General features: G+C 68.8%; 104 protein-coding genes, 4 tRNA genes and 3 pseudogenes (2 of these 111 only partly in view). 46 read left to right on the forward strand and 65 right to left on the reverse strand.

From position 1 onward, the window contains the following. Together ABZV93_RS23710 and ABZV93_RS23715 are read left to right on the forward strand one after the other, a co-directional pair. On the forward strand, window positions 1-581 hold the 3' portion of the coding sequence (locus ABZV93_RS23710) for a GNAT family N-acetyltransferase (RefSeq protein ID WP_354939750.1). Its footprint begins 19 nt before the window's first position; 581 of the gene's 600 nt are visible here — the last part of the coding sequence; its start codon lies off the left edge, out of view; the stop codon is at window positions 579-581. An 871-nt stretch (window positions 582-1,452) separates the two neighbouring features. Continuing rightward, window positions 1,453-1,845: a DUF2237 domain-containing protein gene (locus tag ABZV93_RS23715; RefSeq protein WP_354939751.1), complete on the forward strand. Its 393-nt coding sequence runs from the start codon at window positions 1,453-1,455 to the stop codon at window positions 1,843-1,845. Here ABZV93_RS23715 and ABZV93_RS23720 read toward each other — a convergent pair. From ABZV93_RS23720 to ABZV93_RS23760, 9 genes are all read right to left on the reverse strand, one after another. Then, on the reverse strand, window positions 1,838-2,425 hold the full coding sequence (locus ABZV93_RS23720) for a DUF402 domain-containing protein (protein WP_354939753.1): 588 nt from the start codon (window positions 2,423-2,425) through the stop codon (window positions 1,838-1,840). The genes ABZV93_RS23715 and ABZV93_RS23720 overlap by 8 nt on opposite strands. Further along, window positions 2,415-2,969 carry a TIGR03557 family F420-dependent LLM class oxidoreductase gene (locus ABZV93_RS23725; protein ID WP_354939755.1) on the reverse strand — a complete coding sequence of 185 codons (555 nt, stop codon included), beginning with the start codon at window positions 2,967-2,969 and terminating at the stop codon, window positions 2,415-2,417. Before ABZV93_RS23725 ends, ABZV93_RS23720 begins: the two co-directional genes overlap by 11 nt. A 96-nt stretch (window positions 2,970-3,065) precedes the next feature. Beyond that, window positions 3,066-3,611, reverse strand: a complete 546-nt coding sequence (locus ABZV93_RS23730) for a hemerythrin domain-containing protein (protein WP_354939757.1) — start codon at window positions 3,609-3,611, stop codon at window positions 3,066-3,068. Between the two features lie 267 nt (window positions 3,612-3,878). Continuing rightward, entirely contained in the window at window positions 3,879-4,214 is a 336-nt protein-coding gene (locus ABZV93_RS23735; protein ID WP_354939759.1) for a plasmid stabilization protein, read from the reverse strand. A gap of 123 nt (window positions 4,215-4,337) precedes the next feature. Then, entirely contained in the window at window positions 4,338-5,753 is a 1,416-nt protein-coding gene (locus ABZV93_RS23740; protein ID WP_354939761.1) for a hypothetical protein, read from the reverse strand. A gap of 106 nt (window positions 5,754-5,859) precedes the next feature. Beyond that, the gene (locus ABZV93_RS23745; protein WP_354939763.1) at window positions 5,860-8,001 is read right to left on the reverse strand and encodes an ABC transporter substrate-binding protein; all 2,142 of its coding nucleotides are present in this window, start codon (window positions 7,999-8,001) and stop codon (window positions 5,860-5,862) included. Between the two features lie 99 nt (window positions 8,002-8,100). Continuing rightward, on the reverse strand, window positions 8,101-10,326 hold the full coding sequence (locus ABZV93_RS23750) for a heparinase II/III family protein (RefSeq protein WP_354939765.1): 2,226 nt from the start codon (window positions 10,324-10,326) through the stop codon (window positions 8,101-8,103). Beyond that, complete coding sequence (locus ABZV93_RS23755; protein ID WP_354939767.1) at window positions 10,323-10,481, reverse strand: hypothetical protein; 159 nt, start codon at window positions 10,479-10,481, stop codon at window positions 10,323-10,325. Before ABZV93_RS23755 ends, ABZV93_RS23750 begins: the two co-directional genes overlap by 4 nt. Before the next feature lie 78 nt (window positions 10,482-10,559). Continuing rightward, window positions 10,560-10,691 carry a hypothetical protein gene (locus ABZV93_RS23760; protein ID WP_354939768.1) on the reverse strand — a complete coding sequence of 44 codons (132 nt, stop codon included), beginning with the start codon at window positions 10,689-10,691 and terminating at the stop codon, window positions 10,560-10,562. 74 nt (window positions 10,692-10,765) lie between these two features. On the opposite strand from ABZV93_RS23760, the gene ABZV93_RS23765 reads away from it, so the two are divergent. Beyond that, complete coding sequence (locus ABZV93_RS23765; protein WP_354939770.1) at window positions 10,766-11,386, forward strand: helix-turn-helix transcriptional regulator; 621 nt, start codon at window positions 10,766-10,768, stop codon at window positions 11,384-11,386. Here the strand turns inward: ABZV93_RS23765 and ABZV93_RS23770 are convergent. Then, window positions 11,371-12,012, reverse strand: a complete 642-nt coding sequence (locus ABZV93_RS23770; RefSeq protein WP_354939772.1) for a DUF1918 domain-containing protein — start codon at window positions 12,010-12,012, stop codon at window positions 11,371-11,373. The genes ABZV93_RS23765 and ABZV93_RS23770 overlap by 16 nt on opposite strands. Before the next feature lie 454 nt (window positions 12,013-12,466). On the opposite strand from ABZV93_RS23770, the gene ABZV93_RS23775 reads away from it, so the two are divergent. From ABZV93_RS23775 to ABZV93_RS23800, 6 genes are all read left to right on the forward strand, one after another. Further along, a complete protein-coding gene (locus ABZV93_RS23775; RefSeq protein ID WP_354939774.1) occupies window positions 12,467-13,288 on the forward strand; it encodes a trypsin-like peptidase domain-containing protein in 822 nt (273 codons plus the stop codon). Between the two features lie 91 nt (window positions 13,289-13,379). Continuing rightward, window positions 13,380-13,844, forward strand: a complete 465-nt coding sequence (locus ABZV93_RS23780; protein ID WP_354939776.1) for a nitroreductase/quinone reductase family protein — start codon at window positions 13,380-13,382, stop codon at window positions 13,842-13,844. Further along, window positions 13,837-14,568, forward strand: coding sequence for a class I SAM-dependent methyltransferase (locus tag ABZV93_RS23785; protein ID WP_354939778.1), 732 nt, complete (start codon window positions 13,837-13,839; stop codon window positions 14,566-14,568). Before ABZV93_RS23780 ends, ABZV93_RS23785 begins: the two co-directional genes overlap by 8 nt. Before the next feature lie 197 nt (window positions 14,569-14,765). Further along, entirely contained in the window at window positions 14,766-15,404 is a 639-nt protein-coding gene (locus ABZV93_RS23790) for an SRPBCC family protein (RefSeq protein ID WP_354939780.1), read from the forward strand. Continuing rightward, a complete protein-coding gene (locus ABZV93_RS23795) occupies window positions 15,404-16,381 on the forward strand; it encodes a phosphotransferase (RefSeq protein ID WP_354939782.1) in 978 nt (325 codons plus the stop codon). Before ABZV93_RS23790 ends, ABZV93_RS23795 begins: the two co-directional genes overlap by 1 nt. A 55-nt stretch (window positions 16,382-16,436) precedes the next feature. Continuing rightward, complete coding sequence (locus ABZV93_RS23800; RefSeq protein ID WP_354939784.1) at window positions 16,437-17,213, forward strand: methyltransferase domain-containing protein; 777 nt, start codon at window positions 16,437-16,439, stop codon at window positions 17,211-17,213. Window positions 17,214-17,216: 3 nt separating this feature from the next. Here the strand turns inward: ABZV93_RS23800 and ABZV93_RS23805 are convergent, their stop codons facing one another. Beyond that, the gene (locus tag ABZV93_RS23805) at window positions 17,217-17,789 is read right to left on the reverse strand and encodes a TetR family transcriptional regulator (protein WP_354939786.1); all 573 of its coding nucleotides are present in this window, start codon (window positions 17,787-17,789) and stop codon (window positions 17,217-17,219) included. Between the two features lie 115 nt (window positions 17,790-17,904). Here ABZV93_RS23805 and ABZV93_RS23810 point away from each other — a divergent pair, with 115 nt between their 5' ends. From ABZV93_RS23810 to ABZV93_RS23825, 4 genes are all read left to right on the forward strand, one after another. After that, window positions 17,905-19,110, forward strand: a complete 1,206-nt coding sequence (locus ABZV93_RS23810) for an FAD-dependent monooxygenase (RefSeq protein ID WP_354939788.1) — start codon at window positions 17,905-17,907, stop codon at window positions 19,108-19,110. A gap of 429 nt (window positions 19,111-19,539) precedes the next feature. Further along, on the forward strand, window positions 19,540-20,058 hold the full coding sequence (locus ABZV93_RS23815) for a hypothetical protein (RefSeq protein ID WP_354939790.1): 519 nt from the start codon (window positions 19,540-19,542) through the stop codon (window positions 20,056-20,058). 4 nt (window positions 20,059-20,062) lie between these two features. Next, window positions 20,063-20,464, forward strand: a complete 402-nt coding sequence (locus ABZV93_RS23820) for a DUF2089 domain-containing protein (protein WP_354939792.1) — start codon at window positions 20,063-20,065, stop codon at window positions 20,462-20,464. Window positions 20,465-20,619: 155 nt separating this feature from the next. Continuing rightward, on the forward strand, window positions 20,620-20,889 hold the full coding sequence (locus ABZV93_RS23825) for a helix-turn-helix domain-containing protein (RefSeq protein ID WP_354939794.1): 270 nt from the start codon (window positions 20,620-20,622) through the stop codon (window positions 20,887-20,889). Between the two features lie 6 nt (window positions 20,890-20,895). On the opposite strand, the gene ABZV93_RS23830 is transcribed toward ABZV93_RS23825, so the two are convergent. The 3 genes from ABZV93_RS23830 to pknB all read right to left on the reverse strand — a co-directional run bounded on the left by ABZV93_RS23830 (window position 20,896) and on the right by pknB (window position 26,348). Beyond that, window positions 20,896-21,300 carry a VOC family protein gene (locus ABZV93_RS23830; protein WP_354939795.1) on the reverse strand — a complete coding sequence of 135 codons (405 nt, stop codon included), beginning with the start codon at window positions 21,298-21,300 and terminating at the stop codon, window positions 20,896-20,898. A gap of 278 nt (window positions 21,301-21,578) precedes the next feature. Then, the gene (locus ABZV93_RS23835) at window positions 21,579-24,218 is read right to left on the reverse strand and encodes a polysaccharide lyase family 8 super-sandwich domain-containing protein (protein ID WP_354939796.1); all 2,640 of its coding nucleotides are present in this window, start codon (window positions 24,216-24,218) and stop codon (window positions 21,579-21,581) included. A 231-nt stretch (window positions 24,219-24,449) separates the two neighbouring features. Next, entirely contained in the window at window positions 24,450-26,348 is a 1,899-nt protein-coding gene (gene pknB / locus ABZV93_RS23840) for a Stk1 family PASTA domain-containing Ser/Thr kinase (protein ID WP_354939798.1), read from the reverse strand. 287 nt (window positions 26,349-26,635) lie between these two features. Here pknB and ABZV93_RS23845 point away from each other — a divergent pair, with 287 nt between their 5' ends. Both ABZV93_RS23845 and ABZV93_RS23850 read left to right on the forward strand, forming a co-directional pair. After that, the gene (locus ABZV93_RS23845) at window positions 26,636-27,007 is read left to right on the forward strand and encodes a DUF6458 family protein (RefSeq protein ID WP_354939800.1); all 372 of its coding nucleotides are present in this window, start codon (window positions 26,636-26,638) and stop codon (window positions 27,005-27,007) included. A gap of 121 nt (window positions 27,008-27,128) precedes the next feature. After that, window positions 27,129-28,298, forward strand: a complete 1,170-nt coding sequence (locus ABZV93_RS23850) for a lipase (RefSeq protein WP_354939802.1) — start codon at window positions 27,129-27,131, stop codon at window positions 28,296-28,298. 12 nt (window positions 28,299-28,310) lie between these two features. Here ABZV93_RS23850 and ABZV93_RS23855 read toward each other — a convergent pair whose 3' ends face one another. The 3 genes from ABZV93_RS23855 to ABZV93_RS23865 form a co-directional block, all read right to left on the reverse strand. Then, window positions 28,311-28,556, reverse strand: a complete 246-nt coding sequence (locus ABZV93_RS23855) for a glycoside hydrolase family 3 C-terminal domain-containing protein (RefSeq protein ID WP_354939804.1) — start codon at window positions 28,554-28,556, stop codon at window positions 28,311-28,313. After that, on the reverse strand, window positions 28,553-29,152 hold the full coding sequence (locus tag ABZV93_RS23860; protein ID WP_354939806.1) for a glycoside hydrolase family 3 N-terminal domain-containing protein: 600 nt from the start codon (window positions 29,150-29,152) through the stop codon (window positions 28,553-28,555). The genes ABZV93_RS23855 and ABZV93_RS23860 overlap by 4 nt, the downstream gene beginning before the upstream one ends. 176 nt (window positions 29,153-29,328) lie before the next feature. Further along, a complete protein-coding gene (locus tag ABZV93_RS23865; protein WP_354939808.1) occupies window positions 29,329-29,982 on the reverse strand; it encodes a methyltransferase domain-containing protein in 654 nt (217 codons plus the stop codon). Between the two features lie 235 nt (window positions 29,983-30,217). On the opposite strand from ABZV93_RS23865, the gene ABZV93_RS23870 reads away from it, so the two are divergent. Beyond that, window positions 30,218-31,441, forward strand: a complete 1,224-nt coding sequence (locus tag ABZV93_RS23870; protein WP_354939810.1) for a beta-ketoacyl-ACP synthase II — start codon at window positions 30,218-30,220, stop codon at window positions 31,439-31,441. 64 nt (window positions 31,442-31,505) lie between these two features. Here ABZV93_RS23870 and ABZV93_RS23875 read toward each other — a convergent pair whose 3' ends face one another. The 5 genes from ABZV93_RS23875 to ABZV93_RS23895 all read right to left on the reverse strand — a co-directional run bounded on the left by ABZV93_RS23875 (window position 31,506) and on the right by ABZV93_RS23895 (window position 34,602). After that, window positions 31,506-31,892, reverse strand: a complete 387-nt coding sequence (locus ABZV93_RS23875; protein ID WP_354939812.1) for a VOC family protein — start codon at window positions 31,890-31,892, stop codon at window positions 31,506-31,508. Between the two features lie 245 nt (window positions 31,893-32,137). Beyond that, entirely contained in the window at window positions 32,138-32,356 is a 219-nt protein-coding gene (locus ABZV93_RS23880) for a hypothetical protein (RefSeq protein ID WP_354939814.1), read from the reverse strand. A 348-nt stretch (window positions 32,357-32,704) separates the two neighbouring features. Further along, complete coding sequence (locus tag ABZV93_RS23885) at window positions 32,705-33,436, reverse strand: alpha/beta hydrolase family protein (protein ID WP_354939816.1); 732 nt, start codon at window positions 33,434-33,436, stop codon at window positions 32,705-32,707. Window positions 33,437-33,488: 52 nt separating this feature from the next. Then, complete coding sequence (locus ABZV93_RS23890) at window positions 33,489-33,881, reverse strand: VOC family protein (protein WP_354939818.1); 393 nt, start codon at window positions 33,879-33,881, stop codon at window positions 33,489-33,491. Between the two features lie 91 nt (window positions 33,882-33,972). After that, entirely contained in the window at window positions 33,973-34,602 is a 630-nt protein-coding gene (locus ABZV93_RS23895; protein ID WP_354939820.1) for a TetR family transcriptional regulator, read from the reverse strand. Window positions 34,603-34,663: 61 nt separating this feature from the next. Between ABZV93_RS23895 and ABZV93_RS23900 the strand changes: the two genes are divergently transcribed. From ABZV93_RS23900 to ABZV93_RS23925, 6 genes are all read left to right on the forward strand, one after another. Next, window positions 34,664-35,617 (forward strand): SDR family oxidoreductase, encoded by a 954-nt coding sequence (locus ABZV93_RS23900; RefSeq protein WP_354939822.1) that lies wholly within the window; start codon window positions 34,664-34,666, stop codon window positions 35,615-35,617. A gap of 55 nt (window positions 35,618-35,672) precedes the next feature. Continuing rightward, window positions 35,673-35,882, forward strand: coding sequence for a hypothetical protein (locus tag ABZV93_RS23905; protein WP_354939824.1), 210 nt, complete (start codon window positions 35,673-35,675; stop codon window positions 35,880-35,882). Window positions 35,883-36,109: 227 nt separating this feature from the next. Further along, a complete protein-coding gene (locus ABZV93_RS23910) occupies window positions 36,110-38,098 on the forward strand; it encodes a serine hydrolase (RefSeq protein ID WP_354939826.1) in 1,989 nt (662 codons plus the stop codon). Window positions 38,099-38,226: 128 nt separating this feature from the next. After that, a complete protein-coding gene (locus tag ABZV93_RS23915; RefSeq protein ID WP_354939828.1) occupies window positions 38,227-38,616 on the forward strand; it encodes a hypothetical protein in 390 nt (129 codons plus the stop codon). Window positions 38,617-38,715: 99 nt separating this feature from the next. After that, window positions 38,716-39,516 carry a sugar phosphate isomerase/epimerase gene (locus tag ABZV93_RS23920; protein ID WP_354939830.1) on the forward strand — a complete coding sequence of 267 codons (801 nt, stop codon included), beginning with the start codon at window positions 38,716-38,718 and terminating at the stop codon, window positions 39,514-39,516. A gap of 90 nt (window positions 39,517-39,606) precedes the next feature. After that, window positions 39,607-40,386 (forward strand): phytanoyl-CoA dioxygenase family protein, encoded by a 780-nt coding sequence (locus tag ABZV93_RS23925; RefSeq protein ID WP_354939832.1) that lies wholly within the window; start codon window positions 39,607-39,609, stop codon window positions 40,384-40,386. 32 nt (window positions 40,387-40,418) lie between these two features. Here the strand turns inward: ABZV93_RS23925 and ABZV93_RS23930 are convergent, their stop codons facing one another. Further along, window positions 40,419-42,116 (reverse strand): DUF222 domain-containing protein, encoded by a 1,698-nt coding sequence (locus tag ABZV93_RS23930; RefSeq protein ID WP_354939834.1) that lies wholly within the window; start codon window positions 42,114-42,116, stop codon window positions 40,419-40,421. Window positions 42,117-42,225: 109 nt separating this feature from the next. Between ABZV93_RS23930 and ABZV93_RS23935 the strand changes: the two are divergent. Together ABZV93_RS23935 and ABZV93_RS23940 are read left to right on the forward strand one after the other, a co-directional pair. Beyond that, window positions 42,226-42,465 (forward strand): annotated as a pseudogene (locus tag ABZV93_RS23935) (MerR family transcriptional regulator); the annotation flags it as partial. A 41-nt stretch (window positions 42,466-42,506) separates the two neighbouring features. Then, entirely contained in the window at window positions 42,507-42,659 is a 153-nt protein-coding gene (locus tag ABZV93_RS23940) for a hypothetical protein (RefSeq protein WP_354939836.1), read from the forward strand. 48 nt (window positions 42,660-42,707) lie between these two features. Here ABZV93_RS23940 and ABZV93_RS23945 read toward each other — a convergent pair whose 3' ends face one another. The 10 genes from ABZV93_RS23945 to ABZV93_RS23990 all read right to left on the reverse strand — a co-directional run bounded on the left by ABZV93_RS23945 (window position 42,708) and on the right by ABZV93_RS23990 (window position 57,984). Then, the gene (locus tag ABZV93_RS23945) at window positions 42,708-43,535 is read right to left on the reverse strand and encodes an ATP-binding cassette domain-containing protein (protein ID WP_354939838.1); all 828 of its coding nucleotides are present in this window, start codon (window positions 43,533-43,535) and stop codon (window positions 42,708-42,710) included. Beyond that, complete coding sequence (locus tag ABZV93_RS23950; protein WP_354939840.1) at window positions 43,535-46,600, reverse strand: hypothetical protein; 3,066 nt, start codon at window positions 46,598-46,600, stop codon at window positions 43,535-43,537. The genes ABZV93_RS23945 and ABZV93_RS23950 overlap by 1 nt, the downstream gene beginning before the upstream one ends. Beyond that, window positions 46,597-49,704, reverse strand: a complete 3,108-nt coding sequence (locus tag ABZV93_RS23955) for a hypothetical protein (RefSeq protein ID WP_354939841.1) — start codon at window positions 49,702-49,704, stop codon at window positions 46,597-46,599. The genes ABZV93_RS23950 and ABZV93_RS23955 overlap by 4 nt, the downstream gene beginning before the upstream one ends. 8 nt (window positions 49,705-49,712) lie before the next feature. Further along, complete coding sequence (locus tag ABZV93_RS23960; RefSeq protein WP_354939843.1) at window positions 49,713-50,417, reverse strand: ATP-binding cassette domain-containing protein; 705 nt, start codon at window positions 50,415-50,417, stop codon at window positions 49,713-49,715. 179 nt (window positions 50,418-50,596) lie between these two features. Then, on the reverse strand, window positions 50,597-52,630 hold the full coding sequence (locus ABZV93_RS23965; protein ID WP_354939845.1) for an ABC transporter substrate-binding protein: 2,034 nt from the start codon (window positions 52,628-52,630) through the stop codon (window positions 50,597-50,599). Between the two features lie 157 nt (window positions 52,631-52,787). After that, window positions 52,788-53,681 (reverse strand): carbohydrate ABC transporter permease, encoded by an 894-nt coding sequence (locus tag ABZV93_RS23970; RefSeq protein WP_354939847.1) that lies wholly within the window; start codon window positions 53,679-53,681, stop codon window positions 52,788-52,790. After that, the gene (locus ABZV93_RS23975) at window positions 53,678-54,667 is read right to left on the reverse strand and encodes a sugar ABC transporter permease (RefSeq protein ID WP_354939850.1); all 990 of its coding nucleotides are present in this window, start codon (window positions 54,665-54,667) and stop codon (window positions 53,678-53,680) included. The genes ABZV93_RS23970 and ABZV93_RS23975 overlap by 4 nt, the downstream gene beginning before the upstream one ends. Continuing rightward, entirely contained in the window at window positions 54,664-56,082 is a 1,419-nt protein-coding gene (gene ngcE, locus ABZV93_RS23980; protein ID WP_354939853.1) for an N-acetylglucosamine/diacetylchitobiose ABC transporter substrate-binding protein, read from the reverse strand. Before ngcE ends, ABZV93_RS23975 begins: the two co-directional genes overlap by 4 nt. Before the next feature lie 220 nt (window positions 56,083-56,302). Next, on the reverse strand, window positions 56,303-57,319 hold the full coding sequence (locus ABZV93_RS23985) for a phosphotransferase (protein ID WP_354939856.1): 1,017 nt from the start codon (window positions 57,317-57,319) through the stop codon (window positions 56,303-56,305). Further along, complete coding sequence (locus tag ABZV93_RS23990; protein WP_354939859.1) at window positions 57,316-57,984, reverse strand: hypothetical protein; 669 nt, start codon at window positions 57,982-57,984, stop codon at window positions 57,316-57,318. Before ABZV93_RS23990 ends, ABZV93_RS23985 begins: the two co-directional genes overlap by 4 nt. Before the next feature lie 197 nt (window positions 57,985-58,181). On the opposite strand from ABZV93_RS23990, the gene ABZV93_RS23995 reads away from it, so the two are divergent. Continuing rightward, entirely contained in the window at window positions 58,182-59,072 is an 891-nt protein-coding gene (locus tag ABZV93_RS23995; protein ID WP_354939862.1) for an LD-carboxypeptidase, read from the forward strand. After that, window positions 59,069-60,226, forward strand: a complete 1,158-nt coding sequence (locus ABZV93_RS24000; RefSeq protein WP_354939864.1) for a Gfo/Idh/MocA family oxidoreductase — start codon at window positions 59,069-59,071, stop codon at window positions 60,224-60,226. Before ABZV93_RS23995 ends, ABZV93_RS24000 begins: the two co-directional genes overlap by 4 nt. Window positions 60,227-60,375: 149 nt before the next feature. Here ABZV93_RS24000 and ABZV93_RS24005 read toward each other — a convergent pair whose 3' ends face one another. Further along, window positions 60,376-62,382: an ABC transporter substrate-binding protein gene (locus tag ABZV93_RS24005; RefSeq protein ID WP_354939867.1), complete on the reverse strand. Its 2,007-nt coding sequence runs from the start codon at window positions 62,380-62,382 to the stop codon at window positions 60,376-60,378. A gap of 64 nt (window positions 62,383-62,446) precedes the next feature. Then, on the reverse strand, window positions 62,447-63,478 hold the full coding sequence (locus ABZV93_RS24010; protein WP_354939870.1) for an enolase C-terminal domain-like protein: 1,032 nt from the start codon (window positions 63,476-63,478) through the stop codon (window positions 62,447-62,449). A 168-nt stretch (window positions 63,479-63,646) separates the two neighbouring features. Here ABZV93_RS24010 and ABZV93_RS24015 point away from each other — a divergent pair, with 168 nt between their 5' ends. Further along, window positions 63,647-64,315 carry a DUF1345 domain-containing protein gene (locus ABZV93_RS24015; protein WP_354939873.1) on the forward strand — a complete coding sequence of 223 codons (669 nt, stop codon included), beginning with the start codon at window positions 63,647-63,649 and terminating at the stop codon, window positions 64,313-64,315. Between the two features lie 39 nt (window positions 64,316-64,354). Here ABZV93_RS24015 and ABZV93_RS24020 read toward each other — a convergent pair whose 3' ends face one another. From ABZV93_RS24020 to ABZV93_RS24030, 3 genes are all read right to left on the reverse strand, one after another. Then, window positions 64,355-64,711 carry a YciI family protein gene (locus ABZV93_RS24020; RefSeq protein WP_354939876.1) on the reverse strand — a complete coding sequence of 119 codons (357 nt, stop codon included), beginning with the start codon at window positions 64,709-64,711 and terminating at the stop codon, window positions 64,355-64,357. Window positions 64,712-64,919: 208 nt separating this feature from the next. Then, window positions 64,920-65,330, reverse strand: a complete 411-nt coding sequence (locus ABZV93_RS24025; protein ID WP_354939879.1) for a hypothetical protein — start codon at window positions 65,328-65,330, stop codon at window positions 64,920-64,922. A 628-nt stretch (window positions 65,331-65,958) separates the two neighbouring features. After that, window positions 65,959-66,405, reverse strand: a complete 447-nt coding sequence (locus ABZV93_RS24030) for an Hsp20/alpha crystallin family protein (RefSeq protein ID WP_354939882.1) — start codon at window positions 66,403-66,405, stop codon at window positions 65,959-65,961. 79 nt (window positions 66,406-66,484) lie between these two features. Between ABZV93_RS24030 and ABZV93_RS24035 the strand changes: the two genes are divergently transcribed. Further along, the gene (locus ABZV93_RS24035; RefSeq protein WP_354939885.1) at window positions 66,485-67,228 is read left to right on the forward strand and encodes a hypothetical protein; all 744 of its coding nucleotides are present in this window, start codon (window positions 66,485-66,487) and stop codon (window positions 67,226-67,228) included. A 754-nt stretch (window positions 67,229-67,982) separates the two neighbouring features. Here ABZV93_RS24035 and ABZV93_RS24040 read toward each other — a convergent pair. Continuing rightward, entirely contained in the window at window positions 67,983-68,498 is a 516-nt protein-coding gene (locus tag ABZV93_RS24040; protein ID WP_354939888.1) for a DUF1360 domain-containing protein, read from the reverse strand. A 132-nt stretch (window positions 68,499-68,630) separates the two neighbouring features. Between ABZV93_RS24040 and ABZV93_RS24045 the strand changes: the two genes are divergently transcribed. Together ABZV93_RS24045 and ABZV93_RS24050 are read left to right on the forward strand one after the other, a co-directional pair. Further along, window positions 68,631-68,753 carry an ANTAR domain-containing protein gene (locus ABZV93_RS24045; RefSeq protein ID WP_354939891.1) on the forward strand — a complete coding sequence of 41 codons (123 nt, stop codon included), beginning with the start codon at window positions 68,631-68,633 and terminating at the stop codon, window positions 68,751-68,753. Between the two features lie 249 nt (window positions 68,754-69,002). Then, window positions 69,003-69,737, forward strand: coding sequence for an ANTAR domain-containing protein (locus ABZV93_RS24050; RefSeq protein WP_354939894.1), 735 nt, complete (start codon window positions 69,003-69,005; stop codon window positions 69,735-69,737). Window positions 69,738-69,777: 40 nt separating this feature from the next. Here the strand turns inward: ABZV93_RS24050 and ABZV93_RS24055 are convergent, their stop codons facing one another. The 3 genes from ABZV93_RS24055 to ABZV93_RS24065 all read right to left on the reverse strand — a co-directional run bounded on the left by ABZV93_RS24055 (window position 69,778) and on the right by ABZV93_RS24065 (window position 71,175). After that, a complete protein-coding gene (locus ABZV93_RS24055; protein WP_354939897.1) occupies window positions 69,778-70,068 on the reverse strand; it encodes a hypothetical protein in 291 nt (96 codons plus the stop codon). A 162-nt stretch (window positions 70,069-70,230) separates the two neighbouring features. Next, window positions 70,231-70,491, reverse strand: a complete 261-nt coding sequence (locus ABZV93_RS24060) for a hypothetical protein (protein ID WP_354939900.1) — start codon at window positions 70,489-70,491, stop codon at window positions 70,231-70,233. Window positions 70,492-70,659: 168 nt separating this feature from the next. Next, on the reverse strand, window positions 70,660-71,175 hold the full coding sequence (locus ABZV93_RS24065) for a hypothetical protein (RefSeq protein WP_354939902.1): 516 nt from the start codon (window positions 71,173-71,175) through the stop codon (window positions 70,660-70,662). A gap of 135 nt (window positions 71,176-71,310) precedes the next feature. On the opposite strand from ABZV93_RS24065, the gene ABZV93_RS24070 reads away from it, so the two are divergent. Then, a complete protein-coding gene (locus ABZV93_RS24070; protein ID WP_354939905.1) occupies window positions 71,311-72,417 on the forward strand; it encodes a glycoside hydrolase family 172 protein in 1,107 nt (368 codons plus the stop codon). 27 nt (window positions 72,418-72,444) lie between these two features. Further along, a complete protein-coding gene (locus ABZV93_RS24075; protein ID WP_354939908.1) occupies window positions 72,445-72,942 on the forward strand; it encodes a hypothetical protein in 498 nt (165 codons plus the stop codon). A 14-nt stretch (window positions 72,943-72,956) separates the two neighbouring features. Here the strand turns inward: ABZV93_RS24075 and ABZV93_RS24080 are convergent. The 3 genes and pseudogenes from ABZV93_RS24080 to ABZV93_RS24090 all read right to left on the reverse strand — a co-directional run. Continuing rightward, window positions 72,957-73,183: pseudogene (locus ABZV93_RS24080) on the reverse strand (hypothetical protein); the annotation flags it as partial. Between the two features lie 14 nt (window positions 73,184-73,197). Beyond that, window positions 73,198-74,052, reverse strand: coding sequence for an alpha/beta hydrolase (locus ABZV93_RS24085; protein ID WP_354939911.1), 855 nt, complete (start codon window positions 74,050-74,052; stop codon window positions 73,198-73,200). 10 nt (window positions 74,053-74,062) lie between these two features. Continuing rightward, entirely contained in the window at window positions 74,063-74,197 is a 135-nt protein-coding gene (locus ABZV93_RS24090) for a hypothetical protein (protein ID WP_354939913.1), read from the reverse strand. A 117-nt stretch (window positions 74,198-74,314) separates the two neighbouring features. Between ABZV93_RS24090 and ABZV93_RS24095 the strand changes: the two genes are divergently transcribed. Further along, a complete protein-coding gene (locus ABZV93_RS24095) occupies window positions 74,315-75,736 on the forward strand; it encodes a methyltransferase (RefSeq protein WP_354939916.1) in 1,422 nt (473 codons plus the stop codon). 17 nt (window positions 75,737-75,753) lie between these two features. Here the strand turns inward: ABZV93_RS24095 and ABZV93_RS24100 are convergent. After that, a pseudogene (locus ABZV93_RS24100) lies at window positions 75,754-76,134 on the reverse strand (tannase/feruloyl esterase family alpha/beta hydrolase); the annotation flags it as partial. A 69-nt stretch (window positions 76,135-76,203) separates the two neighbouring features. Here ABZV93_RS24100 and ABZV93_RS24105 point away from each other — a divergent pair. Both ABZV93_RS24105 and ABZV93_RS24110 read left to right on the forward strand, forming a co-directional pair. Beyond that, window positions 76,204-76,728: a hypothetical protein gene (locus ABZV93_RS24105; RefSeq protein WP_354939919.1), complete on the forward strand. Its 525-nt coding sequence runs from the start codon at window positions 76,204-76,206 to the stop codon at window positions 76,726-76,728. Then, window positions 76,647-77,225: a hypothetical protein gene (locus tag ABZV93_RS24110; RefSeq protein ID WP_354939922.1), complete on the forward strand. Its 579-nt coding sequence runs from the start codon at window positions 76,647-76,649 to the stop codon at window positions 77,223-77,225. Before ABZV93_RS24105 ends, ABZV93_RS24110 begins: the two co-directional genes overlap by 82 nt. Before the next feature lie 39 nt (window positions 77,226-77,264). Here the strand turns inward: ABZV93_RS24110 and ABZV93_RS24115 are convergent, their stop codons facing one another. Further along, window positions 77,265-77,696 carry a very short patch repair endonuclease gene (locus ABZV93_RS24115; protein ID WP_354939924.1) on the reverse strand — a complete coding sequence of 144 codons (432 nt, stop codon included), beginning with the start codon at window positions 77,694-77,696 and terminating at the stop codon, window positions 77,265-77,267. Between the two features lie 266 nt (window positions 77,697-77,962). Here ABZV93_RS24115 and ABZV93_RS24120 point away from each other — a divergent pair, with 266 nt between their 5' ends. Continuing rightward, window positions 77,963-79,000 (forward strand): DNA cytosine methyltransferase, encoded by a 1,038-nt coding sequence (locus ABZV93_RS24120; protein WP_354939927.1) that lies wholly within the window; start codon window positions 77,963-77,965, stop codon window positions 78,998-79,000. On the opposite strand, the gene ABZV93_RS24125 is transcribed toward ABZV93_RS24120, so the two are convergent. The 10 genes from ABZV93_RS24125 to ABZV93_RS24170 form a co-directional block, all read right to left on the reverse strand. Continuing rightward, window positions 78,997-80,814, reverse strand: a complete 1,818-nt coding sequence (locus tag ABZV93_RS24125; RefSeq protein ID WP_354939930.1) for a DUF1998 domain-containing protein — start codon at window positions 80,812-80,814, stop codon at window positions 78,997-78,999. The two genes, ABZV93_RS24120 and ABZV93_RS24125, sit on opposite strands and share 4 nt — an antisense overlap. Then, the gene (locus ABZV93_RS24130; RefSeq protein WP_354939932.1) at window positions 80,814-83,996 is read right to left on the reverse strand and encodes a helicase-related protein; all 3,183 of its coding nucleotides are present in this window, start codon (window positions 83,994-83,996) and stop codon (window positions 80,814-80,816) included. Before ABZV93_RS24130 ends, ABZV93_RS24125 begins: the two co-directional genes overlap by 1 nt. Then, entirely contained in the window at window positions 83,993-85,513 is a 1,521-nt protein-coding gene (locus ABZV93_RS24135; RefSeq protein WP_354939935.1) for an NERD domain-containing protein, read from the reverse strand. Before ABZV93_RS24135 ends, ABZV93_RS24130 begins: the two co-directional genes overlap by 4 nt. Next, complete coding sequence (locus tag ABZV93_RS24140; RefSeq protein ID WP_354939938.1) at window positions 85,510-90,213, reverse strand: DEAD/DEAH box helicase family protein; 4,704 nt, start codon at window positions 90,211-90,213, stop codon at window positions 85,510-85,512. The genes ABZV93_RS24135 and ABZV93_RS24140 overlap by 4 nt, the downstream gene beginning before the upstream one ends. A gap of 471 nt (window positions 90,214-90,684) precedes the next feature. After that, window positions 90,685-90,993, reverse strand: a complete 309-nt coding sequence (locus ABZV93_RS24145) for a hypothetical protein (protein WP_354940004.1) — start codon at window positions 90,991-90,993, stop codon at window positions 90,685-90,687. Beyond that, window positions 90,908-91,273 (reverse strand): prolyl oligopeptidase family serine peptidase, encoded by a 366-nt coding sequence (locus tag ABZV93_RS24150; protein WP_354939941.1) that lies wholly within the window; start codon window positions 91,271-91,273, stop codon window positions 90,908-90,910. The genes ABZV93_RS24145 and ABZV93_RS24150 overlap by 86 nt, the downstream gene beginning before the upstream one ends. A 232-nt stretch (window positions 91,274-91,505) precedes the next feature. Next, complete coding sequence (gene gdhA / locus ABZV93_RS24155) at window positions 91,506-92,855, reverse strand: NADP-specific glutamate dehydrogenase (protein WP_354939944.1); 1,350 nt, start codon at window positions 92,853-92,855, stop codon at window positions 91,506-91,508. Window positions 92,856-92,989: 134 nt separating this feature from the next. Beyond that, a complete protein-coding gene (locus tag ABZV93_RS24160) occupies window positions 92,990-95,824 on the reverse strand; it encodes a DHA2 family efflux MFS transporter permease subunit (RefSeq protein WP_354939947.1) in 2,835 nt (944 codons plus the stop codon). A 201-nt stretch (window positions 95,825-96,025) separates the two neighbouring features. After that, the gene (locus ABZV93_RS24165; protein ID WP_354939950.1) at window positions 96,026-96,496 is read right to left on the reverse strand and encodes a hypothetical protein; all 471 of its coding nucleotides are present in this window, start codon (window positions 96,494-96,496) and stop codon (window positions 96,026-96,028) included. Between the two features lie 240 nt (window positions 96,497-96,736). Then, window positions 96,737-97,159, reverse strand: coding sequence for a hypothetical protein (locus ABZV93_RS24170; RefSeq protein ID WP_354939953.1), 423 nt, complete (start codon window positions 97,157-97,159; stop codon window positions 96,737-96,739). Window positions 97,160-98,715: 1,556 nt separating this feature from the next. Between ABZV93_RS24170 and ABZV93_RS24175 the strand changes: the two genes are divergently transcribed. Continuing rightward, entirely contained in the window at window positions 98,716-99,051 is a 336-nt protein-coding gene (locus tag ABZV93_RS24175; RefSeq protein ID WP_354939956.1) for a WhiB family transcriptional regulator, read from the forward strand. 406 nt (window positions 99,052-99,457) lie between these two features. Here ABZV93_RS24175 and cutA read toward each other — a convergent pair whose 3' ends face one another. Further along, on the reverse strand, window positions 99,458-99,871 hold the full coding sequence (gene cutA / locus ABZV93_RS24180; RefSeq protein ID WP_354939959.1) for a divalent cation tolerance protein CutA: 414 nt from the start codon (window positions 99,869-99,871) through the stop codon (window positions 99,458-99,460). Here cutA and ABZV93_RS24185 point away from each other — a divergent pair. Next, window positions 99,773-100,117 carry a tyrosine-type recombinase/integrase gene (locus ABZV93_RS24185; protein WP_354939961.1) on the forward strand — a complete coding sequence of 115 codons (345 nt, stop codon included), beginning with the start codon at window positions 99,773-99,775 and terminating at the stop codon, window positions 100,115-100,117. The two genes, cutA and ABZV93_RS24185, sit on opposite strands and share 99 nt — an antisense overlap. Window positions 100,118-100,169: 52 nt before the next feature. On the opposite strand, the gene ABZV93_RS24190 is transcribed toward ABZV93_RS24185, so the two are convergent. Further along, window positions 100,170-100,245: transfer RNA gene (locus tag ABZV93_RS24190), tRNA-Lys, on the reverse strand. A gap of 147 nt (window positions 100,246-100,392) precedes the next feature. Between ABZV93_RS24190 and ABZV93_RS24195 the strand changes: the two genes are divergently transcribed. After that, entirely contained in the window at window positions 100,393-101,361 is a 969-nt protein-coding gene (locus tag ABZV93_RS24195; protein ID WP_354939964.1) for an alpha/beta hydrolase, read from the forward strand. Window positions 101,362-101,383: 22 nt separating this feature from the next. Here the strand turns inward: ABZV93_RS24195 and ABZV93_RS24200 are convergent, their stop codons facing one another. Beyond that, a complete protein-coding gene (locus ABZV93_RS24200) occupies window positions 101,384-104,893 on the reverse strand; it encodes a BTAD domain-containing putative transcriptional regulator (RefSeq protein WP_354939967.1) in 3,510 nt (1,169 codons plus the stop codon). 123 nt (window positions 104,894-105,016) lie between these two features. On the opposite strand from ABZV93_RS24200, the gene ABZV93_RS24205 reads away from it, so the two are divergent. Next, entirely contained in the window at window positions 105,017-106,492 is a 1,476-nt protein-coding gene (locus ABZV93_RS24205) for an NAD(P)/FAD-dependent oxidoreductase (RefSeq protein ID WP_354939970.1), read from the forward strand. Between the two features lie 37 nt (window positions 106,493-106,529). Here the strand turns inward: ABZV93_RS24205 and ABZV93_RS24210 are convergent, their stop codons facing one another. Continuing rightward, entirely contained in the window at window positions 106,530-107,063 is a 534-nt protein-coding gene (locus tag ABZV93_RS24210) for a flavin reductase family protein (protein WP_354939973.1), read from the reverse strand. Window positions 107,064-107,321: 258 nt separating this feature from the next. Here ABZV93_RS24210 and ABZV93_RS24215 point away from each other — a divergent pair, with 258 nt between their 5' ends. Then, window positions 107,322-107,795 carry a GreA/GreB family elongation factor gene (locus ABZV93_RS24215; protein WP_354939976.1) on the forward strand — a complete coding sequence of 158 codons (474 nt, stop codon included), beginning with the start codon at window positions 107,322-107,324 and terminating at the stop codon, window positions 107,793-107,795. Between the two features lie 110 nt (window positions 107,796-107,905). Here ABZV93_RS24215 and ABZV93_RS24220 read toward each other — a convergent pair whose 3' ends face one another. Then, window positions 107,906-108,277 carry a metallopeptidase family protein gene (locus ABZV93_RS24220; RefSeq protein ID WP_354939979.1) on the reverse strand — a complete coding sequence of 124 codons (372 nt, stop codon included), beginning with the start codon at window positions 108,275-108,277 and terminating at the stop codon, window positions 107,906-107,908. A gap of 130 nt (window positions 108,278-108,407) precedes the next feature. Here ABZV93_RS24220 and ABZV93_RS24225 point away from each other — a divergent pair, with 130 nt between their 5' ends. The 4 genes from ABZV93_RS24225 to ABZV93_RS24240 all read left to right on the forward strand — a co-directional run bounded on the left by ABZV93_RS24225 (window position 108,408) and on the right by ABZV93_RS24240 (window position 110,751). Continuing rightward, on the forward strand, window positions 108,408-110,261 hold the full coding sequence (locus ABZV93_RS24225; RefSeq protein WP_354939981.1) for a metallophosphoesterase: 1,854 nt from the start codon (window positions 108,408-108,410) through the stop codon (window positions 110,259-110,261). A 178-nt stretch (window positions 110,262-110,439) separates the two neighbouring features. Then, a tRNA-Glu gene (locus ABZV93_RS24230) sits at window positions 110,440-110,512 on the forward strand. Between the two features lie 53 nt (window positions 110,513-110,565). After that, window positions 110,566-110,639: transfer RNA gene (locus ABZV93_RS24235), tRNA-Asp, on the forward strand. A 35-nt stretch (window positions 110,640-110,674) separates the two neighbouring features. Further along, window positions 110,675-110,751 (forward strand) — tRNA-Phe (locus ABZV93_RS24240). Between the two features lie 84 nt (window positions 110,752-110,835). On the opposite strand, the gene ABZV93_RS24245 is transcribed toward ABZV93_RS24240, so the two are convergent. The 3 genes from ABZV93_RS24245 to ABZV93_RS24255 are packed head-to-tail and all read right to left on the reverse strand — an operon-like array spanning window position 110,836 to window position 114,044. Continuing rightward, entirely contained in the window at window positions 110,836-112,071 is a 1,236-nt protein-coding gene (locus ABZV93_RS24245) for a tyrosine-type recombinase/integrase (protein ID WP_354939984.1), read from the reverse strand. Next, the gene (locus ABZV93_RS24250) at window positions 112,068-112,253 is read right to left on the reverse strand and encodes a helix-turn-helix domain-containing protein (RefSeq protein ID WP_354939986.1); all 186 of its coding nucleotides are present in this window, start codon (window positions 112,251-112,253) and stop codon (window positions 112,068-112,070) included. Before ABZV93_RS24250 ends, ABZV93_RS24245 begins: the two co-directional genes overlap by 4 nt. A gap of 36 nt (window positions 112,254-112,289) precedes the next feature. Then, the gene (locus ABZV93_RS24255) at window positions 112,290-114,044 is read right to left on the reverse strand and encodes a replication initiator (RefSeq protein WP_354939989.1); all 1,755 of its coding nucleotides are present in this window, start codon (window positions 114,042-114,044) and stop codon (window positions 112,290-112,292) included. A gap of 226 nt (window positions 114,045-114,270) precedes the next feature. On the opposite strand from ABZV93_RS24255, the gene ABZV93_RS24260 reads away from it, so the two are divergent. Continuing rightward, window positions 114,271-114,556 carry the 5' portion of a hypothetical protein gene (locus ABZV93_RS24260; protein ID WP_354939992.1) on the forward strand. 197 nt of this gene lie beyond the right edge of the window, so only the first 286 of its 483 coding nucleotides appear in the window; its start codon is at window positions 114,271-114,273; the stop codon falls past the right edge of the window.

The raw sequence follows: 114,556 nt of genomic DNA on the forward strand, positions 1-114,556 counted from the left end.
TGCGGCCATTCGACAAGGCCACCGACTCGGACGCGGTCGGGGCGATCGACCGTTCGTTCGTCACCGACGAGGCCATGCAGGTTTCCCGCACAGCCGACGGCTTCGAACTCACCGAGGTCCGCACCGAACCGCTCACGAAGGTCTTCCCGCTCGACCTCGACCAGCAGACCGACCACGGGCAGTGGGACGCGGCCTGGGTCGCCGAGACCAACGACGACAGTTCGCCGGCGACGGTGGTCGGTTTCGCCGCCGCCCGCTTCTCCCGGTGGAACCACCGGGTCGAGCTCTATCACCTCTACGTCGACGCCGCCCACCGCGGCCGAGGCGTTGCACGCGCACTGCTGGACCACATCGACGAGGATCCGCTGATTCGCGAGCAGGGGCACTGCCTGTGGCTGGAGACCTCCCACCTGAACGTGCCCGGGGTCCGCGCCTACAAGGCACTGGGATTCGAACTCTGCGGCCTCGATCTCGAGCTCTACGGTGACCCGCCCAGCGGACCGCGGGAGATCGCGCTCTTCTTCACCCGGCCGCTGCCCCACGACGCTTTGACGAAGGATGACGCCGCGCGGCGTCGATAGGCCCATGCCAGTACCAGGAGCGATGGGCCCCAGAGGTTCAACGGGGCGTAGCAGGCGGTGAAGACGGCCGTCCATGGTCCGCTCTCCATGCTGCCCGGACCATGACCTGTCCAGACCCTCCAGAAGCCCAGTGTCCAGATCAACACGAGTGCCATCGATCCGAGCGCGGCGACGAAGAACACGACCTTCGCGTGAACCTTTCGACCACCGAAGTGCGGTACCCATAACGGAATCTCGTTCCCCAACGGCTGGACAAGTCCGAACGCGGTGAGCGCGACGACCTCCGACAGCAGACTGATCAGAGCGATGTAGACCGAGCTCCACCCGTGCGAGACCCAGAGGTGGCCAGAGGCGTCCAGCTGGCCCATGGGAAACCCGAACGCCACCGCCAGTCGCCAAAGGCCGGAGGGGAGTACCAGCAAGGGAATCGCGTGTGCCAGCTTCTTGGCCCATCGGGGCGCTGGTCGCCGTGCAACGTCGTCACAGGTCCCAACCTGGTTCCAGCTGGCGGGTGTCGTCATCCCATCACGTTCGCGGATGCGACGTGGCCGGCCATCCCTCGGCCGAGGCGCACTCGTCCCTCGATCGAGGGGTTTGCGCTGGCGCCGCAGGACCCGTTGCCGCATCCCGCCGGAGAGTTCGTGAGGGTACGCGCACCCTGGAACACCAACGCGCACTCCTGCCAGCGGAACCTTCGCAAGGACAACCTTCCGTTCGTGCGCGACAGCCCACCGCCCACCCCGGGTAGGCCCTTGATCATTTCGGGTTACTGGACTACACCTGTACGCGAATGTTCGTCAACGGAAGTGAGCCGGCTTTTCCGGACAGTCGTGACGCGTGTCCTCGACGGTGACGTGGCAGGCTGTGCCGGATGAACGACGACCGCAACGCGCTCGGCGGCGAGCTTCTCCCCTGTGGGACCGACCCGGTGACCGGCTTCTACCGGGACGGCACGTGCAGCACGGGGCCGGACGATCTCGGCAGCCACACGGTGTGCGCGGTGGTCACCAAGGAGTTCCTCGCCCAGCAACGCGAACTCGGCAACGACCTGTCCACACCGAGGCCGGAGTTCCACTTTCCCGGTCTTCGTCCCGGTGACCGCTGGTGCGTGGTGGCCGCGCGCTGGCTGCAGGCGCTGGAGGCGGGCGTCGCGCCGCCGGTCGTACTGGAGGCGACGAATGCTCAGGCCACGCAGGTCATTCCGCTGGAGACGCTGCGCAGGCACGCGGTCGACGTACCACCCGACATCCGGTCACTCACCTGAGCGAGAGGTCGGCCGCGACCGCCAGCCAGCGGGTCGCCGAACCGTCGAACGGCGGGGCGCCGGCCCGCATCAGCGCCGCCACGTCGGCACACGACCGCTGCGCGGCCTGCACGTGCCCGGCCGGGATCGCGTATCGCGCGACCTCCTCGGCCACCTCGTCCTCGTCGAGGACGGTCACCACGCCGTGGCGGTCGCGGACGACGTCGAGGGTCAGGTCGACGAACGAGATGCCGTCGGCCGACATCTCCGCGGGCGTGGAGATGTCCGCCCGCTCCGGCTCCACGTCGTCAAAGGTCCGCACCGATCCGTCCGCGCGGTAGGCACGGAAACCGACCGGTGGGGCACCCATCCGCGCCACCCACCAACGGTCGTACGGGTAGCAGAACACCTGGTCGGTCGCGTAGCGAAGGATGGTGCCGCTGGCCCGTCGGACCGGGGAACCGGCCGGGAGCACGGACCACTCGCCGTGCTCATCTCGGCCGAGTACCCGCTCGGTCCACGTGGCGTTGATCCGGTCCGGATACTTCAGCTTGCGGGCAGTCCGGTGGCTGCTCTCGGCGCGCAAGGGGTCAGCGGCCACGCAGCCGCGGCAGGACCTTCTCGGCGTAGAAGCCGAAGAACGCCTCCTGGTCCGGGCCGATCTGGTTGACGTACACCTCGCGGGCATGCTCGACGGTGTAGTGCGGCCCGTCGTGGTTGACCACCTTGCCGGTGAACAGCTTCCGCATCACCTCGATGGACTCCTCGAGCATGTCGAGGCGCGTGCTGGTGGCGGGCCACGGGTCGCCGAGGATGTGCTCGTTCAGCGCCTCACCGCTGCCCACACCGAGGGCGAACCTGCCGTCCAGCAGCACCTGACTGGTGGCCGCCGCCTGGGCGACGACCGCGGGATGGATGCGGATCGTCGGGCAGGTCACGGCGGTGGTGATCGGCAGGCTGCACACCTGGGAGATCGCGCCGATCATCGACCAGACGAACGCACTCTGCCCCTGCTCGTCGTTCCACGGGTGGTAGTGGTCGGAGATCCACAACGCCTCGAAGCCGGCTCGCTCGGCGAGCTTGGCCTGCGCCACCAGCTCCGCCGGGGTGAACTCCTCGCAGGACAGGAAATAGCCCAGGCGCATCTGGTGTCTCCTTCGTCGATGTCTTCGAAGTTCGTCGATGTGGATGGCAGGACGTTGACGCGGGCACCGGAATCCGGCACCCGCGTCCGTCTGCGCCTACTGCGACTTCAGGGCCTGGGCCAGCTCTTCCTTGGACATGCCCGCCGCACCTTGGATGCCGGCGTTGCGCGCCTGGACGAGCAACTCCTGCTTGGTCTCCTGGCCTGGCTGCTCGCCGATGTGCTTCTCCCGGCTCGCCGCGAACGCGTTGCCGAGTTCCTCACGACGCGCGTCGTCGAGTCGGTCGCGGAGGCCGGGAAGAACCTGGCTCTCCTCCTCGTCCACGTGGTGCTGCACCGCCTCGACGAACTCGTTCAGCTTCGTCTCGAAGCTCGGGTCGTGCGGGTCGGTGGCCTTCAGTTGGGCGAGGAGCTCCTCGGCCTGGGCGTGCTCTTCCTGGCTGTGCGCCACCTCGTCGGTCTCCCCGGCCTCGCCGCGTGCCACGGGGTAGACCTCGGCCTCCTCGGCCCGGGAGTGCGCCACGAACAGAGCCGACAGCTCGGGCAGTGTCAATGCCCGCTTGTCAGGTTCGTTCTGCAGGACGTCGAACAACCGCTCGACCTCGCGATGGTCTGCCATGATCAGGTCGACGACATCCGCCATGTGTGTTTCCTCTCCCCGAGATTCTCGTTATTTTGCGCGGTGGTTGGTCCGCTTCGCCATTCCACCATGCTTCCCCGCTGGTCGCTTGTCGGTCGGTGTCCGGCCGGTCCGGTCGATCAGTGGCCGGCGGACAGTGCAGGCACCAGGTCGCCCACCTCGGGTGGGACAACGACCGCGCGTCTCGTGATCGTGCACAGATCGTGCTCGGACCGTGGGTGGGTCCTACCCCACCGGCCCGGACGTATTCGCGGTGACGGGTCTCGCCGCTCAGTCCCTGCCGACCGCCTTCTCCAGCTCGGACTTGCTCATGCTGGAGCGGCCCTTGATGTTGCGCCGACGGGCCTCGCCGTACAGCTCCTGCTTGGTCCGGCCCTGGGGGCCGGTCCGGTTGCCGGAACGCTGACCACCGCGCTGCTGCGGCGACTCGTCCTTGACGGACTCCGGACTGGCCTGGTCCGACTCGCCGGACTGCGCGCGGTTCTTGTTCACCGTGCGGGCGGCGATCTCCTTGGCCCGGCCCTCACTGGCACCGCGGTCCTTGGTGGACTCCTTGACGTGTTCGTACTGACGCTCGCGTTTGGAACCCCAAGCCTTCTGTGGCATCGGAAACTCCGATCTCCGTACGTCACTTCCGTCGGGGACGTACCCCGCGTTCCCGCGATCACACGCACGCGTGGCCGGAACAGGCCAGTCAACCCCGGCTGGACAGGCCAGGGCGTGTCCTGGTCAGTTCGGCTCGGACACCTCGACACCTTCGCCGGCCAGACCGTCGAGCAACGCCCGCACGATGAGTCGCGACGAGGGCACGCCGCGTTCGGGTGCGGGCAGCGCCGCCAGCATCGGGCCGTAGTCGGCGAGGTCGTCGAAGTGCGCGGGCCAACGGGCAACGGTCGACGCGGACAGGCGCACCGTGCCGGTGACGTGCCGGCCGAGGTCGGCCCAGGTCCGCGGCGGCGTCGCTCCGGCCGAGGCGACGCCGTGCGGGAAGAGCAGCACGTCGACGTCGGTGTAAGGGTCTCCCGCGGCGGCGGCAGCGGCGAGGTGGCGGAGGACGTCGTGACGCGCGCGCTCGACCCCGAAGAACGTCCAGTACGGCACCGACGCGGACCGCTCGGCCTGCACCGGGTCGAGCATGACGAACGACTCGACCAGCATCCGGTCACCGGCGCCACCGGCCGCCCTGATCCGGCGCCGGAACAACCTCGCTACCGGCCCGGAAAGCGCCTGCGGTGAGGGGATCCGGACTCGTACGTGTGCGCGGCCGTGGCGCTCGGCCCAGTCGGCCACGTCCTCCCCGAGGGCCGGTTCGAACCCCCACTCCGCCTCCGGGCTACGGCCGTCGGGCTCGGGTGCGGCGAAGCGGCTGCGCGGTGAACCCTGCTCGCGCAGGAAGGCGGTCACCCGAGGTGATCCGTTCAGGTAGTCCGCGGCGTCAAGCCCACCTTGCGCCCCGGTCTGGAAGACGTGCCGCTCCGCCACCGTCGTCGTCGGCCAGGTGGAGGTGTCCTCCAACGTGATCACCGGGGCGCCCGGCTCCAGGCACTCGGCCAGGAACTCGACGTAGGCAGGGGGAAGCTTCGTCCACTTCAACCGGAAGTACGTCATGCCGGCGACCATCAGCCGGTCCTGGTTGCCGTCGTGCATGTGGTGCAGGACGGCGTTGGGGTTTCGGTCGAGCAGCGGCTCGGCCACCTCCCGGCCGAACTCCATCGCGCTGTGCGGATCGTCGGGATCGTTGCCGGCCCAGCGCACGGGCAACAGCGCGGTCTGCGGCAGCCAGGCCAGGCCGGCCGCGGCGTAGAGGTGCACGGCCGCGCCGTTGGACGACCCGATCACGACACCGGGATACCGGCGGCGTGGGTGACGTGGGTACTGCTCCACCACCCAGCGCGCGATCGCGTCCAGGTCGACGTCACCTAGCCGGTTCGGGCGAACAGCCTCTGCCGCCCCGCTCAGTGCGTACGCCCGCCGCCGCGGCTCGGTCGGCAGCAGGCGGGACAGCCGCACCGGCAGCGACCGGGCGATGCCCTGCCCCAGGTGGGGGAAGTCCTTTCCCTGCAGTGCCCTGGTGGTCGCACGCAGCATCGCCGACGCGGAGTCGAACGCCGCGACCGCGCGGTCCGGGCGGACGTCGCCGCTCATGCCGCACCGGCCGGAGGGCTCGGCAGTGCCAGCGGCAGCGAGGGGAGAGCGAACGACCTCATCGTCGTAGTCTGCCACCGCGGCACGGAGCGCGCCGCCCTCCGGATCAGGTGTGCTCGGCGGGGTTGTTCCAGTAGAAGGCCTCCGGGTCGTACGCCGCGGGCGTGGGGTGCTGCCACGGCGCGATCAGGCCGTTCAGCTTGAGGTTCTCCCGCGCGGGCACGTTGCCGAGATCCTGGTGGGCGAGCTCCACGCACGGGTAGTTGCCGACCACACCCATGTAGAACGGCCCCTCGGAAATGTGGATCTTGATCATTTCCCAGACACCCGCGTACCGCTTCAGCGCGTCGGTCTCCACCCGTGCCTTGTCGTAGATCTTCCACAGCCGGCTGACCGGGTGGTCCGCCGGCGGCTTCTCGCTGGGTGGGTTGCGTTTCCACGGGTCGACGTTCGCGACCTTCTTCTCCTCCGGGGTGTTGCGGATCATGTCGAAGTTCGCCCACAGCGGCCCCCAGAAGGCCGCGCTCAGCCCGTTGCCCACCGGGACCAGCAGTTCCGGGCTGACCAGGCACTCGTGCACCGGCATCGCGGGATTCATCCAGGCGGTGTAGGCCATCAGCTCACCGGCCTGCCACTTCACGCTCCACTGCGCCGGCGGGACGGGGTTGCGCATGACGTCCAGCCCGAGTGCCTTCCAGTACTTCTGCAGCAGGGCGCCCATCTTGTCGCCGTCTCCGGTGACGTCCGCGGCCTGGTCCAGCCGCAGCCGGAAGCGCCCGCCGTCGGGTAGTTCGCGTACTCCGTCGCCGTCCTTGTCCACGACACCGATCTCGTCCAGCAGCTTCTTGGCCTTCTCCACGTCGTGGGCGACGTGGGCGTCCCGCCAGGTCTCGAACGTCTTCTTGCCGGTGGGATCGGCCAGGCAGTCCGCGGCCTTCAGGCTGTAGGTGCCGGTGGTCTTGTAGCCGGTGTTGAAGAACACCGCCTTCTGCACCTCGGCCCGGTCCACACCGAGGGAGAGCGCCTGCCGGAACTTCGGCTCGTTCAGCACCTTGCGGATCGCCGGGTCCTTGTAGTTGAGGTTGAAGAAGAACAGCGAGCCGCAGCCGGAGCCGCTGTCCCAGAGAAGGACGTTCAGCTTGCTCTTCTTCGCGGCCTGCTTCAGGCCGGACACGTCCGCGAGGGAGATGTTCGCGAACGTGCCGTGCACGTAGTCGGCGTCGCCGTTCTGCACTCTCAGCTTGCTGACCTGAGGATCCTTCACCGCGGTGAACGTCAGCGTGTCGACGTAGGGAAGCTGGTCACCGTCGGGGGTCACGCACCAGTAGTACGGGTTGCGCTCCCACACCATGGTGCGGCCCTCGTGGTAGGTCTTCAACCGCCACCCGGTCATCGTCGGGCAGTCGGGGTTGATCCCGAAGTTCCGCTTGGACTCGAAGGTGTCGACCCACTTCTCGCCGAGTCCGCCGGTGTAGGCGGGGTGGTACTTCACCAGGTAGTGCTTGGGCACGATCCACGTCGGGCCGTTGCCGTTCTTCACCCAGTTGGCGATGTACGCGGCGGTGAGCGGCGCGGAGGTGCTGAACTTGATCGTGATCGTAAGGTCGTCCGGCGCGGACAACTCCGCGACCTTGTGGTCGGCCGCGATCAGCTCGGCCGGCGCCACCTCCGGATGCCGCTCGTCGACCACCATGTCCTTCCACCAGAACATGATGTCGGCAGCCGTGCACGGTTCGCCGTCGGACCAGCGCAGTCCCTTGCGCAGGTGCAGGGTCCACTCGGTCTGGTCGGCGTTGGTGTCCCAGCTCTCCGCCAGTCCCGGCCCCACGTCCATGGCGTCGTTCAGCCAGCGCAGCGGGGAGTGGCCGTACATGTACTCCTTGACCACGCTGCTGGCGGTGTCGTCCACCATGAGGCGCAGATTGCCGCCGTACTTCCCACGCCGCAGCCAGTTGTGCGGCAGGACGTACGGGTTCGCCGGGAGCCGTTCGCTCACCTTCGGCAGCGATCCCGCCTTCACCTGCTTGGCCAGCAGCGGTGACTCGGTGAACTTCGCGGGCTTCGGCAGCGCCTTGGTTCTCGACCCGCTGCCGGTGGCCGCGGACTTGGTGGGCCCGCCGTTCGCGGCCGGGGTGGCGTCGCCACCCGAGCACGCGGCCAGCATCGCCGCGCCCGCGGCGACGGCGGAACCATGGAGGAAGGCCCGGCGGCTGAACCGGGACGGGTGCTGTGCCTGCTCACTGCTCATGCGACCCCAATCAGTTCGCGCTCACGTTAGGGCGAGCGCGGGCCGCCCCGCCGGGCCCCAGGCCGGTTCCGGACGTCCGGATTCCGCCGTCGCCGAACGTCACCAGGGGTGGGGGAGAACGCAGGTGTACGTCGTCTCGTCGGCGTCGGTGTGCTGTTCCACCACCGGGCCGGGCGCCGCGTCGGTGGTGGAGCCGCCACCGAGGGACACCGACCACCTGTCCACGCCGCCGGCCAGGGCGACGTCGAGACGCAACGGGCCGCCGGCCGCGAGTTCGTTCGTACGCCAGGAGACCGAGCGCACGGCGCCGGCGTTCCCGTCGGGCCCGACCGAGCCGTCGACCGGCTCCACCACCGCCGCGAAGCTCACCCGCGGTCCGCGCGACCGGCGCAGCAGGGTCGCCTGGCGTTCGGCCGGCGGATTCGACGGCGAGGTCGCCACCAGCGCGGCCGACCCGTCGGGGTCCAGCCCCCACATCCGGGTGCCGGCGCCGTCCACCTCCCACGCCAGCTCCCACACCGCCGTCCCACCATGCTCGGCCGGCAGTCGGCGTACGTCCTCCAGGAAGTGGTACGCCTCGCCACTCGGCGGCCACGCCGGCATGTCGACGTCGGCGGTGAGGGCGGCGGGGTCCGGCGCGACCAGCGCGCCCCGGTGGTGCCAGGCCAGGTCGACCGGTTCCTCACCGGCCGTCGTGACCAGCACGACGTCAACGAAGTAGCCGTCCGGCGCGGTCTTCCACAGAACGCACCTCCGGATCGACACGCCCGCGTAGGCGGGAACGTGCACCCGCCGGGGTTCGCGCAGCCACGAACCCTGCGGCCCCCGGTCGGCGTCCGGGTCGAGCGGCCAGGACACCGCGACGTCCACCACACCTGGCCGACCCGCGTCCGGCGCGACGTGGGCGAGCAACCGGCCCTGCGCCTCCGGCTGCGACACCTCACCGATCACCACGGTGTTGTGCGCGAGCGTCTGCCGGAACCACGGCCCCTGCAGCGGCGAGTTGTACGCGGGCGACCCGGGATCGGGCGCCAGCCGGACGCCGAACGCGTGCAGGTCCAGCATCAGCTTGTCCGGGTGCCCGTGCCCGCCGCCGTGCAAGCCGTACTTGACGAGCAGGCTGCGCTCGCCGCGACCCGTACCGTCTGACAGCACCGCGTATCCGCTGGCCGGATGCACCGCCCGCCCCGGCCGAGGTGGCCAGATTCCCACGGACGCCCCGGCGTCCGTGGCACGCAGGTCCGGTCCCATCAGCAGCGACGCCTCCGACAGTCGGGGCACGCCGCGGACGTAGGCCGTGCGCAGGAACGCCGCGTCCGCCGGGTCGTTCCACAGCCCGTACGCCTGCTCGTAGTGCGCGGCGTACCCGCCGACACCGAGCGGCAGCGCGATACTGATCCAGCCGTCGTTCAGCGCCGGCAGGCTCAGGTCGGAGCGCAGCATGGTGAGCGGGGCCTCGAACGTCGAGCGCAGCCTCGGCGAGTCGAGAAAGCCCGGGTCGACATGGCGCAGCGCGAGCGCGGACGACAGGACGGCCGATAGCATGTAGAAGTGGTACGACGGCGAGCCCTCCGCCCACCAACCGTCGTCGAGGATGCCTTCCCGCAGTTGCTCGGTCAGCCCGTGCGGATGGGCGAACGCCGTGTCCAGGAAGGACTGCTCACCCAGCTGCACACCGAGCGTGGTCAGTGCGGCGAGGTGCCAGCACTCGATGTTGTGGATCTTGTGCAGGAGGTTCTCGGTGACGTGGGTGCCGATGTTGTGCAGCAGGTCGGTCTCGATCCGCTGCCGGTCGGCGGCGTCGAGGGACTCGCGTACGCCGTCGTAGGCGTAGGCGACCCCGATGCCCCACACCGCCTCCTCCAGCGACTGACCGGTGACCCGGCCGAGGCCGACGTGCTGTCCGTGCGGTGGCAGCTTCGGGTAGCGGCTCGCGTAGTCCAGCAGCAGGTCGGCCACGTGGTCGCGGTAGCGGTCCTGTCCGGTCGCCTGCCACACCAGCGCACTCGTGGTGAGGCCGCCCAGGATGTGGCCGTTCAGCACCGAACGCCAGCCGCCGTCGAACGACTCGCCCCGCCAGGTGGCACCGTCCACCGGGCAGCGGTGCCCGTGCGGGCGCACGGGGTCGAAGTCCAGCACCACGACGTGGTCCGGGCAGTAGTACGCGTGCCCCCAGCCGGCGCCGGTCTCCGCCGGCCGCAAGCCCGCCTTGACGGCCTCGTCCGCCCGGGCCAGCAGGTGCGTCCAGGCCTGGGCGAAGTCCGCGTCCCGGCTGCGTGCCCGCAGCCGGTCGTACTCCTCCCTGGTCCGTAACGGGTAACTCACGAGTTCCCCTTCCGTGCGGCCTTCTCGGCGGCCAGGCCCTTCTCCAGTTCAGACCTGATCTGGTCGCCGCCTCCGGAACGCCACCGTTTGCGCATCTCCGCCAGCGCGCTGATCGGGCGGCGCCCGGTGATGATGCCGTTGGTGTAGTCCTGCACCAGTGCCGACAGCGCATCCCCCTTGGTGAAGTACGTCGCGGAGTCGATGCCCGCGGTGGGGTCCTGCGCGAAGGCCTTCTACATCTCCTCCACCAACTGCTGCGCCCTGAGCGCGTCGCCGGGAGCGTTCGGGAAGTAGTAGCCGATCCCGGGAATCGCCATCAGGCTGAGGAAGCTCTCCGCCGCGACCTTCGGGTCGGTGGAAGCCACCGGGACGCCGGCACGGCTTCACCGACTGCCGCGAGCTACAGGTCGCCAACTGCTGCGTCGGTACGTCGGACCGGGTGGCCGACCTGAGCTTCCTGCACGTCGTGCCCGAACTCCGCGAACTCCTGTGGACCGCGCCCGCGGCGGCCGGACGCAAGGGTGTGCTGAGCACCCGCGTCGCGCCGGAAGCGGCCATGCTAGCGTTCGCCGAGATCGGCCGGCTGACCGAGGCGTTGCGCGGCGATGTCAACCGCGTGTTGCTCATGGCCAGGCTGCTGACCGTACTCGGCCATCTGGTGGGTACGGCAGCACCGGTCCGGCCGGCACCGGAGCCCCGCCCGCCCGTGGTGGAGGCGGTCGTGCGGGCCCTGGACAACGAGCCCGAGTACCCCTGGACGGTCGAGCGGCTGGCCGGACTGGTCAACCTGGATCCGGCGTACCTGCCCCGGCTGTTCCGTCAGCACCTGGGCCAACCGCCGATCAGCGACCTGGCCCGGCTGCGGATCGAACGCGCCTCGGTGCTGCTGGCGGGTACGACGCTGCGGGTGGCTCAGGTCGGTGCGGCCGTCGGCTGGCCGGACCCGAACTACTTCGCCCGCAGGTTCCGCGCGCTGTCCGGCCTGAGCCCGACCGCCTATCGGTCGCGGTGCCTGGTCTCGCCGAGCGCGGAAGGCCCGGCGTCTCAGCCGAACCGGTGAGTCTCGCCCGCGAAGTCCAGTAGGACGCGGAGCACGTCGCGGATCGAGACCACACCGACGACCGCGTCCTCCGTGCGCAGCGGAACGTGGCGTACTTCGCCGTCGCGCATCAGCTCGGCCACCCGGCGGACGCTGTCGGTGGGGCTGGCCCACATCGTGGTGGCGCCGACCAGGTTGTGCGCCTGTACCTCGTCCGGGTCGCCGTCGGCGGCCAGGGCGTGCACGACGTCGCGTTCGGAGATCATCCCCAAGGGCGAGCCCTGGTCCATCACCACCAGCGCACCGACCGCGGCGTCGGCGAGGGACACGGCGGTGACGCGCAGCGAGTCGTGTGCGTCGACGCCGGCGGCCGGCGCGCCCATGATGCGTTCGACCGGATCGTCGGGCCGCACCGGACCGGCGGCCGGTTCCGGTGCCCTCGCCGCAGGTTCCTCTCCGGCTCGCTGCCGGGGCAGCACGCGGGTGTCCGGGCCGGGATAGAGGAGGGACTCGTGCCCGTCGTCCCAGTCCACTCGATAGTGCTCGGCGTTCTCGGTACCCAGCACCTCGCATACCGTGCCCAGCCGGTTGGGCCGGTCGATCACCTCCGCCTGCACGATGATCCGGTCGCCCACTGTCGCGTGCATGGCCGCCTCACTTTCCGGTCCGGAGTGCGTGCCGGGGCTCGGCTCCCGCCCATCGGCACAGCCATCTCGGGTGCTGACTGCACCCTGTCCGGCGCCGGGTCCGGTTACCAAGGGCCGATGGTCCTCGCGCGGCGCAGCAGTGGACCGGTGGCGGCATCGATGCCCGTCGGTGGCGGCCACGTGGTGGGAAACCGCCACGCGAGCGGCACACCGGATCTCAGGATCAGGCGGGGATACTGGCAGGGTGTGGAGGTGGCGTGGCAAGCCGTCCGCACGCCCTGCCGACACTCCCCGAAGTGAGCGCCCGCCGGACAATCGCCGCGAACTGTGGGTTCCGGAGGCACGCAGGCCGAGAGCTGCGGAAACCACCCCGCCCGGTGGACCCGGCCGGGAGGGCACCTCCGCACGCGGTGACGGGGACGTCGGTCCGCGGCCGCGGACCGATCGGGGCCGGGTGCCCCCCACGCTCCGCACCTGGGTCCGAGGACACCTCGCCGTCCTTCTCGTCCTGGCGGCCGCGCTCGGCAGCGTCGTCGGCGGGGCCGTGGGCGCGGCCGCCTTCTCCAGGTTTGCCGGCGGACCTCCCGAGCCGACGGGCCGGCCGGTCGCGCTGGCAGAGGGATTGCCGCGGATCGTGGACCGGATCAGCCCGGCCGTGGTGGAGGTGCGTACGTCCTCTCTCGGCGGCCACGGCATCGGCAGCGGAATCATCCTCACGTCCAACGGCCTGGTCCTGACGAACTTCCACGTCATCTCCGGCGCGTCCCCAGCCGGCCGGATCACCGTGCAGACCGGCACCGCCGCCACGGGCGGCCCCGTCCAACCGGCTACGCTGATCGGCGCGGACCCGAAGGCCGACCTCGCGGTCATCCGGATCACCAACGCCAGCGGCCTCGTCCCGGCACCGCTGGGAAACTCCGACCGGCTGGCCGTCGGCGATCCGGTGATCGCGATGGGCGCGCCGTCGGGCCTGCAGGGCACCGCGAGCTTCGGCATCGTCAGTGCGCTGGACCGGCTGGTGCAGGTGGCCGGGCCGAGCCTGGGCCTCGCCGGCCAGGGCCCACCGGTCACCTACCGCGCGATCCAGACCGACGCCGCCCTCAGTCCGGGCAACTCCGGTGGCCCGCTCGTCGACCAGAGCGAGACCGTGATCGGCATCACCTCCGCCGTCTTCGAGGGAACCAAGGGCAGCTCCATCGGCGTCGGCTTCGCCATCCCGATCAACGACGCCGAGAAGCTCGTCCGCGCGATGGTGGTGCAGTACGGACCGAAGTGACCGATCCCCGGGCGAGCCGATCTCCGGAGGCGGAACACCGTTGTGACCACGGTCGTTCTTCCGTCCGACCACCCGTGAGAAAGGCGTCGCGATGAAGAACCGTACGGCGGCCAAGGACACCCTGTTCCGGTTGGCGACAGGCGTCCACCGGGCCGTCTTCCGCGCCACGAAGGGGCGGGTCCTCGGCAGGACGCTCGGCATGCCGGTCGTCGACCTGATCACAGTCGGGCGCCGCTCCGGCCAGGAACGCTCCACGATCCTGGCCGTCCCCGTCGTCGACGGCGACCGGCTGGTCCTGGTGGCGTCGTTCGGCGGCGACGACCGCGACCCGGCGTGGTATCTCAACCTGCGCGCGCACCCGGTCGTCCGGGTGACCGGTCTCGGCACCACCCGCACGATGCGCGCGCGGACCGCGAGCGAGGAGGAGCGCGCGGCGCTGTGGCCGCGGATCGTCAACTCCTACAAGGGATACGCCAACTACCAGACCCGCACGCGCCGGAGGATTCCGGTCGTGGTCCTCGAGCCCGCGGCGGTCGCCGACAACGCCGATGCCTGAGCTCCCCGTGGACCGCGTACGCCGGCTGGCCGCGGAGTCGCTCACCGCGGACGACCCGATCGGCTGGTTCGAGCGGTTGTATGCCGAGACGGCGAGCGCCGGCGGTTCCGAGCCGGGCGAGAAGCCCGCGATCCCGTGGGACCGCGGCACTCCGCATCCGCTGCTGGCGGCCTGGGCGCACGAGCGGGGCCTGGCGGGCGCGGGCCGGCGTGCGCTGGTGGTGGGCTGCGGCTTCGGGCGGGACGCGGAGTTCGTCGCGCGACTGGGGTACGACACCGTGGCGTTCGACGTGTCCGCGACAGCGGTCGAGGAGGCCCGGCGACGGCATCCGGCCTCGCCGGTCGGCTACGTCACCGCCGACCTGCTGGACCTGCCGGCCGACTGGGTGGGTGCGTACGACCTGGTGGTGGAGAGCATGAACGTCCAGGCACTGCCCGACCCGCCGCGCGCGGACGCCATCGCCCGGATCGGCCCGCTGGTCGCGCCGGGCGGGACGCTGCTGGTGATCGCGGTCGCCCGGGACTCCGAGGACGACCGCGTGGCCGACCGTGTGGCCGACCGTGACCAGGGTCCGCCGTGGCCGCTGAGCCGGGCCGAGATCGACGCGTTCGCGACCGGAGACCTGCGGCCGGTGCGCATCGAGCGCCTTCGCGAGGACGCCGCCGACCCGGGCCGGTGGCGGGCCGAGTTCGGTTCAGCGCCAGAAGGTAGCCGTACCTGGTGACGACGTACGCCACGACGTGACCCTGCGGAACCTCCGCTGCTGACCGGTGCCGCCGGGGCTGACGCGCGGCGTGGCGGTTCGGCCGACACGCCTCGCCGCGACCGGCGGGCGAAGGATCACTATGACCTATACAGTGCAGCTTCCAGGGTCCGCGGGACTGGGGGGCCAAGTCCGCGGCAGGAGTCGAAGGAGGCGCCGTGATCGACGACGTGACCCACCAGCTCGGCGCGGTCGACCGCACCGTCCGCAGCGGCACCCGCGACGGCGCTCCGACCCGGGTGGTGGCCATCAGCCAGACCTACGACAACGCCGTCGACGACGTGTGGGACGCGCTCACCAATCCCGCGCGGCTCCCCCGCTGGTTCCTTCCTGTCACCGGCGACCTGCGGGTCGGCGGGCGTTACCACCTCGAGGGGAACGCCTCGGGCGAGATCCTCGCGTGCACGCCGCCGTCACATCTCGCGGCCACCTGGGAGTCCGCCGAGGAGGTCACCTGGCTGGAGGTCCGGCTCACCGAGGAGGCACCGGGGCGGACCCGGCTCGACCTCGAGCACTCCGCCCACGTCGATCCCGGCCGCTGGAAGCAGTTCGGCCCGGGGGCCGTGGGCGTCGGCTGGGACCTCGCCCTGCTCGGCCTGGCCACGCACCTGTCCGGGGCCGGCGACCTCGACCCGGAGGAGGCGGCGGCCTGGCCGCTGTCGGAGGAAGGCCGGAAGTTCATCGCCTCCTCGAGCGAGCGGTGGGGCACGGCCAACGCCGCGAACGGCGAGGACGAGGCGACCGCGGCCGAGTCGGCCGCCCGCACCACCGCCTTCTACACCGGCCAGCCGCTGTAGTGAGCTCCGAGCTCCACCCGGTCCTCGACCACTGGGGACTCGAGCCCGCCGACTCGATCGAGCGCACCGAGTCCGGCACGATGAACGACACCTACGTCGTCACCACCGCGCGCCGCCGGGTCGTGCTCCGCCGCCACCGCCGCACCGACCGCAGCCAGGTCGAGTGGGAGCACGAGGTCATCGCCCATGCCCGCGCGGGTGGCGTGTCGGTGCCCGCCGCCATCACCACGCCGGACGGTGAGCTCGTCGTCGGGCACGACGGCCGGTGGTTCTCGTTGTTCACCTACGCCGACGGCGAGCAGGTCGATCGCACGCGGCTGCGGCCGGCTCATGCCCGGGCGATGGGCGCGACGCTGGCCCACATCCATCGCGCGCTGGCCGACGTGCCCGACCTCCCGCCGGCCAAGGTGAACCCCACGCCGTCCCCGGAGGAGACCCTGCGGCGGATGGCGGATCTCGCCGCGCTGATCGAACGCCGGGAGAGCTTCGACCAGTGCGACGCCTGGGCGCTGGACCGGCTGCGCAGCAAGATGGCCTTGCTCGCGTCGGAGGGCGGCCGGCTCGCGCTGCCCGAGGCGCCGGCCGGTGCGGCCCGGCTGACCCACGGCGACTACCAGGAGACCAACCTGTTCTTCACCGGTGACGGGACCGACGTACGGGTGGCCGCGGTGATCGACTGGGAGAAGGCCGAGGTGCGCTGGCCGGCCGAGGAGATCCTGCGGGCGTTCCACTACTCGCTGCTTCTCGCGCCCGGCCTCTGCTCCGCCTTCCTGGACGGCTACCGCTCGGTGAGCCCGCTCGCGATCGACGACCTCGACCTGGCCGCCGACATCCGCACGTTCGGCGACGTGCACTCCACCTGGTTGCCCGAGGAGATCTACCTGCGCGGCAACGACCGGGTACGCCAGTTCGTCCGTCCCGGGCCGTTCGTTCCGTTCAGCCGGCAGTGGCACGATCTGCGGCGGACGCTGGTCTGACATCGGCCGGAAAGCTGTTGCGGTGGCGTCGGAAGCAGTGCTTGGGTACGTGCCGATGACAGCCGAACTCGACGCACTCGTACGCCCGGCGGACTACCCGCTCTCCTCCAAGTACGACCCGGAATGGGTGCTGTCCTTGGACATGGGCCCGCATCCCCTGTGGCTGCTGGAGGATCTCGCGCGCGACCTGGACCTGCGTCCCGGGATGAGGGTGCTCGACCTCGGCTCGGGGAAGGGCGCGACGTCGGTGTTCCTAGCGCGGGAGTTCGGCGTCGAGGTCGTCGCCGCCGACCTGTGGGTCACCCCGGAGACTGCGACCGAGGTCTTCACCGCGGCCGGGGTCACCGACAAGGTACGCGCGGTTCACGCCGAGGCGCACGCCCTGCCCTTCGAGCCCGAGTCCTTCGACGCGATCGTGTGTGTCGACGCGTACGAGTACTTCGGCACAGCTGACAACTACCTCGCGTACATCCTCGGTTTCCTCAAGCCAGGTGGGCACTTCGGCGTCGCCACCCCCGCCATGACCCGCGAGATCCGCGACCTCGGCGCGATCCCGCCACACATCAGGGCGTGTGTCGGCTGGGAGGCGCTCGCCTGGCACACCGTGGACTGGTGGCGGTTCCAGTGGGAGCTCACCGACCTGGTCACCATCACCTCGGCGCGGGTGCAGCCGAGCGGGTGGAACGACTGGCTGACGTGGGGCCGGGCCGTACTGACCCGGGCCACGAACGCCGATCGGGTCGCCGTCGAGAGCGTCAACTCCATGCTGGAAGCCGACGGTGGCGAGTTCCTGACGTTCGCGCTGCTGACCGCGCGGAAGAACCCGGCGTGAGGGTCAGGTCGGCAAGGGACCGGTGAGATAGCGCTGCACCGTGGGTGCGACGGAGGCGACCAGTGCTTCGGTGTCCATCGCCACCATCGGCGGCAGCTTGAGAACGTAACGGCACATGGCGATCCCCAGCAGTTGGGAGGTCACCAGCGCGGCGCGGGCCGGCGCCTCGCCCGGGTCGGCCACCACCCGGGCCAGCGCCACCCGCACCTGCCCACCGAACACCTCGCTCAGCTTCGCCGCGGCCGCCTCGTTGGTCGCCGCCGACCGGAACGCCACCACCAGCACGCCGTCGGCGAGTTCGCCCTCCCAGCGTTCGAAGAAGTGCCGGACGAACCGCTCCCCCGCGGACTTCCGAGGACCTTCGGACAGGTCGGGCAACTGCAGGTCGATCTCGGCCGCCACCGCGAACAACCCGTCCTTGGAGCCGTAGTAGCGCATCACCATCGAGGGGTCGATGCCCGCGTCGGCGGCCACGGCCCTGATGGTGGTGCGTTCGTACCCTTCCGCCGCGAACCGGCGGCGGGCCGCCCGCAGGATCGCTTCCCGGGTCCGGTCCGAGCGTGTGGTGAAGGCCATGCCCACAAAGGTAGGCCAACAGGTGTTGGCAATCCACTCGCGCCGAGCTACCGTGAAGTCAACAAGCGTTGGCAAACATTTGTTGGACTTCTGCCGGACCCTTTGGAGGCAAACCGTGGACTCCCTCCCCCACTCCACCGACGCCCCTCTGCCCACCTCCACCGAGGTTCTCGTCGTCGGCGGCGGACCGGTCGGCCAGACCCTGGCCGTCGCCCTGCGGGCTCGCGGCGTGGACGCGACCGTCGTCGACCAGCAGGCCGGACCCGCCGACACCTCCCGGGCCGCGGTGATCCACGCCCGCACCCTGGAGGTCCTCACCGACCTCGGTGTCAACGACGAGTTGCTTCGGCTCGGCCTGGTCGCACCCCGGTTCACCGTGCGCGACCGCGACCGGACCCTGCTGTCGGTCGACTTCGGCCGGCTGCCGAGCGCTCATCCGTACACGCTGATGATTTCGCAGGACCTCACCGAACGAGTCCTGACCGACCGGCTGCGCCAACTCGGCGGCCGGGTGCACTACGGAGTCCAGGTCGTCGACGTCAAGCAGGTCACCGACCACGTCGTCGCCACCATGGAGGACGGCCGGACGGTCCGGGCTTCGTACGTCGTCGGTACGGACGGCATGCACAGCACAGTGCGCGCGCAGGCGGGCATCGGCTTCCCCGGTACGGCCTACGCCGAGTCGTTCGTGCTCGCGGACGTCCACCTGGAGTGGGATCTGCCCACCGACGAGACCCAACTCTTCTTCGACGCCGACGGCCTGCTGGTCGTGGCACCGCTGCCAGGCGGGCGGCACCGGGTCGTCGCACCCCTCGATCCCGCGCCCGAGCACCCCACGCGAGACGACGTTCAGGCCATTCTGGACGCACGCGGGCCCCAGCGAACGCCTGCGTCCGTACGGGAGGTGGTGTGGGGCTCGCGGTTCCGCGTGCACCACCGGCTGGCCGACCGCTACCACGCGGGCCGGCTGGCCCTCGCCGGCGACGCCGCCCACGTGCACAGTCCGGCCGGTGGGCAGGGAATGAACACCGGCATCCAGGACGCCGTCGCCCTGGCCGGTCACCTGAGCGCCCTGGTCGACGACGACACCCGTCAAGGAGATCTTGACGCGTACGAGGCCGAACGCCGACCGGTCGCCGCCTCCGTGCTCACGATGACCGACCGGCTGACGCGCCTCGCCACGACACGGAGCCGGCCGCTGCAGATGGTCCGTAACGCCGGACTGCGGGTCCTCGACCGGATCCCGGCCGCCCGTAACGCGGTGGCGATGAACCTCTCCGAGCTGGGCACGGACCCGAACCGGTCCCGAGCGCGGTCGTAGCCGCAGCGAAGACGCCGAGTTCGACAGGGTGGCAAGTCACCGGGGCGATTGGTTGACAATCTGGAAATTCACGCTTTACTACCTGCCATGACGATCGCACAGCAGAGATCAATTCTGGAGAGGGTGGCCCGGGGCGAGATCTCGCCCGAGGACGCCGAGCGTGAGTTGGCGGCCCTCGACCCGAGCCAGCAGCCGAGCCGGACCGACCCCTCGACGGTAGGCGAACCGGCGCCACCGAGCGACCCGCCGGTCCCCGTGGCTCCGGCTACCGTGGAGGCCGCCAGCCCGGTGCCCGTTCCGCCGGAAGCCGTCGTTCCACCCGCGCCTGTCACTCCCTCGACACCGACCGCGCCACCAGCACCCCCGACGCCGGCAGTTCCCCCCACACCCGCCGCGCCCCCGGCCATCGAACGGCCGAACACTGGTCGGTTGGGTTCCGATCGGTCGAGCCTGACGGTGCACGCCAGTCTGAACGCCGCCGGCACGATCGAGGTCGCCGGCGACAAGGAAGCCGACGACGTCTGGTTCGAGGGTCCGTACCGCGGCTCGATCGAGCGGGACGGCGACGACGTGCACGTGGAGGGCCAGGTCGGCGACGACACCCTCCTCGTCGTACCGGCCAATGCTCAGCTGCACCTCGAGCTCAACGGCGGCGACGCCCTGGTCCGCGGGCTCAGCGGATCCTTCCACGGCGAGTTCAATGTGGGCGACGTCCGGCTGGAGGCCGCGCTGACCGAAGGCGACTCCCACATCGAGGCCAACGCCGGTCGGGTCGAGGTCGTCCTCTCCCCCGAGTCCGACGTGCGCGTCGTCGTGCGATGCCCGGCGGAGTACGACATGGACCAACGCCTGAACAAGACCGGCAGGGGCGAGTACGTGCTCGGCACGGGCTCCGCAAGTCTCCACATCGACGGCAACCTCGCCGAGGTCTCGGTCAGGGTGGGCTGAGCCGATGGCGACGCGTACCCAGCAGACGCAGCACACCCAGCACACACCGCCGAGCGCCTGCCCCACCTGCCAGGCGCCACTGTCAGTCTCGGGCCTGCACTGCGACCGATGTGACACCGAGGTGCGCGGTCACTTCCGGCACTGCGAGTTCTGCGCCCTCGACGACGCCCAGCGCGACCTGCTGCGAGTGTTCCTCGCCGCCCGCGGCAACACCAAGGAGCTCGAACGCCACCTGGGCGTGAGTTATCCGACCGCACGTGCCCGGCTGGACGAACTCCTCACCGCGCTCGGCGTGGCCACCGCCCCGCCGGTCGACCGGCAGACCAGGCGGCGCCAACTGCTGGACGCGGTGGCACGCGGCGACCTCGACGTCGAGGAGGCCATGGCCGAACTCACCCAGGCTTAGGGACTGTCCGGCGATCCCACCCCGAGGGCGCTTTTCTGCGCATGCCGGGAAAGCGCGCGACGAGCATGCGCCAGGCGTTCTTACCCGCCCCGAACCCGGTGGCGCCGAGCGGACGCGGCCGGGCCGGTCGTCGTGAGCGGCGCACCGGATAATCGGTGCGCCGCCCCGCCTTGCGGGCGGACGCCCGTCGTAATCGCGACCAGGTCCTGCGGACCGCTCAGCGCTTGTTCGCCAGTAACAGCCTCGGCGTCTCCCTGGACGAGATCGCCCGCCGTGCCGGGGTCGGACCGGGCACGGTCCACCGGCACTTTCCCAGCAAGGAATCGCTGTATCTCGCCGTCGCGATCGATCAGTTGGGCCGGCACACCTTGCCCAGCTCATCCTCGACGGGCTACGCCCGAGGCCCTGACTCGCAGGATCCGTAGCGAACGTCAGGGCAGGTTGAGCTGCCAGGAGACGCCGAACCTGTCGTTCACCCAGCCGAACCTCGTGCTGAATCCGTACTCACCCAGCGGCATCAGGGTCTGCCCCTTCTCCGACAGCGTGGCGAACAGCCGGTCGAGCTCCTGCTCGTTCTCGCAGGTCACGAACAGCGAGACCGACGGGGTGAAGCCGAACGCGTGCTCGACGGGGCTGTCGATGGCCATGAACTCCTGGCCCGCCAGGGTGAACGTCGCGTGCTGCACGGTCCCCTCGGCGCCTTGGCCGTCGGCGCCGTAGCGGGTCACCGACCGGACCTCGGAGTCGGGGAACAGCGAGGTGTAGAAGGTCATCGCCTCCTCGGCCTGTCCGGTGAACATGAGGAACGTCGTGATCTTCTGTGTGCTGACGATCATGGCGAGCCGCTCTCCTCCAGGTCGAAACAACGTCTAGCCAGCGCCGGGCGACGCTGCGCGTCAGCAGCGTTTCACGCTGGACTTATATAAGTCAAGCCCTATCCATGCATCCCGGAGTACGCCGGATGGGAGCTCCGACGACGCCCCACCTCGAAGTTCAATGCGTGTCAGCGGCGACCATCCACTCGTAGTCGTGCTGACTGCTGCCAGTGGGCGCTGGGGTCGGCGGCGGCCGTATTGCGTGACATCGGCTACCTCGAGGTGGCGCTACGCAACGCCTACAACGAGGCGATCGACTCCCGCTGGCCGCCCGCGGCCAGGGTGACCGTGCGGCTGCCGCCATACAGCTGGGAGGTATCCACGTCCAGCCGGGTTCCGCCCGCGACTGGGCTCACCCGGACGCCCTCGGCCGGCGCGACCGCGGTCAGCGGCCGGCCGCGCAGCACCACCGTGATCGTGGCCCGGTCCGTGGTGGGGTCGGCGACGGCGACCTCGGTCCGTCCGTAGCGAAGCCTGTGCACCAGCACCGACGCCGGACCGTCGACCCGCACGCCCGCGACGTTGTGCGCGCCCGCACCGAAGGTGTTCACCGCGGTCAGCCCGAGCCCGGTGTGGCGGACGGCCTGCACCTGCGTGGTGTTCGCCGCCACGACGACGCGTCCCTCGCCGTAGGAACCCAACTGGCGTTCGGTGGCGTTCGGCACCAGCGCGTACGCCAGCGAGGACGGCGCGATTCCGGGCGCGTGGTCCAGGTGGACGCCGAACACCGACCTGGTCACCGGAGCGTCGGGATTGGCGGTACGCACCACCCGCAGGCTGCGGGTGACCCGCTCGGACGTGACGCGGACCGGTCCGGTGGTGTCGAGGAAGACGTACCCGACCGAGGTCCCCTGGTCGGCGTTGGCGTACCGCAGCCACGCCAGGTCGGCGGTGCCCGCGCCGGCCCACGCGCCCCCGTCCCGCCGCCGGCCGCTGATCGTGATCGTGTCCGTCGGCGCGGCGGTCCGGGAATCGACCGTGGTGAGCACCGCCCTCCCTGCCGGATCGCCCACTCCCGCGGCGAGGACGACGATCTCCTCGTCCAGCATGAACCACGACTTGCGCGCGGTGGCGTTCTGGTAGACCACGAAGTCGTCCGGCAGCAGGCCCTTCTGCTTGGCGGCGTAGGCCACGTCGTCGGACTGGATCATCGCGGCCGCGCCGTAGGCACCGAGGGTCGCACCTCCAGAGTGCCGGTTGGTGCCGCGCGGGAAGTAGACGTAGGTGTTCTGCGACTCCGACGACGCGGTGAAGTTGAGCGGGTGGTCGGGGTTGTCGTAGTACGGCGTTCCGTACAGCTCCGGGATCGTCTTCCGCTGCTGGACCGGCGAGGTGACCCCGGCCAGCGCGTACGGCGACACGGTGGTGAAGTAGTCGACGCCGTAGGCCTGACTCTGATCCTGGCCGGACAGGTAGAGGTAGTAGGCGCCGTCGCCTTGGAACCACGGCAGGAGGTTCTCGCCGTTCATGTACTCGTAGGTGCTGATCCGGTCGGAGCTGCGGGCCAGCGCGAACGCGTAGCCGGGACGCAGGTGGACGTGCCGGTCCATCGCGTTGAACGCCACGCTTCGCGAAGCGGGGTTGAGGTCCTGCGCCTCAGTCGAGTCGTCGGCGACGATGTCGGCGTACCGCGCGACACTCACCGGCGAGACGAACTTTGCCGGGTCGAGCGCGGCCCGCGACGTCTCGCGGATGAACTTCACGTAGCCCTTCAAGGCTTCGGCCGCGGCACCGTCGGCGACGCTCGACAGGTCGACGACCGCCTCGACCACGACGGCCACGTCGGCGTACCCGGTGGTGGTCCGGGAGACCGCCCGGCCCTTGACCACCTCCATCATCCAGCCCTCGAAGATCAGCGGGGCGAACCCGTTGCGCACCCAGCCTTCGACCACCGAGACGAGGTCGTCGCCGCGGACGTAGCCGGTGCCGTCGAGGATCTTCAGCGTCTGCACGACCCGTGTCAACAGGCCCTTGCCGTAGGAACCGGTGTAGGCGACCGAGTCGTGCTGGATGAACGACCCGTCGGCGTGGTAGCCGTCGGTCACACCGTGCTGGAGGTGGTACGGATCCACGGTGGCGAAGACCGTGAGCTGATCGGACAGCGCCTTGGCGACCCGGGCCTGATCGCCGAGCACCGCGCCCTGCAGGATTCGGTTGGTGGTGATGTCGGCGAGGTTCGCGCCGGTGTGGAAGCGGGAGTCGAGGTCGACGTCGCCGTCCTTGCCGTTGCGCAGATAGGCGTCCATCGACGCGACGTACGTCCGCGTGAGGTCGGGACGGTAGGCGCTCAGCTCATCGGCCAGCAGCACCAGCGTCCTGCTGACGTTGGTGGAGGTGCCGATCTCCCAGTTGAACCAGTTGCCGTAGTAACCCTTGGCCTGGTCGCCGTAGTAGTTCGCGTGCAGCCAGGCCAGGCCGTCGATCACCCGGCGCCGCACCGCGGTGTTTCCGTGCAGGTCCGACGCCGGGCCGCCCTGGACGCAGGTGGCGAGCGCGATCTCGTACAGATGCTGGAACGACGCGGTGAGGTTGGGGTCACTCGTGCCCAGCGGGACACCGGCGAACAGCTCATCGCCCGGTCCGTCGGCGCCCTTCATCGCGGCCAGCCAGGTGCGCGCGGTCCGGTCGATGCCGGCCAGCTTGGCGGCGACCTCGGGACGGTCGTTGGTCTCGGCGACGCCGGCGAAGATCGCGACGGTGTTGGCGAGCAGCCGGGCGGCGTCGGTATCCACGGCGTCCACCGCGTCTGTCTGACCGGCCGGCGCGGCGCCCGCGTCACCGGTGACGAGGGCCTGCGCTCCCGCGCGTTCGGGCATGATCGCCGTCGCCAGCCCGGCGGTCGGCAGGAGCGACAACAACTGACGGCGGCTGATCCCCATGGACACTCCTCGACGGCAGCGGCGATGCGACGGCAGAACAGCAGCAGAACGGGGATGAGACGACAGCGCGGAACTGGCGGTACGAGGTGATGCCGCCACAGTATGCACCAATCACACTGCTGGGAGTAAGCGCCGGATGACCGGCTTGGACGCCTGGTCAGCTCGTTCAGGCGGTCCGCTCAGGCCATCCGCTCAGGCCATCCGCTCAGGCCATCCGCTCAGGCCATCGCCTCAGGGAAGGCCGGGCAGGTCGGGAAGTCCCCGGCCGTTGTTGTCGTCGGTCGGCGTCGGGCTCGGGGACGGGGAGTCGGTGGGCGTCGGCGTGTCCGTCGGGGTGGGTTCCGACGTGGCCTTGGGCTCCTTCGCCACCACGATCGTCACCCGGGTCCCGGCTTCCCGGCGCGCACCGGCCTCGGGAATCTGCGACAGCACGGTGCCGGGGTCGGCGTCGGCGTTCTCCTCCCGGATCGTCCGCACCTTGAAGCCGGCGTCCTCGAGGATCGCCTTCGCCTCGCCCTCGTCCTTCTTGGTGACGTCGGGTACCTCGGTCAGCCCGGTGGAGTGGTAGATCGTCACCAGGGAGTTCTTGAGCACCAGCGAACCCTCCGGCGGGTCCACCTTGGTCACCTCGCCTCCAGGCTTGCTGGACTGCTTGTCCTCCTTGTCCCGGACGCGGAACCCGGCCTCCTCCAGCTTCGTCCGCGCCTCGGACATCTGGTCACCCACCACCTCCGGGATCCGGACCTCCGGCTTCCCGCTGGACACCGTGACGTCGACCGCGCCGCCGACGCGCACCGAGCCTCCGGGCGCGGGATCCTGGGCGATGATCTCGCCCTTCGGGGCGTCGTCACTCGGCTTGTCCGTGGTGTCGCCCAGCTTGAGGTTCTTCGCCGCCAGGATCGCCTTTGCCTGGGACTCGGTCTTGCCGAGCAGGCTGGGTGAGCTGGTGGTCTGCGCCGACTGGCCGTCGATGAGCTGGTACGCCGCGAAGGCGAGCACCCCGAGCAGGACCAGCCCCACCACGGCGAGCACCCACGGCAGCGCCCGGCGCTTCCCGTCGTCCCGGTCGTCGCGGCCGTCGCGGTCGTGCGGCGAAGGGCGCCGCTCCTCGGCGGTCTCTCCCCACCCGGGCTCGAGGTCGGCCGAGGGCGCGAACCGCGCGGTTGCGTCGGCCGGCACCGGGGCGGCCGCGGCGGCCGCCACGGTCGGCGCCTCCGCGGCGAGGACGTCCCGGCCGTCCAGCGCCCGCTGGATGTCGGCGCGCATCTGCCCCGCGCTCTGGTAGCGGTCGGCGGGGTTCTTGCGCAGGGCGTGCATCGCGATCCGGTCGGCCTCCGTCGGCACCCGGGGGGAGACCGCGGACGGCGGCCGCGGCTCCTCGCGTACGTGCTGATAGGCGACCGAGACCGGCGAGTCGCCGACGAACGGCGGCCGGCCGGTGAGGAGTTCGTACAGCAGGCAGCCGGTGGAGTAGACGTCACTGCGGGCGTCGACCTGCTCACTGCGTGCCTGCTCCGGGGAGAGGTACTGCGCGGTGCCGATCACGGCGGCGGTCTGGGTGAGCCCGGCCGAGACGTCGCTGAGCGCCCGGGCGATGCCGAAGTCCATGACCTTGACGTCGCCGGCGGGGGTGACCATCACGTTGGCCGGCTTGACGTCGCGGTGGACAATCCCGGCGCGGTGGCTGTACTCGAGGGCGTCGAGCACCTCCGCCACCACCTCGAGGGCACGCTCGGGCAGGATGGGCCGGCCCTCGTGGAGGATGTCGCGCAGCGTCCGGCCCTCGACGTACTCCATCACGATGTACGGCACCGAGACGCCGTTCAGCTCGCCCTCGCCGTTGTCGTAGACCGCGACGATCGAGTGGTGGTTGAGCGACGCGGCCGACTGCGCCTCCCGGCGGAACCTCGCCTGGAACGTCGAGTCGGTGGCGTGCTCGGGGCGCATGGTCTTCACCGCGACCCGGCGGCCCAGCCGCAGGTCGATACCCGCCCACACCACGGCCATGCCTCCGCGCCCGAGCTCCTCGTGCAGCTCGTACCGGCCACCGAGCACGCGCCGCGGCACCGTGCGCTCCGCGTCGCCGGTGGGGCCGTCGGGGCCGGGCTGTGCCCGGTCGTTGGGGGTCATCCTCGCTGTCCGATCATCGACGTCACTGTGTGCTTCGGCGTGTCTCGTCACCGAGAGCAGTTGGTCATCCGCCCAGCGCGGCCCCCGTCGTACGAGCGGTGAAGCGGGGCCATGCCGCCGTACGCTCTGTGTGCCGCCGGAAAGTCTAGGTGAGCGAGCCGCCGAGCACGACCAACCCCCTTGCGGACCGCCCGTGACCGGGGTCGGCGTCCCGGGCTGGGCGCACGGCGGGGATCTCGGTAGAGTCCGCCGGACCTCGTGACCGAACCCTGTGGAGGACGGAAGCAATGGGCCTGGGATCCGGCATCTTTCTGATCGTGATCGGGGCAATCCTGTACGGCGCGGTCGACGTCGATCTTCCCTACGTCGACGACGACGCGCTCGGGCTGATCCTGTTGCTGGCCGGCCTGGCCGTCGTGATCGTGGCGGCGGTCCTGCGTGCGGACCGCCCCGAGGCAGGGGTGGGGACCGGCATCCTGCTGATCGCCGCCGGCGCCGTTCTGTACTTCGCGGTCGACGCGGACCTCCCGTACATCGCCGACGACGCGATGGGCGCGATCCTGATGGCCGCCGGTGCGATCGCGATCGGCGCGACCGCGGCCATGAGCCGCCGCCGGACGCCGAGCCGAAGGTCTGTGGACGGCTACTACCGGCCCTGATCCGACCACTCCGACAGCCCCACAGCCCCGCTGCGGGCGAGGCGACCCGCACCTTCGGGTGGGGGTCCGGCGCGACCTTCGGACGATGTGGCGGGCGTAGCACTCCGTCAGAGTGAGCTTCATGATCACCACGACTCTTCGGCGCGCCGCCGTCACCGCCTGCGTCGGCCTGGCGAGCCTGGGCCTCCTCGCCCCCGGCCCCGCCCGGGCAGGGACTCCGGCCCACCAGGCGGACCCACCGCACGCTCCGTCCCTCACCCTCCCCCGCCCGACCGGTCCGTACGGCGTGGGAACCGACACCCTGCACCTCGTCGACGCCGGCCGAACGGATCCGTGGGTGCCCGAGTCGGGTCCGCGGGAACTCATGGTCTCGATGTACTACCCAACGCGACGGGGCTCGGGGACTACTCCCGCGCGGTACGTCACACCCCGGGAGTCCGAGCTGATCCTGCGAAGCCAGGGCATCACCGACGTACCCGCGGACATCCTGAGCAGCGTCCACACGTACGCCCGTTCCGGCGCGGCGCCCCGGGCCGGCCGGCACACCTACCCGCTGGTCGTCCTCTCCCCCGGCTTCAGCTTTCCGCGGACCTCGCTGACGGCCCTGGCGGAGGATCTCGCGAGCAGCGGCTACGTCGTCGCCACGGTGGAGCACACGTACGAGTCGGTGGCCACGACCTTCCCGGACGGTCACGTCACCACCTGCGTGGCATGTGAGAGGGAGGACCTGGATCCGCGGCAGGTCGTCCTGGGACGGGCCGCCGACGTCTCGTTCGCCCTGGACGAACTCGTCGGCCCGCACCCGGCCTGGCCGCTCTCCGGGCTGATCGACCCCTCGCGGATCGGGATGGCCGGCCACTCCATCGGCGGCGCGTCCGGCGGGACCACCGCGGCCCGCGACCCACGCGTGCGGGCAGTGGTGAACCTGGACGGCACGCAGTTCGATCCGCTGCCCGAGAGCGGCTTGGACGTGCCGTTCTTGTTCGTGGGAACCGAGGACGGTCACTCGCCGGGAGGTGCGGACACCACCTGGGACCGGGACTGGCGGCGGCTGACCGGATGGAAGCGGTGGATCACCGTCGGCGGCGCAGTGCACTTCTCGTTCACCGACTACGCGACGCTGGCCGACCAGCTCGGCCTCGACCTCGGGCAGACGGTCGCCGGAGACCGCGCGGTACGGATCACGAACGAGTACGTCGGTGCGTTCTTCGACCAGCACCTGCGCGGGCGGCATCGACCGCTGCTCGACGGCCCGTCGCGGAGATACCCCGAGGTGCGCTTCCGGCCGTGACGTCCTTCAGCGTCAACGAAGCGTTGACATGATCACCGGGTCGTACGACAGGCCCCATCCGTACGAATACAACGTCACGTCGGGATCGGCCGCGGTCGGGATGGAGACCGGCAGCTTCCCGCGCGGGTTCACCTCACCGAACAGCACCCGCGCACAGGCCTTCGACGTCACCGCGTTCCCTGCGTAACCGGCGAGGTAGGTCGTCACCTCGGTGAAATGGGCGACGTCGTACGGCGCGGAGATGGCGATCGCGATCACCGGGGTGCCGGTGGCGACGAGTTCTGCAGGGCCGTCGCACCGCTGCCGGTGACCAGGACGGTGCTCACGTCGTCCGACAGCGGGAGCAGGTCGGCTTCGTTCTTGACAAGGGTGATCGCCTGGTCGGCGATCTCGTCGGCGCGTGCGAGGTGGGCGGGGGTTCCCACGACCTCGTTCACCTCGTTCTCGTCGACGAACGGGTCGCACACGATTCCGGAACCGAACTTCCAGCGCAGGATCCGGCACAGCGACTCGTCCAGCCGCTGTTCGCCGATCTCGCCGTCGCGCACCGCCCCCAGCACCGCGTTGTACGCGACGTCCATCAGCGGCGGCATCAGCAGCAGGTCGACACCGGCCTTGAGGGCGAGCACCGGAACCCGCGCGTCGCCGTACTTCTGGCGTACGCCCGCCATGGTGAGCGCGTCGGTGATGACCAGCCCGTCGAAGCCGAGCTGGTCACGCAGCAGCCCGGTGACGATCGGGTACGACAGCGTCGCGGGGTCACCGGACGGGTCGAGCGCGGGGAACAGTACCGAGAACGAACGCCAGCCGTCCGGCGGAACCCGAGGAGGGTGTGGTCTGCATGCGTTCCTCATTGAACGCGGCGCCCACCCCGGAAACCGACCCTGCGTTCGCAGCAGACATACCTGCGACACTTCCCGCGCCGCCGGCCCGATTGTCAATGCGTTGTTGACATTGCGAAACCGCTGGTGGCCTATGCCCCGACAATGCGCACGACCCGAATCTGGTGAGCCGCGTCTGCCGAACCGCGTCAGACCCGGGTCGCCAGCAGGTAGCACTGCTGGGTCGGCTCCCAGCCCTCCGGCTCCCGGATCACCCTGGCGCGCAACTGGAAGCCGTTGTCCTCGAGATCCCTGATCACCCGGTCCGGGCTCAGCCGGTAGATGTCGTACGTCACCTCGTGGCCGTAGGCCTGCTCCCGCCGGATCCCCTCGTCCTCACCCATCTGGAAGCCGAGCAGCAGCCGCCCGCCGGGCCGCAGCACCCGGGCGAACTCGGCGAACACCTCCCCCTGTGAGGCGGGCGGGGTATGGATGACGGAGTACCACCCGAGGGCCCCGGCCAGTTCGCCGTCGGGGAGGTCCAGCGCGGTGATCGTGCCCACAGCGAACCGCAGCCCGGGGTGGTCCCGGCGCGCCTGCGCCACCATCCCCGGCGACAGGTCGATGCCGAACGCGTCGAGGTCGAGCGTGGCCAGGTGCGCGGTGACCCGGCCGGGTCCGCAGCCGAGGTCGCCCACCGGTCCGCCGCCGTCGGCCCGGACGAGTTCGGCGAAGGCCGCGAGCATCGCCCGCTCCAGCGGCTTGCCGGCCAGCTCGTCCCGTAGCAGCTCGGCGTAGTCGACGGCCACGGTGTCGTAGGCGGTCCGGGTGACGTTCAGGTGGGGGGCTTCGACGTCGGTCACCCGCCCGACCGTACTGTCTACCCCGGACCGACCCACTGTCGCCGCCGCTCCGCCGGCACCGCGGCGCGGTCCCCGGAGCCCGCCCGCCGCGCACCGATCTCGCCCGGCCGAGCGCGGCCATTTGTGCGGATCGGACAAATCCGAGCGGCCGACTCCGTGGGCTGCCGCGCTGATGAGGCGTGAACGACTTGGCAAAGTGGCGGATAGTGGAGCTTCACGGAGAAGGGGTGCGCTGATGACTGCTGGCAACGAGGCCGTTCTGGTGACCGGACTCGGCGCGACGACACCGCTCGGCGGGGACGTCGACTCGACCTGGGCGGCCATGCTCGCGGGCGAGTCGGGGATCACTCCGCTCGAGGCGGAGTGGGCTGCCGACCTCCCGGTGCGGATGGCGGGCAGGTTGAAGGTCGACCCCAGCGAGGTCATGGGGCGGGTTGAGGCCCGGCGGCTGGACCGCTGCGAGCAGATCGCCCTGATCGCCGCCCGGCAGGCCTGGGAGCACGCCGGCCGGCCCGAGGTCGAGCCGGAGCGGCTGGCGGTGGCGATCGGTACCGGCATCGGCGGGGTGCTCACCACCCTCGGCCAGGACGACGTACTGGAGACCTCGGGCGTACGCCGGGTCTCCCCCCACACGGTGCCGATGCTGATGCCGAACGGCCCCGCCGCGTACGTCAGCATGGAGTTCGGCGCCCGCGGCGGCGCGCACACCCCGGTCAGCGCCTGCGCGTCCGGTGCGGAGGCGATCGCCCTCGGGCTCGACCTGATCCGGCTCGGTCGCGCCGACGTGGTGATCGCGGGTGGTACGGAAGCCTGCATCAGCGCGCTGCCGCTGGTCGGGTTCGCCAACGCGCGCGCCCACTCGATGCGCAACGACGCACCGCAGGAGGCGTCGCGCCCGTTCGACGTCGACCGGGACGGCTTCGTCTTCGCCGAGGGTGCCGCCGTGATCGTCCTCGAACGCGCCGACTTCGCCAGGGCTCGGTCCGCGCGCGTGCACGCCGCCCTCGCCGGGTCCGGCCTCACCTCCGACGCCGGCCACATCACCGCCGGCAGCCAGGAGGGCCAGGCCCGCGCGATCCGGATGGCGGTGAAGGCCGCCGGCGTGGCCCCGGAGGAGATCGGGCTCGTCCACGCGCACGCGACGTCCACGCCGATCGGTGACATCACCGAGGCCGGCTCGGTCACCGAGGCGATCGGTCCCCACCCGGCCGTGACCGCCACGAAGTCGATGACCGGCCACACGTTCGGGGCCGCGGGCGCGATCGGTGCGATGGCGTCGATCCTGGCCCTGCGCGACCAGGTCGTTCCCCCGACGATCAACCTCCACCAGCTCGACCCGGCGGTGAAGCTCGACGTGGTGTCCGGCGAGGCGCGGAAGATGCAGCTGAACGCCGCACTGGCCAACTCGTTCGGCTTCGGCGGCCACAACGCGGCCCTGGTGTTCACGACCGCGCAGTGATCCGGCCCGCGCTGACCTGGTCCGACCCGCGCACTGACCCCCGTTCGCCGACCGGCGACGGGGGTCAGTCCGTCGCGACCGGGTGGTCGCTCGCGCTCCTGCGGAGTACGCAGAACTCGTTGCCCTCGGGATCGGCGAGCACGGCCCAGCCGTGGTCCACGCCGCTGCGGCGGTCGGTGACCATGGTCGCCCCCACCTCGAGCAGGCGCTTGACCTCCGTGTCGGGGTCGCCCGCGGGGCGAAGGCACACGTGGACGCGGTTCTTCACCGTCTTCGGTTCGGGAACGCGGCAGAAGAAGAGGGTCGGCCCGAACGGCTGGGCGATGCTGGCCTCGGGGTCACCGGGAAAGTCGTCCGCGGCCACCGGATGGCCGGTGACCTTGCTCCAGAACTGCGCCAGTCCGAACGGGTCGGCACAGTCGAACACGATGTTGTGCACGAGGGCGGTCATCAGACCTTTATAACACCGCGTGTCAGCGCGGCTCCAGACCGTGCAGGGCATCGGCGAGCGCGTCGGAGACTTTGTCCACCACGGCCCCCTGGTCCGCCTGTGCCGCCGATCTCGTCGAAGCCCTCGGCACGGAGCATGTCCACCAGTTCCGGCCCGCGAGGACGGCACCACCGAGGACTCCCGGAGGCCTTGTCCCGCGGGCCCGCATCAGTGTCAATGCCTAGTTGCGGACACCGTCACCCGTGTCAGAGCATCCGGCGCATGCAGGTTCGCGGCCATCGGTCCAGACCATGGGCCGCCTCACGTTCGCGGATCCTCCGCAGACCAGGGGTGAGGTCGCCGTCGTCCATGAACACGAAGCCGCAGCGTAGGTAGTAAGGCGCGTTCCACGGTACGTCGGTGAACGTGGTGAGGGTGAGCGCGAGTACCCCCTCGCCGGTCGCGTAGGCGGCGAGATGGTCCACCAGTGAACCGGCCGACACCTCGACGCGCGCTCTCCGGATGCACCGAGACCTGCTCGACGTGCAGGTTGCCGTCAACGCGGTCGGCGATCAGGTAGGCGACCGGAGAGTCGGTGTCGGTGTCGGTGCTGTCGGTCGCGACCCAGGCCAGGCCGGCGTCGTGGTAGCGGGCGAGCTCGCCGAGCGAGAGCGGCTCGTCGTCGGCGACCTCCGGCATGCCGATGTCCCGGAAGCTCTGGCCGGCCGCTCTCTCGATCGCCTGGAGGAGGGGCAACTCCTCCAGGCGGACAGCTCGGATGCGCACGGGGTGCATTGTCCTCAGTGCACGGCTCGGTGCCACCGAATGAAACTTCAGAACGGCGTTCCGCATACCGTGCGGGCGATTTCCACGAGGAGTTCGGCAACCCGATCCGGGGCGGCCTCCATCGCCGTGTGCACGGTGGGCAGGTCGTACACGCGCCAGTTGCCGCCGAGCCCGGCGGCGATCGGGTCGAAGATCTCTCCGGTCTCCTGGTTGGCCGTGCACTGGATGAAGCTGCACGGCAAGCCCGCACCGACCGGCCGGGTGAGGCGTACCGGCTCCTCGAAGCAACGCAGCGGATGGTCGGTCCACCGCGGGTTCATCCACCGGAGGTTCTCCTCCGTGGACGCCGTACGCCACTCCTCCTCCAGCGGGATGCGCCAGCCGTCACCCTCGCGCCGGGCAAGCTCGCGGTTGTGCCGGCCGCCACCCGGCGGCACCAGGTCGTGCAGCGACTGCCCGTCGTGCGGGACGAAGGCGTCAAGATAGACGAGTTGGGCAAGGCGTTCGGGCACCCGGTCGCACACACCGGTGACGACCATGCCGCCGTAGCTGTGCCCGACGAGCACGACGTCGGTGAGGTCGTCGTACTCCAGCACCCGGACGATGTCCTCGACATGCGTGCCGAGCCCGACCTCCGGCGACGCCAGGTGTGCCCGCTCACCGAGCCCGGTGAGCGTGGGCGTACGCACGTCGTGTCCCTGCGACCGCAGCGCCGACGCGACGTGCTTCCAGATCCAGCCGCCACACCACGCGCCGTGGACGAGTACGAACGACGTCACAGCTCCCCTCCCCTTGGGTATGCCGCCGACCCCATCGGATCGCTGTCAAGCGCTAGTTGCGCTTGCAGACCATCAGGAGGTTGCCGTCGGGGTCACGGAACTGCAGGAACGACACACTGCCGATGTCCTCGATGTCGCTTTCGACCTTGACGTCGTTGGCCTGCAGGTGCGCGAGGCACGCCTCCAGGTCGGTCGACCACCAGAAGAATCGCGGCGGGCCGGCGATGTCGAAGTCCGGCTTGTTGGCGTCCAGTGCGAGCCCCACCTCGCCGGTGGTCGGCAGGTCGTAGATGGTGTCCTCGTGCGAGGCCTCCCCTACGGGCAGGCCCAGCAGCGCGGAGTACCACTCGATCGACCGCCGCATGTCCCGCACCGGGATGAACACCATGCCTACGCGGTTCTCGATCGGGGAACCTGCAGGCCGGTCGGTCGCGGGCGTGCTCATGCGTCCTCCTTGACACCGCATCCGGTGCCGTCGTCACGAAGAAGTGGGTGCGATCGGGAGGAGCGTAACCGGTGATCGGCGACCACGCGTGTCACGGCTCCGGCGAGATTCTGGCGAGGAGATTCTCCAGAGACCGGCGTACGGCGGTCACCACGTCCGGCCGGCGCCGGAATCCCCACACTGTAAGGGATCCCTGCCACTGGGAGACCACGAGTTCACCGAGGCCGCGTACGCCACCAGGGATGCCCCCGCCCACGTCCGCCAGCCGTTCCTCGACGGCTGCGGCGAGGGTGTCAAGCCAGGCTTGCCCACGGGCGCGCAGCACCGGATCGCGCAGATCCTCACGGAGCAGCATCAACTGGTCGGCGTACTCGTCCGCGTCCCTATCGCCGTCAGCGCCGTCAGCGCCGTCGGAGCCCGCGGTGTCCACGGCGTCGTACTGCCCACTCAGTCGTACGAGCAGGTCGACGACTCCGGCCGCTCCCGACGGCGCCTCGGCACAGGCCCGTGCGGTCTGCTCGTCGAGCCGGTCCCAGGCGAGCAGCAAGGCCGCCCGCAGGAGATCGGCCCTCGACCCGAACCGCTGCACCAGGGTCGACGCCGCGAGGTCGACGCGGGCTGCCAGTGAGCCGAAGGACAGCGCGTCCGGTCCGGAGGCGCGCACGATCGACAGCGCGGCGGCCAGGAGCGCTTCGTCGGGGACTGTTCGCTTGCGGGGCACGGCACCCATCCTATATAAACGAACGGTCGGTCACATACGTGGGGCAGGGAGGAACGATCTCATGAACGCACCGAACGGCAGCCGCGCACTGGACGGCAGGGTCGCGCTGGTCGCCGGCGGCACCCGCGGCGCCGGCCGCGGCATCGCGGTGGAGCTCGGCGCGGCCGGCGCGCACGTCTACGTCACCGGACGCAGCACCCGCGAACGCAGGTCGGAGTACAACCGGCCGGAGACGATCGAGGAGACCGCCGAGCTCGTCACCGCCGCCGGCGGGACCGCCACCGCCGTGGCCGTGGACCACCAGCAGCCGGACCAGGTGGCCGACCTCGTACGCCGGATCGAGCAGGAGTCGGGCCGGCTGGACATCCTGGTCAACGACATCTGGGGCGGGGAGCAGTTGTTCGACTGGGACGCGAAGCTGTGGGACCACGACCTGGACAACGGCCTGCGGCTGCTTCGCCTGGCCGTGGAGACACACCTGATCACCAGCCACCACGCCCTTCCGCTGCTCACCCGTAAGCCGGGCGGGCTCGTGGTGGAGATGACCGACGGGACGTACGACTACAACTCCCGGACCTACCGCGTGTCGGCCTTCTACGACCTGGCGAAGTGGTCGGTGCTGCGCCTGGCCTGGAGCCAGGGCAAGGAACTCGCCGAGCGCGGCTGCACGGCGGTGGCGCTCACGCCGGGCTGGCTGCGCTCGGAGATGATGCTCGAGCACTACGGCGTCACCGAGGACACCTGGCGAGAGGTCCTCGACCGGCCGGTCCAGCCGCCGCTCCCCGACCCGGGACACTTCGGCATCTCCGAGACCCCGCGCTTCGTAGGCAGGGCGGTCGCCGCGCTGGCAGCCGACCCGGACGTCGCCCGGTGGAACCAGGCGTCGCTGTCGTCCGGGCAGCTGGCGAAGGAGTACGGCTTCACCGACCTGGACGGCAGCAGCCCGGACGCGTGGCGCTACATCGTCGAGGTCCAGGACCCGGGGAAGCCGCCGGCAGCGCACCTGTACCGCTGACCTGTCCCACCACACCGCACCGTTTGCCAGGTGATCATCCGGGTAGGGCCGGGCCATGCAGATTCAGAAGAGTCAGGTCGTGGACTTCCTCAAGCAGCACGGGCAGAGCGACAAGGCAGAGGCCGTCGCACAGCACCTTCCGGACACCATCGACACCGACAAGCATGCGGACCAGCTGAAGCAGCACGGGGTCGACCCGAGCCAGCTCACCCAGGGCGGTCTCGGCGACGCGGCGAAGGACGTCGGCGGCAAGCTCGGTCTGTGACCGCGCCGCTTTCGTCCGACCTGCTTTCCCGGCCCGCGTCCGACCTGCTTCGCCGGACGTGGGCCGGGGCAGGATCCCGGACGTGCAGACCGCTGAGATCTACATCCAGGCGTTCGTAGCCGTTCTGGTTCTGGTGGACTACACCGGCGTCTGGGTGGCATCCGGTCGTTCTACACCACCGGCTGACCCGACCCGGCGACACACATGCCCCGGCTAGGGTGATCACCATGGCAGACGTCGAGGTTGCTCTGGTGATACTGACCGACCGGCGCGGGCGGATCGTCATGCAGCACCGGACCGACGACGCGCCCACCGATCCCGGCCTGTGGACCGTTCCCGGCGGGATGATCGAGCCCGGTGAGGACCCCGAGGTCGCCGTCCACCGGGAGTTGCTGGAGGAGACCGGACTCCGGTGCCCCACACTGTCGCTGGAACGCGTGATCGAGCGACGGTTCCACGGCCGGCCGGTGCGCTACCACGTGTTCACGGGAACCACCGACGCCACGGACGATGACATCGTGCTCGGCGAGGGCCAGGCGATGGTCTTCGTGGCCCGGGACGAGGTCGGCCGCAAGGATCTGTCGCCGATCGCCCGGGAGGTGCTGACCGACCGCCTGCACGCGCCGGACGGCGCCGGCTCCGCTGTCGCCGCGGTGGCGCGGCAGCTGACCGAGGAGATTCCCCGGCTGCTCGCCGAGCAGGACCTCCCCGGCATGGCGGTCGGCATCTGTGACCGGTCGGGCATCCGATGGTCGGCCGGCTTCGGCGTTCGGGCTCGCGGCGGGAGGGAGCCTGTGTCCAGCCAGACGGTGTTCAGCATCCAGTCGGGTTCGAAGATGTACACCGCGACCGCCGTGATGCTCGCCGTCCAACGCGGGCTGGTCGACCTCGACACACCGATCACGGCGTACCTCCCGGACTTCACCGTGCACAGCCGCTGGGAGTCCGAACCCCAGCAGCGGATGACGTTGCGGCACCTGCTCTCCCACACCGCGGGCTTCACCCACGAGGCACCGCTGGGCAGCAACTTCGACGACCGCGACACCTCGTTCGAGGAGCACTGCCGGAGCATCAGCGCCACCTGGCTGCGGTTTCCCGTCGGCCACCACTACGAGTACTCCAACCTCGGGATCGACCTGGCGGCGCTGATCGTGCAGCAGGTCACCGGGGTGGCGTTCCACGAGTTCGTACGTACGGAAATCCTGCGTCCGCTGGGACTGCTCCGCACCAGCCTCGACCACGGGGTGATCGCCCGCGACCCCGACCGGGCGGTCGGGCACTCCACCGTCGGCAGCCGGATCCCGGTGCGGGTGCCGATGGTCGGTGCGGGTGGTGCGTACACCAACGTCGTCGACGCCCTGCGGTATCTGCACTTCCACCTCACCGGCGGTCGGGGCGTGCTGCGGCCGGAGCTGCTGGATCAGATGTACCAGATCCCGAATCCCCTTCCAGGGCAGCGTTTCGGCTACGGGCTGGGCGTCTCGGTCAGCCGCTGGAACGGCCGCCGGGTCCTCAACCACGGCGGCAGCGGCTTCGGTTTCCAGTCCGACATGGCCTGGGACCCCGACGCCGGGATCGGGGTGGTGATGCTCACCAACACCGACCAGCCGTTGAAGACCCGCCTGGCCATGGGGATGGTGGCCGACCTCACCGGCAGCGACCCGTACGTCCCGCCACCTCCGCCAGCAGCGACCGGCGTCGACCGCGAGGCCCTGGCGATGATGGCCGGTGAGTACGTCGGCCGCGGCTTCAGCGTCGTGCGGATCGGCGTCGACGGGGACCGGGTCTCTTTGGAGCGCGGCGGAGCCCGGCAGCCGCTGCGAGTGATCGGCGCAGACGAGCTCGTGGCCGAGGACGACGGCTACCAGCGGTTCCGCTTGCTCGGCCACGACGGCGGCCCCGGTCACGACTATCTCGTCAGTGCCGACGACGGCAGCACCTACTACCGCAACGACGCTCCGTCGCTGGGTGACGACGCCCTCGTGACTTCGTACGGCATCGACTACATGGGTACGCGAATCGGGAGGCTGCAACTGCGCCGTTCCGGCGTGGATGCCACCCTGATCGGCGACGGCGACGAGTTCGGCTTTCCGCCGCTGCGGCTCACCGAGCACGCGACCGGGCTGTACTTCTGCGCGATGGGCGAGGCGCTGGACCTGACCGGTGAGCGGCCCACGTACGCCAACATCGCCCTCCACCCCGAGGGCCCGAGCTGACGTGAGCTGACCGGCGACCGTCCTGGGCGGTATGTCCCTCCTGGCCGACCGGGACGCCGGCCACCGAGAACGAGGCGGCCGTTCGGCGTATGGTGGCCGCCGGGGGACAGCCAAGGAGGTGGTCTGCCGTGAGAGTGACGCGAGGTTTCGGCGCCGCGGGCGTGTTCCTGCTCGCCACCGTCCTCATGATCGTTTCGCTCGTGTGCTGCGTCACCGTGGTGCTGCTGCCGCTGGGGATTCCGCTGGCGTTGTTCGCGGTGCGGCTGTACGGCAAGGGTGCCAAGATGCTGCTTCCGCGCCCACAGGAGGTGCAGCGCGGACTGGGCAGGCTGTGGCGGCGCAAGGCCAAGAAGGTCCGCAAGGACACCCGCAGCGAGATCAAGGGCGCCCGAAAACGGTTCGGAAGGGCACGCGACAACGCCGGCGACGAGCTCAAGGGAGCGACCAAGAGCGCCAGGAAGGTACGCAAGAACGCCGGGCGCCGCGTTCGCAAACTACGCAAGTCCGTGAAGGCCTGAGCCTGTACCGGAATCGGCGGCGGCTCAGCCCCGGAATCGGACCGGCCGGTTGAGGACAGCTCCCACCTGATCGGGCGTCACCCCACCAGAGTGGGAGCTGTGAAAGCTGTTTCCAGTTGGTCCCTGCACCGCACCCTCGGCTCGTACATGTCCGGCGACCAGGCCGACGGCGGAGGTGACGACCTCGCGAAGCCCGACGCCGGAATGGCCCTGCTCGACCTGCCGGCGGAGCTGCGGCGACGTGGCTACGACACCGTTCAGCTGTGCCACTTCCACCTTCCCAGCCGCGAGTCCGGCTACCTGGGTGAACTCCGGTCGGCTCTGGAGTCGGCGAACGTCACGTTGGATGCCGTACTCGTCGACGACGGCGACCTCACCCACCCGGCCGACGCGGACGCCCACCAGGGCTGGATCGACGGCTGGCTCGACGTGGCCACCACGCTCGGCGCACGCCGGGCGCGGGTGATCGCCGGCAAGCAGTCGCCGAACCCGTCGCGGTTGGAGGACAGTGGCCGCCGCCTGGGAAAGCTGGCGGGCGACCACCCGGAGATCCGCGTCGTCACCGAGAACTGGTTCGCGCTCACCGCCGGAGCCGAGGAGGTCCACGCGATCCTGGACGCCGCCGACGGCCAGGTGGGTCTGCTCGTGGACCTCGGGAACTGGACCGGTGCGGACAAGTACGACCAGCTCGCAGCGGTCGCGCGGCGGAGCGAGACCTGCCACGCCAAGTGCCGCTTCGCCGCCGACGGTCCCGACCGTGACGACTTCGTCCACTCGCTGCAGGCGCTGCGCCAGGCCGACTACACCGGGCCGCTCGCCCTCGTCTACGACGGCGCCGACGACAACGAGTGGGACTGCCTGGAGGAAGAGCACGCCATCGCCACCAGCGTCTTCGGCTGAGCCACCGGGCCTGCGGCCTGCGTGCCGATCCCGACGTTCATCAGATTCCGTCCCTCGCCAGATCCCTTCTGGGCAAGGAGTTTCGAGCAAATGCTGAATCCCGAGGTGGCGCCGGGAGCGTTCACCGAGCTGGACCGGTTCGTGTTCGAGTCGTGGGGTTACCTGGTGATCCCCGACGTACTGACCGCGGACGAAGCCGAGGAGTGCTACGACGCGTCGGCACGGCTGCATGCCGCGCGGGACAAGGAGTTCGGTCAGGTCGGCCGAGGCTATGAGACCGAGCCAAGTCTGGAACACCTGATCGACCACCCGGCCGTACTCCCCAAGGTACGTGGGCTGTTCGGTGACCGGTTCGTCCTGCAGTCGAGCTGGAACACCATGCAACCCGCGCACGGCGGGATCGGCGGCTGGCACCAGGACGGCTCGGGTGCGTACGACTTCGGCAAGCTCGGGTACCCGGTCCCGCTGATCCAGCTGCGGGTGTCGTTCCTGCTGACCGACCAGACCCGGCCGGGCACGGGCAACATGGAACTGATCCCGGGCAGCCACCGCAGCACGGTGCCCTTGCCCGCCGAGATCCGGGCGGCTCGTGGGGACACGCCGATCGGGCACGTCATCTGTGCGCCGATCGGGTCGGTGCTGATCTTCCACAACGGCGTCTGGCACCGGACCTACCGCCACGACGGGGATCGTGACCGCTACACCGCGCACTACGTCTACAGCCCGCCGTGGGTACGCCCGGCCGACCGGCTCACGAACTCCGCCGAATTCCTGGAGCGCACGACGCCCATGCGCCGGGCGCTGATGGGTGAGTTCGAACGGCCCGACGCACCGTACGGCGCGGGGTACGACCCACTCCCCTTCGACTGACCGGCGTACGACCGGACCGGCGTACGGCTGATTCAGGGGCGGAGGATTCTCTGCTGTCGATCCACCCACTCTGGCGGTACGTATTCGGGGTGGCCGTGGGTGCCCATGCGGACTTGCCATCCTTTGTGGTGGACGGTGCCGTGGCGGTAGCGGCACAGGAGCACGCCGTTGTTCAGGTCTGTCGGGCCGCCGTGGTCCCAGGCGGTCATGTGATGGGTGATGCAGCGTGGTTCGGGGATGTTGCAGCCGGGGAAGTGGCAGTGGCTGCCGTCGCGGATCGCGAGGGCTCGCCGCTGGTGTTCCCTGAAGAACCGGTCGGAGCGGCCGAGGTCGAGCACCTGCCCGTCCCCGCCGAGGACGACGGGGATGAGGTCGGCCTCGCACGCCAACCGGCGCACCGTGGCGGCGGAGATGGGTTTGCCGTCGCTGCCGAGGTAGCGGGCCGATCCACCGCCTCCGCATCTCGGGCACCCGTCGTGCGGGTCGATGGCAGCTTCGGGCCCGAGGTCGTGCTCCGGAGTCAGGTCGGTCTTCGGAGCACAGCCGGCATCCGATCCGGCATCCGCTCGGGGTTCGGTGTTCGGTTGTGGGCGCTGCCCCGGTGTTCGAGGTGGCGGTACGCCGTCGACCGCGGATCCGGTGCCGGATGACTGTCGTTTCGGCTTACCTGCTTGGGCTGTCCGGCCCTCGTCTTGGCCTGCCGCCTCCCGCGGGGTCGGTTCGCCCGCGGCACCGGCCTGTGCCGCGCTCTTGGCGGTTCTTGTGGTGTCGGTCTTGGGGGTTCCGTATTTGGGGTCGGTGCTGGGGCAGGTGCAGGGTCTGGGGCGGATGGGGGTGGCGGTGTCGTCGATGGTCCCCGCACCTGTGCCGTTCAGGAGGGTGTCGAGGGGGATGGTGACCGTGACCTGTGGTGGTCTGCCGCCGCGGACGGGTGCGGTGGAGGCGGCGGCGAGCAGGCCGAGCGCTTCGGCGAACGCGTCCCCGCGGCGCTGTTCGATGGGCCGTGTGTCGGGTTCTGGTCCTTTGTTGGGTTCGGCGAGGGGTTCGATGATCTTGCGGAGCAGTTCCATCTCCCACACCGGCAGCGTGATCCGCACCGACTCCGACTGGGGGATCCCGTTGGGGATGTAGCGAAGGGAGCGTTTCTGTTCGGCCTTGCGGTCCTTACGCTCCAGTTCCTCTCCCAGCAGCCGTTCGGCCTCTTCGGGCGCGATCCGTTCCAGCAGGGACTCGCCCAGCCGGCGCAGCTCGTCGGGGTTGTGGGTCCGGGCCGCCTCGATCAGGAACTCCTCACCCCGGTCACGTTCATCGGCCCCGACGTATTCGGGAAGTTTCTTGATCGCTTCGGCGATCACACCGGCCTGCCGGGCCGACACCACCCCCGCCGCAAGAGCCTCACCGGTCAGCCGGGCCTCCTTGCCCAGGTCCCGGGCCAGCCCCACGGCGGCGGATGCTTCGCTTTGTGCGTACCGCTGCGCGGTGCGCAGGTAGACCGTGGCGTTCGGTGAACCGGTCAGCTTCCCGATGTCACACGCTTCGCCCTGGCGGACCAGGGCCAGCTCCAGTGCCTCGAAGCGGGCCTTCTTCGCCCGCGCCCTGGCGAGCACCAGCCCGCACTCCTCCGCGGTCAGCGAGCCCTTCGGCGTCACCCACGCCTCGTCCAGGAACGGGTCGACCGAGTCGAGCGCAGCAAGGATCCGGTCGGCGGCACCGCCACACGGTCCAGGCACCCCACTCACTCGAAGACATGATCGAATACTACCGGCCACCACCGACAACGACCTATGACCCACATGGCGGGATTCCCTTTGTACAAAGCGAACCTGACCTCCTGCCGAGGTGCTTCGTCAGCACACGGGCAGGCCTCCTCCCAAGGTCACAACCGGAGCAGCCGGGCGATCGTCCCGCCGAGCACGAGGTCTCGCACCTCCCCAGGTCGATCGTGACTACGAGCGCGTGGGACTCATCCGGCCCGACCGGCTTCCCAATGGGTACAGGCACTACGCGGTGGAGGACGAGGACGCGGTACGCCGGGTCCGCGCGCTGTTGGACGCGGGCCCGCCCACCCGGATCATTCGTCAGTTACTGCCGTGCGCCTCCGGCGACGCGACACTTCGTCCGTGCCCGGCGTTCTCGACAGCCTGCGCGACCAGCTGTCCGTTCTCGACCAGCGCGCCGCCGATCTGGCGACCGCTCGGGAAGTCCTCCTCCGGACCATCGCCGCCACCGAGAACTCCGGTGAGACGACCACCGAGAACGCAACCGCGCGTTGACGCAAGGCCGAAACCGTTCCCGGCCGCCCGTGTCGCCAGCCCGCGTCGTCAGTCGCCGTCGGAGTGCAGGCGTACGACTCCTTCTTCGTGGTCGACCAGGAAGAGCGTCCCGGGCGGGAACTCACCGAGCGTCTCCGGCGGCAACTGGACCGTCCCGTCACCGGCGACGACGGCGAAGTCCTGCCCGTCGCGACCCTCCGCACCGACGCGGCCGTCGCGAATGGTGACGACCCGGCCGAGCTGGGTGCCCACCTCCGGGTCGTGGGTGACGACGACGATCGTGGTGTCGCGCAGGGCGTTCACCGACTTCAGTGCGGCCACCACCTCGTCGCGCCCGGCGGTGTCGAGCTGGCTGGTCGGCTCGTCCACGAGCAGCAGTCCGGGCCCGGCCGCGATACCGACGGCCAGGGCGGCACGCTGTTGTTCTCCGCGGGTGAGCTCGGGCGGTTTCGACCTGGCCATCGCCGAAAGCCCCACCAGGTCGAGGATCTGCTCGGGTTCGGCGAGCTCGATGCCCTTGGTGGCGGCGGCCCTGCGCTGGGCGAGCCAGACGTTGCGCACCAGACTGGCGTACGGCAGCAGGTTGCGCGCGGAACCCTGCAGGACGACCCCGATCTCGGTGCCGCGCAGGCGGTTCAGCTCCGCGTCGCTCAGCTTCCCGATGTCGTACCCACCGACCACGATCCGGCCGGCCGACGGCCGCATCAGCCCGGACAGCAGGGAGATCAGCGTCGACTTGCCCGACCCGGACGGGCCGACCAGCGCCACCATCTCACCGGAGTTGATCGACAGGTCGACACCGGACAGCGCGACGACGTCGGAGCCCTCGATCCGGTAGATGTGCACGACTCTTCGGCATGCCACCGCCAAGCCCATCAGCCACCCGCCTCCTGCCGTCCCTCGGCCAGTCGCCCTTCGACCAGCCGTCCCTCGACCAGGCGGCGCTGCCACCAGCCGCCGGCGACCGCGCCCGCGACGAGCACTCCCAGCACCAGCAGCTCCAGCACTGCGACGTGCGCCCAGCGCGGCCAGTTGGCCAGCAGCGACGCGTCGACCCCGAGCGGAAGCTTTCTGCTGGTGGCAAACCATGCCACGGCGGCGGCGATCGCGCCGGTGACCGCACTGGTCACCACGATGCCGCCGTACGACCACAGCGCCGCGCCCGTGGTCAGGCGTTCGGTCGCACCCTGGATGCGGAGCGCGCGCATGCCGGGGTTCCAGGTCCGCCGGTCGACGGCCACCACCAGGGCCAGGGCGCCGAGCCCGACGAGGACGGTCACTCCCGCCGCCAGCTGGTAGGCGTGCAGGGCCATCGCGGCACCGGACTTCTCCAGCGAGTCGCGCACCCCACCGACCGTACGGTCGGAGACGATCGCCAACCCCTCCTTGCGCAACCGGTCGAGGATCTGGTTGGGGGTGCCGGGTGCGAGCCAGACCTGGGGTGTCGTGGCGAAGCCCGGCTCGGCGGTCAGTCGTTCGGCGTAGGTGAGGTCGATCAGCGCGCCCTTGGAGCCGACGCCGGGAAGGGTCGCCACCTTCGCCTTCGCCACGAAGTCGACCGGCTCGCCGTCGATGTTGGTCAGCTGCTTGCCGGGCATGGTGCCGGCGGTGATCGCGGGCAGCGGGTACGGCACGTCGACCGCGCGGAGTACGTAGTCGTGGCCGGACCGCGGCGAACTCTGGGTCAGCAGCAGGCCGTCCTCGTCGCCGATGATGCGCAGCTGGTCGGTGACCGGACCGCTCTGCGACGTACGCCAGCGGCGGGGGTCGGCGAGCTCGGCCCGGGTCAGCACGTCCTTGCCGTTCAACCGCAGGGCGGCGAGGTTGACCCCGATCCGCTGGGCCCCCACCGCGGTGGTGCTGATGCTGATCCCGGCCAGCCGGCACCTGTCCTGACACTCGCTGACCTGGGCACGGTAGATCGGCTTCCCGCCCGACACCGGCCCGAACTTCACCGCCACCTGGTCGTTCTGCGTGGTCCGCAGCAACACGGTGGCCGAGAGCGTTCCGTCGGCGGTGAAGGGGTCGGGCTCCAGGCGTACTGTCAACTCGCCGTTGCCCACGTAGATCGTCGCCGGCGCGGGCGGGCGCAGCAGGCTCGCGAGCTTCGCCGGGCTGGGCCCGTCGCCGTTGCCCGAACCAGCGGGCCACCGGCCGACCTTTGCCAGCCTGGTGGCGTCGACGCCGAGCACCGGAGGCTGGGATCCGTCCCCGCTCGGCGCGGACACCACCGCCATCGCGTGCCGGCCGGTCGGGTCGGCGGTCCGCACCGCGCGCAGGAGTTCGGTCCGGTCGACGTCTTGGACCTCGAGGACGCGTTCGGCTCCGAGCAGTTGCTCGGCAGTCGCCTGCCGTCCCTGCGCGGCCACGTCCGTGGTGGTCACGGCGAACCCGAACGTGCCGAACGCCAGCGCGAGGACGACCAGCAGCTGCACCGAACCCGGCCGGCGGGCGAGGTAGAACGCCGCGACCGACGGACCGATCCGCCCACGGCGCAGCGACCACCGGCCGATCATGCCGATCAGCGGCCGGACTCCCAGCGACACCAGCATCGCCACCGCGAGCACGACCACGACCGGAGCGGCGACCATCACCCCGACGAGGGATCCGCCGAGGGAGCGCGTCTCGGCCACGACCACGACGCCGAGCGCGACCACGACCACCTCCACCGCCGCCACGACGACGCGGCGGGAACGGGAGGGGACCTGGCGCAGCAGCGCGCCGACCGGCGCGGAGAGTTCCCGGCGCAGAGCGAGCAGGGCGGCGACGATCGTCCCGGTGGCGGCGACCCCGGCCGCGAGCAGCTGGGCCCGGTCGATGCCCACCAGGCCGGTCTCCCCCGACACGGTGAGGGTGACGAGCAGACCGGTGACCAGCAGACCGACGGGTACGCCGGCCAGCAGCGGCAACAGGCTCTCTGCCGACATGCTCAGCGCCCGCGTCGGCCACCGCGCACCCCGCAGTGCGACCGCGCCGAGCTCCTGCCGTCGGCCCCAGATGCCGTGACCGACGGCGAGGTGAATGACGAACCAGCACAGGGCGATCAGCGGCGCCGCGGCGATCGGAAGCAGCGCGCGGGCGTGCTTGCCGTGGGACTCGATCCGGTCCAGCAGGGACGGCATGGTCGACAGCAGGCCGCCGCCGTACGGGTCGTCCTGGACGAGCCGGCGTTCGGCCGCGTCGAGCTGCGAACGCACCGCCGGTACGCGCTCCGGGGTGAGCAGGCCGGTCGGCATGATCGAGTCGAGGTAGAGCGTCTCCTGCCGGTGCAGCAGGCTGCCGGTGGTCGCCCGGTTGGTCATGATCGCGGCCTGGCCGAGCCGGCCGAGCGGGTCCTCCAGCGACCAGTACGCCGACTTCGGGTTGTCCGCCTCGAAGACCCCGACGACGGTGAGCGCGACCGCCGGGCCGTCCGGTTCCCACGTCTGGTCCTTGCGGCGTACCGGAGTGAGCGTCACCTCGTCACCGGCGTGGACCTTGGCCTCGGGGACCAGCGAGGCCGGCAGGGCGACCTCCCGGCTGCCCACCGGGCACCGCCCCTGCCTGAACGTCACGTGCCTGCAGAAGCCGTCCCGAGCGAGCAGGCTGCGTGGTTCGGCGTTCGGGCGGCCGCGCTCGATCCCCCGCACGTGGAGCTGTGCCGTGGTGACCGGGGTGAAGCCCTTCAGCCGGGACCGCGCGTCGGTGTAGGTCTGCAGGCCGTCGGCCGACTCGAGCACGTCGGTACGCGGGTTGGGCGAGTCCACCGACAGCGGTGGCATCGAGACCGTGCGGTCGGCGTTGTCGGCGACGGCGACCTCGTTGCGGATGGCGGCCCGGTCGATGGCCACCGCGAACGCGGGTACGCACACCGCGGCGAGCGTGGCCGCCATCGACAGGACGAACAGGGTCAGCGCCTGGCCCCAGCGGGTGGCCAGCTGCGCGAGGACGACCGCGATCATGGCCGCGCCCGGCGTACGAGAGCGGAACCGGACGCGACGACGACCGAGCCCAGGACGACGACGGCGGCCAGCGCGGCGGCCAGGACCGGGTAGCCGCGCGCGTCCACGGTGGGCAGGACGTTCCAGCCGTCGACGAAGCCGGGGTACAGGATCCGGTCGACCGCGGCGCCGGCGACTCCGGCAACGAGCCCGATCACCGCTGCCGTACCCACGAGGGTTCCGAGCGAGCCGTAGCCGACGGCGCGGATAGCGCGCGCGCCGACACCCTGGGCACGCAGAGCGGCGAGTTCGGCCGCCCGGCCGGGGCGTTCACGGGCGGCGTCGATCAGGACGGCGCCGGCAGCAAGCAGCAGCCCGACCAGCGCGACCGCGACCTGGAAACGCACGCCGACAGCGCTGCCCTCCGCGCGCAACTGGGTCAGTCGGGTGGACATCGACTCCTCCCGCAGGGTCGTCAGCCCGTGGTCACGCAGGCTCCCGACGACCGACGCGGGTGCGTCGGCGGACAGCCACACCTGCGGGAACCCCGAGCCCGCGAGCGGGAACGGCACCAGCCGCTCGGCGTAGGTGAGGTCGACGATCGTGCCCACCTTGTCGTGGCGGGGTACGAGCGAGCCGGTCCGGACGATCTGGGCGGGCACCGCCGCGCCGGGCAGCGGGATCAGCCGGGTCTCCTCGGCCGGGTCGGGCCGCCAGCCGGCGACGAGCGCGGGCAGCAGCACCGGGGTGTCCGCGACGAACGCCCAGTCGTTGCGGTCGAGCGGGACGTTCTCCGGCGGCTGGGAGACGGTGAGGCGCAGGCTGTCCTTCCCGGCGGCGATCGTGGGGCCGAGGTCGCGGGGGCCGACCGCGGGCCGCCAGCGTGCGGGCGCGGCGAGCAGCGCCGCCGGCAACGACGACCGCTCGGCGGCCGCTCCGGTGGCACGGACGCCCGTGCCCGAAGCGCCGGCCAAACTCCCACCGCCCGCCGGATACAGGTCGACCCGCGCACCCGCCGTCGCGGGCTCGTACCCCACGCCGGTCGGGTCGGCGACGTCGCCGGTGGCGCCGTCGGCCCGCCGGTCCCCCAGCACCTGGACACCGACCAGCCGGCAGCCGGCCGTGCACTTTCCCACGTCGGCGGTGTAGGCCTTCCGGGTGTCCGTCAGCGGACCGACGATGGCGTCGACCGGCTTGCCGTCCTCGGCGGTACGCAACCGGACCCGCAGGTGCAGCGGCTCACCGTCGGGGTCCTGGCCGGACGCGTCGACGACGAGCCGGCCGGTGCGCAGGGTGACCGGGTGCGGTGCGGACGGGCGCAGCGCGGCGGCGACCGTCGCAGGCTCCCCGCCGTACTCCTTCCGCCATCCGGTGACCACGGACAGCCGGGTGGTGTCCATCGCCAGCACCGACGGGTCGCCGCTGCTCTCCCCCGGCTGGTCGACGACGGCCATGGCGTACTTCCCGCTCGGGTCGGCGGCGCGCACCGCGGCCATCAGCTGCGCCGGGTCGTCGGCGTCGACGGTCAGCACCCGGTCGGCGCCGAGCTCGAGCGCGGCCCGCTGCTCCTGGGTGCGGTTGGTGGTGTCCCAGCCGACGAACGCGGTGGTGACCAGCGCGATCGCCACCACCACCAGCGCGAACAGCCGGTGTGTCTCCGGCCGCCGCGCGGTCAGGGCCGCGATCAGCGCCATCGCCGGGCGGCCGGCCTGGCGGGCGCGGAGGGTGAGCGAGTTGGCCAGCGGCGGCACTCCCCAGGCGGCGACCAGCGCGACAGCCAGCGCGACCAGGCCGGGCGCGAGCAGCGGAAGCCCCTCCACGCTGCCGCCGACCACGACGGCCTGCACGACGCCGTACACCGAGAGGCCGACGAGCACGATGTCCACCAGTGAACGCCGCCAGCCGGGACGGCGGGTGGGGATCCGCCGCAGCAGGTCGCGCGCCGGGGTCAGCAACGTGCCGACCTGGGCGGCGACCACCGCGACGAGCCCGCCCACCAGGGTCAGCCCGAGCAGCAACAAGGCCAACAGCAGGGCGGTGCGCTGGCCGGCGGCGTCGAGCGTTCCCGCCATGGTGCGGCCGACGGCGAAGCCCGCGGCCGCACCGACCACCGCTCCACCCACCAACGGCACCACGCTCTGCCCGAGGACGAGCACCCAGCCGCGACCCGACGGCGCCCCGTGCAGCCGCCACCAGCCGACGTCCCCGCGGATCTGCACCGCGGCCTCCCGGACCACCACGGCCAGGGCGAACCACGTGAGCAGCAACAGCACCACCACGCCGACGCCCACGCCGGCGAGGACGTTGCGCCGATCCTGGGAGATCCGGTCGAGCAGGCCGTCCAGACCGGTGATGCTGGTGGAGAACCCCTGCTGCCCGAGGGTCGACAGGTCGGCGTTGATCTGTGACGCGAGCCCGTCAGTGTTCATCGTGGCGAACGCCGCGGGTGAGGCGAGCAGGTCGTAGGTGTAGGTGGTCTGTTCCCAGCCGCGCATCGTGGCCGGGACGGTGAACGCCGTCGCCTGCTTGCTGCGGTCGTCGGAGCCGAGGCCGACGAGGTAGCCGTCGGCCCAGTACGGCTCGCTGGGGTCGATCACACGGTAGACGCCGACAAGCCGGGCCCGGCTCGGCTTCTTCCCGCCGGTGAGGATGAGATCGTCACCGACCTTCAGGGACAGCTGACTGGCGAAGGCCGCCGGGAGTACGACCTGACCGGCGCCGGTCGGGCGGGACCCGGTGACCGTGAGATGGCGGTACACGTCGTCGCGGTAGGCGACCTTGACCACGGCCGCCGGGCTCTTGACCCCCACGCGGCGCACACCACCCGGTGCGAACGCGCCGTCGATCGTGGCGAACCCCGGTGGCCGGAAGGCCTTCCGGGCATCCTCCATGGCGGTCTGGGACGCGGTGTCGCTCGTACCGCGCCAAGCCGACAGCCAGCTCACCGAGACCAGCCGCTGCTCGACCGGGGCGCTTCCCACCGCGGCCACGCCGACCTGTTGCTGGGCCTTCACGGCGTAGAAGGGTGCGGCCGTGACCGCCGCGCCGGCGAGCAACGCCACCAGCATGACCACGATCGCCGGCCCACGCCGGGCAGCCAGTGCGCCCCGAAGCACCGCCCACATGCCGTCGCCTAGGCCCTTGCCGTCGTGGACGCGTTCGGGCGGACCGCGGTCGGAGCGTCCACCAGGGGCTCGGACCGGACGATCTCGGCGCGCCCGTCGACGAGGTGAAGCTCGGCGTCGCACACGGCGGCGGCGTCCGGGTCGTGGGTCGCGAACACCACGGCCGCTCCCCGGTCGGCTTCCTTGCGCAACAGGTCCATCACGGTCTGGCGGGAGACCGCGTCGAGCTCGCTGGTCACCTCGTCGGCGAGGAGGACGTCTCCGCGCAGGGCGAGGCCGCGGGCGATCGCGGTGCGCTGCTGCTGGCCGCCGGACAGTTCCTCCACCAGTTGGTCGCGCTGACCGGCGAGCCCCAGAGCCGTGAGGCACTCGACGGTGAGCCGGCGGGATTCCGCCGGGCCGCGGCCGTTGGCCAGCAGCGCCACCTCGACGTTCTCACCGGCGGTCAGGAACGTGGCCAGACCGTTGTCCTGCGGCACCAGCACCACACCCTGGGCGACGGCCCGGTCGCGGTCGCCCAGCGGCTCGCCGTCCAGCGTGACCGTTCCCTCGGCGGGGCGCAGCAGGCCCGCGATGGTGGACAGCAACGTGGACTTGCCCGCGCCGGAGCGTCCGGTGACCGCCAGCATCTGGCCCGGCTCCACGGTCACCGTCACGTCCTGCAGGACCGGTCGGCCGACGTCGTAGGCGGCGGTCAGCCGGTTCACGGACACGGTTCGCAAAGCTGCCTCGCATCACCTCGGGCCTTGAGGGCATGGTCGAACACGCCCCGGGAAACTGTGCTGCACGCTACCCGGATACCGGCGCCCGCGCGATGCCCGGCGATGCCCCAACCAGGACAACGCGTGGCCGGAAAGGGCACCGCCGCACAGCAGAGCCGGAGGGCAGCGCCCTACGACTTCTTCCAGAAGTACTGCTCGGGCGCGGACGGCCCGGGCTCGCAGCAGTCGTCGATCATCTCCCCGCCGACGCCGTGCAAGGCGTTCTGGACGACGTTGTACCTCGCCTCCGGCAGCACCGTCCCGATCACGTAGAACTCCTCCTGGGAGATGCGCAGAATCTGCATGAAGAGCTCGTCGCGCTTCTGCTTGTCCGGCGTGATCTTGATCTGGTCGAACAACCGCATCTGCCGCAGCGGGCCGGCCGGTGGCTTCTGCCCCTGCGCGCCCTTCGACTCGTACCACCGGCCCCACTCCACCGCGTACGCCGCACCGGCGTCCACCGGGAAGTACCAGCCCGGGCTGAGCATCGGCAGGTCGCCGCCGTCGCCGTCGTCCATCACCGCGTCGTGGTTGTTCGCGTCGACCCGGTTGAACAGCAGGGTGGCGTCCTCCACCTTCACCTGCACGTCGACGCCGACCTTCTTCCAGTAGCCGGACGCGAGCTGGGCGACGTCGGCCCACAGCGGGTTGAAGTTCGTACGCACCTCGACGGTGAAGCCCAGCCGCCTGCCGTCCGGGCGCAGCCGGAAGCCGTCGCTGTCGCGCTGCCGGTAGCCCGCCTTGTCCAGGTGCTCGTTTGCCTTCGCCGGGTCGTGCTGGGTGTACTGCTTGGCGAGTTGCTGGAGGTAGAGCCCGGACTCCTTGCGGGGCGAGGTCTGCCACGGCTCACCCTGGTTGAGAAGGACGACCTTGATGATCTCCTGGCGGTCCAGGGCGTACGACAGGCCGATGCGGAAGTCCTTGTTCCGCATGACTTCCCGCATCGCCGGGTCCTTGTGCGTCTGGTTGAGCAGGAACGTCGCGTCGTTCATCCGCGACGAACCGATCGCGATGAAGTGGAAGCTCCCCTTCTCCCGCCCGCGAGCGAAGACCGGCTTGCTCTGCAGGGTGACCAGCCCGGGCGTGACCAGGCTGTAGTCGCCCTGGCTGAGCTTGAGCGTGCTGACCTGCGGGTCGGTGATGATGTCGAACACGACCCGGTCAAGGTAGGGAAGCTGCCGCCCGTCGGTGTCGGCCTTCCAGTAGTACGGATTGCGGCTGACCACCAGGCGGTTGCCCGACTGCGAGGACAGCTTCCACGGATAGATGACCGGAAGCTCGGTGTTCTGCCAGGAGCCGAACTCCGTCGGGCCGCTGCCACCCTTGTTCAGGAACAGTTTCGTCCAGTCCGGCTGGCCCGCGTCCTTGGCGAGCTTGTCCGCGTCCGGGTTGTACTTCTTGTGGAACTGCTTGAGGTAGTGCTTGGGCAGGCAGTGCAGGACCGCGCCGCCCGAGGACGCGACCTGGTCGAGGAACAACCCCTGCGGTGTGGGAAAGGTGAACCGCACCGTGGTGGCGTCGATCTTCTCCAGCTTCGCCGGGTTACCGTCGGGCGCGAACTGCGCGGGCATCACCGGATAGAGGTCCTTGTTGCTCAGCACGTCCTCGTACCCGAACAGCAGGTCGTCAGCCGTGTAGGGCTTCCCGTCCGACCACTTCATGCCGGCCCGCAGCTTGAATGTGTAGACCCGGCCGTCCTGGCCGATCTCCCAGGACTCGGCGACGTTCGGCGAGATCTTGGTCTGGTCGACGTCCCACCGCACCAGTGGTTCGTACGACAACGAGCCGACCAGGTGCGGGTCGGCGTCCACCGACGTGAGGATGGTGTTCCAGGTGCCGCCGTACACTCCGCCCGGCTCGGTGGGCTTGATGACCATCGGCTTGCCCGGCATCCGCTTGGCCCGCGGCGGAAGCTTGCCGGCCTTCACCTGGTCGCTGAGTGCGGGTGCTTCCTTGAGTCCGGTGCCGGCCTTTCCGCCGCCTCCGGAACCCTTGCCGCCGTTCTTGTCCGACGGGTTGAGCGAGAGCGCCGAGCACCCGGCGACGGACAGCGCCGCAACCGAGGTGAGCCCGAACCGGAACAGGTCGCGTCTGCTCGGCCCTCGCTCCACCACTCGATCCGGCGTACGGCCCGGCCGGTGGTTCGGTGTTCCGGCTGTCGTCATGACACACACTCCTCGTCGGAGTCGGGGCCCCCGCTGGCGTGCGCCCATCGTGTCCGTACGACATCTGCGTGTAAAGGGTGAACGGCGTTTGCGGCCGACCTCGGCAACCGGGGCGCGCTGCGAGCACACCCCGGTCGCTACGAGGGAACGCTCGTGGTTACTTGACCGCCCCGGCGACGACGGAGCCGCGAAGCTGGCGCTGGAAGATGATGTACACCACGAGCACCGGCGTCACCGTGATCACGACGGCGGCGAACAGCGCGCCGAAGTCGACCGAGTAGCCGGCCTGGGACTGGAACGACGCCATCCCCTGGGTCAGCACGTAGTTGCTGGTGTCGGTGTTCAGCGCGACCGGCAACAGGAACTGGTTCCACAGGCCCAGGAAGTTGAAGATCGCCACCGACGCGATGCCCGGCCGCGCCATCGGCAGCATGACCTGGAAGAAGGTCCGCCACTCCCCCGCACCGTCGACCCGTGCCGCTTCGTACACGTCGTAGGGAAGGGTCTTGAAGAACGAGTGCAGGAAGAAGACGGTGAACGGCAGCGCGAACGCGACGTAGGTGAGGATCAGCCCGGGCAGGGTGTTCAGCAGGCCGAAGTTCTGCAGGACGAAGAACAGCGGGACGATCGCCAGGAAGACCGGGAACGTCAGGCCGCCGAGCATCAGGTAGTAGACCACCCGGTTGCCCGGAAACTTGAACCTCGCGAGCACGTAGGAGCACATCGCTCCCAGCAACATTACGATGACCAGTGCACTGCCCACGACGATGACGGTGTTCAGGAAGTACCGTCCGACACCGGACGTGGTCCACGCGTTGGCGTAGTTCTGCCACTCGAAGTGGTGCGGCCAGGTCAGGGGGTTTCCGAGGACCTCCTGGGTCGTCTTGAACGAGGAGACGAGGACCCACAGCAGCGGAAGCAGGACCACCAGTGCCCAGATCGTCAGCAGCACGTGGGCGGTCACGTTGTAGGCCACCGAGCGCTCCTGGGAGGACTCGGTGCGCGTCGGGCGCGGAGTTCGCGTCCGAGCGGTCTGGGTGACCTGCGTCATCGGCGTGCCTCCCTGTCGCGGCCGCCGGTGAGGGCGTTCACGGTGAACACCACTGCCGCGAACACGAGGGTGACGACGGCGAGCATCACACCCATCGCGGTGGCGTAGCCGAACCTGCCCTTGGTGAAGGCGGTCGTGAAGAGTTCCTGGGCCATCACCAGGGTGGAGTTCTGCGGGCCGCCGCCGGGGTTCAGCGCCGCCATGTAGACGAACGAGTCGAGCGCGGCGATGCCGAGGTAGACCCAGGCCGTCTGGATGTTGTCCCTGATCAACGGAACGATGATCGACCACGCGGTGCGCAGCCGCCCCGCTCCGTCGATCCGGGCGGCCTCGAAGACGTCGGGGTCGATGCCGCGGATGGCGGCGATGAACAACACCATGTAGAAGCCGACGAAGCTCCAGATGATGGCGAACATCGACGCGGCCATGGCGGTGCGGGCGTCGCCCAGCCAGGCGAAGTTGTCGAACCCGTGGAGCCCCACGCTCGTGAGCGCTGCGTTGAGGATGCCGCGCGCGGGGTCGTAGATCTGGGCCCAGATGATGCCGATGACGATGCCCGGAATGGTGTACGGGAAGAACGACACCACCCGGTAGAGGTTGGAGTGGCCCAGACCGCGGACGGTGCCGGTGCCACTTCCGCCGACGGTCATCAGCGTCGCCAGGACGAGCGACATGACGATGGTCACCGCGGGCACGACCAGGCCGAGCACGATGCTGTTCTGGATCGACTGGACGAACTGGTCGTCCTGGAACAGGCGCACGTAGTTGTCGAACCCGACGAAGTTCATCGTGTCGCTGAACCCGCTCCAGTCGGTCAGCGAGTAGTACAGCGCCTGCACGAACGGCGAGATGACGAAGACGAAGAAGATCACCAGCGGCAGGCCGAGGAACACGGCGAAGAAGCTCACCCGGTCGAAGGTGAGCGGACGCCGGCGTCCCCGGCCGGACCGCCGGGTGGCGGCCGGCCGGGTGGTGGAACTGCTCACGTAGTGACCTTGAGCTTCTTGACCGAGGAGTCGTTGGCGACCTTGTCGCTGATCTGCTGCAGGCCCTTGGTCAGCTGCGAGGCATCGATCTTGCCGGACAGGAAGGAGTTCCACACCGTCAGCTGGTCGGAGTTCAGGCCGTAGTAGGTGCCGAACTGGTAGTTGAACACGTTGGTGCCCGCGGCGGACAGCATCGAGGTCTGCGACACCAGCGCGGACGAGCCGAAACCGTCAGCGGGCACCGTGTCCTTGACGATGGTCGGGGCGAGGCGCGTCTTGCTGAAGTTCGTCGCCGCGTCCTTGGACAGCATCGCCCGCAGGATCTCCTTGCCACCGGCGGAGTTCTTCGCCTTGCTCGGGACGACGAAGGGCTCACCCGCGGCACTGCGCAGCGACTCGTACGGCATCTCCGGGCTGTCGGTGACCGTCATCTCCGGGATTCCGGTCATCTTGAAGTCGGCCTTGGTGGCCTTCTTCATCTCGTTCTCGATCCAGCCGCCGGAGGGGTAGAGGATCGCCTGCTGGTCATTGCTCCACTTCGCCTGCGCGGAGGTGAACTGGGTGCCCGCGCCGCCCGGGACGAAGTAGCCCTTCTGCACGCAGGTCTGTAGAGCCTTGAACACTTGCTGCAGGGCAGGGTGCGACCAGGCCTTGGGCTCGAGGTTCTCCAGCGCCAGCCGCACCTCCGGGCCGCCCTCCTTGATGGCGGAGTCCATGGCGAGCGTGTGGTAGTAGGTCGCCGCCTCCTTGCCCCACACGAAGAGGTACTTGCCCTTGGCCTTCGCCTTCGCGCCCAGGGCGATGGTCTCGTCCCAGGTCTTCGGAGCGGTCCAGCCGTTCTGGTCGAACAGCGTCTTGGAGTACCACACGGCGTAGACGGTCATCGCGTAGTTCATCGCGGCGAACTTGCCGCTGAACGTCCCCGGGTCCTTCACGTGGGGATACACCGTGTCGGCGATCTTGGCGCCTTCGTAGTTGTTCGCCTCGAACAGGTCGTCCAGCGACTCCAGCTGGTCGACGATGGTGTTGAAGCCGATCTGGTTGGCACCGGAGTTGTCGATGACGTCGGGCGGGTTGCCGCCGACGAAGCGGGGCTGCAGCTGCTGGGCGATCTGCGTCGTCGGGGTGACCTTCGTCTTGGTCGAGAACTTGCCGTCGACCTGCTTGGCGGCGAACGTCACGTAGTCGTAGCCGTAGCCACCGTTGAAGATCACCGCCTCGATGGCGGCGCTCTTCTCCAGGCCGAAGGGATTGCTCGCCGACTTGCCGGACTTGGCGGGCTGTTCCTTCTTCGAACCGGAGTTGCCGGTGGTGCCCGCGGCGCAGCCGGCCAGTGCCCCGCCGAAGGGTGCGAGGGCGGCCGCACCAACGGCCCCCTGCAGGATGCGCCGCCGGCTGATCCGCTTGTCGTTCATGTCCATGGTGTGGTGCGACCTTCCGTGTCGGTGATGAAGCGGTGCCGCAGCGTCAGGCAGCGTAGTGCGGCCGCGAGACACCCAACAAGGGTTTGCCGATGCGCTTGGCAGACTTGTAATCAACGGTGGGAGAACGGTGGAGCGCTCACGACAGGCATCACGCAGAGTCACCGCGGTCACCGTCCGTCGGCGCTGGTGCTCAGGCGCGGTGCGGCATGACTCACCCGACGAGGCGGAGGATCTCGTCGAACAGGTCGGTGGTCGGCGGGTTGGTGAGCGTATCGACGGCCGCGCGGTCGGCGTACTCGCGCATGTCGGCTGCCTGCTCCGTGTCGAGGCTGCACGCAGCCTGGGCGGAGACGTAGTTCAGGTAGCCCGCGAGGTTCGCGCTGAACGACTCCATCCCGGTCACTCGCCCGTGACCACCGGCGAGCCGGTAGGCGTCCAGGAACTCTCGTACCCGGTCCGCGTGGACGACGCCTTCCTCGGCGCACCAGCTGGCCAGCACGCCGGCCAGCATCCGGTCCGGCATGCCCGGTCCGGCGTCCTCCCAGTCCAGCAACACGTGACGTCCGGAGCGGTCGACGAGCACGTTCTGCGGCTGGAAGTCCAGGTGGCTGTAGATCAACTCGGTCCGATCGATCGGTTTCACCTGTGCGCACTGGGCGTTCAGCAACGGGATCCGCTGCTCCAGCAGGGATGCCCAGGGCCGCCGGGCTGCCTTCCCCTTGGCAAGCAACGCTTGCCACTGCTCCGGAGTGGGCACCTGGTCGTACCACGGGTCGGGAGCGACGTCGGCGTAGGAATGCCGCAGACCGTGCAGGACCCCGAGCGTGTGCCCGACCCACCGGACGATGCCTGGTTCGCCCGCGTCGACCGGGCGCCCTTCCACCCAGCTGAACACCCGCACGTCCGCGCCGCCGAGTTCGGCCGGAAGGATGCACACGTACCGGCCGTCGGTCGTACGCAGGTTGGCGGGTGAGTCGACTCCGGCGTTCGCGGCGGCGTCGCGGAGGGCGGCCTCGCGTACCACAGTGGCCTCGTCGTGACCCCAGAACAGTTCCTTGACCGCGTAGTCGTCGGTGCCGATCGACAGCCGCCAGATCCGGCCCATCGCACCCCGCACGATCGGGACCAGCCTGCCCTCTCCCGCGCGCTCGCCGTCGTCCAGCGCGAACTGCTCGCACACGTAGCGGATCGTCGCCGACGTCGGCTCCAGCCTGCGCTGTCCGGTCATGACGTCACCGGAAGCCGGAGAGCCGTCAGCGCCTGGCCGAGCACCTCGTCCGCGGACGCCGATGCGTCGAGGTCGACGACTTGCCAGCCGGTGGTCCGGAGAATGTCAAGGTCGGCTTGCTTCAGCACCTGCACGCTCTCCTGGTAGTGGACGATCCGTTCGAACGCCGGCCCCTCGGACACGCCGTGCTCGTCGGCGATGCGAGCCCAGTAGTCGACCCAGCCGCGACCGCGTTCCGCCGCGGCCCGACGAGTTGCCTGCCGAACGTCGCCCCTCAGGGACACGACGAGCGGCGTCCTCTCCTCGGCGAGCAGACGTACGTCTCGCACCAGCGTTCGGAGTCTGGCCGGGTCCGACGCTGCCCACGGCAGGTCGCTCGCCATGCCTGCGCAGTTCCAGTCGAAGATTCCCCAGGCGTTCCCGGCTCGCTGCGCTTCGAAGGTCGCGGCGTACGCGGGCAGGAAGTGCTCCGGCGTCGGGAAGTCCTTGGTCCGGAAGCCCTGGGCGACCTCGGCGAACTCCGGGCGCGTGAACAGGTCCTCTTCGGGAAACAGGTCGACCGGCGAGCCGCCTGCTCGCAGGACGCGGGCGAGGGAGGCGGCGAGGGTCGACTTCCCGATCCCGGGCGCGACACCTTCGATCATCACCAACCGGGGTCCCGTCACCGGGTGAGCATGTCCATTTCGGCACACCGGGGCAACCTGTTTTGACCAGTCCAGAGTTCAATCGGCTTCCCCCTGCCACACTGACCCGCATGGTGCCGCGCAGCGCGTCCTTCCCATCGGCTCGGTCTTCCGTAGGCGTCAACACTTCCGGGGAGTCGTCGGCTCTGCTTCCCCCACGGTTGCGGCCCGGTGACCGCGTGCGGTTCGTGTCCCCCGCCAGTCCACCGAGCCGGGAGGGCGTGGAGCGCGGCGTCGAGATTCTCACCGGCTGGGGCCTGCGGGTCGAGGTCGCCGAGCACGTCTTCGACCAGGTCGGCTACCTGGCCGGCACCGACGAGGATCGGCTGGCCGACCTCAACGCGGCCCTGCGCGACCCGGGCGTACGCGCTCTCTTCGCCACCAGGGGCGGCAAGGGTGCCTATCGCATCGCCGGCGACCTCGACTTCGACGCTGCCAGGCGCGACCCGAAACCGTTGGTCGGGTTCAGCGACGTCACCCATCTGCATCTCGCGTTGTGGCGGCACTGCCGGCTTGCGGGCATGCACGGCCCGTTCGTCAACTGGTACGACGAGTACACCGGCCCCGACGCTGCGGACGGCCTGCGCCGGGCGCTGATGACCACGGATACCGTGACGGTGCACGCGGACCCGGACGCACCCACCGCGAAGGTCACGCTCAAGGGAACGGCGTCCGGCTTCCTCCTCGGTGGCAATCTCACCGCGATCTGCACCGAGGTCGGCGCGGGCCTGCCCAGTCTGGATGGCGCGATCCTGTTCGTGGAGGACCAGAAGGGCACCGGGCTGGGCCAGGTCGACCGGCAGCTCACCCAGCTGCTGAGGTCCGGTTCACTGGACGGAGTGCGGGGCGTTGCGGTCGGTCAGTTCCCCGGCTTCGAGCAGGACACCGTGCACGGGTGGACCATCATCGACGTACTCCGTGACCGTCTTGCCAGGCTGGGCGTTCCGATCCTCGGCGGCATTCCGGTCGGCCACGCGAAACGACTCGACCTTCCTACTCTGCCGCTCGGTCCACGAGCCACGATAGACACCGAGGCACGCACCCTGACCATCGAGGCAGGTGTCCGATGACCGGCCAGGACATCCTTCGGATCGGAATCGCCGGGGCGGCGCGAGGAGCAGGGTTCGTCGACGGGATCCGGGTGGCGGAGTCGGCGGGGACCGCTCGCCTGGGGGCGGTCTACGACCCCGACCCCCCGGCGGCCGAACGCTTCTCCCGCGAGTACGACGTGCCGGCGCCCTGCACGAGCTTCGAGGAGTTGCTCGAACGCGTCGACGCCGTGGTGCTCTCCTCCCCGCAGCACCACCACACGCCCCAGGCGATCGCCGCGCTCGGTGCCGGCGTGCACGTGCTGTCGGAGGTACCCGCCGCGGTGAGCCTGTCCCAGAGCGAGGCGCTCGTCGCCGCCGTCCGAGCGAGCACGGCAACGTACGCCATGGCGGAGAACCTCTGCTACACCCGCCCCAACCTGATCGTTCGTACGATGGCGCGCTCCGGCGTCTTCGGGGAGCTCTACTACGGCGAGGGTGAGTACCTCCACGACGTCCGCGACCTGCAGCACACCCCCGGTGGGCAACGCAGTTGGCGGTCGTACTGGCAGACCGGCCGCAACGGCTTCACCTATCCCACGCACAGTCTCGGCCCGCTGCTGCAGTGGTTCGACGACCGCATCGTCGCCGTCAGCTGTGTGGGCACGGGCAACCACACCGCGCCCGAACACGAGATCGACGACACCGTGCTCCTGCTCGCCCGCACCCGGCGCGGCGCCCTGCTGCGCGCCCGCCTCGACATGCTGTCCAACCGGCCACACCTGATGGACTACTTCTCGTTGCAGGGAACCACCGGCGCCTACAAGGCGGCGCGGGCAAACGGACAGGAACCCCGGGTGTACGTGCGCGGGCGCAGCGGCGAGAACACGTGGGATCCGCTTGAGTCCTGTGCGGCCGACTTCCTGCCCACCCGGTATGCGCACGCACCAACCGAGGCAGGGCACTGGGGCGCCGACGCCTGGCCGATCCTCGACTTCATCGAGACCGTACGCGAGGGCCACCCACCGCAGGACTCGGTGCCGGTCGACGTCTACGCCGCGCTGAACATGTCCCTCCCCGGGATCGTTTCCGAGACCTCCATCCACCAGGGCGGAGCCTGGATCGCGGTCCCCGACCCGGCGAGGTTCACCGCCGGCATCGGCACCCAGCCCGGCCGCGAGAGCCCGCTCGCCTGACCCCGAACGGCACCAGACCCGGCTCCCGTAGGAGCCTCGGCGACACCCGTGGCGCGGGACTCGGGCACGAACACCGCGGTGTATCCGATCGCGGCGACGACGATCGGCACGTTGACCCAGAAGATCGAGTGCCGGCCGAAACCGCCGCTTCAGTCCGGGGAGATGAAGTACTGGTGCGGGTCGGTCGGTCCCGGGGTCGGGTACCACGCACCCGTGCTGGCGATCATGGACTTCGGGACGTTGTGGAAGTCGTTGCGCACGATGCCGTACCCCGTGGCGGGCAGGACGACCCCGATCAGCGTGAACTCCTCGGCGGCGATCTGCACAACCTGACGCATGAGTTCGTCCTGTCGCTTCTCGTCGACCGTCGTCCGGATCTCGTCGTAGAGCGTCATCTGGCGACGGATGGGCGCGGGCGGCTTCTCGCCGGCCTTGCCGCCGCTCTCGTACCACTGCACCCAGGGCACGAAGTGCTCGGTCCCGTGGTGCGGGAAGACCGCACGAGGGTCCATCAGGATGTTGAGCCCACCGAAGTCGACGTCGATGGAGGCGTCCGGCAGGTTGGCCTCGGTACGCGTCGCCATCAGGGTGGCGTTCCACACTCGCGGTTCCGACACGAGCCCGACCTCGCGCCAGTAGCGGCTGACGAAGTCGGCGACGTCGGGAAGTGCCGGACTGTCCCACTGTCCGGTGCACTCGAGCAGGATCGAGATGCGGTTTCCGTCGGGACCGAGCCGATAGCCTGATCCGTCGCGCCGGCTGAAGCCCGCGCGGTCGAGGTAGGCGTTCGCCTTCGCCACGTCGTACGCGGTGTACTGCTTGGCGAGTCGTTCGTTGTAGTACTTCGACTCCCGCCGCGGCGACGTCTGCCATGGTTCGCCCTGGCGCTGGTAGACGGTGTTGATGATCTCCTGCCGGTTCAGGGCGTACGACAGTCCGATCCGGAAGTCCTTGTTGCGGTAGATCTGCCGCTTCACCGGATCCTTGTGCGTGAGGTTGAGGGTGATCACGGCGTCGTTGACGAGTTCTGAGGTGAGGTCGAAGAAGTCGTAGTTGCCCTGCTTCCTGCTCCGCGCCAGCACCGGCTTGTTCCGCAGGATGTTGATGTGCCGGTCCACCTCGCCGAACTCGCCGTTCTGCGTCTTCAGCAGTGCTGCTTCGAGGTTGGCCATGACGTAGTAGTGGATCTCGTCGATGTAGGGAAGCTGCCGTCCCTCGGTGTCGACCTTCCAGAAGTACGGATTCCGCTTGGCGATGATGCGGTCGAGTCCGTTGCCCAGTGGCGATGTGACCACCCAGGCGCTGAGCACGGGCAGGTCGGGGTTGGTCGACCAGTCGGCCTGGTTCAGGAACAGCTGCACCCAGTCGTCCAGGCGAGCATTCTTGACCAGCTTCGCGATTCCGTCCGGGTTGTACTTCCGGTGGAAGCGCTGAAGGTAGTGGCGGGGCTTGCCGATGATCTCGTCGCCGTACCCTCCGGCCAGCACCCGCGGCAGAAGCCCGTGAGGAGTGTCGTACCGGAAGACGACCGTGTGGTCGTCGATCTTCTCCACCTTCGGCGGCTTGCCGCTGCTCAGCATGTCCGTCGGACGCACCGGTGTCAGCTCGTCGTTCATGAAGAGGTCGTCGTACCAGAACATGATGTCGTCTGCGGTGAACGGATGACCGTCGGACCACCTCACGCCCTGCCGGAGCCGGAAGACGTACTCCCTACCGTCCTTGCCGACGTCGTACGACTCGGCCAGGTCCGGGATGATCCCGCTCCAGTCGCGGTTGTAGCGGAGCAGGCCGTTGTAACGCTGCTGCCGATCCATCCACGCGGCATAGTCGCCGCTCACCAGCAACGAGTGCCAGATTCCCCCGTAGGTGCCTACTCGGTCGACCGGCGTGACGACGAGGGGGTTGGACGGCAGCCGGTCCTTCAGCGGCGGCAGCTTCCCCTGCCTCACCAGCGCGGCCAGCACAGGTGCTTCCTTCTCGGTACGCCCACCGGCCCGGCCGGACCCGTCCGCCGCGCCGCCGTCTCGCGACCGCGGTTTCTGCGGGTCGGTGGCGAAGAACTGACAGCCCGGCAGGGAGAACGCCGCCCCCGCCGCCACGGCGGTCCGGACGAAAGCCTTGCGGCTCAACCCTCCTGCTGCCTTCGGATCATCCATCGCGTCTGCCCTCCACCGAGTCGATGGTGTGGGTGCAGGCCGAGGTTGACGGCCGGCCCGTGGGTCACATGTCGTGTCCGATGCCGGGAGCAGTCGGGGCCTGGACGTGCCCGTCGGGCCCGACTGCGGCTTCGCGCTGTACCGGGTTGGTGTAGATCAGGGACTCGTAGTACGTCGTGTTGGGGATCGCCATGCACAGGTTCCGATTGACGACTCCGCCGCCGTGCACCTCCGCCCGGATCCGGAACGCGTCGGCCAGGTGGGCGATCCGCATCGCGCCGGTGATCCCGCCCTTGAACGCGGCACTGGTGCGGACGAATGCCGGTGACACCGCGGTGATGAAGTCCGCGGTGTTCATGTGTGCGCCGTCGGAGGTTTCCGCCACCAGCAGCGGGATTCTCACCTTCTCCGAAAGGATGCGGTAGGCGGTGATGCTGAACTCACGCATCGGCTCCTCGTACCAGAGGTATCCCGCGTCGGAGAGGGCGTGACCGAGGTAGAGCGCGTCGGGAAGGTCGAAGCCCGCCGACCCGTCGTACATCAGCGGCACCTCGTCGCCCACGTGCTCGCGCAGGGCCACGCAGAGCCTGGCGTCCTCACGGGCATCGCCCCAGGCGTGCAGCTTGATCGCCGGGTAGCCGAGCGCGAGGCACTGGTCGGCGACGTCGAGGTACTCCTCCACCGAGGCGAAGGTGACGGTGCTCGCGTAGGCGGGAATCGACGTGCGGAAGCCGCCGAGCAGTTGGTGGACCGGCACTCCCGCGGCCTTGCCCGCAAGGTCCCACAGGGCGACGTCGAGGACGCCGAGGGCGTAGATCGGGAGTTCTTCGATCCGGTCGACCTCCCAGACCCGGTGCCAGAGGTACTCGCGCAGCAAGGGGTTCTGGCCGACGAGTTCGTCCCGCAGCCGCCGGGCGACGACCTCGGCCACGATGGATCCCCTTCGGGCGTAGGCCACACCTTCGACGCCCGAGTCGGTGAGAACGCGGACGACCGCCAGGTTGCCCGGCGACGAACCGGGAATTCCTCTGCGCCAGCGGTAGGTCGGTCCTGGTGGTGCGTCGACCACATCGACCTTCACGTCGGTTATTCGCATGACTCAAAGTAGCTACGCACGTACGTCGTGACCACCGCCGTCGCCGTCCGCCGGCGGCCGATCGTGGACGCGGGGCGGTTTTACGTGGCGGCCTGATCGGTAGGTAGTGCATGCCACAGGTCTTCGCCGGAAGGGTGCGCGGAGTACGTCGGGAAGGTACGTGTGCAGGTGACGCGGTCCAGACGGGTGTCGAACGCGGCCGGCGCATCAGCGCGCCGGGCCGTGCTGGTCGCGACCGCCTGCGGGCTGGTCGCGGCGGCCGTCGCCGCGCTCGCACTGCCGGCGCCGTACCTTCCCCTGATCGGCTGGGACGTGGGCGCGCTGGCCTTCCTGTTCGTCATCTGGCGACGTGTCGGCCCGCTCGACGGCCCGGCGACCGCCGCCGACGCGAGCCGGGAGGACCCCACCCGCGCCGTCGCCGATCTGGTGCTGCTCGTGGCCGCGCTGGCCAGCCTGCTCGCGATCGGCTGGATGATCGTACGAGCGAACGACCGGCAACCGCTCGATGTCGTCCTGCACGTCGGGCTCGGGGTCGCCAGCGTGATCGTCTCGTGGGTGGTGGTGCACACGATCTTCACGCTTCGGTACGCCCGGCTGTACTACTCGGACGCCCGCGGTGGCGTGGACTTCCACGACAGCGACCCCGATGCCCAACCGCGCTTCGTCGACTTCGCCTACATCGCCTTCACCGTCGGGATGACCTACCAGGTCTCCGACACCGAGCTGCGCAACTCCGCCTTTCGCGCCCACGTGCTGCGGCAGGCGCTGATGTCGTACCTCTTCGGCGCGGTCATCCTCGCCCTGCTCATCAACCTGGTCGCCGGCCTGAACCGCTGACGCCGGCCGGTGGGCTCGGACGCCGGCCGGCGTGGGGGCTCAGTCCCGGACGCGGACCGGCCGGATCTCCACCCCGCCGTGCCGGGTCTGCACTTCCGGCAGCCGGGACGCCAGCTTGATCGCCTCATCGAGGTCCGAGGCCTCCAGCAGGTAGTAGCCGCCGAGCACCTCCTTGGTCTCCACGAACGGCCCGTCGGTGACCATCAGCCGCCCGGAAGCGTCGTTGCGCAGGCTGGTCGCCGCGCTCGTCGACTCCAGTTCGTTGCCGCCGAGCAAGCCGGACCCGGCCGCGGCTGCGAACTCGCCGTGCGCCTTCATGTAGTCCTGCACCTCCTCGGCCGTCAACGCGTCCCACTTCTGCTCGTCGCCGTAGATGAGCACCAGGTACTTCGCCATGGCTGATGTCCGTTTCGTGCGGGGGCTCGGTCGGCCCGTTCGGGTCGGTGACGAACGAGGTGTCCGCCGATCGACACTTTGCCCGCTCCGGCACGATTCGGCACGATGCGGCACGGGGGAGAGGTCACCTCCGCGGTGCTTCAGGAGGTGGCCGAGGAGATCACCGCGTCGCCGGTGGACTCGCTGCTGCACCCGCGGTAGAGCCGGGTCACGCCGCCTCGTCGGCGTACTCGGGCTGGACGTGAACGAGATCGGTGAGAAGTTCGCCGAGCAGGTGGACCGGTGGCCGGCCGAACGGCGCGTGTGCCCGCAACGCCTCGGCGAGGTCGTCGTCACCGTCGGCGGCACCGTCTCGCAGGACGTGCAGAGCGCGGCGGAGGAGGCGTACGTCGTCATGGCGAACCGGCCCGCCGGTGACCAGACCGTCCTGGACGCGGCGTACGGCATGAAGGGACTGCTGCCCGGCCAGTGGCACGGGGAGGATCAGGAAGTCGTCAGCGTCCTCCCAGGTCGCGAGGGTGTCCAGAACGTCCTCGAGCCAGCGCAGGTGACGCGCGAGGGGCTCGGTGTTCGCGATCCGCGACGACTTCGGGGCTGGGGCAAGGACGGTGACGGCCATGTCGAGGTTTCCTCCGTGGACCAGACGGGGCGTGACTGCCATGAGCGCAGTCCGCGGGTGGAACTGTCATTGACTGCTGTGGGCGGTGCGATGCCTGCCGGGTGCCGTCGAGTCCTGAACCGGACGTGAGTGGGAGCCGAAGATGCCGCTGCGCTCGGGGTTGCGAGGGACTCGGCAGGCATCGCACCGCCGTCGTTCGAGCAGATTCGTCGAGGAGCTGGACCTCACCTCCTGGTCGTCTTCAGCCTTACGAGTCGTGCTTTCAGCTGTGCTCCGGCATCCGAACCGGGCTGGGCGGGCCTCGCTGCCGGCCACCCGCGCTACGGGAAACCGCCGAGGACTCGAGCCTTCCGGTGCGGGTGTGACGCTGCCTTCCGCGGAACCGCCGAGGCCGCCGTGGCGGTCGCCGCGGAGGGCCCAGGCGGCGTACGGGCGGAGGGGGTGGCTCCTCCCAGCACGCCGCCACCAGCTCGTCGAACTCCGCGCGGAGCAGGCCCGGATCGCCGCAGACCAGATCGAGGAACGCCGCCGCTTCGTCGGCGATGTGCGTACCAGCCACTGTCGCCACCAGCCTTCCCACGATGTCCGCTGCGGGTCGTCTCCTGGTCGGTCGGCGCCGAGGCGCCGCTCAGGCGTTGATCTGCTTCTTCTCCGAATCGGTACTGGAGATGGAGATCCTGCGGGGCTTGGCCTTCTCGGCGACGGGAATCCGCAGTGTCAGTACGCCGGCTTCGTACGTCGCCTCGAGATGCTCGGTGTCCAACGTGTCACCGAGGAAGAGCTGCCGGGAGAAGACACCGAGCGGGCGTTCGCAGACCTGCATCTCCACGCCCTCGCCCACCTCGGGCGGGCGGCGTTCGGCGCGGACGGTGAGCACGTTGCGCTCGACGTCGAGTTCGATCGCGTCCGCGGTGGTACCGGGAAGATCGAACGCGACCACGAAGTGGTCACCGGAGCGGTAAGCGTCCATCGGCATCGGGTTCGGCCGGGACCACGTGCCAGGAGAGTTGCCTCCGCCGAGAGTCTGCTGGGCGAGTCGGTCCAACTGCCGGAAGGGGTCCGTGCGCATCAACATCGTCCCCTGCACCTCCTGATCGTCGACTTGGACGGGAGTTCGTCAATGCACGAGTACCTTGTAGCATGTCATCGAACCGATGACAAGTAATTCCGTCAGCATCGCGCTGACATTTCGTCCGACCTCCCGGGAGCGCCGACCGATGGCCCGAACGCACGACACCTCCGGGCAGCGGACCCGGCGGCCCGCGCCCGGGCCCGCCCCGACGGGCAACGCGTCGACCGCGGCTGAGGCGATGGCCGAGCTGTCTGACCTGATGGCCCGGCTCGACCGGGGTGCTGACGGGCAGGTCGTCCTGGAGGCTCTCGGGACGCTTCGTCGGCTCCGCGACCAGCTCGCGGCCTGGGAGCCGTCCCTGATCGACGCCGCGCGTACGCAGGGGCTCACCTGGACCGAGATCGCCCCGGCGCTGGGACTGGCCAGCCGCCAGGCCGCCGAGCGCCGCTTCCTGCGGCTCAACCCCCAGGCCGGCGACCAGGCCGCCACCACCCGCGAACAACGCGTCCAGACCACCCGCGACCGGCGTTCCGGCGACCGGGCCGTGGCGGCGTGGGCTCGTGCCCACGCCGCCCAGCTTCGTGAGCTGGCCGGCCAGATCAGTGCGCTTCCCGTGCGCGACCAGGGCGGGCGAGCGGCTCGCGAGGCCATCCACGCCGCGTTGGGGCACGACGACGCCGCCGCGCTCCTCGCCCCGCTGCGGGCCAGCGAACCCGCGCTGCGGCGAAAGCACCGGGTGCTCGCCGAACGCATCAGCTCCCTCGACGAGACGACCACCCGGATCCGCGACGCCGACCACAGCCGGCGCAACCCGGCAGCCGGGTGAGCCGAAACCGCCGCGATCTTTTCCTGCGCTCTACGGTTGTTGGCGATCAACAGGGGTAGGTGCGGTGGTGGTTGAACAGTCAGCCGATGCGGCGTCACCGCATGACGTGCCCGCGAAGCCGACCACGACTCGACATCTTCTTTCTTTACCTGACCAAGCTCCACGCATTGTTTGTCCATGTCCGCGACCGGAGCAGTCTCTCCGTTCCACCTGATCGGTGTTCCGACGGCACCCTGGCCACGCCGGGTGTCTCGCTCACGAGATCGCCAACCACCCCCAAGACCGGGCAGTCGGCTCAAGCCCCCGTCGGCTGCCCGCACCACCACCGGCGATCCGTCGACCATCAGCACGGCGCAGAATCGCTTACAGGTAGAGGATCTGGTGGATCGAACGGGCGTCATCACGCCGCACACGGACGACTTCGCCGAGCAGGCGACGGTCTGGGAGTAGCCGCCGACCTGGCCGGACGACGCCGACCTGACGACAGTTTGGCAAGCTGGGAAGACTTTTGGGTGTCATAGCCCCCATAAGTCTTCCCAGCTCGGCATTGGCATACAAGTGTGGAGACCTACGGGGCTACAACCACCGTAGGTCTCCACACTTCATGACCCCCGCGCCCCCCGTGACCACCGCAGTGGCAGCACCTCCGTCAGACTGCCAGCTGCTCCTCACTGGTTGCGGCCTGCACTACCGTCGTACCCGAGCAGGAGGCCCGTATCCGCGGACAGCGGCAGGCGGCAGCGCCGCGCAGACGTCACTCGGTGCGGATCCGCGCGTACACGTGCTGGAGGACGTCCGAGATCGCCACCATGGTCATGGCCGAGGACCAGGCCCGGGCCACTCTCGGTGCGAACGTCAGCGCCGCGACGTATCCGGTCGCGATCCACGGCGCGAGGCAGAACGGACAGGTGACGAGCTCCCCGATCCCGTGGCGTACCTCGCTGTCGTCTCGCACGCTCTCGTTCAGCTCGGCTGAGCCGGCCGCTCCCTCGAACTGCGTGAACGGCACCCGGGCCGGGCTGGTCACGGCGTCCTTGGCGAGAATGCGCGCGAACTTGTGGGTGGCGATGCCGCCGAGGATCACGTCGGTGAGCGCGACGCGTTCGGGCAGTCGCCGGCCGGTCACCCGGGCCAGTGCGGAGACGGCTCCGGTGCCACCGGCGTACACCGCCATCGCCGCGAGATAACCGCGCAGTGGCTGGTCGTGCCCGTGTTCGTACTTGTGCTGCTCGTCCGCCGGGCGGCCGAGTGCAGCGGTGGCGTCGATCATCTGGCGCTCCTTCCGGGCCAGCGGGACATCAGTACTGGGCTACCCGGCAACACCGCCTGTACGCATAGCGAAAGCGGCCGCCCGCAGGCCTCGATGTCGTTTTGGTGGATCGTGGCCGGGTAGTCCGCCGGAGTGGAGCGCCACCGCCTGAACAGCGAGGAAGCATTCCAGGTCCTGCGCCAGATCTCGCAGAACCGCAACATCAAGTTGCGCGAGGTGGCCTGCGACTGGACGGCAGAGCGGTCGGTGGGCTGAACCTCCTCTACGCTGAACCCGGGGAGTGGCGCATGCCCTCAGCGGCGGATCGTTGAGTCCAGCCGACCTGGACCGCTCCGCCGGGCTGGACTGACCTCCCGCGACCCCACGCGACGTCACGGAGAGAGCAACACGGCCGACACAGGCACACCGGTGACTTTTGCCCGGTCTGGTTCCGGGAAGCACCAGGAGGAGAGAACGCCTTACGTGACAGGGAACGCGCGCATCAGATCAGTCAGGAGCAGATCTGTGGACGAGGAGCGCTACCAACGCCTGTGGCACAGCATCACCGCACGGGTAGAGGACTCCGGCTCGACCCGGTGGGTAGGGGCGGTGTGCGCTGCCGTCGTGTCGCTGGTCGACGGCGTGGACGCGGCAACCCTGACCGTACGCGCAAACTCTTGGGTGCAGGAGACGTGGGGCGCCAGCGACGAGTGGGCGGCGAGCCTCGAGGAGTTGCAGTACACCCTCGGTGAGGGCCCCGGGCTGGACGCTTTCAAGACGGGGAACTTCGTACTCGCGCCGTATCTGAGCGCTGAGCACGCCCGCTGGCCGGGGTTCGTCCAGGCGGTGGGAAGTCTGGGTCTCGTCGCCGTCGTCGCGTTTCCCCTGCAGGTCGGTGCGATCCGGCTGGGAACCCTCGATCTCTTCTGCCGTACGGCCGGCCGGATGACGCCGGACGCGCTGACCGATGCCGCCGTTCTCGCCGACCTCGCGGTGTACGCACTGCTCCGGCAGCTTGGTGACCCGCCGGCGGACGACCCTCCGGAACCGGACCCCGCGCCGAGCAGCGGCGATCTGCCGTTGTCGTACCACGAGGTGCATGTGGCCACCGGCATGCTGGCCGCGCACCTGAACGTCGAACTCGACGAGGCGTTCACCCGCCTGCGGGCGCGTGCCTACGCCGAGGACAGGCCGCTGCTCGCCCTTGCCCGAGACGTCGTGGCCCGGCGTGTCCCGCTCGACGACGTGGACTCCGACTGAGGGTCACGACGACTGATGGCCGGGATCGGCGAGGCCAGGGTCAGGACTGGCAGGCGCATCCTGGTGCGCAGGTAATCAGCACGAGTTCGGCCGGCCAGGCAACGCTGTCCGCGTGTCTGGGAGGTCCCGAGTCCCGGGTTACCTGCACGGTTCGCTGTCCGTCCACGCCCGTGATGACATCGGAGACGGCTCGGTAGCCGTACGCGTACGTGGCGGTTCCGAGGTCCTCGTCGATGGTGATCAGCAGAACGCGATGGCCGGTGACTCTCTTCGTGGCGATGGCGGAACGTGGTTCCGCGTGCACCTGTCGGGGTTCGTCGAGGTCGGTCATGACGCCTCCTCGGGCACCCCGATTGCAGTGGCTGGGCAGTCGACGGGGTCCGGGTCGGCTGCCCTGTGGGCGGGTCGCATCCGGGCGGCGTCATCGCCGCTCGGGTCTCCGCCGGGTCAGCACAGGGTCCAGGTGCACGTCTGGGTGTGTCTCATGGAACGTTCAGGTGTGACCGACGATCGCGGCGTCAAGGTGGCCTTGCTCGTCCGTGCTCCAGGTCACCTCGAGATGCCGAGGCGGCTCGGGCCACGGTCCGGTGACCAGACCGGCGGTTTCGGGTGAGTTGCCGAACGAGAGAAGCGAGCTGTCGGAAGGATCGCCCTGCTCAGGGACGTAGCCGTGCCTGGAGGAACGGCTGAGGAGAACTGGGTGCTCGCTCATGGTGGCCTCGAACAACTCGAAGTTGCCGCGATGGTGCCGCATGGCTAGCTGCCCAACCGGGATTGAAGCTACCACAGGTACGGGCGCTTTCACCGGGGCAAGGCGAGCATGGCCGAGGCCGGACCGATTCGCTCGGCCGGCCTCGGCGTGTCCTCTTGGCGATGTGGGTGGTGGTGTGGGTGGTGGTGTGGGTGGCGGTGTGGCTGGCGGTCAGTCATGGCTGCGTACCCGGAAGTTGCTGTGGCTGGGGCGGAACATCGGAGCAAGGCCCGTGCACTCGTTGATCGGCGCGTTGGCGAACTCCCACGCCCAGTACATCCGGTCGTGGCCGCCCTGGTCGAGCACCGTGAAGGAGACCTTCGTCCCCGTCACGTCGGGGTTGTCCCGGCCGGGAAAGTGCGCGTAGCCATCAGTGATGACGCCGGTGGCGACGGCCACCGGACCGGCGACGGTCAGGCAGGTGATGTCGCCCTCGAACTCGGCCCTGGCCTCGTCCGTCGTACCCACGCCGTGGAAAACCTTGAACGTCCCGGCGGTGTCCATCGGGTTGCCGTGCGCGTCGATGTCGAACCGCACGCGGTCGCCGGCCCAACCGGGTGGGAACCAGTCCGGAAGCGTGCCGGTCACCGTTCCCACCACGCTTCCCGGCGGGATGCCGGTCGACGTCGAGGCCGGCGCCTGCACCGACGTCGCGTTCTTCGCCGCCGCTCCGCCCGGGGCAACCACACGAACCTCTCCCAGCGGCGATCCGGGTGGCTCCCTCGCGGGAGGGAACCCGCTCCCTCCCGCGGACCTGCCGACCGGACGTCAAAGTACGGTGACGTGATCCGCAGAGAACTCCAGGAAGGTGTGAGCCGACCGGTGCTGTACGAACTGAGGAACGTCTCGAGCAGAGCGGCCACCGCGGAGAACCCGACCGCCGCGCCGGGTGAAGGCGGCCGTGCAGGCAACGGCAGGAAGGGCGCGCCGTGCCTGTCACCGCTGGCGAAGGGCGAAACCGCGACGCTGCTGGACCACGAGGGTCCCGGCGTCGTACGCCACATCTGGTGCACCGTTCCGCCCGGCAATCCCGACCACCTGCGCAACCTGATCGTCCGGATGTACTGGGACGGGCAGGACCATCCCAGCGTCGAGGTGCCGCTCGGTGACTTCTTCGGCGTCGCGCACGGCCGGCAGACCGAGATGGCGTCGGAGCTGGTCTCGATGCAGGAGGGCAAGGGCTTCAACTGCTGGATCCCGATGCCGTTCCGGGAGCGCGCGGTCATCACCGTGCACAACGACTCCGAGTCCGACGTGTCGATGCTCTTCTACCAGGTGGACTTCACCGTCGGCGACACGCTGGATGAGTCGACCGGCTACTTCCACGCGCAGTTCCGGCGGAGCAACCCGTGCCCGCTGCACGAGGACTACACGATCCTCGACGGGGTGGAGGGCCGCGGCGTGTACGTCGGAACGGTTCTCGGCGTACGCGCTCGTTATCGCGACTGCTGGTGGGGCGAGGGCGAGCCGAAGTTCTTCATCGACGGGGACACCGACCACCCGACCATCTGCGGAACCGGCGCGGAGGACTACATGGGTTCGGCGTGGGGACTCGGCTGGGTGCTGACGCCGTACCAGGGCGCGCCGGTCGTCGACGGCGACAACGGCTTCTACTCGATCTACCGGCTGCACGTGCGGGACCCGATCCACTTCGCCGAACGGCTCAGGCTGACGATCCAGCAGATCGGCTACGGCGACATCGCGAAGGCGCGGGCCTTCTTCGGTTCGAACTACGTGGGCTACCACGCCGCCGGTGCGGGTCCCGGCTCGGAGCAGGGGATGTTCGACCTGAGCGACGACTACAGCAGCGTGGCGTACTGGTACCAGACCCTGCCGGCCCGGCCGTTCCCTCCGTTGCCGGACCGGGCGGCACGCTCGGCGGACCTGGGCCCGGTCGCGGCGTCCACACCGAAAAGGGCTGACGCCTAGCAGCTGCGACGTGGGAGCCTTGCCCGCATGGACGACCGGGTGAGTGCGAATCCCGCACAGGACGTACGAGGGTGTCTGGGGTGCGACCTGCGGGCAGGCAGGCGCGAACTCCCCGGCGGGGTCATCCGGCAGACCGATCACTGGGTCGTCCAGCACGTCATCGGACCGCTGAACCTCGGCACGCTGATCGTCGCGCCACGCCTGCATGTCGTCTCGGTCGCGGACCTCGACCCCGGCGCGGCGGCGGAGTTGGGGCAGTTGCTGCGGGACGCGTCCCGGATGCTCGAGGCGCTGTGCGAACCCGAACAGGTGTACGTGTGCCAGTGGTCGCACGGTGAGTCCGCGCGCAAGCACCTGCACTTCGTCGTCCAGCCCGTCACGGCTGACGTCGTACGTGCCTTCGACGGAAAGCGGTCCGAGCAACTGCAGGCGGCGATGATGCTGACCGACTACGAGGCACCGCGCGAAGAGGTGGAGGCGTTCTGCGAGCGGGCCCGGCGCTGGTTCGGGGACGACGCAGGCTAGATCGCTGACCCGGGTCAGGCGTGCTTGTCCTCCGGCTGCGAACCCGGCTGGACCGACCAGTTCGGCGGCTCGTCGGTGCCGGACTCCTCGTCGCGTTCAGCGTCTGCGGCCGTGGCGTGGATCTTGCCGGCCGCGTGGTGGACGGGTGCGTAGACGCGGTCACCGGGTGTGCCTCCAGGCCGATGTCCACCCCGACGGGGATGGACATCAGGGTGCGCTGGAGGTACTTCCCGGACCAGGCATCCGGCGACGGGCTCACCCCGCGTCGAGCACCTCGCGCAGACGTGCCGCGAACTCTTCCGGCCGGCCGAGCCCGTCGACGAAGCCGAGGTGGTGGCTGGGGAAGACGATCGCTTCCTGGCCGAGCACCCGTGCGGTCGCGCGGGCGGTGCGGGCCGTGTAGACGTCGCCGGTTTCCTCGCCCACCGCGATCACCACGCGGGTCGGCGCCGCGGCCAGGGCGGCCACGTCGGGGTGGTAGTCGGTGATGGCCACGGCCAGCCCGGACAGCAGTGGATTGTCCCGCGAGCCGTCGTCCTCGACCGGCAGTCCGAACTGCGCGGGGTCCGGGTCCGGTTGTGCGAAGTAGGCCTCGGTGAACTCGCCCTCCCAGGCATACATCGCCTGGAACGCTGCCATCGCCGCGCCGTACCCCTTCGCCTGGTAGGTCTCCAGGTAGTGCGCGCGGGCGCGGTGTGCGGCCGCACCATCGGGCAGCACCGGGTTCATCGGCGGCTCGTGCGCGACGAGGACGGCGACGTCGTTCGGGAACGCGGCGACGAGCGCGAGCGAGACCACCGCTCCGCCGCTGCTGGCGAACAGGTGAACCGGTCCGCCTCCGACCGCCTCGATCACCGCGCGCACGTCGCGGGCCGAGTCCTGCGGGGTCTGCTCGCCTCGTCCGTCCTTGCGGACGCTGCGAGGGCCGCCGCGCGGGTCGTAGGTGACCACGGTGCGGTCCGGGAAGTACGCGGCCAGCGCGCGGAACCCGCTCGCGTCCATCGGCTGCCCGATCATGAGCAGCGGCGGGCGACCGTCGGCGGTCGGCAGCGGGCCGGCCACGTCGTAGACGAGGTCGACCTCGGGAGTCTCCAGCGTGTGAGTCTGCATGCCCCTACAACTACCCGTCCCCGCGGAACTCATCGGTGCGTCCACAGGTCAATGCCCCGCCGTTGCCGACGTGGTTCTTCCCGGTGATGGCCGCGCTGGTCGCCGCTACGTCGAGCAGCGGCGGGTGCTCGTCGACTCCCGCCATCACGTGTGGCTCAAGCTGACCAGTGCCGGCCGTTCGGCGTACGCGCGTCATATCGCCGCCCTCCGAGCCATCCTCGAGACGGGTGGGTGAGGGCGCGCTCGGAGTACTCTCGGCAGGGTGACCGGCTACTGGGACGTGGAGCCGTCCGGTCGTTCGGAGCCGACGACGGTGCGGCTCAGCCTGCCCGACGTGCAGGTCGACCTTCGTGCCGATCGGGGCGTGTTCGCCGCCTCCGGTGTCGATCGGGGAACGCGGGTACTGCTGCGTGACGTCGCCGCGCCGAACCCGTACACCGGCGTCGTCGACCTGGGTACGGGCTACGGTCCGATCGCGGTCGCCACGGCGCTCCGTCAGCCGCTGGCCGGCGTCTGGGCGGTCGACGTCAACCGGCGGGCGCTCGACCTCACCCGCGCCAACACTCGCGACCTCCCCAACGTCGTGGTCGCCGAACCCGAACAGGTTCCCGCGTCGTTGCGGTTCGGCGGCCTCTACAGCAACCCGCCGATCAAGATCGGCAAGGACGCGCTCCACCAGCTGCTCACCGACTGGCTGACGCGGCTGGACCCGGGCGCCCCGGCCTGGCTCGTCGTCAAGCAGGCAATGGGAGCCGACTCCCTGCAGCGCTGGTTGAACGACGGTGGGTTTGCGACCAGCCGGGCCGCGTCGAAGCAGGGCTATCGGATCCTGCGGGTGGATACGCCCGGTCCTCCTCCGCCGCTCTTGGCGCGGGAGGACCTCGCCACGATCGCCGCGCACACCGGCGGCTCGTGGACCGTGCTGGGCCGGTTGACCGGCGGGTACTCCGACACCGTTGTGCTGCTGGGGCGAGGCGCTTTGCGCGCGGTCCTCAAGGTCAAGGAGGGCGCGTGGTGGCGGTCGCAGCTGAACCGTCTCGTACCTCTTGCTCAGGAGCTCCGGGTGCTCGGTTACCCGACGCCGGAGGTCATCGGCTGCGGTTCGCTGGACGAGGACCGCTCGTACCTGCTGACCTCCTGGGCCCGCGGCACGTCCCCCACTGTGCCGAACCGCCGTCAGCTCGACGCCGCTCTTGGTGCGGCCGAACTTCACCGCTCGGTCCGGCCGCCGGCCGACCGCGACTGGTCCGCGATGATCACGGCGTTCCTCAACGGCGGGATCGGCGAGCACGAGTTCCATCCGGCGACCAGTGCGTACGCCCGGCAGGCGCTGGCCGTCCTGCCCAAGCCGGTGCCTGCATTGCCTTCCGGCGACCTGACTCACGGCGATTTCACGTTCCGCAACATGCTCTTCGAGCGTGACGCCCTGAGCGCGGTGGTGGATCTGGAGGGCTTCGGGACGGGCACCGTCGCGGTGGACCTGCTGGCCCTGCTGCCGTCCCTGTCCGATCCGGACCATCGGCGCGTCGTCGTCGAGCGTGCAGTCGAGCTCACCAGCGCGGACGTCGTGGCAGCGTGCCTGTGCCACCGGATCCTCGCCGGCCTCGACTGGGCCAGCCAGCACGTCGAACTCCTCGACGACGCCATCGAACGCGCCAAGCTGCTGTTGTCACTCCTCCCGTAGCTTCGGGCACAGGTGAAGTCCTCCGCGACGTCGGTGCTGCCGTGACCGTCGTAGCGGGCGACCTGCGGGTAGGGGCACAGCGGTCTGGTCCGGACGGCCTTGCCGTCGTCTCCCTTTCCGACTGCCTCGATGGTCCGCGGCGCGTGACCGTGCTCCACCCAGGACGTCAACGCAGCAGGCGGATCGGCGAGCGGGCCCGATCTGTTCCCCCGGTATGTCGCCGCAGTGACCCACGCCTGGCGCGAGGAAGAGGCGGTCTGCGTGGCGTGCGTCCCGCCGAACTGGCATACGGCGTCGTAGTAACGAATCACGCCCTGCGGCGGAATCGTGGGATCGGCGAGGCCTGCCCACAGGACGAGCTTCCCCCCCGGCGCCCCGGAACGTGCTGAGGTGCGCATGTACGCGATGCACAACGTGCCATCGCGATCCGTCACCGTCCCACCACGAAACCACCTTGGAGGTAGGCCATGCTGTCGGAGAAGTCGGCCGCCACGATCGTGTCACCCTTTCCGCCGTCGGCGCGGCGATCGGCGACATCACTGGTCTCTTCTACGAGAGGATGTTCGCCGCCCACCCCGAAACTGCTCCGTGACCTGTTCAACCGGGGCAACCAGTACGCGATCGTGCACAAGTATCTCTTCGAGGCGATGGTGGAGGTGCTCGGCGAGGCGATCACGCCCAAGGTCGCGCAGGCATGGAACGAGGTGTACTGGCTGATGGCGAACGCGCTGATCGCCATCGAGTCCCGCCTCTACGCCGAGGCCGGCGCCGCCGATGGTGACACCTGGCGGGAGTACCGCGTCGTCGGACGGTACGAGGAGACCGCGGACGGGGCGACGTTCCTCGTACGCCCGGTGGACGACGGCGCGCTGCCGCCGGCCCGGCCGTGGCAGTACACGTCTCGGTGCAGGTGGAGCTGCCCGACGGCGCGCACCAGATCCGGCAGTACAGCCTGTCCGGGACCGCTCCGGACGCGCTGCGGTTCGCGGTGAAGCGGATCGTCGGTGCCCCGGACGGAGAGGTTTCGAACTTCCTGCACGACCGCGTGAGCGAGGGCGCCGTGGTACGGGTGAGCGCGCCGTTCGGCGACGTGAGCGTGGACGACGCGGATGGCCCGGTCGTACTCGCCTCCGCGGGCATCGGCTGCACTCCCATCATGAGCATGCTCGATCACCTCGCCGCCACGAACTCCACGCGGCAGGTCACCGTCGCCCACGGCGACTACTCCCCCGCGAGACACGCGTTCCGCTCCGACCTGGAGCAGCTGGTCGCCAAGCGGGGCAACGCCCAGGGCGCGGTGTGGTACGACGTTCCTGAGGGAGAGCCGCGCCACCACTGGCAACACCGCACTGCACGTCGCCCCGCTGGACCTGGCCGACCCGGCTTCCGTAGCGGCATTCACCGCCGCCTGGGACGGGCCGCTGCACATCCTGGTCGCGAACGCCGAGGTGATGGCCTGTCCCGAGCAGTACATGCCGTCGGGAGTTGAGTGGCGGGATTTGATCAGGGCAAAACACACTCAAGTCTTCTACAGACGACTGCGAACTACAGCCATGACGCGCTGCGCGGCCTCCTCGATCGCCTCGTGCTCCCACACCCGGACGGGCTCCCACCCTGCAGCCCTCAGCCTTGTATCCGTCTCACGGTCCCGCGCGGCGTTTCCTTCGATCTTCGCCCGCCAGAACTCCACATTAGTAGCCGGCCACGTACCGTGTATCGGACAGGCATGCCAGAAGCATCCGTCGACGAAGACCGCGACCCTGGCCTTACGAAAGACGATGTCTGCCTCGCGACGCAGGTCCCGCAAGGGCCTCTGGTGGACCCGGAAGCGGTAACCCGCGCGATGGAGAACGGACCGCAAAGACCGTTCGACCGCAGTATTACGGCTAGCCTGCCGGCTCATTCGACTGGAAGTCGCGGGCGTCGTAGGCAGGGAACCGCGCCCCGGCTTGCTGGCCATGGCTCTACGTTAACCACCCATAGAGCCTCGTCGCGGACCAGGCCCGGCAGCGGAGGCCCTTCGGATCCGCTCGGCACAACTCCTCCTCCTGCCGCTTACCTCAACCGACATGGCCTCGTCGCAGGTCCACCAGGAGGCTAGCGACCGCTCGTCGCACGACGCTCTCATCGCTGCTTCCACGAACAGCAGACCTCAAGTGCCAGCGAGCCACTGCGGGGCCGTAGGAGCCGCCCCGTTACCATGCATCTGTGGCAGGTGTCCTCCGCTTGATCGACCTCTTCGCGGGATGCGGTGGGCTGACCCAGGGCTTCACTGCTACCGGCTTGTTCCGTCCTGTAGCGGCTGTGGAGCTCGACGTCCATGCGGCCGCAACGTACGCGCAAAACTTCGGTGACCACGTCCACGTTGGCGACATCGCCGATTGGGTGCAGGCGTCGTTACCTAAGGCTGAAGTCGTCGTGGGCGGACCGCCGTGCCAGGGATTCTCGGCCCTCGGAAGACGGAACCCTGCAGACCCCCGAAACGCTATGTGGCGGCACTACGTGGAGACCCTGCGGCGAGTGCAACCTGCACTCTTCGTGCTGGAGAATGTACCCCAGTTCCTCCGGTCATCAGAGTTCGCCCAATTCGACGCTGAGACGCAGCGTGGCGGCCTCCTGGACCGATACGCGCTCGAGCCGTTCGTCCTGAACTCAGCGAACTACGGCGTACCGCAAAGCAGGCGCAGAGCTGTGGTAATCGGTCGACTGCGGGAGCTCGACGCTCTAGGCCAACCGCCCGAGACTAGCACTGCGACCCTCTCCGATGCCTTCCCAGAGTGGCTCCATAGACGCGTCACAGACACCGATCTCCCGAAGAGCACCGTCGAGTTTCGGGGCCGACAGATCCCAGGCGTCTTCGAAATCCGTGATCTGCACATCACGCGTAGACCGACCGATATCTCGAAAGCCAGATTTCGGGCTATTCCTCCCGGTGGCAACCGGAACAACCTTCCCGATCATCTACTGACGCCCTGTTGGCGGAAACATAAGTCGGGCAGCGGTGACGTCATGGGACGACTCGTGTGGAGCAAGCCGTCGGTTACGATCCGGACTGAATTTTTCAAGCCGGAGAAGGGGCGTTACCTACATCCTGACGAGGATCGCCCCATCACCCACGCCGAGGCGGCCTTTATCCAGGGCTTCCCACAGGAGGGGTTCAGGTGGTGCGGCAACAAGTCGTCGATCGCTCGACAGATCGGGAACGCTGTACCTCCTCCTCTAGCTAGCGCAATCGCAAGTCACCTTGCGCAACGCCTCGGCTAGCGGTCACGGGAAGCGATCGACTCCCGCATCTCGGGGAGTACCTGACCGAACAGCCCGGGAACGTTGCTCCCCCCGAGGACCAACTGTCGGTCAAGCATACGATTACCGGATTCGCACGAAGTTTCGCTGACGAGCGCACAGCCGTGACAGGCGGACAAGTTCAGACTCGACGATCCCTGGCGATCGCTCTCAATACACACCGGATCGTTCGAACAGACGTCGGCCTCATCTAGCGCGGCGACCAACAACGGAATCAACTTGTCCGGAGAACCCAGACGCACAAGTCCCCCCAGTGTTCCTTGTGCGTCTCCTGCCGCGGTGTAGATCAGGACCCCCGCCGTGCGATCCGGGCGCTCGGAATTGGCGTAGATGCGCTCTTGCAGGGACGCCGACGAATACCCGCTATCAAACGCCAGCCTGCGCATGAGGAGGTGAGAGAAGGTGTGCAACGCAATGAAACGCGGTTCGGGCACATCAAGCCTGTGCGCCCACAACGTCTCACTCCTACGCTTGACGAGAATCTCCGCCCGAGCCCGAACCTCTGGTAGCTGTTCCCACTCCCGTAGGCGAGCCTCGTTAAAACGTAAAAAAATACCTTCACCGAACATTTCAATTGCCGGATACACCGGCATGCGCCTTTGATCCGGGCCCAGATCGGCCTTGATGAACTCAGCGTCAGCGCTATATCGACGGAACCCTCGCAGTGCGCGCACCTCGCGCACACGCTGCACCTGCCCGAGTCCGATGAGACTACCGGTGAGCGTCGCTGGCCAATTCGGTTTGGAGTCGATCGTCCATCCGTCGACAACAAAGTCGCTACCGCTCCTGTCACGACCGGCCTCGAGCTTCTTGAGGAACGCGGCCCACTCGCCGTCCTTCAGGTCCAGCAGCGGTGTCGACTCGGACGCCCCACCGTCCGCCGCGATGGCAAGCACCTCAGCTGCCGTCGCACTAAGTTCTGTAGCGATCCACTCGGCAACCATCTGGGCTTGGGGCCCGCCGTTGTCATCGACCACTTTGCTGAAATAGATATGGCTCCGGATCTTGTCGGCAAGCTCCCGAGACCTCGGCCTCTCCTCGGGTATGTCAAGCGCCACAAGTCCTTCGGCGATATAGTTTGCGGTGGCTCCGCGCTGTACGGCTATGAGCCTGTGCTCGCAGGCGTGCGCTGACGTATGCTCCATCCACGGCTGGGTCCCGTTGCATTTAATTCCATCGCGCTTCAGTGAATCCTCGACAACTAGGTCCGCCAGCGAACGCCTTCGCCTGCAGGCGTTACATTGGATACTTAGAGCCTTTAGCCCCTCGCCGAGCCCCGCCGATCGAAGAAACCTCAGCTCTGCGTAAGCCTTACAGAAGCGCACCTCGTCCGCGATTAGCCCGTCATGCCCTCGGTGGGCCCACTTGAACCATGGGATGTCTTGAATGTGACTCCCCTTCTCGCAGACCGCGACGTAACGCATCGGAACGAGCATGCCGCCACACTCACACTTGTTGACCCACTTACCCTTGTCCCTGCCGGTCAATTTCGAGACCTTTGAGCAACGTTCGCAGAAACGCCAGGCCGGAAACCGCCAGTATGTTAGGCCCGGCGTATTCTTAGCTGCTTTCCCGGCGTGGGACGGCGCCTGGCGAAGCACGCCCGCGCCGATGCGCGCCAAGAGTCGATCGCAGCTAATCTCGGGGGAGAACTTCTTGTCCCACCACGAAGTGTCCGGGGCGATAATTGACTCTCCACGGATATCGACGATTGCTCCGACACCGAAGGGCGACAACGTCTCTGAGAGGCGCAAGTCGTGTCTGATTGGTTCCATCAGTCGTTCCCTTCCATAGGCTCACGGACCTGCACTGCAACGTTAGGTTCGACCGATCGCATCGAATCTGCAACCAGCCACCCCTCGCCCGATTGCCCGAATCGCTTCAGTAGCGCCGCGTCGCCACTTCCCCGGTCGTAGCTCATTTTGGTCCCGGCGGAGCGCATCGCCTTGGCCCTTCGATCCCAATCGTTCAGCAATGATCGGAGCCGATCGACTGTAGGCACCGCCTCGATTTCATCAGAACGGCTCAGTAACCCCTTGAGATCATCGATGACTTTCTCGATCGAGGCCGATAGCTGCCCGTCGTCAAGATCCATACGCCCGGCGTCGTCGTTTTGAGCAAGACCGCTGAAGGTGTGCCGCACGAGCATCACGAGTGCGCCAGCGAGCGACCGCTCGCGGGAGGCTCTCGACCACGGTGTCACGCTGGTCGGCTCGACCGTCCGATAAAGAGATTCGTGATAGCTGCGGAAGGTCTCAAAATGCGATCGGTCACGGGCACGGTTCGACCGGAACAGTGTCGTAACGATTCCCCTCACGTCACCACGGCCGACACGGCTCGTAGCCTGAATGTACTCGGCCGTCGTCTTAGGTTGCCCGACCATCAACATCAACGCGAGTCGGGGTACGTCGATGCCCACCGACAGCATGTTGGATGAAAGGACAACGTCGACCGCCTGGTCAGTCTTATCGATGCGCCAACCGAGCTCGCGCAAATCGTTGGGAAGCTCCTCCGGGCCACGTCGACTGGTGAGTTCTAGGACGCGATCGGGGCGGACCCGGCGGTATGGCAATCGCAATCGATCCGCGCGCGCCTCAAGCCGCGCGTTCACGTCGTCGACTACCAGAGTCCCGGTGCGACCCAGCTCGCGCAGACTGTTGTGGTACATGACAGCCGTCCAGTATGCGTCCCTCGCTGTTCCCTCGCGCTGGATAGAGATTGCGGGAATCTCGAGTAGCGGAGAGGCTGCTGCGATTACCGCCGAGGCTTGAGACAAGGATTGCGGCATGAGTCCGACATACAGCCGTCCCTTTCCTGATGCCTCAGGCTGGGAAAAGAAGGTTCGGTCATCGTCGAGGCCTGACGGCGGGTAGAGTGCCACTTCGCGTCCATATAGACCGCGCACTTGCTCATGCGAAGCCCGGATCGTCGCCGTCGAGGCAATGATCTTAGGCGGAGTGCCTCCGCGGCTCAGTAACTGCTGGATCACCGCGTCAAACACCGCCACGGTGGTCCCCAGCGGACCCGACAACAGGTGAAGTTCATCTTGGATGATCATAGACGGTTGACAGAACGGGACGTTTAGCCCCAATAGGCGCCCGGCGTCTGGATTGAATTGGAGCCTTGCGAACTTGTCCACGGTCGCTAGCAGGTACGTCGGCGGATTGTCATATAAGACCTGGTCGACGACAGCGACCGGCAGCTCGCCATTAAATTCGCAATGAATGTTCGTGCACCGGATAATGATGTCATTACCAACCTGGCGTATACCGTAATCAGAAGGTTTTGTCGAGTGCCTCTTAGGCACAAGCGAAGCAGCGCACCATGGGCAGCTCTCGACCTGAAATTGGTTCGCCTCCTGCGGTCGAGCTGCCTTTAGTAGGCGCTTCAGCGCCATGCGGGCTTCGCCGCGCGTGCCGGGCGTCACCTCGTTGCCCACCCAAAGTCCGATCGAGAACGGAGCCATCCCCTCCGCCCTTGTATCGGAATCACGGCCGGGTCGCCGCAGGATCTCCATCGCACAGATCAGAGATGATGCCCGGTGGAACTGCTGGGCCGTCAGAAGGCGCAACGTGTAGCGGGTGATCACCGCCGTGCCACCGCCGCACGTACCGTGGCGGAGTCTCCGCCGAAAGATCTCGATTGCAGCCAGGCCCAGGTATGCCTCCGTCTTCCCGCCACCCGTGGGGAACCAAATGAGATCGACAAGCTCGCGCTCCGGGTGCCGATCATCCACGGTCGAGGCCAAAGCTACGAGAATGAATCCAAGCTGGAACGGTCGCCAGGCCGGCTCGGCTACGGCCTCGAGTTCCGTGCCTTGGTTGATCCGCGCTTGTCGCATCTGCAAGCGCATCGCCGCCATCCCCAACGCGAATGCCGTGCGAAGCTTGCCCTGATCCTCTCCTCGGAGGAGATCCACGGTCGCCTGCATCCGACTGGAGGCCCTCCGCGACCGCGCCACAATGGTGGCGGCGACGGACGAGTCTCGACCGAAACTCGAAACCCGTCCCTCCTGCTCTGCGACCCATCTCTCGAACGCGGCCACGAATGTTTCGAGTGCGGCGATCACCAGCTCGGGCTCACTGTCGATACGCGACAGGAAGTCGAGTCGAAGAGCAGTACCTTCGGCGCTTCCGGAGGCGAAGGCAACGGTCTCGACGGCAGGGACGACGTACGATGGGACAGGATCGATGAAGACTCTCGTGCATATCCCGTCGACCATGTCCCAGTCGGCCGCCATGCCGTGCCCGACAGCGTAGGTCTTCCGATTGCGGTATCGCAGACGAAGCTCAGCCGCCTCGTGGTCGACATCTAGGCTAGACGTTGGATCGTATTCGAGGATTCGTCCTCCAGATTTGGGTAGGACGGACAACTCCAACTGATACAAGATCCGGGCGGCATCCACTTTCATATCGCCGCTAGCGGCCGTGACCACTCTGACGTGAACAGTGACGAGGTACGCATTGCCAAAAGAACGCCAGCGGGACCCGACTTGGAGCGTGACGTCGCCAGCGGTCAGCTCGCGTGGCGGATCTTCAGCCGAAAGCTCGAGATCTGGATAGGAGAAGGGCGTCCTCTGCCACTGCGGTGGCCCATCGAGGTCTAGCGCTGCATATGTGCCTCCCGCTATGCTGCACTGCACCGTGGCCCCATCGGTCACAAACGATACTGCTGCTGACGACGGGCGCCAGTCCTCGGCAAGAGGAATACCTGCGTTTCGGTCATCCACCTCACCTTCGACGACGTCGGCTTCAACCTCGGGCATAGCGTCGGAGTCAACGTCGGTCAGCCCCTCAGGAGCCGCCTCCGAATAGGATTCGGGTGGATATAGCATCCCGACGCTGTATTGCAAATTCGGGCGCCCATTGACAATGATCTCGTCGGGACCACCCTCTGGGCCGACGTAGGCCGATCTAAGGTGTGCAAGGACCTCTTGCTGCTCGCCGGTGAGTGTCAAAGCGCCCCCATGTTGTTCTGCAACAGCTCTTGTAGCCGCTTCCTGTCGGCTGCCGACACCAAGATGTGTAGACCCACACGTGCCCTCGTCGCCGCCACATAGAAAGCCGCCGACCCACCATGATCAAAGACTTCCGGCAAGTTACACACGACGACTCGGTCCGCCTCGAGCCCCTTGGCGTGCTTGGGGCTTGTGATCATAACGCCACGCTTCGTTGAAACTGGTGCAGCCGACGAAGAAGCATCGATGATCCAAATAGAGCTAGGCCTCGAACCATCCGCTACGAGCTGATCAGCGATCTTCACGGCGGTGGCGACATCAGCGACGCCGGTAGCGTCGGCCCAGTGGAGGGGTTCGCCATGAACGATTCCCGGGTCCCCGACGTCCGCACCTAGATAGCTCTGGACAACGTGGACGATGGGCTTGGTGTTGCGGACGTTCATCGGAAGCTCGAACTCGACGGCATCCTCAAGGATCAACGCGAAGATATCCTCGTCGAACGCCCCGTCGACGCGCGCTTGATTGTTCGGATCCAGAAACATGCGCCAACGACCGTTTGCGCGCCCGCCGTCGATGACCGTATCGAGCTTGTCCATGTCCTCTGCCGTCATCAGGTCCTGTGCCTCGTCCACGAAGACGGCCTCGTAGGTCCGTTCCCCCGACAGCTCAGCGAAAGGAATGACATCAATAGCTCTGCCAGCAACCAACGTCTTGAAGAAGCGAATGAGGCCCGGGGAGCCGAAGGTGATCAGCACCGAACGGCCCTGATCTGCCTCCTGCTTCGCGCCCTCAGCCAATGCCAGCGACTTCCCCGTGCCGGCACCGCCGAGAACCAACACGCGCGGGCTGCGAGCCAGACCTTCGAGGTACTTAGCCTGGCCAGCCGTGGCGCGATTCTGCTCTTCCAGCACAGCGCCACGCTGTGCATCGATGGCAGGAAGGCGCGTGAACTCGCCGTACAGCCTTGTACGGATGTCGGCGAGCCGCGCGACCTTGGTACCGTGGCTGGGTGTTGGCGCCCTTCTCACTATCTCGTCGAGCGCGCCCGCGACACCCTCAACTGTCATGTCCGAGCTTGCCAACCAGTGCGACGGATACCAACCGATGGCGCGGTTCAGATCATCGGTATCCGGGGTGATAACCGCATGCTGGTCTGGATACCAACCGAGACCGTCCGCCTTTAAGATATCGCGGAGCGCCATCTTTGCACCATTTGCCTGATCCATGGGCGGTTCCTTCAGTTGGAACCATTCCTGACGTCGGTTTTTAGTCCACCACCTGCCTTCGAGGCATCGAATCCCTCCGCCCTTGACCTCGAATACGACCACCACGCCCTTCCAGAGGACGATGAAATCGGCTTCCGCCTGCTGCTTGTGTCGATGAGATCGGAGCTTTACCGAGTGAAAGGCAACCGCATTCGGGTCGCCAGTCACTTCGAGCAGCAGGCGTGCAACGGTTTTCTCAGCGTCGCTCTCGGCCACCTGGAGGATCGACTTGAGGTCCGGCGAAAGTATCACGCGGGGTGCTCCTTCCATAGCGGCTCGTACTCACGATAGCCAAGAAGGTTACTCATATTGCCAAAGTCGTCCGCCATGTCGACGATGAGGCACTCTTCTTTACCGCCGTTGGCTGGGCCACGCAGCCCGCGTCCCGCCATCTGAATATAGGCGCTCGGGCTGAACGTTGGACGCGCAATATAGAGTGCCCGGACACCAGGCGCATCGAAGCCTTGGATAAGCAGATCGCAGTTAGCCAGCACCCGGACGGCGCCGTCCTTGAACTTTTGGATCACATCACGGCGTACCTGTCGACTGGTCTGCCCACTCACCGACTCAGCCCGAACGTCCCGGTAGCGCAGCGACGCGGCGAGGACCTGCGCTGAGAGAACATTCGGAGTGAAGACCAAAATCGGCCAATCATCATCCTGGCTCATGATGTGATCTATGAGGATCGCCATACGCGCTTGGTCGCGGCCGATACGGTCGAGTACCGCAGGGTTAATACGTCGAAGTCGACTGGCTTCGGCGACCTCGCTGGGGTACAGCCTTACCTTGATACCCGGCAGCACATCGTGTTTCACACGCGCCAGAACACCGAGCTCGGCAAGCTCATGATATGCATCTCCCTCAAAGGCCTTGATAATCTTGTTTCCGAACCTGTTGGCGAGCTGTTTGGTGGCGGACTCTGAGGTTCCCTTGAATGGCGTGGCCGACAAGCCAACTAACGGCCTTGCCCATCCGGTGCCTGCAACGCCCAGCCATTGAAGGATGCTGGTGTACATCGACGAGTTTCCTGCGCGGTGGCCTTCATCGACGATGACGAGTGTCGCCTCACTTAGCCATTCATATTCCGCAGTGCCACGAACCACGTTGAGCTTGGCATCAGTTGCGACTATCACGCTGAACTCGGTGTCTGGCTCATGCACGATATTGCTTTCCCAGAGCCTGCCGATCGTCAGCGGACGCTCGTCGCCCAGGCCCCGCCACACTAGGCCCCAGGTTTGGACGGCCTGCTCACAGAGCTCTTGGGACTGGGCGATCCACAAGACCGGTCCACGCAACTTTCCCTCAATGAACAGGCGGAGCACGGTCTCAGAAGCAACGCGCGTTTTACCCGAACCCGTCGGCAATTCAAGCATTGCCTTTTTAGATCGGCCAGCGCCACTTTGGGTGATAACCTGCTGCAGCTCCTCACTGATTCTCTGTTGGAACTCATGTAGCGGATTCAGCTTAACCGCCCCGGGCACGATGAATTCGTTGACCTGCGGCTCGCTGCGACGTCCAGCGTACTCGGCTCCGAAGCCCATCTTCCGAAGCCACGAGATCGTCGACGCGCCACCTCCCCAGGTAGTGGGAACGTCAGGGAAACCTAATTGCCGGAAATTTTCCTGCAATTGTTTGACAGCCTCCGAGCCATAGACCGTCAGGAATAACCGGGCGACTGATGTATCGTCGCCGACCAATCCCTGGACTTGAAGTGCTTGCCATAAGCCGGAGGGCAGTGCCTCACGCAGATCATCAGGCCCAATGTAGACTTCCAATCGCGACTCGTCGTCGGGCGCCGCAATAGCTTCCTGACGCATAGTCTCAAGGCGGTGATCAACACCTGCCTTGATGACCGTGGCGAGCTCGGCATTGTTAAGGCGCATTTCGAACGCATCATTTATGAAGCTGAGGACTTTTCTTTCGTCTGCTTCGTTCGCGACAATGAGCCTGCCACCTTCGAGATGCCAGTCGATAGCTTGATCCTCTACCCCTTCTTCGGTGGTAACCCGCTTCGCTAGGAGCAAGGCGCGCGCCACGGTGGCGTGAGCCACCTTCTCGGCCCAGAGCGTGCTTCGCAGGCCGGGGTAAACGTCAACGATCCGTTCGCTATCTTGCCGTCCTTCTACAAGCACGGAAAAGGCAAAGCTCTCCTCGAAGCGGCGACACCCTACAGCTTCGGCTAGGTCCGCGGCTTCCTCTTCGCTTACGCGCAGATAAGGGCGGTGCCGGTGTGAAAGATACTCCTGCTGCTCGTCGGTAGTCGCGAGATAGACGGCGTTGGGGGGACGGGCCTCGACTGCCTTTCGGACCCGTGCAGGAATGCTGGGAGGATGGGACTCTGGATACGCGATCCGGTCCGCAGTCAAGATGAAGTCAACGAGCGTGGAGTCGCTGATCGCTGGCGGAAAGATTTCGGCGCCGAGTGCATCGCGAAGCACTTTCACAGGGACCACCGCCAACTCGTCAGGTAGCTCAAGCGCGTCCGACACGTGGCCTGGCCCTTTGAAGAGAGGGAGCAAGCCCTCGTACTTCACGAGCGACGGGGCGACAACGTCGGCGGGCGCGCGGAATCCGCGATTGGTCCTGAGTAGGCCTGCGCGCTCAACTGCCCAACGAACCGGTGATTTCACCGGATAAGTTCGCGAGGTATCGAGATCCTCACAGATCCAGTCGCCGTCCCCCTCTGCAAGGAGCCCGGCCGTCCATCGTGCCCGTAGTTCATCCGAGGCGTCCGCATCGCGAAGCATGAAGAGCATCGAGAACGGCCCAGGTCCTTCGTACGGGGTCAGATCGATACGCTCTGTGGGACGCTCGCCGGGCCCGCGGCACTGGTTGAGAGTTGTAAGCACCCATTCTTTGTAGCGGTCGAATGCCGGCTCGTCGTCAGCGGGAAATTTCCTAACCGGCCCACGGATGACACCGAGTTGGTACGCGACCTCCGGGAGGCATCTCGATCTGTCAAGGGTCCTCGATGCGAAGGACGGGCCAAGCGACTCCGAGACGTCGAATACTTGGCGCGGAAGGCTCCATCCTCCATCGACCGTCGGCACTCTCACCTTCATCGCATGTGCAGCGAGCGCTTTGGAAGCGGCTAGGACCGGGACGCCCATGACCGCGTCCCACAACTTGGTCAGCTCCTGGTCGCTTCCCACTAGCGGAAGCTTCGCGAGTCGGGCGTTCAGAACAGCTAGTGGATCGAGGTCTCGGAACCCCGATTTCCGTAGAAGATCATCGACACCCGGCCGTGCTAGAAAGATGGGGTCGACGAAGGTCGCACCCTCGATCTCGATATCGGCATCCTGGCTCAGGAAGACTACATCCTTGTCAACGAGTGCTCGCAGCCCCTCGGTGGTTGGGATGACCTTGGCTTGGTCAACACCTTCGATCTTCCGGTGGAGGGCGCAGACAGTCTTGAAAGCGTTCTCCGAGGAGATCGGGTCGACGCCGTCGGCCCACTCGCGTAACCACGAAAGAAGTCCGCGCTTTGGCATGAGCTCTAGTGCCCGCCTTGTGTCCCTAGCACTGCCACGATCCCCGCGGTCCAACCCTGCCGTGAAGAGATCCCGCAGGCGCGTGGTGCGTGTCGACGTGGCATAGCAACGCCAGGACGGGACGTCCTCGCCAGTGTTCGGTGACTCGATCCATGCCTGGTGAATCGACGGTTCGAGAGCGAAAGAGAAGTCCAGTGGGCGCAGGTCAGTCGCATGCTTCAAGACACCGTTAGCGTCAGGAATTATCCCCTGCTCCGCCGCGAATACTGGGATATGGGCGATCAGGAGCTCATCTCCAAAGCTAAGCAGTTCACGCCCCCGAGCAGGCATGTAGTCGAGGTGCGCTGCCGGATCTTCAGTCGTCCGTGTACGTGGGAGCAGATCGACGAACATCTTCGATAGTGTCCGCAAGATTTCGCGATTGTAGTCGTTGTGCAGAAGCGTCGTCCGGTCATCGTTCACACTCCAAGGAGCGTTGAAGAGAGCGGATGCCGAAGTCTCATCCTGAAGCGGGAAGTAGGCCCAGAACCGTCCTATGCGCTGCCGGGATTGCCGGGCTGGCAGTGCGACCGTTACCTTGACCCGCTTTCGCGAGACCGCCTGTCCGACCTGCTCGCGAGCGGCCTCGCTCGGTGAGTGCATCCGATCCTGGACGAACCACTCCTCACCCTCCCCGTCTGGCCGCTCAATCTTGAGGACTCCGTCACCGAGGTCGCGCGAGATATGACTAGTCTCGAACGCCTCTGGGCCAATGATTCGGAGCTTCACCTCACGCACGGCGTTTACGAAGAGCAAGAATTCAGGGGAGAAGCCCCTCATCTCCTCCGTCAGGCGCTTGAGATTCGTCGCATTCGGAAGCTTGACGATAGTGGTTGCCCACTCGGCCAAGTCAGCGAGGATTGGGTCCGCGGCAAACTCCGCGAGCGGATCGGCAACTGTCGCCGTACGTAGAATCGGGTAGCGCTTCGCGCCGGGCCCAACCTTTGTCAGGGCCTTCCTCGCCTTGACGGAGTTAAACTCGAAGGAGATGGATCGGCTGAATACCTGGGGAGAATCGGATACCGCGAGGACGGACTTGAAGCCGAGACCGAACCGACCGATCTCGTCCCCTCGTTTGGCGCTCAGGTATGCCATCGTGATGGCTCTTAGACCGCTCTCCGAGAATGGTCGGCCAGCATTCGCACAGTACAGAGTCTTTTTGTCGACATCGAGTGTGATCTCGACCCTGCCAGCAGTCGGCCCTTGACCGTCTTCCGCTCCGGCCAACGCGTCAGCAGAGTTCTGTACGAGCTCGAGAAGCGTACGGTTCGCATAACCGCCGGTTCGGATCGACTCCTCATGGTTCGCATGCTCCTCGATGAGGTCGGGATGGATCTCATACGACCTGATCGCGCGATCGAACTGATCTCCGACCTCCCGCTCGAGACCTGGGTCAGCTGACCACAAGTTGGCCACAGTCACCACTACGAACTCCTCGCCCTCGCGCTGTCTTTGCTCCCAAGGCGGTGCGTCTGGCAACTACATCGGTCTCGCGCCCCCCGAGGTCATAATTCCGTCCCCCTTGCCCTGGTTGCGCCTCATCGCGCATTTTTTCGGGTCGCCTTGTCAACGGGTCAACCGAATCTTTGGTTACGGTGCGCGTACGGGGCAGTTGCGTCGGGTACACGGAGGTGTACAGGATGGTGGCTGACCTGCGGGAATAGGGAGGCCCTTGCAGGGACCCGTGCCTGCGAGATGCTAGCTAGCTGTAGCTAGCGGGACCCCGCTTACTCTGGCCAGCCCCGGCCATATGTGGAGAGGCATGCGCTAGAACTGGGCCGCCTGAGGGTTCGGCGACCAGCGCGTGCTCTGCTCCGACGGCGGGTCAGGTCGATCCAGCAGCCGTCCTGACGAGGGTGAGCACACCGGTGAGCCTGAGTACTCGCCCGTCGCTTACAGCGGCGATGTCGAGCCGAACGTCTCAGGTAGTGCGCTAAACGGGGGTAGACGGTTCTTCTCGGGCCACTGTTCAGACTCGGCGAGGTCCGAGTCGAGCTCGGGGATCAGCGCGTCCACCACTCGAAGCATCTGGGACGGCAGCGCGTTGTCGTCCAGTTCGCCGTGGACGAGTAACAGCCTGCCGCGCAGACCCGCGGCCACCTGCGTGTTGTCGACATCAGCCCATCTCGCGACTGTGCCCAGATAGAGGTGCGACCAAGCCGGGATGTAGTGCCGCCAGTTGTGGTTGCCGGAGATGGACACGCCGACGCGGTAGGAGGTCCGGACGGGTGAACATCGCGCGAGCCGACGCGAACCCGCCGCCGAATAGGCCGTACACCTCCACTTGCCCGGCATCCGTACAGGGATGACGCTCGGCGAGCTGGCGAATCGCCATCACGTGGTCCTCCACGTGCCAGGCCTCGTCGGCGTCGCCGTACGCTGCGTCGTGAAACGCCTTGCCCCTGCCCGGCGTCCCGCGTCCGTCATGCGCGACGACCGCGAAGCCGAGTGCCGCCGACCCTAGGAACCGGGCGGAAACCACCGCTCGCTCTCAGGCCCCGGTTTCTGATACTCGCTTCGCTCGGACTTGTCGGCCCACCGGCCGTCGACCTCGCGTCGTTGCTTCAGGTACCCCACCACCAGCAGCAGCACGGCGAGTCCACGACGATCAGGATCCAGACCACCACCGCACTCATGCCCACACGGTGACACCGGGCATGCCCGCGGTCCACAGACCGCGGGCATGCCTCCCAGGGTGCTCTTTCGTACGCGGATCAGATGATGCCGAGGGCGAGCATGGCGTCCGCGACCCGGATGAACCCCGCGATGTTCGCGCCGGCGATGTAGTTGCCGGGACTGCCGTACTCCTCGGCGGTCTCCGCACACCGATCGTGGATGGCTCGCATGATCTCCTCGAGCCGCTCCTCGGTGTGCTCGAAGGTCCAGCTGTCGCGGGACGCGTTCTGCTGCATCTCCAGCGCGCTGGTGGCGACCCCGCCCGCGTTGGCGGCCTTTCCGGGAGCGAACCCCACCCCCGCGTCGTCGAACACCCTGATCGCCTCCGGCGTGGCGGGCATGTTCGCGCCCTCGCCCACGACCCGGCAGCCGTTCTTGACGAGCGTGAGCGCGCCGGCCTCGTCGAGCTCGTTCTGCGTGGCCGACGGCAAGGCGATGTCGCAGGGGACGTCCCAGATCGACCCGCCCGCCACGTGGTCGACCCCGCTGCCGCGCGCCTCGGCGTAGTCGCGGACGCGGCCCCGCCGTACGTCCTTGATCTCCTTGAGCAGCTCGGTGTCGATGCCCTTCTCGTCGACGACGTAGCCGTCGGAGTCCGAGCAGGCGACCACGACGCCGCCGAGCTGGTGCACCTTCTCGATCGCGTAGATGGCGACGTTGCCGGAGCCGGAGACGACGACGCGCCGCCCGTCGTACGTCTCACCGCGCGCTTTCAACATCTCGTTGACAAAGAAGACCGCGCCGTAACCGGTCGCCTCCTGGCGTACCTGCGAACCACCCCAGGCCAGGCCCTTCCCGGTGAGTACGCCGGATTCATAGCGGTTGGTCAGCCGCTTGTACTGGCCGAACAGGTAGCCGATCTCGCGTCTGCCGACACCGATGTCTCCGGCCGGTACGTCGACGTACTCGCCGATGTGCCGGTGCAGTTCGGTCATGAACGACTGGCAGAAACGCATGACCTCCGCATCCGACCGGCCCTTCGGGTCGAAGTCGGAGCCGCCCTTGCCGCCGCCGATCGGCATACCCGTGAGCGCGTTCTTGAAGATCTGCTCGAAGCCGAGGAACTTCACGATGCCGAGGTAGACGCTCCGGTGAAAGCGCAGGCCTCCCTTGAACGGACCGAGCGCGGAGTTGAACTGCACGCGGAACCCGCGGTTGAGCTGCACCCGGCCGGCGTCGTCGACCCACGGCACGCGGAAGATGACCTGCCGCTCCGGCTCGCACAGCCTGCGGATGACCGCCGCGTCGGTGTACTCCGGATGCTTGGCGACCACCGGCCCGAGACTGCTCAGGACCTCCCGGACCGCCTGGTGAAACTCCTCCTCGCCCGGGTTGCGGCGAAGCACTTCGGCGTAGATGTCGTGCAGCTTCTCGTCAAGGTCGCTCACGGCGCATCCCCCAGGCACACGTCGTCCCGGCCGGGTGGACGCCGGCCGAGTGCGGATGTCGCGAAACGACGGCCCCGTCGCCGTCGCCCGTCGAGGCTACCTGGCCCCCGCAGCCCGTCCGTGAGCGAACCGGGTCAGGCGTCCGGGTAGCTGAGTTCGACGTCGTGCGTACCGTCGGCCCCGGGATCCACCCGGACCGAGCTGGCCACCGGCGGATAGCCGCTGGCGATGACGGTGTAGTCACCGGCGGGAAGGTCCTCGAGGGTGTAAACGCCGTCGGCGTCGGTCACCGTGGTCGTGAGCACCGCACCCGAGGCGTCGACGAAGGTGATCAGCGCCTCGCGCACCGGATGGCCGTACCGCCCGGACCGAGCGACGCCGGTCAGCCGGCCGCCACCCTCCAACTGCAGGTCCAGTCGCTCCTCGCCACCCTGCGGCACCGTGACACCCGTCGCGATCGGACGGTAGTTCGCCGCGCTGACGACCAGGGTGAAGTGGCCGCCGCCCAGACCCTCCAGCGCGTAGCCGCCGTCCGCGCCAGTGAGCCGGGAGGTGACGACCTCACCGCTCTCGTCGGTCAGGGTCACCGTGGCGTCGGGCACCGGGGCGCCGGTCCCACCGACGGAGACCGTGCCGTAAAGCCGGGTGCTGCCGGAGAGCACCAGGTCGGCCGTCACCGGTCCCCCGGTCGTGGTGATCGTGGACGCCCGCGGCTGGTAGACGCCGGCCGAGGCGATCAGGACGTACGTACCGGCCGCCAGAACCGGCACCGCGTACGCACCGGACTGGTCGGTGAGAGTACGAGCCACCTGGTGGCCGTCGAGGTTGATCAGGGTCAGCGCAGCGCCCGAGATGGGGCTGCCGTCCGGCCGGAGGACCTTGCCACCGATCCGGTGGCCGTCGAGCTGGTGCTCGTCATCGCGGGGCGCTGCGGGTGATCCGTTGGCCGCCGGCGCGGCTCCCTGCCGGGGGCGGCGCACCCGAAGGAGCTGGCCGAAGTCCTCCCCGTCCGCCAGCGCGTGCCGGCCGTTGGCGCCGCCGTGACCGTTGCTCACCGCGTACCCGTTGGCGGTCGTGTGACCGTTGGCACTCGCGTGACCGTTGCCGTTCGCGTGACTGTTGCCGTACGCCGATTCCTCCTGCGGCGTGTCACCGACCTCCGGGGCGTCCGCCTCCGGGGTCTCCGCCTGCACCGCGGTCGTACCCAAAAGCTCCGGGGTTTGGGCCTGCGCCGCGCTCGGGCCCGCCTCCTCCGCGGCCCGCGCCGCCATGCCGGACTGGGTCCGCAGCGGAATCTCCTTCATGAACGCCAGCAGTACGAACGCCACGACCGGAGCGACGGCTGCCGTCAGGAACACCAGGTCCATCGACTCCGAGAAGCCCATCCGGAACGGCACGGCGAGCCTCGGGTCGAGCCGCTGGATGAAGGACGAGTCCTGCAGCACGCCGCCAGTGCCACCGCCACCGGAGCCGTGCAGCATCGCCAGCACCGGCTGGTTCGCCTTGTCGGCCAGCACCTTCGGGTCGTGCAGCGCCGCCTGGAAGGCCGGCGTCTGGCTGACCGTACGGAAGGCGTTCGCGATCTTGTCACCCACCGTGCTGAACAGCAGCGAGAGGAAGACGGCGGTCCCGAGTGTGCCGCCCATCTGCCGGAAGAAGATCGACGAGGACGTGGCGACGCCCATGTCGCGGGGCGGGACGGCGTTCTGGATGGCGAGGGTGAGGGTCTGCATGGACAGACCGAGACCGAGGCCGACCACCGCCATGTAGATGTCGGTCTGCCACAGCGGGGTGTCCCACGCCACCTGGTGGAAGAGCACCAGGCCGCCGGTCATGAGCAGGGTGCCGATGAGCGGGAAGATCTTGTAGCGGCCGGTCTTGGCGGTGATCTGCCCCGACGACAGTGAGCCGGTCATGATGCCGGCCATCAGCGGCAGCATCAGCAGCCCCGAGTGCGTGGGTGAGGCGCCCTTCACGATCTGGAGGTACTGCGGCACGATCGCGATCGCCCCGAACATCGCCATACCGATGAAGAAGCCGCCCGAGGAGATCAGCGAGAAGACCCCTGACCGGAACAGCCGCAACGGGATCAGCGCGTCGTCCCCCATCCGCTTCTCGGCGAGGACGAACGCGACCAGGCCGACCACGCCGAGCACGTAACAGATCAGCGCGTCGCGAGATCCCCAGCCCCAGTCGCGGCCCTGCTGCGCCACGATCAGGAGTGGTACGACGCAGACTGCGATCGCGATCGCACCGAGCCAGTCGATGCGGTGGTCGCGGCGGGTGTGCGGCACGTGCAGCACCTTGCCGACCACGATCAGCGCGATGACGCCGATGGGCACGTTGACCAGGAACACCCACCGCCAGCCGGCCAGGCTGATCAGCTCGGACTGACCGGCGAGGAACCCGCCGATCACCGGCCCGAGAACGCTGGAGCTCGCGAACACGGCCATGAAGTAGCCCTGGTACCGCGACCGCTCGCGCGGCGGAACGATGTCGCCGACGATCGCGAACGCCAGCGACATCAGGCCGCCGGCGCCGAGTCCCTGGAACGCGCGGAAACCGGCGAGTTGCCACATCGACTGGGAGAAGGTGCAGGCGAGCGATCCGATCACGAAGATCGTGATCGCGGTCAGGAACAGCGGCCGCCTGCCCCACAGGTCGGACAGCTTGCCGTAGAGCGGCGTACTCACCGTCGACGTGATCAGGTAGGCGGTGGTCGCCCAGGCCAGCATGTCCAGGCCCTTGAGATCGTCGGCGATGGTACGGATCGCGGTGGAGACGATCGTCTGGTCCAGCGCGGCAAGGAACATCCCGAGCATCAGACCCGAGATGATGGTGACGATCTGGCGGTGACTCAGCTGTCCATGGGGCCGGTCCTGGGCCTGGCCATGGGACTGGTCTGCTGTCTGCTGCTTGGGCTCCGCGCCCGCTGTCCGGGTCGCCGTACTCTCCACCGCGTTACTCATCTGACCTCTCCACCCCGCCTTTGCCGCGCTCTACCTGCTCACCCCGTCGCGGCTCGTCTTTTCCATCTCTTTGCTTGCGTCATGCAAGTGATGCCCAGACAACTATGCGGAGCGGCCGTTGCCTTAGACAACACAACTACTTGTGAAGTGGCGCACAATTAGGCAAAAGAACTTTTTACGTGACCTTGCGTGGTACTGAGCTCACCCGTCCTCCGGCGCGGGCGGGGCCTGCCTGCGCCCTGCTCGCCGAGGCGCTTGCGACGTGCCTGCAAGGTGCCTGCGGACGAGGGGTGCCGTCGCGAGCAGAAGCAGTGTGAAGACGGTGAGCCGCTGGAGGCCGGGCGCCGACCCGACGTCGAGATGCTGGATGGCGTACGTCGCGTAGAAGTTGGCGGCGAGGTCGGTGGCGACGATGAGACAGGCGAGGTCGAGCCCTCGGGGCCGGCCGGCGACCAGGAGGACGGCGGCGAGCGGGTCGAGGAAGGCCAGCGCGGTCCAGTAGAGGTTCAGCCAGTCCGGCGCCCAGGCGTACGGATGCAAGCCATGGCGTACGAGGTCGCTCACGTGCGTGACCGTGCCGACGAGAAGCCCGGCCGCATACACGCCGACGAGTACGACGACCCACGGTGGTGTCCGGCGTACCCATCGCACGGCGTCGATCCTTTCAGACACCTCGTGCACTGCTTCTGTGCAAGCTGCGGACCGGCTCGCAGCACTCCCGGTGACGACCGACCCGCATGAGATGGTGTGCCGCACGAGCTACGACGTCGTCGTGATCGGGGGCGGCCCGGCGGGTGCGACCGCGGCGATCCAGGCAGCCCGGCTGGGGGGCGCGGACCCTACTCGTGGAGAAGAACGCCATGCCCGGCGATGTGGGGTGCCCCCGGGGACGGCTCAGCATGTCTGCGGCGCTTATCGACGGAGCCGGGACAGACCACCGAGCGGCACGAGGACCTCGCGCATTGAGGGGCATGCCCAGCCGAGCGAGCCCCGTTCGTACTTCGGCACCAATGCATGGCGATGGTGCGGACATCGTGGCCATTCCTCGGTAGTCACCTCGGCGACGACGGTTTTCAGTTGCTCGATCGACTCCTCGAGCTGTGCACCCTGATCGGCGAGCCGGCAGCTCAAAGCCAGCTGGATGTAAGGAAATCCGTCGTGCCGCACTTGCACCGCGTGTGGGAAAAGCTCCGGCATGCTCAGTCCGTGCCTGGCCGCGGTCTCGCGTACTTGCTCGGGCACGCCCTCAGTCACCACGACCTCGACCGACCAACGATCGCTCAGTGCGCGAAGATCCGCATCAACAGCTGCGGCGAGTTCATCTACCGAAAGCACCGGCGCCCTTCCGCCCGGTTGGCTACTGCCCACCACTTCTCACCGGGACGAGGGAGCAGAGCAGGAGCCCTGCTCCGGCTTGGGGAGATGATGGGCCGCCTGGGGATCGAAGCCAGAACCCGCGGATTTGATCAAGACGGCTGCCCCCAAGTGTGCGTTATCTCGCGAACGTGGCCGTGACCTGGGCCGTCGTCGCCCTGGCCGTGATCATCTGTTGCCTTCAGTGGTGGACTCGTTGCGTCCAAAGGTGTGGGTTAGGTGTGGTGCCGCCGCAACCTCCTCGCCAATCCATTCGTCGAACAAGTGTGCGATCCAGGGCGTATGCTGCTGCTCGGGCGGGGGGCCGGCACCGATACTGGGCAGGGGATCGGCCGTATGGCCCTCCCCGCCCACCAACGGGTTATGGAATCGGTGCAGAAGTATCATTCCTCTCCATGACCGAGACCCGCCGGACCCCCGGGACCGGGCTATCGCTCAGTTCCTCATGACGCTGTCCACCGCGGCGGCCGAGCTGGCTGCAGCCTTTACGGCCAGGCCGACGGAACAGCCGGACTTCAGAAATCGGCTGGTCGGTTCGATGCAGCGGCAGGTGGCTGCACTGCTGGATGTGTGCCAGGCTCGTCGTGGCCGCAGCTGTGGCGTCCCACTGCGCTCTACAGGAAGGGCACGGACAGGGCCGACACCTGAAGGAGCGCCTGACGGCAGGGCTGATGGGTCTAGCGGGTGTGCTGTTTGTCGTCGGCCGTGGCCCGCTCGCCGGTCGAGGCCGGCAGATGTGGTCAGTGACTGCTGCGCTACCTGTCGTGTTTTCACAATTTGTTGATGTTGGTTCTGTTTGCTACGCCCCAGACATCCGGGGGTCGGGGCGCTTGAGCGGGGGCTCGGGGGGACCGGTTGTTGGGGGATGGCGCGGTCGGGGCCCGGGGGGACCCCGACCGCGCTACTCGTTTTGGGGCTTGCCGGTCATGCGAGCATGGCCAGGATTCACGGCCACCAAGATCACCATTCGCGAGTCTGGTATGACCATCTCGGCTTACCATTCGATCAGCCGACCCGCTGGTTCGTAGCCTCTTGCGCCGCCCCTCCCAGTCACCGGCGCTGGTCGCCCGGGTGGACCAGCGGGTCGTGCTTACAGGCACCTCCGCGGACAGTCACCGTGCGCTCGAAGGGTCGGAGGGTTTGGCCGGTCTTGGCCGTACCGACGACGGCAACGTACGCAACACCCTCAACCAGTTGCGGGAGCTCGGTGTTGCAGCGCTGGTGCCAGGTTCGTCGTGGCCGCAGCTGTGGCGGCCCACAGCGCTCTCCCGGAAGGGCTCGGACGAGCCCAGTGATTAAGCGGCCAGAGGTCAGCGCAATTGACCAGTGCGATCGCTGGGACTCCGTAGCCACTCACCTCCGCCACCGGAGCCCCGGTGGTAAACCGTCGATTTGCAGTCCGGATCCGGTCACAACTGGTTGGCCTTAACCAGTAGGGGTAGGGCCCGCTCGACAGCCACGGGGGTCGTCGCCGATCGTCCTCTGTGAGGGTAGCTATGACTGGACAAGCCACCACGATGCCCAAGCGCCGAAGAGCGATCCTTGGTGGACGGAGCAACGCTCCCCGACCAGAAAAGTCGTGGACCCGTTGGCACGAACATGCAGCCTGCGCGGACCTGCCGTCCCAACTGTTCTACGGAAGCGAGTCGGAAAGCGCAGCAGAACGTGCTGACAGAGAGGCAGCGGCCACCGCGGTGTGTGCCCAGTGTCCAGTCCGCTGCCAGTGTGAAGCGCACGCGATCAACCTGCCGGAACCCTACGGAGTGTGGGGAGGCACCACGGAAGCAAGCCGGCGGAACCACCGGCGGTGGGCGAGAACGCAAGCTTATGGCGAGGCCACACGTGCGTCCTGAGCACCACCTGACTTCGCAGAGCACACGCCGACGATGAGCCCGCGTAGTCGAGGGCCGTCACAGGGGCTCGGCATACCGCCGGAGGGTCGGAGGGTTTGGCCGGTGTGCTCGTTTGGTCCGGGAGAGTGGCGGCCCGTAGCCTTGCCCGGCGCGGTGGGCAGCTTGGCTGCCCGCCCGTAACCGCCCACCGTGGGCCGCCGCTCTTGGGGTCCCGGACCAAGCGAGGTGGCTAAAGTCTCCGGCCCGGCACGTTGCCGGTACACGTGGTGGCTGGCTTCGCCGACCGGCACCTCGGTGGCGCCCCAAGGCAGCTGACCAGAAGGCAAGGCCCTGATCCAGGTCGTTGACGTCGATGACGAAGTAGCACAGGCAGCTGCGGTGGCCGGTCATGCAAGCTCCTCGGGGCTCAGTGTCTCGTCGCGGATCCACTGCAGGTACTCCGGCAACCCTCGCCTTGGTCGTGGACCTGGCCGGCCCATCGGTAGATGGAGCGGATCGGGGTGATGAGGTGACCGCAGGCCCAGAGCCGGTCGTTGACGGCGACGGGGCTGCGGATCGGGGAAGCGGCAGCGCTTGTCTGGGATGCGGTCGACCTGGACGCGGGCACGGTCGAGGTTCGTGCCACGGTCGTGTGTCGGCGGGGGCGGGGTCTGGTCATCAAGCCCGGCCGAAGAGCAAGCACGGCTGGCGGACTCTGGTGCTTCCATCCTGGGCGGTCGCGATGCTGCGGCGTCGCCGACCTGTGGACTTCGGACCGGACGAGGCAGCGTTCCCGGCTACCCTCGGCACCTTGCGGGACCCGTCCAACACGGCGGGGCATCTGCGGAAGGTGATCGACGCCGCCGGCTACCCGTGGGTGAGCTCGCATGTCTATCGCAAGACGGTGGCGACGCTGATGGACGAGGCAGGGCTCTCGGCGCGGGCCGCGGCGGACCAGCTGGGGCACGCGAAGGTGTCGATGACCCAGGACATCTACATGGGTCGCCGGGTGGCGAGCATGGGTGCGGCGGCAGTGCTGGAGCAGATCGTGCTCCTGCCGGGTGGAGGAGGCAAAGGTGTGGGTTAAGTGTGGTGATGATCTTGACGCGATCATCGGGGGTCCCCGTGACCTGGGGGTTTGGTGGGCCGCCTGGGGATCGAACCCAGAACCCGCGGATTAAAAGTCCGCTGCTCTGCCAGTTGAGCTAACGGCCCGGTGATCCGGCAGCCTACCGGGCGCGACGGCTCGGATGCCGCCTGGGCACACGCTCGTCAGCGGATGTCAGCCGGTTGTACGGGATCTCTCAGCGCCTCCGGCCACCGTGGGGTCGGACGTCGCCGCCCCCGCCGAGAGGAATCCGGATGACCAGCCAGAATGCCGGCCCCGCCACGACCAGCACAGCCAACACCAGCCCAGCCAACACCAGCCCAGCCAAGACGGCCGGCACGCTCGAAGTGTCAGGGGCACACCTGTACTACGAGACCTGGGGCTTCGAACGAGCCGACGCCCCGCTCCTGCTGCTGATCCCGGGCGGCCTCGGCGACGCCGGCTTCTACTCTTCGCTCGGTCCGGCGCTCGCCGACGACTACCGCGTCCTGACGTACGACCGGCGCGGCAACTCCCGCAGCACGGTCGCCAGCCCGCACGGGGAGGCCCGGATCGAGGAGCAGACAGCCGACGCGCTGGCCCTTCTCGACGCACTCGGCGACACCGACGACACCGACGACACCGGCTCGGACGACGAGCCCGGGCCCGCCCCGGCGTACGTCTTCGGCGGCAGCGGCGGCGCGATCATCGGCCTCGACCTCGCCGCCCGGCACCCTCACCGCGTACGCGCGCTCGTCGCGCACGAGCCGCCGGTCGTGACCGTGCTCCCCGAGGCAGAGAAGCATCTGGCCCGCTTCGAGAACATCCGCACCCTGTATCGCACCGAAGGCACGGAGAAGGCGATGGCCGCGTTCGGCGCCGACTACGCGGGTGGCGACGAGCAGGACTTCGAGATCGACCCCGAGCTTCCGCCCGACCGCGACATCCAGCGGCGGTTCGCCGGCAACTTCGACACGTTCCTGAGCATGGAGATGCTGCCGTTCGTACGCTACGAGCCGGACGTCACTGCGCTGCGGGCCGCGGCGAGCGCCGGCACCCGGCTGGTCCTGGCCGGCGGCGAGCGCAGCAGCGCCCACTACCCCTACCGCGCGGGCGCGGTGCTGGCCGAACGCATCGGGCGGGAGTACGCGGAGTTCGTGGACTTCCCCGGCGACCACGCGGGATACCTCGGCAGGCCCCGCGCGTTCGCCGAGAAGCTCCGGGCCGTGCTCCGCGCCGGCTGACCCAGGCTCGGCACTCCCAGGCTCAGTACCCCGGTTCCTCCGGCCCGATCAACGCGACGATCTCCTCCTCCGACATCCCCGCACCGCGCGCGTACGCCTTGTCGTACGCCTCCGGCCCGAGCACCGCCCGGACCTCCTCCGCCGTACGACCCGGGTCGCCACCGCTGCGGTCCGGCCTGCCGCGCACCGCCTCGGCCACCCCCAGCAGCAACGCCGCCTGGGAGGGGTCACCCGACCGATACGCCACCGCCGCCATGCCGTGGACGACCATCGCCCGCATCGGCCGGTCGTGCCCGTGGGCGGCGAAGTTCCGCGCGTCGCGCAGGACCTCCGCCGCCGCGTCGACCTCACCCGCCGCGGCCAGGACCAGGCCCAGCCCGGCGACGACGACGATCCGCATCGGCAGCGGCATCGGCCGGCGTCCGGCCAGCTCCGTACGCACCCGGTCGGCCTGCCGCCGGGCCTCGGGAAGATCACCGGTACGGACCGCGAGCTCCGCCCCGCCCAGGCGTACCCACGCGGCGAGCTCGGGCGCCTGCCCCGCGTCGACCAGCGCATAGGCCCTGTCGAGGTCGGCCCGGGCACCCGCGAGGTCACCGGTGCGCGCCCGGTCGCCGGCGATCTGGGTCAGCGCAACCGGCAGGTCGGCGTCGCTGCCGAGCTCCCGCAGCAGTGCGAGCGCCTCCTCCCGGGCGCTGATCGACCGGGCGTACTCCCCGGCCCTCCCCCACAACCCGGCCAGGCTGCGCAGCGCGGACGCCCGGCCCCACCGGTCGCCGAGTTCGGTGAACCGGTCCAGGGCGCTGAGCAGGTGCGCCTCGGCGGCCTCGGTGTCGCCGGCGTTGTCCTCGATGTTGCCGAGGAACAGTTTCGCCATCCCCTGCCCCCACGGCCGCAGCGCGGGGAACACCGCCTCCAACCGGCGCCGCCCGGCCACGTCGTCGCCCTCGAACGTCAGCGCCACCGACTCCAGCAAGCCGAGCTCGGGGAACTCGTCCCGAATCCGCGACCCGGGCGCGTCGACGAGCGCGAGCGCCTCCCGCAGCGACCGCTTGCAGGCGTCGGCGTCCCCGGTCGTGAGGTAGCCCAACCCGGCGAGCATCAGCAGCAGGGCACGCGGTCCGGGCGGGGCGTCGCCCGGCACCGCGAGTGCGGCGCGGGTCCAGTTCGTGGCCGCCGCCCGGTGTCCCTCCAGGAACCAGAACCACGAGAACCCCGCGACCAGGCGTACCGCGAGATCGGCGTTGCCGGAGTCCACGGCGGTACGCATCGCCGCGAGCACGTTGTCGTGCTCGGCGCGCAGCCGGGCCATCCACTCCACCTGCCGGCCGCCGCGCAGGTAGGGGACGCCCTCCTCGACCAGGCGGGCGAAGCACTGCGCGTGCGCCGCGTGCATCGCCTGGGACTCGCCGGCCTCGGTGAGGCGTTCCAGCCCGTACGCCCGAACCGTCTCCAGCAACCGGTAGCGCACCTCACCGGCGCCCGCTTCCGCGGAGTCCGCGCCGCCGCCACCGCGCCGCCGATCGAGCACGGCGTCGACCAGCGACTTGTCCACCAGCGCGGCGAGTACGTCGAGTACCGCCTCCCGCGGCAGGTCCCCCGTAGGAGTCCCGGCGCTACCCGAGCCGTCGGCGGCACAGTCGACGTCGTCGGCGCAGATCAGCTCGGCGAACTCCAGCGTCGCGCCGCCGTGGAACACCGCGAGTCTCCGCAGCAGGATCCGCTCCGGCTCCTCCAGCAGGTCCCAGCTCCATTCCACCACCGCGCGCAGCGTCTGGTGCCGTGCCAGGACGGTACGTCGGCCGGCCGTCAGCAGCCGGAACCTGTCGTCCAGCCGGGCGGCGATCTGGCCCACCGACAGTGACCTCAGCCGGGCGGCGGCCAGCTCGATCGCCAGCGGGATGCCGTCCAGCCGCCTGCAGATCTCCACCACCGACCTCAGCGTGTCCGTCGTGACCTCGAACTCCGGGCGCACGGCGACCGCACGGTCGGCGAACAGCCGGATCGCGGGGTACGCCAGCGCCGCCGCCACCGGGTCCGAGCTCGCCAGATCCGAGCTCGCCAGATCCGAGCTCGCCAGATCCGAGCTCGCCGGGTGCGCCAGGCCGTGCGGCCGGCCGTGCGCGGGGCCGTCCGGGTTCGTCTCGGCCACCTCGGGCTCGGGCGGCAGGCCGAGCGGCGGGATCGGATAGAGGCGTTCGCCGGGTACGCCGAGCTGTTCGCGGCTGGTGGCGAGCACCCGCAGCCCCGGGCACGCGCCCAGCAGCCGGTCGGCAAGTGCTGCGGCCGCGTCCACCAGGTGCTCGCAGTTGTCCAGGATCAACAGGATCTGTTTGGTACGGAACGCCTCCACCAGCACGGTCACCGGGTCGCGTACCGGCACCGACTCCAGTTGGGCGCCGGTCAGCTGCGACGACGCCAGCAAACCCAGGTCGCGTACGCCCAGCGTGGACAGGACCGCCTGCGGCACCTCGCCCGGCTCGGCGATCGCTGCGAGCTCGACGAACCACGTCTCCTCGGCCGGGCGGGGCGTGGCGCGGGCGGCGAGTTCGAGGGCAAGCCGGGTCTTGCCGGCACCACCGGAGCCGACCACAGTGACCAGGCGTTCCTCGGTGAGCAGCTTGCCCAGGCTGCGCAGCTCCGCGTCGCGGCCGACGAAGCTGGTGAGGGGTACGCGCAGGTTGGTCCGCAACTGCTCGCCCTGATCGCTGGCCGGGTCGTCAGGCTCGGAGGCCGAGCCGGAGATCTCCGCCGACCCGGCCGCCGCACTCGAAGGCAGCAGCTTCGGGTCCTGCCGCAGCATCGCGAGGTGGAGGTCGGCGAGTTCGGCGCCGGGGTCGACCCCCAGCTCGTCGGCCAGCGCGGCCCGGACCCGTTCGTACGTCGCCAACGCGTCCGCCTGCCGGCCCACCGCGTACAACGCGCGCATCACCTGCCCCTGCAGCCGCTCGCGCAGTGGGTGAGCGGCGGCGAGGCGTTCGAGAACGGCGAGCGCCTCGGCGTGCCGGCCGCAGGCGAGGTCAGCCTCCAGCCGGTCCTCGGTGGCGGACAGCCGCAGGGCGGCCAGCCGGGTCGCGGCCGCCTCGGCGAACGGCGCGTCCACCGCGTCGGCGAGCGCGGGCCCGCGCCACAGATCCTCGGCGGTACGCAGGACCGCGGCCGCCTCGGCGTACTCCCCCGCCGCCAGCGCCGCCCGCCCCCGCGCGGCGAGGCGTTCGAACCGGTACGCGTCCACCTTGTCCGGCTCCACCGCCAGCCGGTAGCCCGCGGGGTGCGACTGGATCAGCGCCGCGTCCGGGCCACCGGACGGGAGCGCGCGCCGGAGCCGCGACACCAGCGACTGCAGCGCGTTCAGCGCTCCGGACGGCGGCTCCTCACCCCACAGCCCGTCGATCAGCGCCTCGACGGTGACGATCGCGCCCGGGTGCAGCGCGAGCCGGATCAGGAGTGCACGCAGCCGCGACCCGCCGATCTCGACCGGTCGCCCGTCGTCGTCCCGCAGCTCCAGCGGGCCCAACATCCGAACGTGCACGCACCAAGCCTTTCAGGTCCTGACCCCTACCCGACGCCCCCGCCGCCGGAGTGGTTGGTCGCAGGAGGAAACGGTAACTACTCTCATAACCTTGATCTCTCTCGGAAGGCAGGTCGCGGACCGATGACAGACAACACCTACGACGTGATCGTCATCGGCGGCGGCGCGGTGGGCGAGGTTCTCGCCGAACGCGTGGTCAAACGAGGTCTGTCGGCCGCGATCGTCGAGGCCGAGCTTCTCGGCGGGGAGTGCTCCTACTGGGCGTGCATGCCGAGCAAGGCGCTGCTGCGCAGCGGCGAGGCGCTCCGCGCGGCGAAGAACGTCAAGGGCGCGGCGTCGGCGGTGACCGGTGAGCTGGACGCGCAGGGGGTGTTCGAACGCCGTGACTCGTTCACCAAGAACTGGGACGACTCCAGTCAGCTGGAGTGGGCCGACAGCGTCGGGATCACCGTCGTCAAGGGCCGCGCCCGGATCGACGGCCCCAAGCGGGTGGTCGTACGTACGAAAGACGGCGGCGCCGAGGGTGCCGACGGCGGCGGGCAGGAACTCACGCTCGAGGCCCGGCACGCCGTGGCCGCCTGCGTGGGCTCGCTCCCCCGCATCCCCGACATTCCCGGCCTGCGCGAGGTCCGTCCCTGGACCAGCCGGGAGGCGACCAGCGCCCACGAGGCGCCGCGCCGGCTCGCCGTCATCGGCGCCGGCCCGGTCGGCAGCGAGTTGGCCCAGGCCTGGAACGACCTCGGCTCCCAGGTCACGCTCCTGGTCTCCGGCGACCGGATGCTTCCCTCGCTGGAGCCGTTCGCCGGTGAGTACGTCCAGAAGGCGCATGCCAAGGCCGGCATCGACGTACGCACCAACATCACCGTGCAGTCGGTCACCCGGCTCGCCGGGACCGGTGGCGGTGAGGGCGACGAGGGTCCGCTGAGCATCCAGACCGACCAGGGCGAGATCGTCGTCGACCAGGTCCTCGCCGCCACCGGCCGCGCACCCTCCACCGGCGAGCTCGGCCTGGAGACGGTCGGGCTGGAGTCGGGGAAGTGGCTCGACGTCGACGACAGCTGCCGGGTCATTGGTGTCGAGGGCGGCTGGCTGTACTCCGCCGGCGACACCAACCACCGCGCGCTGTTCACCCACCAGGGCAAGTACCAAGCGAGGATCGCCGGCGACGCCATCGCGGCCCGGGCGAAGGGCGAGCACGCCGCACCTGTCGCCTGGTCGCCGTACGCCGCCACCGCCGACCACGGTGCCGTGCCCGCGGTCGTGTTCACCGACCCGGAGGTGGCGACGGTCGGGCTGACCGAGCAGGCCGCGATCGACCAGGGGATCACCGTAGGAGTCGCGGAGTACGACATCGGCAACGTCGCCGGCGCCTCGCTCTATGTCGACGGCTACTCCGGGCACGCGAAGCTGGTCGTCGACCAGGAGCGGCTGGTCCCGGTCGGGTTCACCGCCGTCGGCCCGGGCGTGGGCGACGTGCTGCACGCGGCGACGATCGCGATCGTCGGCGAGGTGCCGCTGGACCGGCTGTGGCACGCGGTTCCGGCGTACCCCACGGTCAGCGAGGTCTGGCTGCGACTGCTCGAGACGTACGGCATGTAGTCCGGCGGGCTTCTGCCCAGGATGCTCCGGGCGCCGACTACTCGCCCGGCGCGGTGAAGTAGCGACCGCGCCGGTGCAGGAGCGGGTCGTTCTCCTCGCCGAGTTCGATGTGCTCCAGCTCGGCCTCGACGGCGAGCGCCCAGCCGATCGGCCGGGCGTCCAGGATGCGGCAGCCGGCCCAGGTCTGCGCCGAGGCCGGCACCGGGCCCCAGTCGGTGTCGCGCCAGTCGGTGAGCCGGAACGCCCCGCCCGGCGCGGGCATCAGCCCCGCGAACGCGTCCGCCAGCGACCGGTGCTCCCAGCGCAGCACCGACAACGCGAACCTCCCCGACGCCTCGGCCACCGGCCACAGGTCGGAGTCCTCGTCGACCAGGCCGAGCACCTTGCCGGGTTCGCCGTCCGCGACGACCAGCCCGGACACCGGCAGCCCCGCGCGCCGCGAACCCAGCGCGGCCGTCCACAACGTGACCGGTGCGGCCAGCCGGCCGCGGAGTCTGCGGATCGGGTTGCGTTCGTGCGGGGGCGGCAGGAACGGGTGCTCGGCGTGGATCTCGCCTCCGGTCTCGGACACGCCCCTCACTCTGCCCGGTCCGGCCGCGACATTTCACTCCGGGCCGCGTTCGACCGGGTTGCACTGCGACTCATTTCGGTTCCAGCGGTGCGTAACCGGGTACTCACGTACGGCGTCCAGGCATTGATACGTAGCAGCGCGAACGCGTTCGCCGTGAGAAGATAGGTGCCTTCATCGACGACGGGGTACCGGGGTCTGAACAGGTGTGTGCACGCCTGCCCCCGGGCACGTCTGGGGGTAAAAGGGAGTGTGGTCGCCGTGAGTGTCCTCGACCATCAAATACACCAGCTCTCCGCATCTGCGCGCAAGAGGCTGCAGCAGGACGAAATCGACCTCACCGCCCGGCGGGCCGAGCTCGTCGCCGAGCAGGGCAGCGAGACCGGTGGCGATCTCGTCGACCAGGCGTCCTTCGCGACGCAGCAGATCGAGATCGAGTCCATCGACCGCCGGCTCAACCGCATTCGCGAGCTGCTGTCGGCGACGACCGTGGCCAGCGACGCACCCGAAGACACGGTTGCGGTCGGATCCGTCGTCACTCTCCGCTTCGACGACGGGAGCACCGAGGCCTACCAGGTGGGTCTGATCGAGGAACAGGCCGACGACGTGGTCGCGCTCACCCCGTCCAGCCCGCTCGGCCGCGCGTTGATGGGCCACAAGATGGGTGACAAGGTCACCTACGCAGCGCCCGTCGGCGAGCTCAGTGTGGAGATCGTGCAGGTGGCCGGCAGCTGAGGCGCCGCCTGAGAGGCATCACCGGCACCCGCCGGTCGAGACCGTGAGGTCCTGACCGGCGGGTGCCGTCATGTTCGGGCTCAGGTGGTGGCGCCGGACTCGCTCGGTCCTCAGTCGTAGCCCAGTTCGTGCAGCCGGGCGTCGTCGATCCCGAAGTGGTGCGCGATCTCGTGCACGACGGTGACGTGCACCTCGTCCACGACGTCGTCGTACGTCTCGCAGATCCGCAGCGTCGGGCACATGAAGATCGTGATCCGGTCCGGCAGCACCCCGCCGTAGGAGTGGTCCCGGTCGGTGAGCGGCGTCCCGTCGTACAGCCCGAGCAGGTCGTCCGGCTCCCCCGCGGGCGGTTCGTTCTCCACGAACACCGCGACGTTGTCCATCAGCGCGGCAAGCTCGGGCGGCACCTCGTCCAGGGCGATACCGACGAGTTCCTCGAACTGCTCGCGGGAGATCTCCAGCACGTACTCATTCGAGCACAACAAACCGCTCCAGACTGGGCGCTTGATCATGCTCGGCGAAACCGGATCCGGCGCCGTGGCAGGCCGTACGGGCCCGGCTCCCCCGCCGCACCGGACGACGTTGTCGGCATCGTGGGGTACAACGGTGGGGATGCCCGACGAGCCCCAGCAGCCCAACGGACCCGATCTCGCTGCCCGTACGGACGCGCTCAGGCGCACGGTGACCACCGCCGTACGGGCAGTGGCGCGACTCCTCGTCCTTCTCGGGACGTACCTCCGAAAGCCCGCCATGGTCGCCGGGGTGGTGCTACTCGCGGGCGCCGGCGCGTGGTTCGGGATGGCGGTGCTGGGTACGACCAGCCGGCCGATCGGGCCGGTGGAGACGTCCATGCGGCTGGTGCCGTCGCTGCACGGCGAGTCGGTCCTGTCGCTCCCGCCGCTCGGGACGCTGGCGATCAACAGCCACGACGGGCCGCTGCAGTTCGACGTCACCGTAGACCGGATCAACCAGGACGCGGCCAGGCAGATCTTCGAGGACCCGACCCTCCTCGCCGGGCTGGAGGGTGAGGTGATCAACGACGTTCGCAGGGGTGTGTACGCGACGGCCGGGCGTGGCCTGGTCGCCGGGATCGCCTGCGCGATGCTGGTGACGCTGATCGCGGTCCGGCGTCCGCGCCCGACGCTGGTGGCCGGCGGGGCGGCCGCGGTGGCGATCGCCGGGATCTACTCCTTCGCCGGGCTCACCCTGCATCCCCGGGCGATCGCCGAGCCCCGCTACACCGGGCTGCTGACCGGTGCCCCGTCGCTGATCGGTGACGCGGCGGACCTGGCGCACAACTTCGACGCGTACTCCAAGGAGCTCGTACGGCTGGTCACCAACGTCACCAAGCTGTACGACGTCACCGCCACGCTGCCGGCGTACCAGCCGGACTCCGACGTCACCCGCGTCCTGCACGTCTCGGACCTGCACCTCGGCGAGCACGCCTGGGACGTGATCGCGTCCGTGGTCAAGCAGTACCGTGTCGACGTGATCGTGGACTCCGGCGACATCACCGACCACGGGACGGCCGCCGAGAACGTCTTCCTCAACCGCATCCCGTCGCTGAAGGTGCCCTACGTCTGGGTGCGCGGCAACCACGACTCGACGGTCACCGAGGGCGCGATGAAGGCGCTACCGAACGTCGTGGTGCTGGACGGGTCGGTGCGCACGGTGAAGGGGATCACGTTCCTGGGCGCGGGTGATCCCCGCTTCACCCCCGACCGGAGCAATCGGAACATCCCGGCCGAGACCGAGGCCGTCGTACGCCAGGCGATCGGTCTGGGGAGGGTCGCGGACAAATACGACGTGTCCCACAAGGACGAGCCGCCGTCGCGGACCGGGGCGGTTCCGGACGCCACTGCCACGCCTGGGGAGACGCCCGCCGCGACCCCCTCGCCCGGCCAGACGGTCGGGCCGAACGGCGAGCCGATCCTCAACCCGCGGCCGGCGATCGACGCGATCGTCTACCACGACAGCGCCGGCGCCTCGATCATCGACGGCAAGGCGTCCCTGATCCTCACCGGGCACGCCCACAAGCGGCTGAACCTCACGCTGCCCAAGGGGAGCCTGCTGATGCAGGAGGGTACGACGGGCGGGGCCGGGCTGCGGGCGCTGGAGAAGTCCAAGCCCGCGCCGATCGAGATGTCGGTGCTGTACCTCGACAAGTCGACGCAGGAACTCGAGGCCTGGGACGAGATCACCCTCGGCGGACTGGGGCTGACGTCCGCCCAGATCGAACGCCACCAGGTCAAGCCGGAGAAGGCGACCACGCCGAGCCCGGTGCCCACCCCGACCGGGCCGTACCCCGACTCGCCGCTGCCGACCCCGACGATCACCCGGTGGCCGACCGACGAACCCACCGAGACCCCGGGCGAGACACCGGGCGGGTCGCCGCCGGGCACTCCGTCCGACACCTCGTCCCCGGCTGGTGCGCCGGCCAGGCAGGGGCAGCCGAACCCTGGGTGATCCGGCCGGCCGCCCTGGGGCTCCCGCCGGGCCCGTATCGTCCCTGATCGGACGAATCCGCAGGTCAGCGGCATTGGTGCAGGTAGCGTGGACGCTCGCGGGTGCCCGGTTTGGCCCGCCCGACGGCCTACCCATACACTTGTGCGGTCCCTGACGGCGGAGAGATCCGGCTGGACTTGCCCTCATCGTCTAGAGGCCTAGGACGCCGCCCTTTCAAGGCGGTAGCACGGGTTCGAATCCCGTTGGGGGCACGCGAGATGAGTGCGATAGCATTCAACGTCGCAAGGCAACAAGGCATGACGATGGCCCCGTAGCGCAGTTGGTTAGCGCGCCGCCCTGTCACGGCGGAGGCCGCGGGTTCGAGTCCCGTCGGGGTCGCTGGGTGATCGGCACAGCCGATCACCTTGTTGTATGGGCAGGTAGCTCAGTTGGTACGAGCGTCCGCCTGAAAAGCGGAAGGTCGGCGGTTCGACCCCGCCCCTGCCCACCACCACTGACCAGCGGGTTCACCTTTAACGCGAATCCGTGCTGGCCGGAATGACGCCAGCGCTGACGCCAACAGCGTCCGCCGGCGTTACTGGAGTCGCTCATCGAGCCTCCTCAGCGCTACCCGCTTTTCCTCCAGCGAGGCGTGCGCGTAGATGGTCATCGTGACGTCGATGTCGGAGTGCCCCACGATGTCCCGGACGATGTGCGGGGGCGTGCCGAGTTCGAGGAGCAGAGTGACGCAGCTGTGCCGCAGGTCGTGGAAGCGCACCCCTTCCAGCCCGGCTGCCTCCCGGATCGGGTACCAGCTGCGCCGCAGGTTGTCCGGCTCCACCGGCGTCCCGGTCCCGCTTGTGAACACGTGCCCGGATTCCACCCACGTGTCGCCGACCAGCTGCCGCTCCCTGGCCTGCCGTTCCCGGTGCTCCTTCAGCGCGTCGATGCAGACTCCGACCAGCGGCACCGTCCGCCGCGAGGTTCTGGTCTTGGGTGTCACCGACTGGAGCTGACCGTCGACCCGTTGCAGGCTCCGACGCACTTCGAGCAGACCCGCGTCGAGGTCGACGTCCTCCCAGCGGAGCCCGAGCAGCTCACCGCGGCGCAGCCCGACGTAGAGCGCCAGAACGTACAGCGCATAGAACCGGTCATGTTCGGCGACGGCCCGCAACTTCCTAGCCTCGGCGACCCCGACGCCGCGGTTCACCTCGTACGTGGGCGCTGACACCTGAACGAGCTTCGCGACGTTCCGCGCCAGCAGTTCTTCCCTGACGGCCGCCTGCAGCGCGTTCCGCAACACCGAGTGCACCTGCTGGACCAGACGAGCCGACGGGACCCGCTCACAACACCGCCCGACCGCGCAGCACCTCCGCTCACCCACAGGCCGCCGAGCGTCGACACCATGCAGGCAGCACAGGCAGGTGCTGCGGAGCCTGGCCAGGAACTGCCGGACGTCGACACCGGTCAGCCGGTGCAGCTTCTTCCGCCCCAGCTGTGGGATCAGATGCACGCGCACCACCACGCCATAGCCCTGATGCGTCTTGGGCTTACGCGCTGGCCGGACGACGTGTTCGAGCCAGTAGAGCAGGAACCGCTCGACAGTCCAGCCTGTGGCCTCGGCTGGAATCCCCTGATGGGACCTGGACATCGCCTCGACGAGTTTGCGGTTCGCGGCTTTCTCGCTGGTGGCGTAGTAGTCACGCCGGGCAGTCGTGCCGTCTGGCATGAGGACGTACGCCCGCGCCACCCAGCGCCCGTCGCTGCGCTGGTAGACGGTGCCGTTGCCGTTCGCGCGGCGCTTGCGATTCTCCCGCTGCCGCTCCGTCATGCCGCCGACTCCTCCTCGACCAGGAGGGCGATCACCTCGGGCAGCGCGTCGACGGGCACGAGCCGGCGCTTGCCGATCTTCACCGTCCGCAGGCGCCGGGACCTGATCAGGTCGTACAAGGTGCTCTTGCCGATGCGAAGACGGTCCGCGGCCTCCGCCGTCGTCAGTAGTAGCTGTTCCATGCGGCGTTACTCCTTCCCTGCTTGTGGTCGTGCGTGTCAACCTGATGTTGCGATCTCCAGCCGTCCGGTCTGGCGTTGTTCGCGTGCCATGGCGGCGGCGGTGTTGGCGAGCATGGCGTCGCCGGTGGTGTGCCAGCCCGAACCGGCGAACACGAGTTCGCCGATGACTTCCAGGACCTCGTTCTCCTCGAGGTGCTCCGATGACTCGTGGTGGGCGCGGCGGTAGTCGACACGCGCTTGGCGGAGGCGTTTGAAGGTGGTGGAGTAGCGGCGGGATTTGGAGAAGAAGTGGCCGCCGTAGCCGAGCATGTGCGCCCACCTGCGTAGGGCGTAGTACCAGCCGCCGCGCCACTCGTCCGCGGGTTGCCGGCCTTTCTGGCTGAGCCGCCAGCAGGCTTCGATGATGCGGCCGGGGTGGGTGTTGTTGGCGTAGAAGTCGATGGACTCTTCGGTGATCTTGCGGGAGGTGTGCCCGGCCGCCTCGGTCGCCTTGGTGGCGTACTTGGCGAGGTAGCCGGCCACCGCTGGCCCGGACAGGAGCCGCCGGCGCCCGTGCTTGTCAGTCTGGTTGGCCTGGTCGGTGTGGTCGAGCTCGTCGACTACCCGTTCACCGGTGAGCTTGTCCTCACCGCGCAGCCGGACGGGGCGGACGTCCACCTGGTTACCCCAGCGGAGTAGCCACCCGTCGGGGCGGTCGACGAGGAGGCGTCCGCGGCGGCCGTGCACAACCAGGGGCGGAGTGCGCCAAGTCGTGTCGGCGACGGCGCGTTCGAGAATCCATTTGAGCAGGAACACGGTCGCCCACTCCGGCGGAGGTACTACGACGTCGGGGTCGAGGGGGTGGATCCCGTCGAAACGGGCGAGGATGTGAAAGTGGACCAGGCCGCGGCGCTGGAACTCCGCGACCTTCCCGAACGAGATGCGTACCGGAACCTTCGACTCGACCTTGCCTGTGTTCGGGTTCACGACCTGCTGAGTCAGGCCGTGGCGGCGGGCCCACTTGCCGAGCTCGCGGTTGGCCTTCATGGTGGTGCGCCGCAACAGTTCGCCGACCAGGCCATTCCACACGGCGTGGTGGTCGTAGTCGTAGCAGTCCGGGCACAGGGGCCGACCGAGCCGCTCATCACCCTCGCAGTGGCGGGTCATGCAGCGCATGTCGATCCCGTGCGGGCAGATCTCCGGTGTGCGGCGGGCCCGGCAGAGTGCGGGCTGGCCCTTCTTGTTGGTGCGGGGGGTGTGCACGATGCCGAACCCGGGGGCGGTGACGGTGGCGAACACCGCCGGATGCCCGCTGACTGTTTCTGGGACTCCTTTGCCGCCGCGCATCCCGGCGAGGACGAGCTGGTAGGCGTCGGCCCGGTAGATCTCCGAACACGACGGACAGACCGACGCTCTGCGGTTGCCGCAGGCCTTGTAGATCACCCCGTCCGGCATGTCGGCCGTCGAGCGTTCCGGGCCGTCGTTGGTGACCTCGCCTCTGGTGGTGTTGACAGTGGCGGTGCGGAACTTCCCGGCCAGGCGGACCGGGTTGGTGCAGCCGGCGGCCGAGCGGACGCGTGAGAGCCACTGCCCGTAGTCCGGTGAGGCCCCGCGGGCCATCGCCGTCGTCACGGCGACGTGTTTGTCCGCACCGCGCAGGTCCGTGAGGTCCATGCCGTCCGGCCTGGGCCGGGGCGGAGTGTGCAGCCACACCGCGCCGGTCTCATCGACGATCCGGATCGTCTCGACCACGGCCACCGCCCCCGCCACCGGTGTGGTGTCGGGGGTGATGGTCACCGTCGAGTCGGTCACCCGCGCCGTCCAGCGTCGCGTCGGTCGGCGAGCCCAGTGATCTTGCGGTCTTCGGGCCTGGTGCCCTCCCGGGCTACGCAGCCCGGGCACAGGGCGTTGTCACCGTCGATGGCCCAGCCAAAGTCGGCGAGGTCGTCGCGGTCGCACGGCAGCTCGTTGTGGCTGGTTTCGAACTCGGCGTCGCATGAGTCACAGGCGGCGATACGAAACCGGCGAACAACACCCGGTGTTTCCCGTCGCCGTCGCCATCGCGAAGGCACTGAACATCTCCCTCGCCGAACTCGCCGGCATGTCCACCCGTCGGATCAACCTCACCGGTGACTGGTGGGCGTCCTGGCAGACGCCGAAGGACCACCAGCAGCACGTCACCGCCCAACAGATCAGGATCGACCAGCAGGTCGAACTCATCCACGTCGTCACGACGACCCACCGCACCTCCGCCGAAGGCGGCTACATGTGGAGCGGCGAGCTACGCCTGTGGGACAACGAGATCCTGATGGGCTGGTACACCG

Origin of the sequence: Actinopolymorpha sp. NPDC004070, from assembly GCF_040610475.1 — a bacterium.
Taxonomy (GTDB): domain Bacteria; phylum Actinomycetota; class Actinomycetes; order Propionibacteriales; family Actinopolymorphaceae; genus Actinopolymorpha.

Excerpts from the sequence above, each read along its gene's own strand:
- ABZV93_RS23715 (WP_354939751.1), top strand. The coding sequence starts at position 1,453 with ATGAACGACGACCGCAACGCGCTCGGCGGCGAGCTTCTCCCCTGTGGG.
- ABZV93_RS23725 (WP_354939755.1), bottom strand. The coding sequence starts at position 2,969 with ATGCGCCTGGGCTATTTCCTGTCCTGCGAGGAGTTCACCCCGGCGGAG.
- ABZV93_RS23730 (WP_354939757.1), bottom strand. The coding sequence starts at position 3,611 with ATGGCGGATGTCGTCGACCTGATCATGGCAGACCATCGCGAGGTCGAG.
- ABZV93_RS23735 (WP_354939759.1), bottom strand. The coding sequence starts at position 4,214 with ATGCCACAGAAGGCTTGGGGTTCCAAACGCGAGCGTCAGTACGAACAC.
- ABZV93_RS23740 (WP_354939761.1), bottom strand. The coding sequence starts at position 5,753 with ATGAGCGGCGACGTCCGCCCGGACCGCGCGGTCGCGGCGTTCGACTCC.
- ABZV93_RS23745 (WP_354939763.1), bottom strand. The coding sequence starts at position 8,001 with ATGAGCAGTGAGCAGGCACAGCACCCGTCCCGGTTCAGCCGCCGGGCC.
- ABZV93_RS23770 (WP_354939772.1), bottom strand. The coding sequence starts at position 12,012 with ATGCACGCGACAGTGGGCGACCGGATCATCGTGCAGGCGGAGGTGATC.
- ABZV93_RS23780 (WP_354939776.1), top strand. The coding sequence starts at position 13,380 with ATGAAGAACCGTACGGCGGCCAAGGACACCCTGTTCCGGTTGGCGACA.
- ABZV93_RS23785 (WP_354939778.1), top strand. The coding sequence starts at position 13,837 with ATGCCTGAGCTCCCCGTGGACCGCGTACGCCGGCTGGCCGCGGAGTCG.
- ABZV93_RS23800 (WP_354939784.1), top strand. The coding sequence starts at position 16,437 with ATGACAGCCGAACTCGACGCACTCGTACGCCCGGCGGACTACCCGCTC.
- ABZV93_RS23805 (WP_354939786.1), bottom strand. The coding sequence starts at position 17,789 with ATGGCCTTCACCACACGCTCGGACCGGACCCGGGAAGCGATCCTGCGG.
- ABZV93_RS23820 (WP_354939792.1), top strand. The coding sequence starts at position 20,063 with ATGGCGACGCGTACCCAGCAGACGCAGCACACCCAGCACACACCGCCG.
- ABZV93_RS23830 (WP_354939795.1), bottom strand. The coding sequence starts at position 21,300 with ATGATCGTCAGCACACAGAAGATCACGACGTTCCTCATGTTCACCGGA.
- ABZV93_RS23835 (WP_354939796.1), bottom strand. The coding sequence starts at position 24,218 with ATGGGGATCAGCCGCCGTCAGTTGTTGTCGCTCCTGCCGACCGCCGGG.
- pknB (WP_354939798.1), bottom strand. The coding sequence starts at position 26,348 with ATGACCCCCAACGACCGGGCACAGCCCGGCCCCGACGGCCCCACCGGC.
- ABZV93_RS23845 (WP_354939800.1), top strand. The coding sequence starts at position 26,636 with ATGGGCCTGGGATCCGGCATCTTTCTGATCGTGATCGGGGCAATCCTG.
- ABZV93_RS23850 (WP_354939802.1), top strand. The coding sequence starts at position 27,129 with ATGATCACCACGACTCTTCGGCGCGCCGCCGTCACCGCCTGCGTCGGC.
- ABZV93_RS23860 (WP_354939806.1), bottom strand. The coding sequence starts at position 29,152 with ATGAGGAACGCATGCAGACCACACCCTCCTCGGGTTCCGCCGGACGGC.
- ABZV93_RS23870 (WP_354939810.1), top strand. The coding sequence starts at position 30,218 with ATGACTGCTGGCAACGAGGCCGTTCTGGTGACCGGACTCGGCGCGACG.
- ABZV93_RS23875 (WP_354939812.1), bottom strand. The coding sequence starts at position 31,892 with ATGACCGCCCTCGTGCACAACATCGTGTTCGACTGTGCCGACCCGTTC.
- ABZV93_RS23890 (WP_354939818.1), bottom strand. The coding sequence starts at position 33,881 with ATGAGCACGCCCGCGACCGACCGGCCTGCAGGTTCCCCGATCGAGAAC.
- ABZV93_RS23900 (WP_354939822.1), top strand. The coding sequence starts at position 34,664 with ATGAACGCACCGAACGGCAGCCGCGCACTGGACGGCAGGGTCGCGCTG.
- ABZV93_RS23905 (WP_354939824.1), top strand. The coding sequence starts at position 35,673 with ATGCAGATTCAGAAGAGTCAGGTCGTGGACTTCCTCAAGCAGCACGGG.
- ABZV93_RS23910 (WP_354939826.1), top strand. The coding sequence starts at position 36,110 with ATGGCAGACGTCGAGGTTGCTCTGGTGATACTGACCGACCGGCGCGGG.
- ABZV93_RS23925 (WP_354939832.1), top strand. The coding sequence starts at position 39,607 with ATGCTGAATCCCGAGGTGGCGCCGGGAGCGTTCACCGAGCTGGACCGG.
- ABZV93_RS23945 (WP_354939838.1), bottom strand. The coding sequence starts at position 43,535 with ATGGGCTTGGCGGTGGCATGCCGAAGAGTCGTGCACATCTACCGGATC.
- ABZV93_RS23950 (WP_354939840.1), bottom strand. The coding sequence starts at position 46,600 with ATGATCGCGGTCGTCCTCGCGCAGCTGGCCACCCGCTGGGGCCAGGCG.
- ABZV93_RS23955 (WP_354939841.1), bottom strand. The coding sequence starts at position 49,704 with ATGTGGGCGGTGCTTCGGGGCGCACTGGCTGCCCGGCGTGGGCCGGCG.
- ABZV93_RS23965 (WP_354939845.1), bottom strand. The coding sequence starts at position 52,630 with ATGACGACAGCCGGAACACCGAACCACCGGCCGGGCCGTACGCCGGAT.
- ABZV93_RS23970 (WP_354939847.1), bottom strand. The coding sequence starts at position 53,681 with ATGACGCAGGTCACCCAGACCGCTCGGACGCGAACTCCGCGCCCGACG.
- ngcE (WP_354939853.1), bottom strand. The coding sequence starts at position 56,082 with ATGAACGACAAGCGGATCAGCCGGCGGCGCATCCTGCAGGGGGCCGTT.
- ABZV93_RS23985 (WP_354939856.1), bottom strand. The coding sequence starts at position 57,319 with ATGACCGGACAGCGCAGGCTGGAGCCGACGTCGGCGACGATCCGCTAC.
- ABZV93_RS24000 (WP_354939864.1), top strand. The coding sequence starts at position 59,069 with ATGACCGGCCAGGACATCCTTCGGATCGGAATCGCCGGGGCGGCGCGA.
- ABZV93_RS24005 (WP_354939867.1), bottom strand. The coding sequence starts at position 62,382 with ATGGATGATCCGAAGGCAGCAGGAGGGTTGAGCCGCAAGGCTTTCGTC.
- ABZV93_RS24010 (WP_354939870.1), bottom strand. The coding sequence starts at position 63,478 with ATGCGAATAACCGACGTGAAGGTCGATGTGGTCGACGCACCACCAGGA.
- ABZV93_RS24020 (WP_354939876.1), bottom strand. The coding sequence starts at position 64,711 with ATGGCGAAGTACCTGGTGCTCATCTACGGCGACGAGCAGAAGTGGGAC.
- ABZV93_RS24025 (WP_354939879.1), bottom strand. The coding sequence starts at position 65,330 with ATGGCCGTCACCGTCCTTGCCCCAGCCCCGAAGTCGTCGCGGATCGCG.
- ABZV93_RS24030 (WP_354939882.1), bottom strand. The coding sequence starts at position 66,405 with ATGTTGATGCGCACGGACCCCTTCCGGCAGTTGGACCGACTCGCCCAG.
- ABZV93_RS24035 (WP_354939885.1), top strand. The coding sequence starts at position 66,485 with ATGACAAGTAATTCCGTCAGCATCGCGCTGACATTTCGTCCGACCTCC.
- ABZV93_RS24040 (WP_354939888.1), bottom strand. The coding sequence starts at position 68,498 with ATGATCGACGCCACCGCTGCACTCGGCCGCCCGGCGGACGAGCAGCAC.
- ABZV93_RS24055 (WP_354939897.1), bottom strand. The coding sequence starts at position 70,068 with ATGACCGACCTCGACGAACCCCGACAGGTGCACGCGGAACCACGTTCC.
- ABZV93_RS24060 (WP_354939900.1), bottom strand. The coding sequence starts at position 70,491 with ATGCGGCACCATCGCGGCAACTTCGAGTTGTTCGAGGCCACCATGAGC.
- ABZV93_RS24075 (WP_354939908.1), top strand. The coding sequence starts at position 72,445 with ATGGACGACCGGGTGAGTGCGAATCCCGCACAGGACGTACGAGGGTGT.
- ABZV93_RS24085 (WP_354939911.1), bottom strand. The coding sequence starts at position 74,052 with ATGCAGACTCACACGCTGGAGACTCCCGAGGTCGACCTCGTCTACGAC.
- ABZV93_RS24090 (WP_354939913.1), bottom strand. The coding sequence starts at position 74,197 with ATGGCGGGAGTCGACGAGCACCCGCCGCTGCTCGACGTAGCGGCGACC.
- ABZV93_RS24105 (WP_354939919.1), top strand. The coding sequence starts at position 76,204 with ATGCTGTCGGAGAAGTCGGCCGCCACGATCGTGTCACCCTTTCCGCCG.
- ABZV93_RS24115 (WP_354939924.1), bottom strand. The coding sequence starts at position 77,696 with ATGGCCAGCAAGCCGGGGCGCGGTTCCCTGCCTACGACGCCCGCGACT.
- ABZV93_RS24125 (WP_354939930.1), bottom strand. The coding sequence starts at position 80,814 with ATGGAACCAATCAGACACGACTTGCGCCTCTCAGAGACGTTGTCGCCC.
- ABZV93_RS24160 (WP_354939947.1), bottom strand. The coding sequence starts at position 95,824 with ATGAGTAACGCGGTGGAGAGTACGGCGACCCGGACAGCGGGCGCGGAG.
- ABZV93_RS24175 (WP_354939956.1), top strand. The coding sequence starts at position 98,716 with ATGCCCAAGCGCCGAAGAGCGATCCTTGGTGGACGGAGCAACGCTCCC.
- ABZV93_RS24185 (WP_354939961.1), top strand. The coding sequence starts at position 99,773 with ATGCTGCGGCGTCGCCGACCTGTGGACTTCGGACCGGACGAGGCAGCG.
- cutA (WP_354939959.1), bottom strand. The coding sequence starts at position 99,871 with ATGCCCCGCCGTGTTGGACGGGTCCCGCAAGGTGCCGAGGGTAGCCGG.
- ABZV93_RS24195 (WP_354939964.1), top strand. The coding sequence starts at position 100,393 with ATGACCAGCCAGAATGCCGGCCCCGCCACGACCAGCACAGCCAACACC.
- ABZV93_RS24205 (WP_354939970.1), top strand. The coding sequence starts at position 105,017 with ATGACAGACAACACCTACGACGTGATCGTCATCGGCGGCGGCGCGGTG.
- ABZV93_RS24225 (WP_354939981.1), top strand. The coding sequence starts at position 108,408 with ATGCCCGACGAGCCCCAGCAGCCCAACGGACCCGATCTCGCTGCCCGT.
- ABZV93_RS24245 (WP_354939984.1), bottom strand. The coding sequence starts at position 112,071 with ATGACGGAGCGGCAGCGGGAGAATCGCAAGCGCCGCGCGAACGGCAAC.
- ABZV93_RS24250 (WP_354939986.1), bottom strand. The coding sequence starts at position 112,253 with ATGGAACAGCTACTACTGACGACGGCGGAGGCCGCGGACCGTCTTCGC.